Origin of the sequence: Streptomyces albus subsp. albus (assembly GCF_000719865.1) — a bacterium.
Lineage (GTDB): Bacteria > Actinomycetota > Actinomycetes > Streptomycetales > Streptomycetaceae > Streptomyces > Streptomyces albus_E.
Genome location: NZ_JOID01000008.1, coordinates 397,631 through 512,973 on the forward strand (window position 1 = coordinate 397,631; position 115,343 = coordinate 512,973).

Consider the following 115,343-nt stretch of genomic DNA (forward strand, 5'->3'; position numbering starts at 1 on the left):
CGTCGTCGTCTTGCCCACGCCACCCGAGCCGCAGCACACGATGATGCGCGTCTCCGGGTCGTCCAGGAGGGCGTCCGTGTCCAGCCGGGGCACCGGACCGTCGAGGACCGAGTGCCCGGTGCCGCTTCCCGGCCGCTGCCGCTCGCCGCTCATCCGGCCACCCCCGGCACTCCCTGCTTCCGTATGTCCTTCGCCAGCCGGTAGAGACCGGCGATGTCCGCGCCCTCGTCCAAAAACTCCAGTTCGGGGGAGGGCAGTCCCAGGCCGGCTATCTCCTTGCGCTGCGCCTGCTCCAGCCGGACCCGGGCGACATGCTCCCGGGCCTGCTCCAGCAGCGGGTCGACCAGCCGCTCGGCCAGTCCGCCGCGGCGGGCACCGCCGAGGCCGGCCCGGGACAGCGCCTTGGCGACCGCCTGCCGCTCACCGTCCGCGGCCCGGCGCAGCTCCTCCTCGCCGAGCAGCGGCGGCCTGACCATGTTGACGAAGATCCCGCCCACCGGCAGCGAGACGGCACGCAGCTCCGCCACCCCGTCCACCGTCTCCTGGACGGGCATCTCCTCCAGCAGCGTCACCAGGTGGACGGCCGTCTCCGGGGACTTCAGCACCCGCATCACGGCCTGCGCCTGGTTGTGTATGGGGCCCACCCGGGCCAGCCCGGCGACCTCGTCGTTGACGTTCAGGAAGCGGGTGATGCGGCCGGTCGGCGGGGCGTCCATGACCACGTGGTCGTAGACGGGGCGGCCGTTCTTCCGCTTGCGGCGGACCGCCTCGCACACCTTGCCGGTCAGCAGGACGTCCCGCAGCCCCGGCGCGATGGTCGTGGCGAAGTCGATCGCGCCGAGCTTCTTCAGCGCCCGGCCGGCGCCGCCGAGCTTGTAGAACATCTGCAGATAGTCGAGCAGGGCCCGCTCGGCGTCCAAGGCCAGGGCGAACACCTCGCCGCCGCCCGGGCCGACCGCGATCTTGCGTTCCTCGTAGGGCAGGGCGTCCGTCTCGAAGAGCTGCGCGATGCCCTGCCGGCCCTCCACCTCGACCAGCAGCGTCCGCCGCCCCTCCTCGGCCAGGGCGAGCGCGAGGGCCGCGGCGACCGTGGTCTTCCCGGTACCGCCCTTGCCGCTGACGACGTGGAGCCTGCTCATGCATGGGAGCCTAACCAGTCGGGGCACGGGCTACGCACGAGCCCGGGTGTCGCAGGCATTACAGTCACCACCATGACCAAGTGGGAATACGCGACCGTGCCGCTGCTCGTCCATGCCACCAAGCAGATCCTCGACACCTGGGGCGAGGACGGCTGGGAACTCGTCCAGGTCGTACCGGGCCCCAATACGGAACAGCTCGTGGCCTATCTGAAGCGTGAGAAGAGCGCATGAGCGCTGTCGAGGACAGGCTCGCGGAACTCGGGCTGACGCTGCCCGGCGTGGCCGCGCCGGTCGCCGCGTACATCCCGGCCCTGCGGACCGGGCGCTACGTCCACACCTCCGGGCAGCTGCCGCTCGTCGAGGGCAAGCTGCCGCTGACCGGCAAGGTCGGCGCGGAGGTCACCGCCGAGGAGGCCAAGGAGCTGGCCCGCACCTGCGCGCTGAACGCGCTGGCGGCGGTCAAGTCCGTGATCGGTGACCTCGACCGCGTCGTCCGTGTCGTCAAGGTCACCGGCTTCGTCGCCTCCGCCCCGGACTTCACCGGCCAGCCGGGTGTCATCAACGGCACCAGCGAGCTGCTGGGCGAGGTGCTCGGCGAGAAGGGCGTGCACGCGCGGAGCGCGGTCGGGGTGGCGGTGCTGCCGCTGGACGCGCCCGTCGAGGTCGAGATCCAGGTCGAGGTCGAGGACGGCGCGGACGCCGGGGCCGCGGCGGGCTGACCGCTCGCTCTCGCTGTCCGGCGCGGGCCGCGGGATGCCGGGGCCGGGCCGGCGGGCGCGCGGCGGGCCGTGCCCCGTCCGGCCGCCGCCGGCCCTTCCGCGCCTTCCGTGCCTGGTCAGCCCTCGAACATCAGGGCGGAAACGCATAGCATCCGGCCATGTCCGCAACGAATGGCCAGTGGTACCCGCCCGAGTGGCCCGAACGCATCCGGGCCCTGGCGAGCGGTGAGCTCACCGCCGTGACCCCGCGCCGCGCCGCGACCGTCCTGCTGCTGCGGGACAGCACCGCCGGGCCCGAGGTCCACATGCTCCGCCGGCGTACGTCCATGGCGTTCGCCGGAGGCGTGTACGCCTACCCGGGTGGCGGCGTGGACGTCCGGGACGAGCGCCCCGTCGGCTGGGCCGGCCCCTCCCGCTCGGACTGGGCGCGGTGGCTCGGCACCGACGAGGCCGGGGCCCAGGCCATCGTCTGTGCGGCCGTCCGGGAGACCTTCGAGGAGGCCGGGGTGCTCCTCGCCGGATCGAGCCCCGGCACGGTCGTCGAGGACACCACGGGCGAGGACTGGGAGGTGGACCGGGCCGCGCTCGTCGCCCGCGATCTCTCCTTCGCCGACTTCCTCTCCCGGCGCGGGCTGCTGCTCCGCAGCGACCTGCTGGCGCCCTGGGACCGCTGGATCACCCCGGAGTTCGAACCCCGGCGCTACGACACCTGGTTCTTCGCCGCGGCCATGCCGCGCGGCCAGCGCACCCGCGACGTCTCCACCGAGGCGGACCGCACGCTCTGGATCCGTCCCGCCGAGGCCGCCGCCGGACACGACCGGGGCGAGCTGACGATGATGCCGCCGACCATCGCCACGCTGCGCCGCCTCCAGCCGTACGGCTCGGCCGCCGAGGTGCTCGCCGCGGCCGCGGACCGCGAGCTGACGCCCGTCCTGGCCGTGGCGGAGGTACGGGACGACGGCATCGTGCTGAGCTGGCCGGGGAACGACGAGTTCACCACCCGCATCCCGGGCGGACCCGGAGCGCCGTCGCCCGCCCCGGCCGCTTCCCCCCGGCCGGCCCCGGCTTCGTCTCCCGCTCCGTCCCCGGCCCCGTCCGCCCCGGCCGAGGGAGCGGGCGCATGACGGACGCGGCCGCACTGCCCGGACAGCCCCGCGGGCAGGTCGTCTCCGGGCCCGCCACGGAGCGGACCCACTGCGTCCTGGCCCCCAACCCCTCACCGATGACGCTGGACGGCACCAACACCTGGATCGTCTCCGAACCGGACTCGGACCTCGCCGTCGTCATCGACCCGGGACCGTTGCACGACTCCCACCTCGCCGAGGTCGCGGCGACGGCCGAGCGCGCCGGCAAGCGGATCGCGCTGACCCTCCTCACCCACGGGCACGCCGACCACGCGGAGGGGGCGGCGCGCTTCGCCGCGCTGACCGGATCGAAGGTGCGGGCCCTGGACCCCGCCCTGCGCCTCGGGGACGAAGGGCTGGGCGCCGGGGACGTCGTCACCACCGGAGGTCTGGAACTGCGGGTCGTCCCCACCCCCGGGCACACCTCCGACTCCCTCTCCTTCCACCTGCCGGCCGACGCGGCCGTCCTCACCGGCGACACGGTGCTCGGCCGGGGCACGACGATGGTCGCGCACCCGGACGGGCGGCTGGGGGAGTACCTGGACTCGCTGCGGCGGCTGCGGTCGCTGACCGTCGACGACGGGGTGGACACCGTGCTGCCCGGCCACGGGCCGGTGCTCGACGACGCCCGGGGCGCCCTGGAGTTCTATCTCGCCCACCGGGCCAGTCGGCTGGCGCAGGTCGAGACCGCGGTCGAGGCCGGCCACCGGTCGGCCCCGGACGTCGTGGCCCATGTGTACGCCGACGTCGACCGCACGCTGTGGCCGGCCGCCGAGCTGTCGGTGCGGGCGCAGCTGGACTATCTGCGGGAGCACGGACTGGTCTGAGGAAGCGCACGGGCCCCCGGCGGGGACATCCGGACCTGTCCGGAGTCCCGCGGCGGGGGCCCGTGGGTGAGCGGGGGGGGCGCGGTGCGCAAGAGGCGCGCGAGCGCCGGGTGTCAGCGGGAGCGCTTCGCGAGCCGCTCGACGTCCAGCAGGATCACCGCGCGCGCCTCCAGCCGCAGCCAGCCGCGGCCGGCGAAGTCGGCGAGCGCCTTGTTGACCGTCTCGCGGGAGGCGCCGACCAGCTGGGCCAGCTCCTCCTGCGTCAGGTCGTGCACCACGTGGATGCCCTCCTCGGACTGCACGCCGAAGCGGCGGGAGAGGTCCAGCAGTGCCTTGGCCACGCGGCCCGGGACATCGGAGAAGACCAGGTCGGACATGGTGTCGTTGGTCCGGCGCAGCCGCCGCGCGATGGCGCGGAGCAGCGCGGTCGACACCTCGGGCCGGGCGTTGAGCCAGGGCTGCAGGTCGCCGTGGCCGAGGCCGAGCAGCTTGACCTCGGTGAGGGCGGTGGCCGTGGCCGTCCGCGGGCCCGGGTCGAAGAGCGACAGCTCACCGATGAGTTCACCGGGGCCGAGCACGGCGAGCATGTTCTCGCGGCCGTCGGGAGAGGTGCGGTGCAGCTTCACCTTGCCCTCGGTCACCACATACAGGCGGTCTCCCGGGTCGCCCTCGTGGAACAGGGCCTCGCCTCGCGCAAGGGTGGCCTCGGCCATCGAGGCGCGCAGCTCAGCGGCCTGCTCGTCATCGAGCGCCGCGAAAAGCGGGGCGCGCCGCAGAACGTCGTCCACGAGATCTCTCCTTGTCGACATGCCCAGAGGACCTTGATCCCCATGATGCCGGACGGCATAACTGTGTGATCAAACACAAGTGTGGCGCATCGCCGCCGCGAGCCATACGGCAGGGGGCCGATTGGGGGGTGATTCTTTGCGGCCGGGGCGGATGACGGTGCCTGGCCTTAGGCTGGCCGGGTATCCAATACGCCTTTGAGAGCACAGGATAAGGGGGCCGGACGGGTGACTGAGGCGCCTGATTCCGCTGTGGGCGAACGCGAGCCCGGGAGAGCACGGAAAGCCGCGCAGGCGAAGGGCGCCAAGGCGGGCGGGGCGGCGCGGGCGGGCACGTCCGCCGAGCCGGCCAAGACCGCCAAGCCCACCAAGGCCGCCAAGCCCGAGTCGCGGCTGGCGCTGGTCCGCAGGGCGCGGCGGATCAACCGCGAACTCGCGGAGGTCTACCCGTACGCCCACCCCGAGCTGGACTTCCGCAATCCCTTCGAACTGCTGGTGGCCACGGTCCTCTCCGCCCAAACCACCGACCTCCGGGTGAACCAGACCACGCCCGGCCTCTTCGCCGCCTACCCCACCCCGGAGGAGATGGCGGCCGCCCACCCCGAGGAGCTGGAGCAGATCATCCGGCCCACCGGCTTCTTCCGGTCCAAGGCCAAGTCGCTGCTGGGCCTCTCCGCCGCGCTGCGGGACCGCTTCGGCGGCGAGGTGCCGGGCCGGTTGGAGGATCTGGTCACCCTCCCCGGCGTCGGCCGCAAGACGGCCAATGTGGTGCTGGGCAACGCCTTCGGTGTGCCGGGGATCACGGTCGACACCCACTTCGGGCGGCTGGTGCGCCGCTGGAAATGGACGGAGCAGGAGGACCCGGAGAAGGTCGAGGCCGAGATCGCCGCCCTCTTCCCGAAGAGCGAGTGGACGATGCTCTCGCACCGGATCGTCTTCCACGGCCGCCGCATCTGCCACGCCCGCAAGCCCGCCTGCGGAGCCTGCCCCATCGCCCCGCTCTGCCCGGCGTACGGCGAGGGCGAGACGGACCCGGAGAAGGCGAAGAAGCTGCTCAAGTACGAGATGGGCGGGCAGCCGGGCCAGCGGCTCAGCCCGCCCGCCGACTACCCCGGCAAGCCCGCGCCGCCGCTGGGGGCGGAGTGACGAGCTCCGCGAACCCCCGCCAGGCCCGCCGGGACGACATCACCGTCACCGCCGAAGGGCTGCCCCGCTGGCTGGATCCGGTGGCGCACGCGGCCCGCACCGTCCAGCCGCGCCAGCTCAGCCGGTTCCTGCCGCCGGAGTCCGGCGCCGGCCGGCAGTCCGCCGTGCTGATCCTGTTCGGCGACGGCGACGGCGACGGCGACGGCGACGGCGGTGGCAGTGGCGGTGGCGGTGGAGCCGGTGACGGCCGCGGCGGCGAGGGCGGCCGGAAGGAGCCGGAGCTGCTGCTCATCGAGCGCGCCAGCACCCTCCGCGCCCACGCCGGGCAGCCGTCGTTCCCCGGCGGGGCACTCGACCCGGAGGACGGCGATCCGCAGACCGACGGTCCGCTGCGCGCCGCACTGCGGGAGGCCGAGGAGGAGACCGGCCTCGACCCGGCCGGTGTGCAGCTCTTCGGCGTCCTGCCCCGGCTCTACATCCCCGTGAGCGGCTTCGTGGTGACTCCCGTGCTCGGCTGGTGGCGCGAGCCGACGCCCGTCGCGCCCGTCGACCCGGCGGAGACGGCACGGGTCTTCACCGTCCCCGTGGCGCATCTCACGGACCCCGGCAACCGGGCCACCACCGTCCACCCCAGCGGCTACCGCGGCCCCGCGTTCCTGGTCGGAGACGCGCTGGTGTGGGGATTCACGGCCGGCGTGATCGACCGGCTCCTGCACCACGCGGGCTGGGAGCGGCCCTGGGACCGCGGCAGGCACGTGCCGCTCGACTGGAGCGCGTGAGACGGTGTCCCGGTGAATGTGCTGGACGTCCTGCTGCTGCTCGCCGCCGTGTGGTTCGCGGTCGTGGGCTACCGCCAAGGTTTCGTGGTCGGCATCCTCTCGGTGATCGGCTTCCTCGGCGGCGGTCTCATCGCCGTCTATCTGCTGCCGGTGATCTGGGACCAGCTCACCGACCGCTCTCCTCCGGGCACCGCGGCCGTGGTCGTGGCCGTCATCATCGTGATCGTCTGCGCCTCCGTCGGCCAGGCCTTCACCACGCACCTCGGCAACAAGCTGCGCCGGCACATCACCTGGTCCCCGGCGCGCGCTCTGGACGCGACGGGCGGCGCGCTGGTCAACGTCGTCGCCATGCTGCTGGTCGCCTGGCTGATCGGCTCGGCGCTGGCCGGGATAGCCCTCCCGCCCGTGGGCAAGGAGGTGCGCAACTCCAAGGTGCTGCTCGGCGTCGAGCAGGTCATTCCGGACGCGGCCGACAGCTGGTTCTCGGAGTTCGGGTCCGTCCTGGCGCAGAACGGCTTCCCGCAGGTCTTCAGCCCGTTCTCCAATGAACCCATCACCTCCGTGGAGCCGCCCGACCCGAAGCTGGCGAACAGCCCGGTCGTCGCCCGCGCGCAGCGCAGCATCGTCAAGGTGCTGGGCACCGCGGACAGTTGCAGCAAGGTCCTGGAGGGCACCGGCTTTGTCTTCGCGCCGAACCGCGTCATGACGAACGCCCATGTCGTCGGCGGTGTGGACGAGCCGACCGTGCAGATCGGCGGCGAGGGCCGGCTGTACGACGCCACGGTCGTGCTCTACGACTGGGAGCGCGACATAGCCGTGCTCAACGTCCCCGGACTGGAGGCGCCCGCACTGGAGTTCGCCGAGCAGGACGCCGAACGCGGGGACGACGCGATCGTCGCCGGCTTCCCGGAGAACGGCGGCTTCGACGTACGGGCGGCGCGCGTCCGCAGCCGCATACAGGCGGACGGCCCGGACATATACCACCGGGGCACCGTGAGCCGCGACGTCTACTCCCTCTTCACACTGGTCCGCCAGGGCAACTCCGGCGGTCCGCTGCTGACCGCCGACGGCCGGGTCTCCGGCGTCATCTTCGCCAAGTCCCTCGACGACGAGGACACCGGCTACGCGCTCACGGTCGACGAGGTGCGCGAGGACATCCGGCGCGGACGCACGGCCGAGCAGACCGTGGACAGTCAGGGCTGCGCCCTGTAGCGACAGGGCCCGGGGCGCCCTTGGCCGGCCGCGCAGGCCGGACGGGCCGCACGGGCCGCACGCATGAGGGCCGCCCCGGTCCTGTGGGGCCGGGGCGGCGTCGGATGCGTACGGACGGTGGTGCTGCGCTGTGCTGCGCCGCCCGGCACCGGGCCGCCGCGGGACGCGGTTGTCCCGGGGATCCGGCGGCCGGCCGGCCGGTCGTGGTCAGCGGTCGGTGATCAGTCGCGCGGATGGCGCAGACGCGCCGACACCCAGCGGGCGCGGCGGCGGAGAATGTGCGGGATACCGAGACCCGGGGGCTCCACATCGAAGGCCACGGACGGGTTTTGGGCCCGTTTCCCGGAGGACCCGGGGGAGACCACCCCCTGAGGGGTGTTCCGCACGATGGCGGCGCGGTGATCACGAGATACGTCACGGTAGTCGTGCGTCCAACCCATACCGGGGGCCTTCCCGGGAGCGGTGGTCGGTAACCGCCCGGGAGTGGGCCATTTGGCCTATGCGCCGGGCAATTGGCCATCCCGGCCCCTTCGCGCGCTGAACCACCGGTCACGGGCCGTCGGACGCCGCCCCCGGACCGTCCCCCGGCACCCGCCGCCCGGACCGCCGGCGGCGTCGGGCCTACCGGTCCGGTTCCGGGTCCTTGAGCCAGCTGATCAGCTCATGGGAGAAGGCCGCCGGATCCTCCTCGTGCGGGAAGTGCCCGAGACCGTCGAACAGCCGCCAGCGGTACGGCGCTTCGACATACTCGCCGGAACCGGCCGCGCTCCGGGTCCGCATCACCGGGTCGAGCGACCCGTGCAGATGCAGCGTCGGGACCCGCACGGGGCGCTTCATCCGGCGGTTGAACTGGATGCCGTCGGGGCGGGCCATCGAACGCACCAGCCACCGGTACGGCTCGATCGAGCAATGCGCCGTCGAGGGGATGGACATGGCCCGGCGGTAGGTCTCCACCGTCTCGTCCTCCGGCAGCCGCGGGCCCGACCACTCGCGGATCAGCCGGCCCACCAGGGCGGCGTCGTCGGCGAGCAGGTGCCGCTCCGGCAGCCAGGGGCGCTGGAAACCCCAGACATACGAACCGGCCCGGGTCTGCCGGACGTCCGTGAGCATCGCCGAGCGCCAGCGGCGCGGATGCGGCATGGAGGTGACCGCGAGCCGGCGCACCAGCTTGGGGCGCATCACCGCCGCGGTCCAGGCCAGGTAGCCACCGAGGCCGTGGCCGACGAGGGCGGCGTCCGGCTCGCCGAGGGAGCGGATCACCCCGGTGACGTCGAGGGCGAGGTTGGCCGGATCGTAGCCCCGCGGGGTGCGGTCGCTGCCGCCCACGCCGCGCAGGTCCATGGCGACGGCCCGGAAGCCCGCGCCGGCGAGGGCGGTCAGCTGGTGCCGCCAGGCCCACCAGAACTCCGGGAAGCCGTGGAGCAGCAGGACCAGCGGCCCGTCACCGGCCTCGGCGATGTGGAAGCGGGCGCCGTTGGCGGCGACGTCCCGGTGGGTCCAGGGACCGTCGATCCTGACGGCCGTGGCGGAGGTTTCGGGCGAGGTCATGCGGAGAGCGTGCCACACTCCCGCTACGGGGCGGGTTCGGCCGGAACGGTCGCCCGGGGACGCGGGTGCGGTTTGGCGTTGCCGAGCACGGCCGCCGTCTCCCGGGCGGAGGCCATGCTCTTCTCCGGCTTCTTCACCTTCTTGAACTTGGCGACGGCGAAGACGCCCAGGAGCGCGGCCAGCAGCAGATAGGCGCTGCCCACGATGAGGAAGGACCAGGCCAGGCCGAGCCCGAGGTTGTGGATGCCGTAGGCCGCGGCGAAGCTCAGTACGGGCAGGGAGAAGAGGGCCAGCACCCCGGCGGTGGTGACGGCGAAGCCGCCGATGCCCGCGCGCTTCGCGTCCTGCCGCAGCTCCGCCTTGGCCAGGGCGATCTCGTCATGCACGAGTGCGGACAGCTCGGTGGTCGCCGTGGCCATCAGCTGTCCGAGGCTGCGGTCGCCGTCCTGTTCGACTGGACTCATCGCTTCATCCCTCAATTCCGGTCTGCTGGCACTCCCTGGCGGGATCTACCGGTCGGTTGCCCCAGATCATGCCGGATCACCGCCGGTCGCGCGTTCCGTAGCGGCGACTTCCGCCAGCCTCCGGTGTTCGGCGGCTTTTTTTTCGTGGATCGCCGCCATGCGGAGGTGGTACGCGGGGTCGTTCCTCTCGTAGACATCCGGGATGCCGGACTCGTCCTCGTCGAGGTTCTCCTCCTCGTACAGCCGCCGGTACTTGTTGTTGCGCAGTTTGAGGAGGACGCCCGCGGCGACCGCGGAGATCAGGGAGCCGATGAGGACCGCGGCCTTCACCTCGTCCGCGAGCGCGGGATCCTCGGTGAAGGCCAGCTCGCCGATGAGCAGGGAGACGGTGAAGCCGATGCCCGCGAGGGAGGAGACCGCGAAGATGTCGGCCCAGGCCAGCTCGTCGTTGAGCTCGGCCCGGGTGAAGCGGACGGCCAGCCAGGAACCGCCGAAGATGCCGACGACCTTGCCGAGGAAGAGCCCGAGGACCACGCCGAGCGGCTCGGGTGTGGTGAAGACGTCGCCGAGGGCCCCGCCGGACACGGAGACACCAGCCGCGAAGAGAGCGAACAGCGGCACGGCGACGCCGGCCGAGAGCGGGCGGACCAGATGCTCGATGTGCTCGGCGGGCGAGTGGCTCTCGTCGTCGCGGACGGTGCAGCGCAGCAGCAGGCCCATCGCGACACCGGCGACCGTGGCGTGCACGCCGCTGGCGTGCATCAGCGCCCAGATCACCACGGCCAGCGGGACGTAGACGTACCAGCCGCGGACACCCTTGCGGTGCAGGAACCAGAAGAGGGCCAGCCCGGCCAGCGAGAGCCCCAGGGCGGGGAGGCTGATGTCGGTGGTGAAGAAGAGGGCGATGATGAGGATCGCGCCGAGGTCGTCGACGACCGCCAGGGTCAGCAGGAACGCCCGCATCGAGGCGGGCAGCGAGGTACCGAGCACCGCGAGGACGGCGAGGGCGAAGGCGATGTCGGTGGCCGTGGGCACCGCCCAGCCGTCGAGGCTGCCGCCCATGCCGGAGGTGGTGGCGATGTAGACGAGAGCGGGAACGATCATGCCGCACAGCGCCGCGACGACGGGCAGGGCCGCCGCTCTCGGGTCCCGCAGCTCGCCGGCGACCAGTTCTCGCTTGAGCTCGATACCGGCCACGAAGAAGAAGATCGTGAGGAGGCCGTCCTTGGCCCAGTCGCCGATCGAGAGGTCCAGATGGAGAGAGGCCGGGCCGAGGGTGAAGTCCCGGACGCTCTGGTAGAAGTCGCTCAGCGGCGTGTTCGCCATGACCAGGGCGACGATCGCGGCCGCGAGCAGCAGCACACCGCCGACCGTCTCGGTTCGCAGCGCGTCGGCGACGAAATTGCGCTCCGGTAGAGACATGCGGCCGAGGAACTTGGGGCGCTGGGGCGTTGCCACGGGAAAGGAACCCTCCGGTCGGTGACGTGGAGACCAGCCGAAGCCGCGCTGTGTGGGCATGGCTCGGTGGTTGCCGACCAGACTTCCCGGCGCACCATGATGACTATCGAATGACTGCTGTGTTCTTCACCCTACCCGGGAGAGCCGGGAGGAACCGTCGTGGCCGACGGCTCCTCCCGGCTCCTGGCCGGTCAGGACCGGTAAGGACTGGTGCCCGGGGGCGGTCAGTCCTCGCTGGAGGCGGCGCCGGGCAGCCTGCTCTGGATGAGGTCCATCACCGAGGAGTCGGTGAGGGTCGTGACGTCACCCAGGGCCCGGTTCTCGGCCACGTCACGCAGCAGCCGCCGCATGATCTTGCCGGAGCGGGTCTTGGGCAGCTCCGCGACGGGCAGGATGCGCTTGGGCTTGGCGATCGGACCGAGGTGCTTCGCGACGTGGGCGCGGAGCTCCTCGACCAGTCCCTCCTCCTCGCTGTCCACATTGCCGCGCACGATGACGAAGGCGACGATGGCCTGCGTCGTCTGCGGGTCCGTGGCACCGACGACGGCGGCCTCGGCGACCTTGGGGTGCGAGACGAGCGCCGACTCCACCTCGGTGGTCGAGATGTTGTGGCCGGAGACCAGCATGACGTCGTCGACCCGGCCGAGCAGCCAGATGTCGCCGTCGTCGTCCTTCTTGGCGCCGTCGCCCGCGAAGTAACGATTCTCGAAGCGGGACCAGTAGGTGTCGAGGTAGCGCTGGTCGTCACCCCAGATCGTGCGGAGCATCGAGGGCCACGGCTCGGTCAGGACGAGGTAGCCGCCACCGCCGTTCGGGACCTCCTTGGCCTCGTCGTCGACGACGGTCGCGGAGATGCCCGGCAGCGGGATCTGGGCCGAGCCAGGCTTGGTGGCCGTGACACCCGGGAGCGGGCTGATCATGATGGCGCCGGTCTCGGTCTGCCACCAGGTGTCCACGACCGGGGTGCGGTCGCCGCCGATGTTCTTGCGGTACCAGATCCAGGCCTCGGGGTTGATGGGTTCACCCACGGAGCCGAGGATGCGCAGCGACGACAGGTCGAACTTGGCCGGGATGTCGTCACCCCACTTCATGCAGGCACGGATCGCGGTCGGCGCGGTGTAGAGGATCGTGACGCCGTACTTCTGGACGATCTCCCACCAGCGGCCCTGGTGCGGGGTGTCCGGGGTGCCCTCGTAGAGGACCTCGGTCGCGCCGTTGGCCAGCGGGCCGTAGACGATGTAGGAGTGGCCCGTCACCCAGCCGACGTCGGCGGTGCACCAGTAGACGTCCGTCTCCGGCTTGAGGTCGAAGACGGCCCGGTGGGTGTAGGCGACCTGGGTGAGGTAGCCGCCGGTGGTGTGCAGGATGCCCTTCGGCTTACCCGTCGTACCCGAGGTGTAGAGGATGAACAGCGGGTGCTCGGCGTCGAAGGCCTCGGGGGTGTGCTGGTCGGACTGGCGGTCCACCAGCTCGTGCCACCACACGTCGCGGCCGTCGGTCCAGGCGGTGTCCTCACCGGTGCGCCGGACGACGAGGACGTTGCGGACGTTCTCCGTGCCGGGGCGGGTCAGGGCCTCGTCGACCGCCGGCTTGAGGGCGGAGGGCTTGCCGCGCCGGTAACCGCCGTCCGAGGTGATGACGATCCGGGCGTCGGCGTCCTCGATCCGGGTCGCCAGCGCGTCGGCGGAGAAGCCGCCGAAGACCAGGGAGTGCGGGGCGCCGATGCGGGCGCAGGCCAGCATCGCGAACACCGCCTCGGGGATCATCGGCAGGTAGATCGCGACCCGGTCGCCCGCCTGGACGCCCAGCTCGGTCAGGGCGTTGGCGGCCTTGGAGACCTCGCGCTGCAGCTCGGCGTAGGTGATGGCGCGGGTGTCGCCGGGCTCGCCCTCGAAGTGAATGGCGACGCGGTCGCCGTTGCCGGCCTCCACGTGCCGGTCCACGCAGTTGTAGGCAACGTTGATCTTGCCGTCGGCGAACCACTTCGCGAACGGCGGGTTGCTCCAGTCGAGGGTCTGGGTCGGCTCGGTCGCCCAGGTCAGCTGACGGGCCTGCTCGGCCCAGAAGCCCAGCCGGTCGGCCTTGGCTTGTTCATATGCCTCGGCGGTGACATTGGCGGCCGCTGCCAAGTCGGCCGGCGGTTCGAACCGCCGCTCTTCTTTCAGCAGGTTGGCCAGGCTTTCATTGCTCACGACTACTCCCATTCCATGGGTGTCCGCTGTGGTCCCGGCGTTAGCACATCAGGCCAATACCGGACCTGACAAGAGCTTGCTACAAGAGGTCTAAACCTGCAGAGGTGGAGATTCCGCCGACTCTCCGGCCCCGGTGGACCAGACCTCCGGCTGCACCGGTGCGAAGCTTTTGCCCTGGTTGCTGAGCAAGTACGCCTGTGCTTCGGCCACATGGAAGTACATTCCGTGCAGGGTGAGGGTGCCCTCGGTCACCCGCCGGGCCACCGAGGGGTGGGCCGACAGATGCTCCAGCTGCTGGATCACATTTGTGATACAGAGCCGCTCAACTGAGTCGCCGACGGGTCTGCCGGAGATCGCCGGCTCCTGCTCCCCGGTGTGCAGGCGTTCCAGGCTGGGGACACCGTGGCGCAGCCAGCGGCCCAGCGGGGTACCGAGGGCCCCCGGCGGGGACTCCAGCAGGGCCTGCATGGCACCGCATCCGGAGTGGCCGCAGACAGTGATACTGCTCACTTCCAGGATCTCGACCGCGTACTCGATGGCCGCCGCCACGGAGTCGTCGGCGGAGTCCGCGCCCGGGGGCGGCACGAAATTGCCGACGTTGCGGACGGTGAAGAGGTCGCCCGGCCCACTGGACGTGATCATGCTCGTGACGAGCCGGGAGTCGGCGCAGGCCAGGAAAAGCTGGGACGGCCGCTGGCCCTCTCGCGCCAGCCGCGCCAGTTCCTCGCGGACCAGGGGCGCGGTGTTCCGCTGGAAGGCCCGGAGCCCGCCCGTGAGCTGGGCGCTGCCGGCCGTCGGCCGCCGTTCCCCGCGCGGCACCGGCTCGCGGACCCCGCCCTGCACGCACTGGTGGTTGCGCCAAGGGGTCCATGGTCTGCAGCCGTGCCCGGAGGAGGGCTCGCAGATGTCCTGCCCCGCCCGGCCCGTCACGGCAACCCGTCCGCCCCGCGCGACATGTGTCTCGCGCCAGTGCTGCAGGGTCTCGTAGGCGGCGTGGTCCATGAAGGAGCCGTCCAGTTCGACGAGCGCGGTGGCTCCGCGCGGCACCTGGCCCAGGGCGCGGCTCAGCCGGGGGACCGCCAGGAACGTCAACTGACCGTGCGCCCGGACCCGGTGGACACCTTGGGACTCGGCCACGGAGATGCGGGTCCGGGCGAGCCGGTGCAGGGAGACGGCCAGGGCTGCGGCGACACCCAGCAGGACCCCCTCCAGTACGCCGACCAGCACCACACCCGTGGTCGTCGCCGCGTACACGGGGAACTCGCGGTGCCGGTGGACGTTGCGGATGTGGGCGTAGCTCACCATTTGCACGCCCACCATGGCCACGAGTGCGCCGAGCGCGGCCAGCGGGATCTGTTCCAGGGCCGAGGCCAGCAGCCCTGCGGCCAGCAGCACCCAGATCCCGTGCAGCACGGTGGACCAGCGGCCGCAGGCGCCGGCGCGTACGTTGGCCGAACCCCGCATCGCGCCACCGGACACCGGCAGCCCGCCCAGCAGTCCGGAGACGGCGTTCGCCGCTCCCTGCCCGCGCAGCTCGCGGTCCAGGTCGGTCTGGGGCGGTACGGCGGCCGCCGGGCGGTCGCGGGCCAGCCGGTCGACGGCGACCGCGGAGAGCAGCGACTCCAGGGCGCCGACGAGCGCGACGGTGACGACCGCGGCGAGCAGGCCCAGCAGGGGGCCGTCCGGTGCCTCCGGCAGGATGTGGGCCCGCCAGGAGGGCAGATCGACGCGCTCCAGCTCCGGCGCTGCCGCCACGGTCACGAGGGTGGCGACGGCGACGGAGGCCAGCGCCGCGGGCAGGCGGCGGAGCAGCCTCCCCGCGCGGCCCGGCAGCCGCGGCCAGCCGATGAGAACGGCCACGGTGAGAACACCGACGGCGAGCGCGGCGGGCGGAGCCCCGGCCAGTTCGCCGGGGAGGGCGCGGAGATTGCCGAAGACCGTGCTGTGCGGCTCGCTGCCGAAGACCACGTGCAGCTGGCCGAGGGCGATGGTGACGCCGATGCCGGCAAGGGTGCCGTGCACGATGGCGGGGCTGACGGCGAGCACCGCACGGGCCACCCGGAGCCGCCCCAGGGCGAGTTGCAGCAGACCGGCGAGGACGGTGATGCCGCAGGTGGCCGGCCAGCCGTAGACCTGGATCAACTCGGCGGTGACGACGGTGAGTCCGGTGGAGGCTCCGGTGACCTGCAACGAGGAACCGCCGAGCAGCCCACCGAGAATGCCGCCGACGGCGGTGGCGATCAGGCCCGCCTGCAGGGGTGCCCCGATGGCCACGGCGAGGCCGAGGGACATCGGAACGGCGATCAGGAAGACGGTCACGGAGGCGGCGAGATCGCCGGCCCGGGGCGGGGTGCAGGGGGTCACGGGGGCGGCCTCCTGGGCTCTGCCGATGCGCGGTATGCCAACTCTTGGTAAATGAACCGTAATGCAGAGTAAAGAACTCCTCGGGCCATACCGAACAAATCGTCCGTTGATTGACTCAATGGAGTGAATATGTATGTTTATCGGCTTGTCGGACTGAACCGTTTCTCCTCCCATGCGACTTTGGGCCGCGCTGTGTCGGCAGCGCACGAGGCGGAGGAAAGAAGGTGGGCCGATGGCCACCCCGCGGAGAATGACCACAGGGACCGTCGCCACAGTTCTGGCGCTCGCGGTCACCGGCTGTTCCGCCACCGGGGAGCGGGAATCGGACGACGCCCGGCAAGGGTCCGCGGAGCACGGAGCGGTCTCGGGCCCGGTCAGGCTGATCGGTGACGGATCGACGGCCTTCACGGGCCGCCAGCCGAACCAGCCGTCCCCGAGGCGGCTGGAAGCCGGCCGACGCCCGCCCCAATTCGTGGTCTTCTCCTGGGACGGGGCCGGTGAGGACGGCCAGAAGCTCTTCTCCCACTTCCGCCGGATCGGCCGGGAGTACGACGCGAAGATGACCTACTTCCTGAGCGGCGTCTACGTCCTTCCGCATGCGCGGCGCGAGGTCTACAAGCCGCCGCGGCACGCTCCCGGCTCGTCGGACATCGGCTTCAACGACATCGGGGGGATCAGGGCCACCCTGGAACAGATCCGCGGGGCCTGGCAGGAGGGCAACGAGATCGGCACGCACTTCAACGGGCACTTCTGCGGCCCGAACGGCGGCGTCGGAACCTGGACCACGGACGAGTGGCGCAGCGAGATCGAGCAGGCCGAGGCGCTCGTCAAGAGCTGGAAGACGCACGCCGGGCTCGACGGCGCGCCGCCGCTGCCCTTCGACTACGACCGGGAACTCGTCGGCGGCCGCGCCCCCTGCCTGGAGGGACAGCGGAGCCTGCTGCCGGCGGCGAAGGCCAAGGGCTTCCGCTACGACGCCAGTTCACCCGGCGGCCTGCAGGTCTGGCCGTCGAAGAAGGGCGGTCTCTGGGACTTCCCGCTCCAGCAGATCCCCATGCCGGGACGCGGTTTCGAAACCCTCTCGATGGACTACAACTTCCTGGCCAATCAGTCCGGCACGGTCCGTGGCGACCCGTCACAGCACGCCGCCTGGAGCCGCCAGATGCGCGACGGGCTCCTGCAGGGGTTCCAGCGCGCCTACGACGGGAACCGGGCGCCCTTCTTCATCGGCAATCACTTCGAAGCCTGGAACGGCGGCGCCTATATGCGCGCCGTTGAGGAGGCCATCAAGCGGATCTGCCCGAAGAAGGACGTGCACTGCGTGACGTTCAGACAGCTGGCGGACTGGCTGGACGTCCAGGATCCCGGGGTGCTGGCGAAGCTCCGCACCCTGGGGGTCGGGCAGCGGCCGCGGCAGGGCTGGACGGCCTTTCTCGGCGGCCCGCCCGCCGGGTCCGGCCGGCCCGCGGAGCCCCGTGGCCCCGCGGAACCGGCCGGACCGGCGCGGCCGGCCGGTGGTCCGCCCCCGGTCAGACGGGCTGCGGAGTGACCGTCTGCTCGTCCAGGACGAATCCGGGATCCACCTGGGCGGCCAGATCGGTGCCCGTCCGCGCGTTGCCCCAGCTCTCCGCGTTCCGCAGGTGGAAATGGACCATCTGGCGGGTGTAACGCCGCCAGTCGCGCTGCTCGTACGAGCTGTCCGCGGCCTCGTGCAGCATCCGCAGGGCCTCCCGGTTGGCCTCCTCCAGCGAACCGAAGCGGGGCGGCCGGCCCTTCTCCATGGCGCGGACCCAGCCCGAGTGTCCGAAGGCGGTCAGCAGGTCGTCCCCCGTCTCCTCCCGGAGGAAGGCCAGGTCCTCGGGGCCCTGCACCTTGTTGCCGACCACGCGCAGCGCGACGCCGAAGTCGCGGGCGTACTCCTTGTACTGGCGGTAGACGGCCACGCCCTTGCGGGTCGGCTCGGCGACCAGGAACGTCATGTCGAAACGGGTGAACATTCCCGAGGCGAAGGAGTCGGAGCCGGCCGTCATGTCGACGACCACGTACTCCTGCCGGCCGTCCACCAGGTGGTTGAGGCAGAGTTCGACCGCCCCGGTCTTCGAGTGGTAGCAGGCCACGCCCAGGTCGGCGTCGGTGAACGGGCCGGTGGCCATCAGCCGGACCTCACCGTCGTCGAGCCCGACCCGGCGGGCGCAGGCGGCGAAGACGGGGTTGTCCTCGGACAGCCGCAGCAGTCGTGAGCCCGTGCCCGGCGGGGTCGTCTTGATCATGGTCTCGGCCGAGCCGATGCGCGGATTGGTGCCCCGCAGCCAGTCCTTGATCAGCGGCAGCCGGCTCCCCATGGCCGGCAGCGCGGCGGCCTCCTCGTCATCGAGGCCGAGGGCGGCTCCGAGGTGCTGGTTGATGTCGGCGTCCACGGCGAGCACCGGGATCCGGGCGGCGGCCAGCCGGCGGATGAAGAGGGAGGACAGCGTCGTCTTGCCGCTGCCGCCCTTCCCAACGAAAGCGATCTTCATGTTCATCGAGCGTAGTCGGTCGCGCACAGTGGGTGAGGGGTGTCAGTGAACAAGACCACTCCAACGGGAGCGCATCGGGAGTGCCGGCCTCCGAGTGCGTAGGGTCGTTCCCATGCGTACGAATGCCGATCCGCTCGCCGCTCTCGGCGCCCTCCCGGGCGTGGCCGACTCCGTGGACTCCGTACGGAAGGCCGTGGACCGGGTCTACGGCCACCGGGTGATGCGCCGCCGGAGTGCCGAGATCACCTCCGAGGCCGCGCTGCGCGGCGCGCGCGGCTCCGCGGCCCTGGCCGGTGCCGACTGGGCGCTGGAGGAGGTCCGCAGGCGCACGGACTTCAGCGCCCCGGGTGAGCCCCGGGTGGTGGGCGCGGCGCTGCGGCTGACCGCGGAGGCGGGGCAGTTGCTGGGCGTGTGGCGGCAGTCGCCGCTGCGCGTGCTGGCCCGGCTCCATCTCGTCGCCGCCTCCGGCATGGCACCGGAGGATTCGGTGGGCCGGCCGCGGCTGGCGGGCGAGGCGGTCGACGAACCGCTGGTGACGCTGCCGCTGCCGGAGGCGGACGAGGTGGCGGGGCGGCTGGAAGGGCTCGCCGGGCTGCTGCTGGCCGGGGGCGGCGCGCCGGCGCTGGTGACGGCGGCGGTCGTGCACGGCGAGCTGCTCGCCCTGCGTCCGTTCGGCTCGTACAACGGGCTGGTGGCGCGGACGGCGGAGCGGATCGTGCTCATCGGCAGCGGCCTGGACCCCAAGGCGGTGTGCCCGTCCGAGGTCGGGTACGCGGAGCTGGGATCCGAGGCGTACGCCGAGGCGCTCGCCGGATACGCCTCCGGTACGCCCGAGGGGGTGGGGGCCTGGATCGCCCACTGCGGACGGGCGGTCGAACTGGGGGCCCGGGAGAGCACCGCGGTCTGCGAGGCTCTTCAGCGGGGCGCGGCCTGACCTGGCGCGGCCCGACCCGGGCTGCGGTGTGACCGGGGAACCGGTGCCCGGGCGATCCGGAAGACGATCCGGAATCCGCGGGGGAGGCTTTCCGGTAATGCCGGAAGGGGAGCGGAAATTGTCCCGCAGCCCCGGGCCGGACATTAATGCGGCGGTACCTCGCGGTACCGCCGCCGGCACGTCCGCCGGGTTACCAGTGCGTGCACGTGATACGCATCAGAACGGACCCTTGAGCCCGTGACCTGGTGCGACTGGCCCGTAATCGACGGGTCGGCGTCGCGTGGGTGCCCGGCTTCCGTGCTGCGGTCCGTGGGGCCGTGGACAATTGCGGAAGACCTCTTGGAAAGGTCCCCCCCGGTCTCGCGGGCCGGTAATTCCTTTGTACTCCTCCGGTCCGGCAAGTGGAAGCCCGGTCCGGGATTCTTTACTCCGTTCTCACGCCGGCCGGCAGGCCGCACGGCGCCGGCCCGCGTACCAGACGAGTGCGGCGGCCGCTGCCGCCGCCGTCACCGCGGCCCCGGCGACGACCAGGGGGCGGCTCGGAGACGTCCAGGCCGGCCCCCAGGCGGGGAGGGAGAGTGACGGCGCGCGCTGCTTCAGCCGGACGGGCCGGTCGAAGGAGAGAACGGGCCATCCCCGGGCGACGGCCTCGCGGCGCAGCCCTCGGTCGGGGTTGACGGCGTGTGGATGACCGACCGCCTCCAGCATGGGTATGTCGGTGATGGAATCGCTGTAGGCGTAGCAGCGCGTCAGGTCGTACCCCTCGCTCTGCGCGAGCCGGGCGATGGCCTCGGCCTTCGCGGGCCCGTAGGCGTAGTACTCCACCTCGCCGGTGTAGCAGCCGTCCTTGACGACCATCCGGGTGGCGACCGCCCGGTCCGCGCCGAGGAGCCGGCTGATCGGCTCGACCACCTCGGCACCGGAGGTGCTGACGATCACGACGTCGTGGCCGGCGGTGTGGTGCCGTTCGATCAGCGAGGCCGCCTCGTCGTAGATGATCGGGTCGATCAGGTCGTGCAGCGTCTCGGCGACGATCTCCCGCACCTGCTGGACGTTCCAGCCGCGGCAGAGCGCGGAGAGGTACTCCCGCATCCGCTCCGTCTGGTCGTGGTCGGCGCCGCCGAGGAGATAGACGAACTGGGCATAAGCGGTGCGCAGGACGGCCCTGCGGTTGATGAGGCCGCCCTGGTAGAAGGACTTGCTGAAGGCCAGTGCGCTCGACTTGGCAATCACGGTCTTGTCGAGGTCGAAGAAGGCGGCTGTGCGCGGCAAGGAGCGGTTTTCCACGGCTTGAGCATAAGGCCCTCCATTCGGCGTAAGCTGAGGCGTGTGGGTTTGCCTGAGAAGGCCCTCGGGTACACCATGGAAGTCACGGATCGTTCGCGACCGTGCTAACCCGGTCCGACTCCTCCCCCCCCGAGTCGGCCGTGGGGACGACCCCCGCTCTCCCCCCCGGCGGGGGTCGTCGCATGTCCGGACGCGTTTTGCCGTCCGCCCGCCCCTTGCGCGGCGCCCTGTCCGGCCCTTCGCCCGACCGCTTCCCGTAGGCCCGGCTCGTCACGCAGGGTAATCGTCATGCTGCGCATGGAAGTCACCGGTTTAGGTGGTCCGGATATTCACAACTGCTGAGTTGTCCACAGATTTAGACCAAGATCCACGGGATTTCCCGGATCGCCGCACGCTGATTCCCGCGAGGTTCGCGGAGTGAGAGTGCTGAAGCGAGAGGGGATCCGCCATGAACGGACTGAACACTTCCGATCGGCTGGAAAGTGCCTTACCGGGAGCGGGACCGCCCCTGGTGGTCACGGAGGACGCGGAACTGCTGGACGAACTGCTGCGGTTGTGCGCCGCGGCGGGCGCCGAGCCGGAGGTCTGCCACGGCGTCCCGGAGCGCGGCGGATGGGAGCGCGCGCCACTGGTCATCGTCGGAGACGACGCCGTGCCCCGGCTGCGCAACGCCGTGCGGAGACCGGGAGTGCTGCTGATCAGCCGGGACCAGGAGGACCACGGCGTCTGGAAGCGGGCCGTCGGCGTCGGCGCCGACCACGTCGTTCCGCTTCCCGGCTGTGAGGCGTGGCTGGTGGACCGGATCGCCGACGCCCTGGAGGGTAGCGGCGCCCCGGCACTGGCCGTCGGTGTGATCGGCGGCCGGGGCGGCGCCGGGGCCAGCACCCTGGCATGCGCGCTCGCGGTCACCGCCGCCCGCGACGGGCGGCGCACGATGCTCGTGGACGGTGATCCGCTCGGTGGCGGACTGGATGTGCTCCTCGGCGGGGAGGGCGTGCGGGGACTGCGGTGGCCGGCGTTCGCCCAGTCACGCGGCCGGGTGGCCGCCGGCGCGCTGGAGGAGTCGCTTCCCCGACTGCGCTCCCTGCGGTTGCTCAGCTGGGACCGAGGCGACACGGTGGCCGTTCCGCCCGAGGCCATGCGCTCGGTGCTCTCAGCCGCGCGGCGGCGGGGCGGTGTCGTGGTCGTCGACCTCCCCCGGCGGATGGACGAGACGGTCGCCGAGGCGCTGTCGCAGCTCGATCTCGGGCTGCTGGTGGTGCCGGCCGGGCTGCGCGCGGTCGCCGCGGCGCACCGTGTGGCGTCGGCCGTCCGCACCGTCCTCCCGGATCTCCGGGTCGTGGTGCGCGGACCCTGCGGGGCGGGCCTGGAGGACGAGGAGATCGCCGGACTGCTCGGGCTGCCGCTGGCGGGAGAGATCCCTCCGGAGCCGGGGCTCCCCGGGGAGGCTCCCGGCGAATCCGTCCCGGGCGACAACGCCCGCGGACCACTGGCCCGGTTCTGCTCGGCCTTCTGGGACCGGGCCCTGGCGGGATGCGGGGGTGCGGTCACATGACCGGTACGGAGACGAGCCGGCGGCCCGCGCTGCCCGGTTGGGCGCGGGAACCGGCGGGGCGAGGCGGTGTGTCGCCACCGGGCGGCCCCGGGCCCGCCGGCCGGGCGGCCGCACCGGAACCGGAAGCCACGGGGAGTCCGTGGCTGCCACAGCCGCAACCAGTGGCCACGTCCTTGGTCGACGCTGTCCGCCTGCGGCTCGCCGAAGCGGGCGCGGAGCCGACACCGGCGCGGGTGGCCGCCGCGCTGCGGTCCGAGGGCCGGCTGCTCGGCGACGCCGGAGTGCTCGCCGTGGTGACGGCCCTGCGCTCGGAGCTCGTCGGGGCCGGTCCCCTGGAGCCGCTCCTCGCCGATCCGGGGGTCACCGATGTCCTGGTCACGGCGCCCGACCGGGTGTGGGTCGACCGCGGTCGCGGCCTGGAACTGACGGGCGTGGGCTTCGCCGACGCCGCGGCGGTGCGGGCACTGGCCCAGCGGCTGGCCGCCGTGGCCGGGCGCCGGCTCGACGACGCACGGCCATGGGTGGACGCCCGGCTCCCCGGGGGCACCCGGCTGCACGCGGTGCTGCCTCCGGTGGCCGTTGGTTCCACCTGCCTGTCGCTGCGGGTCGTCCGGCACAAGGCGTTCGGCCTGACCCAGCTGGTCACCGCGGGCACGGTGCCGTCCGGCGGCGAACGGCTGCTGCGAGCGCTGCTGGAGGCGCGGATCTCCTTCCTGGTCAGCGGAGGTGCCGGGGTGGGGAAGACCACGCTGCTCTCCAGCCTGCTGAGTCTGGTGGGTCCGGCCGAGCGGATCGTGCTCGCCGAGGACTCGGCGGAGCTGCGACCCGAACACCCGCATGTGGTGCGCCTGGAGACCCGGCCGCCGAACCAGGAGGGCACGGGTCTGGTCACGCTGCGGGATCTGGTGCGGCAGGCGCTGCGGATGCGGCCCGACCGGCTGGTCGTCGGGGAGGTCCGCGGTCCGGAGGTGACCGATCTGCTCGCCGCGCTGAACACCGGCCACAGCGGCTGCGGCACGGTGCACGCCAATGCCGCGGCCGATGTCCCCGCGCGGCTGGAGGCCCTGGGCTCCACCGCGGGGCTCGACCGGGCGGCCCTGCACAGCCAAGTGGCGGCCGCCCTGACGGTGCTCATCCACCTGGTGCGGGACCGCGGGACGGGCCTGCGCCGGATCGCCGAGATGCACGTGCTCGAGCGGGACGGCACCGGTCTGGTCACCACGGTCCCGGCGGCGGTCTGGGGGACGGCGCACGCCGAGCCCGTGCTCGGCCCCGGATGGCCGCGGCTGAACCGGCTGCTGGCGGCGTCCGGTGGCGTGCGCCCTGATCCGGGAGGCCTGTGGTGACCGGGGTGATGGCACACGCCGCCCAGGGAGCGGCCTGCGCGGCCCTGCTGTGCGTGGGGCCGGCGGCCTGGCTGTCGGCCGGGAGACGCCGGCGACGGCGACGCGCAAGGACGCTGTTGTCCGGCGCGGGCCCGGTCGTCCGGGGTGATGGCGTCCTTCGTCCGTCCGCGCGGTGGCGGGCTGCCGCCCGGGCGCGGTGGGAACGGGCCCGGCACCGGTTCGGGCAGGAGTGGCTGTGTCTGCCGGTGGGGAGTCTGGCCGGCTGGCTCGGTGAGTCTCCGCTGCCACCGCTGGCGGCTCTGGCAGCCGTACCCCTGGTGCGGCGCCGGCTGCGGAGGCGGAACGAGACACGGGCCGCTGAACGGCGTGCCGCGGAGGTCATCGAGTTGTGCGCGGCGATGGCCGGGGAACTGCGGGCCGGCCGGCAGCCGGCGGAGGCGCTGCTGGCGGCACCGGTCCGGCCGGGGCCCTCTCAGGCGCCGGTGGCGGCCGCGGCCCGGTACGGCGGTGATGTGGCCGGAGCACTGCGGCAGGCCGCCCGGTGGCCGGGCGCGGAAGGCCTGGCGGGGGTCGCTGCCTGCTGGCAGGCGGCGGCCGACACCGGGGCCGGGCTCGCCGGCGGGCTCGACCGGGTGGCGGCCGCCCTGCGGGCCGAACGAGAGCAACGGGAAGACCTCCGAGCCCAGCTCGAAGGGACCAGATCGACCGCCGCTCTGCTGGCTCTGCTGCCCGCCTTCGGGTTGCTGATGGGCAGCGCGCTCGGCGCGGACCCGCTCCGGGTGCTGCTGCACACCCCGGCCGGTCTGGCCTGTCTGCTGACCGGGGCGGTGCTGGAGTTCGCCGGACTGGCCTGGACCGGGCGGATCGTGCGGGCGGCGGAGAAGGCCGGCGGAGCCCGCACGATCGCGCGGGAGCACCCGGACCTTGAGTTCGCCGAGCATGCCGAGGGCGCCGAGTACAGGCAGTACGGCGGCGGACCGGGGAACGGCCGGGTCCTTGCGGCCGGACAGGGGAGGACGGCATGAACGCGGAATTCGTCCACAGCCTGTGGGCGGTGGTGCCGGCGGCCGGTGCGGTGTTCGCGGCGACGGTGCTGCGGAACGCGCGGTCCCGGGCCTCCCGGAGACGCCTCGCCCTGCTGCTGACCCCGGTACAGGAGCCGCGGCGGGACGGCACCGTGCTGCACCGTCTTCTCGGGCAGGACAGGACACGGCGGGGCCGCCGTCGCCCCGGCCGGGTTCGGAGGGAGCGCTGGGCCCGGGTGGCCCGGGAATGGTGGCCCGCGACCGGTGCGGGACTGGGCGCGCTGGCCGTCGTCGGCGGAGCAGCCGGCTGCGCGGTGGGCCTCGCGACCGGATACGCCCTACGGAGATGGGCCCGGAGAGAACCGGATGCGAGAGCTCCGCAGGGTACCGGCACAGCCGGGCTGCCGCTGGCGGCGGATCTGCTGTCGGCCTGCTTGGCGGCGGGGGCGGGGCCGCGCGAAGCCGCCCTCGCCGTGGGCCATTCGCTCAGCGGGCCGGTCGGTGAGCGGCTGACCCGGGTGGCCGCGGAACTGCGCCTGGGCGGTCACCCGGAGGACGCGTGGGGGCGGCTGGCAGAGGTGCCGGGGGCGGCGGGGCTGGCCCGGTGCCTGGCGCGGGCCCACATCACCGGCATGCCGGCGGTGGAGCCGGTCGCTCGGGTGGCGGCCGAGTGCCGGGCCGCGGGGGTACGGGAAGCGGCGGCTTCCGCCCGGCGGGCGGCGGTGCTCGCGACGGCGCCGCTGGGTCTGTGCTTTCTCCCCGCGTTCCTCACCGTCGGCGTGGCTCCCGTGCTCATCGGGCTGGCGAGCCACGTGCTGAGCGGCACCCGGTGAGCCGCCGGCCACGCCCCAGAGCGCCTCCGCGCGAACGGGCTCACACGGTTTCGGCAGGGGACGGCTCGTGAACGGACGCCCCGATCGGGGCGGGACAAGGAGTTTGGGGATGTACACCTGGATGCGGATCCGCTGGCAGGCACTGCGCCGGGCACTGCCCGGGCAGGACGCGGAGGCCGGGATGACGACCGCCGAGTACGCGGTCGGCACGATCGCGGCCGCTGGATTCGGCGCCGTGCTCTACAAGGTGGTGACCAGTGAGGCGGTGTCCGGCGCTCTGCAGTCCGTGATCGGCAAGGCGCTCGATGCGCAGTTCTGACAGCGGATACGTGACCGCGGAGGCGGCCGTGGCGCTGCCGGTGCTGGCTCTGTTCGCCATGATCCTGCTGTGGGGCCAGATGGCCGCGTCCGCGCACATCCAGTGTGTGGACGCGGCACGGGCGGGGGCGCGGGCCGCCGCCCGGTCCGAGCCGCGTGACGCCGCGCTGGCAGCGGCCCGCTCGGCCGCCCCGCGCGGCGCGGAGATCGCGCTGCGCCGCGCGGACGGCCTGGTCCGGGTCACGGTCGCGGTCCGGGCTCCGGGCCCGGGGCCGCTGGGCGTGCGGCTGCGCTCGGAGGCCGTCGCCGCCGACGAGTCCGTGGCCGGATACCCGGAGGGCGCGGCGCCCGGCCGCCCGCCCGGCACCGGCCCTCCGGCACCGGCCGACGCCGCCGAGACACCCCAGGCACCCGAGGAACCCGAGCCCGCCGAACCGGTTGCGCCCGCCGAACCGGCGGGCCCGCCGGAGGGGAGGGGGGCCGGGCCGTGAGAGTGGCGGCAGCGGGAGAAGCGGACCGGGGATCGGCCACCGTGTGGACGGCTGTGGCGGCCACGGCCCTGTGTGCCGTGTTCGCGGCCGTACTGGCCCTCGGGCAAGCCGTGATCACCCGTCATCGCGCGGGCGGCGGGGCGGATCTCGCGGCGCTCGCGGCGGCGGATCACGCGCTGTCGGGCCGGGAGGCGGCCTGTGGACTGGCCCGGCGGGTCGCCGAGGCCCAAGACGTCCGGCTGGTCCGCTGTGTGGTGCGCGGTGAGGTCGCGGATCTGACGGCCGAGGCGGCCTTCGGGCCGTTCACATCCCGGGTCCGGGCGCGCGCGGGCCCGGCTGATCACCCGGTGGGGGCCGCGGACCCGGCGGGAGACGGGCCCCTGCCGTCCCCCGGAGCGGACACCCGGCCCCGCGGGGGATGAGCGCAGGACCGGCGCGGCAGCGGTCGTAGGCCAAGGGCGACGGGCCCTCGGGCGGCCCTGCTCCGTCACTCCGCCGGGGCGCCGGCCAGCAGGGCGGAGAGCAGCCGCACGGCGGCGTACTTGTCCAAGGGGTCGTTCCCGTTGCCGCACTTCGGGGACTGGACACAGGACGGACAGCCCGTCTCGCACTCACAGGCGGCGATCGCTTCCCGGGTCGCCGTCAGCCAGCGCCGGGCGGTGTGGAAAGCACGTTCGGCGAAGCCCGCGCCGCCGTGGTGGCCGTCGTAGACGAAGACAGTCGGCAGCAGGGTGTCGGGGTGCAGGGGCACGGAGACACCGCCGATGTCCCACCGGTCGCAGGTGGCGAAGAGCGGAAGCATGCCGATGGAGGCGTGCTCGGCGGCGTGCAGCGCTCCGGGCAGCTGCTCCGGAGCGATCCGGGCGGCGTCGAGCTGGTCCTCGGTGACGGTCCACCAGACACCCCGGGTCCGCAGCGTCCGGGGCGGCAGGTCGAGCCGGGACTCGCCGAGCACCTCTCCCGTGATGAGTTTGCGGCGGAGAAAGGAGACGACTTGATGGGTGACCTCGACGGAACCGAAGCACAGCCGGGAGTCGCCCCAGGGCACCTCGGTGGTGGTGTCGAGGACGGAGACGGCCGTGGTGTCCCGTGCGGTGGTCGAGTAGGGCGGGTCCGCCTCCTCGACCAGGGCCACGACTCCTCGAGGTCGAGCCGCTTGACGAGATAGGTGCGGCCCTGGTGGAGGTGGACGGCGCCGTCGTGCACGGCGGTGTGGGCGGAGGAGGCGTCCACGGTGCCCAGCAGACGTCCTGTCGCCGCCTCCACGACCTGGACGGGGGTGCCGCCCTCACCGCGGATGTCCGCGAGATCGGCGGCCCGCTCCCGGCGGGTCCAGTGCCATGCGGTGGCCCGGCGGCGCAGCAGCCTGCGGCGCTCCAGCTGTGGCACCAGATCGGGTGCGGCGGGTCCGAAGAGCTCCATGTCCTTCTCGGTGAGCGGGAGTTCGGCAGCCGCGGCACAGAGATGGGGTGCGAGGACATACGGGTTGTCCGGATCGAGGACGGTGGATTCCACGGGCTGCCGGAACAGGGCCTCGGGATGGTGCACCAGAAAGGTGTCCAGCGGGTCGTCCCGGGCGACGAGGATGGCGAGGGCCCCCTGCCCGGCGCGGCCGGCCCGGCCGGCCTGCTGCCACAGCGAGGCTCGGGTGCCCGGATAGCCGGCGATCACGACGGCGTCGAGGCCGGCGATGTCCACGCCGAGTTCCAGGGCGGTGGTGGCCGACAACCCCAGCAGGTCCCCCCGGTGCAGGGCCCCTTCCAGCGCGCGGCGCTCCTGCGGCAGATAGCCGCCCCGGTAGGCCGCGACACGCCCGGGAAGAGACCGGTCCACGGCGGCCAGCCGCTCCTGCGCGATCACGGAGATCAGCTCCGCGCCGCGCCGCGACCGTACGAAGGCGACGGTGCGCACGCCGCGGACCACCAGGTCGGTCAGCAGATCGGCGGTCTCCGCGGTGGCGGTGCGCCGGACCGGTGCGCCGTGTTCGCCGTGGAGTTCCGTCAGCGGGGGTTCCCAGAGGGCGAAGACGAGCTCGCCCCGGGGCGAGGTGTCCTCGGTGACCTCGGCGACGGGCAGACCCGTCAGCCGGCCCGCGGCCGACGCGGGCTCGGCAGAGGTGGCGGAGGCGAGCAGGAACACCGGATCGGAGCCGTAGCGGGCGCAGACCCTGCGGAGCCGGCGCAGCACCTGTGCCACATGCGAGCCGAAGACCCCGCGGTAGGTGTGGCATTCGTCGATGACGACATAACGCAGCGCCCGCAGAAAAGAGGCCCAGCGCGGATGGGCCGGGAGGATGCCCAGATGCAGCATGTCGGGGTTGGTCAGCACGTAGTTGGCGTACTGGCGCACCCACTCGCGCTCCTCCACCGGGGTGTCACCGTCGTACACGGCGGGGCGCACGGCCCGGCCCAGAGGGCCGGCGAATGCGCCCACGGCCCGGCGCTGGTCCGCGGCGAGTGCCTTGGTCGGCGAGAGATAGAGCGCGGTCGTCCCGCGCCCGTTCGGCGCCTCCGAACCGTCCAGGAGGCAGCTGAGGACCGGTGCCAGATAGGACAGGGACTTCCCCGAGGCGGTACCGGTGGCGACGATCACCGACTCGCCGCGCAGGGCGTGCCCGGCGACCCGCGCCTGGTGCTCCCACGGCCGCTCCACCCCGGCGCTGCGGAGAGCCTCCACGACTTCTTCCCGGATCTCCCCCGGCCAGTCCGCATGGCGGCCCACGCGCGGGGGCAAGTGCTCCGTATGAGTGACGCGTGCAGCCCGGTCCGCCGTGCCGGCGAGCAGGCCGAGTACCGCCCGTGGGGCGGGGCGCGTGCCCGCAGACTGCGGGAGTTGGTCGTCGGCCATGGGCACCGAGTGTGTCACTGGCCTGATGAAGAATGGGCTCAAGGCGTCGTGCGCGCCTGCCGGTAAGTGATTGAATGCCATCGCGGCTGCCGATCCATGGGGGGCGACCGCTCGTTGCAAGGTGCTGGAGGATCCGTGGACCTGTCTCTGTCGACGCGTACCGTTGGCGACCGCACGGTCGTCGAGGTCGGTGGCGAGATCGATGTATACACCGCGCCCAAGCTGCGTGAGCAGCTGGTCGAGCTTGTCAATGAGGGCAGCTACCACTTGGTGGTCGACATGGAGGGCGTCGACTTCCTCGACTCCACCGGTCTCGGCGTCCTCGTCGGTGGTCTCAAGCGCGTCCGTGCGCACGAGGGCTCGCTGCGACTGGTCTGCAACCAGGAGCGCATTCTGAAGATTTTCCGTATCACCGGTCTGACCAAGGTGTTCCCCATTCACACCTCGGTCGACGACGCCGTCTCGGCCACCGACTGACCACCTCCGCCCCCGGGGCGTGTGCCGTTCCACCGGGCACGCGCGCCGGGGGCGGAAGTGATGGGGGGTCAGCGGAGGGCCGCTGCGGGGTCAGCCCTCCATCGTTAAGCCCGTATGACCGAGGGGGATGGCATGGCCACCGTGGAGCTCTTGTTCAGTGCTCTGCCCAATCACGTCCGCACCGCGCGTCTGGTGGCGGCTGCGGTGGCGCGCCGGGCCGGGGTCGACGAGGCCGTACTCGACGAGGTGCGGCTCGCCGTCGGTGAGGCATGCAGCCGCGCTGTCGGCCTGCACATCAGCAACAACGTTTCGGCACCCGTTCGCGTCGTACTGGTCGAGGACGAGAAGAAGTTCTCCATCGAGGTCGCCGACGAGGTCGCCCACCGTCCCACCGGCCCCCGGCGGGACGAGCACGGCGGCGGACCCGGCGCCGTGGCCGCGGGCGAGGCGGTCGCCGAGGACGAGGACGAGATGGGTCTCGCGGTCATCAGCGGCCTCGTGGACGACGTCGAGGTATCCGCGGACGAGACCGGCGGACGCATCAGGATGAGCTGGCCGACGACCCCGGACGCTCTCCTGCCGTAGCCCCGGGCCGCGGGTCCCTCCCCGCCCCCAGGGCCCCTGTGGCGTGCAGGGCCCCGTGGCTTCCGGCCGCTGAGCCGGGCCGGCGAGCCGGGCCGGCTCAGCGGCGTCCGGATCCGTCTGTCCCCGCCTGTGCTGCCTTCGCGCTCTCCGCAGCTCTCCCTCACCTCTTCTCCGCCCCCGGCCGTCCACCACGGGGCGTACGTCCCCTCTCTCGCCCGCCCCGGCATCAGGCCCCGTCCGTGCGGCCGCGGTCCGGGACCGGCACATCCGCCGTCCTGTCGTGGGCGCGGGGCCGCCGCGCAGCGTGATCCACGTCTCCCGTAGACGGCCGTTGAGCTGGCTTTTCATAAGATTGAAAGATCCAGGAAATGGCAATATTCGACCGTCAGCGAATGGATCAATTTCCTTCGTCCGGGCGAATTAACAGCCGCTCTCCGGCTCATCTCCCCCGGTGGGAGTCAATTGCCCCTCATGGCCCCTGTCTTGATCCCGGTCCGGATCCCTAGAATCCGTTCACAATCGTTGCTCAGGACGCCTGAGTGCCGCGGCAGTTCCCTGTGCTGCGCGCCCATGTGCCAAACGTCAAGGAGGACGAATGGCGGGGCCCTTTACCCCTCTTCAGCAAGATCTCTCCCCATCCCCGACCCTCGCGGCCGCCGAACTGACCACCGACAACCGGCTGATCGTCGTGGTCGTCGCCCTCATCGCGCTGGCCGCGCTGGGTGTCGCCGTGATGCTGGTGCGTCAAGTGCTGGCGGCGGGTGAGGGAACCGACAGTATGAAGAAGATCGCGGCCGCTGTACAGGAAGGAGCGAATGCCTATCTCGCCCGGCAGTTGCGCACCCTCAGCGTATTCGCCGCCGTGGTGTTCTTCCTGCTCATGCTGCTGCCGGCCGATGACTGGTCGCAGCGCATCGGGCGGTCCGTGTTCTTCCTGATCGGCGCGTTGTTCTCGGCGGCGACCGGCTATATCGGAATGTGGCTGGCCGTGCGGAGCAATGTGCGGGTGGCCGCCGCGGCGCGCGAGGCCACTCCGGGCAAGGGCGAGCCGGCCAAGGACCTCACGGACGTCTCGCACAAGGCCATGAAGATCGCCTTCCGTACCGGCGGCGTGGTCGGCATGTTCACCGTCGGCCTCGGCCTGCTCGGCGCCTGCTGCGTCGTGCTGGTCTACGCGGCCGACGCGCCGAAGGTGCTGGAGGGATTCGGCCTCGGTGCCGCGCTGATCGCCATGTTCATGCGAGTCGGCGGCGGCATCTTCACCAAGGCCGCGGATGTCGGCGCCGACCTCGTCGGCAAGGTCGAGCAGGGCATCCCCGAGGACGACCCGCGCAACGCCGCCACCATCGCGGACAACGTGGGCGACAACGTCGGCGACTGCGCCGGCATGGCCGCCGACCTGTTCGAGTCCTACGCGGTGACGCTGGTCGCGGCGCTCATCCTCGGCAAGGTCGCCTTCGGCGACGCCGGTCTGGCCTTCCCGCTGATCGTCCCCGCGATCGGTGTGCTCACGGCCATGATCGGTATCTTCGCGGTGGCCCCGCGCCGCACCGACCGCAGCGGCATGACCGCCATCAACCGCGGTTTCTTCATCTCCGCGGTGGTCTCGCTGGTCCTGGTGGCCGTGGCGGTCTTCACCTATCTGCCGTCGTCCTACGCGGACCTGGACGGCGTGGACATCGCCATCGCCGGGCACGAGGGCGACCCCCGGATCCTCGCGCTCGTGGCGGTCGCGATCGGCATCCTGCTGGCCGCCGTCATCCAGCAGCTCACGGGGTACTTCACCGAGACCACCCGGCGTCCGGTCCGGGACATCGGGAAGTCCTCGCTGACGGGGCCGGCGACCGTCGTCCTGGCCGGCATCTCGGTAGGGCTGGAGTCCGCCGTGTACACGGCGCTGCTGATCGGCCTCGGGGTCTACGGGGCGTTCCTGCTCGGCGGCACCTCGATCATGCTGGCCCTGTTCGCGGTCGCCCTCGCCGGCACCGGTCTGCTGACCACGGTCGGCGTCATCGTCGCCATGGACACCTTCGGACCGGTATCCGACAACGCCCAGGGCATCGCCGAGATGTCCGGCGACGTGGAGGGCGCGGGCGCCCAGGTGCTCACCGACCTCGACGCGGTCGGCAACACCACCAAGGCGATCACCAAGGGCATCGCGATCGCCACGGCCGTGCTGGCCGCCGCCGCTCTGTTCGGCTCCTACCGGGACGCGATCGCCACGGCGGTCGCGGACGTCAACGCCCGGGCGGGCGAGATGAACCTCAGCCTGGACATCTCGCAGCCGAACAACCTGGTCGGACTGGTTCTCGGCGCCGCGGTCGTCTTCCTGTTCTCGGGACTGGCGATCAACGCGGTGTCGCGGTCGGCGGGCGCGGTGGTCTACGAGGTGCGGCGGCAGTTCCGCGAGCACCCCGGGATCATGGACTACACCGAGAAGCCGCAGTACGGCCGGGTCGTCGACATCTGCACCAAGGACGCGCTGCGCGAGCTCGCCACGCCCGGCCTCCTCGCCGTGCTGGCGCCGATCGCCGTCGGCTTCAGCCTCGGCGTAGGTGCCCTCGGCTCGTTCCTCGCCGGTGCCATCGGCGCGGGCACGCTGATGGCGGTCTTCCTGGCCAACTCCGGTGGAGCCTGGGACAACGCCAAGAAGCTGGTCGAGGACGGCCACCACGGCGGCAAGGGCAGCGAGGCGCACGCCGCGACGGTGATCGGCGACACGGTCGGCGACCCCTTCAAGGACACGGCGGGCCCGGCCATCAACCCGCTGCTGAAGGTGATGAATCTGGTGGCCCTGCTGATCGCGCCGGCCGTGGTGCAGTTCAGCTACGGCGACGACACCAGTCCGGCCATCCGGACGCTGGTGGCGCTGGTGGCGATCGGCATCATCATCGGCGCCGTCTACGTCTCCAAGCGGCGCGGAATCGCCGTGGGTGACGAAGGCAACAGCGCCGAGCCGGTGTCCGAGCGGTCCGGGCCCTCCTCGGGGGCCGCGGTGGTGTCCTGAGCACCGGACCGGTTCCGGCCGGTCCGGGCCAGGTCAGGCGGTGGACGGGCGGTGTGCCGCGGCGCACCGCCCGCCCGTCTGCCCGGCTCCGGAAGCGGAGGCGGACCGGCCGCCCCGGCCTGGTGCAAAAGACGACAAAAACCCCTTCGGGGAAATCGGGCTCGTGGTCCCGGGCCTTTGGGCGTGTATGTTCCGGGGCCGAGAGTCATGGAAGGGGCCCATCCGGTGAACAAGAAGCTCGTGGCCGCGCTGTCCGGTGGTGCGGCACTCGTACTCGCGCTGTCGGGCTGTGGCGACGACACCGACGAGAAGGTCGACGCCTACGCCAAGAAGGTGTGCGACCAGGTCCAGCCGCAGCTGGAGAAGATCGCGCAGGCGAACCAGTCCATCACCTCCACGGCGGCGGACGGCAAGCCCGAGGAGATCAAGAAGGCCGACTCGGCCGCGTTCCAGCAGATCTCCGACGCCTACGCCGCCATGTCGGACTCGGTCGAGAAGGCGGGCGTCCCGCCGGTCGACGACGGTGCGAAGACGCAGAAGGAGGCCGTCAGGGAGCTCGACGACACCGCCGGGGCGTACGCGGGCCTGAAGACCTCCGTCGACAAGCTGGACACCAAGGACCAGGCCAAGTTCGCCGAAGGCCTGAAGGGTGTCGCGGAGGACCTCGACAAGGTCAACAAGGTCGGCGGCGACGCCATCAGGAAGCTGCAGTCCGGGGACATCGGTGCCGCCATGAGCGAACAGCCCGGCTGCCGGCGTCCGGCCGGCTCGCCCAGCGCCAACACCTGACCGCTCCGGGCCGCGCCCGGTTCGTGCCCGACCGTGCCCGGCCCGCCGGGGCGCCGTGTCCGCACGCCCGGCGTCTCCGCGTCCTCGCACCGCCGAGTCCCGGCATCTCCTCGGTCCGGGGCCCCCGGGGAGGGCGTCCCGAGGGCCGGGCCGTCGCCGCTCCCGGCCCGCAGCCCCGACAATGGGCCGGTGAGTACGCACGAGCACCTTCAGCAGGATCAGTCCGGCGCACCCGGGCCCGTCTCGCCGCACGGCTTCCCCGCCGCGCCGCCCCGGGCCGGAACCGCGCTCCCCGCCCGGCTCCGGGAGGCGTTCCTGGCCGCGGCCTTCACCGCGGACGGGCTCCTCGACCTGCTCGGCGCACCGGCCTACGCGGCGCTCGCCCGCGGCGAGACCGTGCCCGCCCTGCGCGCGTCCCGCGGCGGATCACCGCTGGAAACCCTGGTCCGGCTGTTCCTGCTGCAGTGCCCGGTGCCGTACGGGCGGGCGTCGGCGGCGCTGCCCGTGGACGGCTGCCTGGACGAGGGCTGGCTGGTCCGGGACGGCGAGGAGGTACGGGCGTGCGCGGACGTCCGCCCGTACGGCGGGCCGGGCGGCGAGGACTGGTGGATCGTCTCCGACCTCGGCTGCGCCGTAGGCGGGGCGGGCGGGGCCGCCGTCGGGCGGGGCTCCGGCCAGGACCGCGCCTCGCTCGTCCTCGGGGTGGGCGGGGCGTCCACCACACTCGCGGGTCTCACCGTCCGGGCCCCCGTCGGGCGGGCGCTGGACCTCGGCACCGGCTCCGGTCTGCAGGCCCTGCACGCCTCCCGGCACGCCACCCGCGTCACCGCCACCGACGTCAATCCGCGCGCCTTGGGCTTCACCCGGCTCACGCTGGCCCTCTCCGGCGCGCACGAGGCCGAACTCCGCGAGGGCTCGCTCTACGGGCCGGTGGCCGGCGAGGAACCGTACGACCTGATCGTCTCCAACCCGCCCTTCGTCATCTCCCCGCGCGCGCGGCTGACCTACCGGGACGGCGGCATGGCCGGGGACGACCTCTGCCGGACCCTGGTGCGGCAGTCCGCGGAGCACCTCGCCGAGGGCGGGTACCTCCAGCTTCTCGCCAACTGGGAGCACAGGGACGGCGAGGACTGGCGCGACCGGGTCCGTGCCTGGGTGCCGCCCGGGTGCGACGCCTGGATCGTGCAGCGCGAGGTGCAGGACGTCACGCAGTACGCGGAACTGTGGCTGCGCGACGCCGGCGACCACCGGGCCGGCCCGGAAGCGTACGCCGCGCGCTACGACGCCTGGCTGGCGGAGTTCGAGGCCCGCGGGACCACGGCCGTCGGCTTCGGCTGGATCAGCGTGCGCAAGTCCGGCTCCGCCCGGCCGTCCGTCATCGCGGAGGAGTGGCCGCACCCGGTCGAACAGCCGCTGGGGGAGACGGTGACGGCCCACTTCGCCCGGCAGGACTTCCTGCGGCGCACGGATGACGCGGCGCTGCTCGCCGCGCGCTTCCGGCTGGCGGACGGCGTGGTGCAGGAACAGGTCGGACCGCCCGGAGCGGAGGACCCGGAGCACGTGGTGCTCCGTCAGAACCGCGGCATGTGCAGGGCCACGAAGGTGGACACGGTCGGGGCGGGCTTCGCGGGGGTGTGCGACGGGACGCTGAGCGCGGGCCGCATCCTCGACGCCATCGCCCAGCTCGTCGGCGAGGACCCGGTGCTGCTGCGGGACCGGACGCCGGAAGCCGTACGGCTGCTCGTCGAACAGGGCTTCCTGATCCCGGTGGAGTGACCGGGACGCACCTCGGGCGCGAGCCGTGAAGGGCGCGCGGACGCCCGGCGGAGACCGCTGTTCACCGGGTGTTCGCCCCGGTGCCGCACGGACGTGTCACGCTCCCGCACACGATGCCGGGTGCTAGGGAGTACGCAGCGATGGAGAGCGGGCCGGCCATATTCGCCGGGACGGTGTTCGTACTGTTCGGAGCGGCACTGCTGGTGTGGGCGGGGACGCGCCTGCGCAGCGGCGCGCCGGTGGTCGAGGGGGTGAGCTCCCCGCTGCACGTCCCGCTGGTCCTGTTCCTCGGGCCGGCCGCGCTTCTCACGGGCGGCTGGCTCCTGCTGTCCGCCTGACCCGAGCTCACCCGCCCCCCGGCGGACGGGAGTACGGCGGACGGCGGCGGCACGCGCGCGGCCCGCGTCCGGACGAAGGGTCCGGAACGCGGGCCGCCGCGGAGAACCGATGAGCCGACGGGGCGTCAGCCGCGCAGGATGCGGCCCTCGCTGTCCGTACGGTCGTTGCTGGTCAGGAAGAGGATGCCGTCGATCAGTGCCCAGATGCCGCAGCCGCCGAGGGTGAACAGCTGACCGAGGGCCATCCCGGTGTGACCCGTGTAGAACCGGCCGATGCCCAGGGTGCCGATGAAGAGCTGGAGGATGCCGGCGACGATCTTCGACTTCTCGGAGTACGGCTGCCCGTTGGGGGCGACGGCCGGCGGCTGAGCGGGGTGCGACATGAGGTGGGACTCTTCTCTCAAGGATGAATGTTCGTGGCGCGGGACCTGGGGGCGTGCCGCGACGATCAGTTGACCCGGGAGAGAGCCGGTCAGTTGTGCGCACCCGGTCCATTGTGATCGTTCGGTGATGCAACTCGGGGGGAAAAGGGGACGATCCGGTCGGCCGGCATGCCCGGTCCGGCCTGCGTGCGGCCGGACGGCGCGCGGTGGCCGGGACGTTCCCCGCCTCCCGGCTCCCCGCCTCCCGTCACCTGCTTCCGTCGCCCGCTCCCGGCCGGTCAGCCCACCAGGTTGCGGCCGATGCCCCAGAGCGCGGTGAGGGTCAGCGCCGCCGCGGTGAGGGCCCGGCCGGGCGAGGGACGGTAGCGCCGCCCGCGCAGCCCCTCGCGCACCCAGCGCCAGCCGAGGAACAGGCCGACGGGAAGGCCGAGTACGAGCAGGGCCGCGTTGTCGTGGAAGGCCGCGACCACGTCGCCGTGCATGAGGTCGTACACCATGCGGGTCGCGCCGCAGGTCGGACAGTCCAGGCCGGTCAGCCAGTTGAAGGGGCAGCGCAGCAGCCACTGCCCCGCCTCATGGGGGTTCGTGCCGTACAGGTGGACGGCCCCGGCCGCGCCGGCCGCCAGCACCGAGAGAGGTGCCGCGGCCGGATGCGAGGCCGCCCCGCGGAACGCCGCCCGCACGCCCCGTCCGCCGGCGCCGCCTGCGGCCGTGCCGCCGTCGCCGGCACCGCCACCGGGCGCACCGCCGGCGGAGACGTCACCAGCGGCCGTGTCGCTGGCGGCCGCGCCGCCGTCAGCCACGCAGCGGACGGCCCTCGGAGTCGGTGGGCTGGCCGGTGAGCAGCATGATGCCGTCGATCAGCGACCAGATGCCGCAGCCGCCGAGGGTGAACAGCTGACCGAGCGCCATCCCGGTGTGGCCGGTGTAGAACCGGCCGATGCCGAGGGTGCCGATGAACAGCTGGAGCACGCCGGCGACGATCTTCGACTTGTCCGAGTACGGGCGGCCGTAGGCGTCGTAGCCGTACGGGGCGCTGGGGTCGCCGGTGTACTGGCCGGGGGCCACGGGCTGCTGCTGCGGGTAGCCGTAGCCGGGCTGCTGGCCGTACGGCTGCTGCCCCTGCTGCGGGTAACCGTAACCGGGCTGCTGGCCGTACGGCTGCTGGCCGCCCTGCTGCTGTCCCTGCTGCGGGTATCCGTAGCCGCTGTTGGGGTCCTGCGGCGGAGGGCCGTAGGGATTGGACATGGGCTTCCCCCCGTGAGTGCGAATGACTGAACGCGCGGCGCGCGCCGCCGGGGACGCCCCCGGCACCGGCCATCCTGCCAGCCGGGCTCCGGGCGCTGGCAAGCACCTGTGGGCCCCGGGCCCCGGGATGTGAGGTTGGCGGGGTCCTCGCGGTACGGCGGCGTGCAGGCCCCTTGTCGGGTTACCGTTCGAGTGGCGTTGCGGGCTTTTTCCGCTTGACAGCGGGGCGGGAGGTACCGTCACACTCCGCATCGTCGTCAGCGCCGTCACAGAAGTGGCAGTGATACTCACCGAGCGTCGACCAGGAGAGAAGAGCGAAGTTGTCCCCGACCAGCGAGACCGCGAAGGGCGGCCGCCGACTCGTCATCGTCGAGTCGCCTGCCAAGGCGAAGACGATCAAGGGCTATCTCGGCCCGGGTTATGTCGTCGAGGCGAGCGTCGGGCACATCCGCGATCTGCCCAAAGTCGCCGCAGAGATCCCCGCGAAGTACAAGGGCGAGTCCTGGGCCCGGCTCGGCGTCAACGTCGACCAGGACTTCCAGCCGATCTATGTCGTCAATGCGGACAAGAAGAGCCAGGTCAACAAGCTCAAGGAGCTGCTGGCGGAGTCCGACGAACTCTTCCTGGCCACCGATGAGGACCGCGAGGGCGAGGCCATCGCCTGGCATCTGCAGGAAGTCCTCAAGCCCAAGGTCCCCGTCCGCCGGATGGTCTTCCACGAGATCACCAAGGACGCCATCCAGGCCGCCGTGCGCAGCCCGCGCGAACTGAACAAGCGCCTCGTCGACGCCCAGGAGACCCGCCGGATCCTCGACCGTCTGTACGGCTACGAGGTCTCCCCGGTGCTGTGGAAGAAGGTCATGCCGCGGCTGTCGGCCGGCCGGGTGCAGTCCGTCGCCACCCGGCTCGTTGTCGAACGGGAGCGCGAGCGCATCGCCTTCCGCTCGGCCGAGTACTGGGACCTCACCGGCACCTTCGCCACCGGCCGCACCGGTGACGCCACCGACCCCGGTACCTTCGGCGCCCGCCTCACCACGGTCGACGGCCGCCGCGTCGCCACCGGCCGCGACTTCGGCTCCACCGGCACGCTCAAGGAGGGCTCGCAGGTCCTCCACCTCGACGAGACCGCCGCGCGCGAGCTGGCCGCCGCCCTGGAGGGCGCCGCCTTCGCCGTCCGCTCGGTCGAGTCCAAGCCGTACCGGCGCTCGCCCTACGCGCCGTTCCGCACCACCACCCTCCAGCAGGAGGCGTCGCGCAAGCTGGGCTTCGGCGCCAAGTCGACGATGCAGGTCGCGCAGAAGCTGTACGAGAACGGCTTCATCACGTACATGCGTACGGACTCCACGACGCTCTCCGACACCGCCGTGGCCGCCGCCCGCGCCCAGGTCACCCAGCTCTACGGCGCCGACTACCTGCCGGAGAAGCCGCGGATGTACGCGGGCAAGGTCAAGAACGCGCAGGAGGCGCACGAGGCGATCCGCCCCTCCGGCGACCGCTTCCGCACCCCCGCCGAAACGGGCCTCACCGGCGACCAGTTCCGGCTGTACGAGCTCATCTGGAAGCGGACCGTCGCCTCCCAGATGAAGGACGCCGTCGGCCAGTCCGTCACCGTCAAGGTCGGCGGGCGCGCGAGCGACGGCCGGGACGCCGAGTTCTCCGCCTCCGGCAAGATCATCACCTTCCACGGCTTCCTCAAGGCCTACGTCGAGGGCGCCGACGACCCCAACGCCGAACTCGACGACCGCGAGCGGCGCCTCCCGCAGGTCTCCGAGGGCGACCCGCTCACCGCGCGGGAGATCACCGCCGACGGCCACGCCACCAAGCCCCCGGCCCGCTACACCGAGGCGTCCCTGGTCAAGGAGCTGGAGGAGCGCGAGATCGGCCGCCCGTCGACCTACGCCTCGATCATCGGCACCATCCTCGACCGCGGCTACGTCTTCAAGAAGGGCACGGCCCTCGTGCCGTCCTTCCTCTCCTTCGCCGTCGTCGGCCTGCTGGAGAAGCACTTCGGCCGGCTCGTCGACTACGACTTCACCGCCCGCATGGAGGACGACCTCGACCGCATCGCCGCGGGCGAGGCCCAGTCCGTGCCCTGGCTGCGCCGCTTCTACTTCGGCGCCGACGAGGCCGGCAGCGGCGCGGCGGCCGAGGCGGGCAACGGCGACGGCGACCACCTCGGCGGCCTCAAGGAGCTGGTCACCGACCTGGGCGCGATCGACGCCCGCGAGGTCTCCTCGTTCCCCGTCGGCAACGGCATCGTCCTGCGCGTCGGCCGCTACGGGCCCTACGTGGAGCGCCCCGCGCCGCCGGCCGAGGAGGGCGGCAAGCCCGAGCCGGGGCAGCGCGCCGACGTCCCCGACGAACTGCCGCCGGACGAGCTGACCCCCGAGTACGCCGAGGAACTGCTGGCCAAGCCGAGCGGTGACTTCGAGCTCGGCACCGACCCGGAGACGGGCCGCAAGATCGTGGCCAAGGACGGCCGTTACGGCCCGTACGTCACGGAGATCCTGCCGGAGGACACGCCCAAGACGGGCAAGAACGCCGTCAAGCCGCGCACCGCCTCGCTCTTCAAGTCGATGTCCCTGGACACGGTCACGCTGGAGGACGCCCTCCAGCTGATGTCGCTGCCCCGGGTCGTCGGCACCGACCCGGCCTCCGGCGAGGAGATCACCGCGCAGAACGGCCGCTACGGCCCGTACCTCAAGAAGGGCACCGACTCCCGCTCCCTGGAACGGGAGGAGCAGCTCTTCACCCTGACGCTCGAAGAGGCGCTGGAGATCTACTCCAAGCCCAAGCAGCGCGGGCGGGGCGCGGCCAAGCCGCCGCTGAAGGAGCTGGGCACCGACCCGGTGAGCGAACGGCCCGTCGTCGTCAAGGACGGCCGCTTCGGCCCGTACGTCACGGACGGCGAGACCAACGCGACGCTGCGCCGGGACGACGACGTCGAGACGCTCTCCCCGGAGCGCGGTTACGAACTCCTGGCCGAAAAGCGCGCCAAGGGGCCGGCGAAGAAGACGGCCAAGAAGGCGGCGAAGAAGGCCCCGGCGAAGAAGACCGCGGCCACCGCCAAGAAGGCTCCGGCGAAGAAGGCCGCGGCCAAGAAGACGGCGGCGAAGAAGACGACGGCGGCCAAGAAGACGGCGGCGAAGAAGACCGCCGCCAAGAAGGCGACGGCCAAGAGCGGTTCCGCGGCCGAGGGCACGGAGTAGCCGCGGCGGCGGGCGGGGCCCGCACGGACCGGACGGGCCCCGTCCGGTCCGTGCGGGCCACCGCCCCGCGGCCGCCGCGAGCGGGCCGTTCGCCGAAAGTACGGCCGCATGTTCGGACGGGGCGACATGGATTCGGCCAGTCCGGATAGGCTGGCCGGATGACGCGAGCCGAGCAGCCAACAGGCGTGAGTTCCCCCTCGGACCACCTTGCCGCAGACTCCCGCGAACGCGCCGTGCGAGCCCTGCTGCGGTTCCCGCCGCTGAGGCGGCTGTGGAGCGCCCAACTCGTCGGCGGGGTCGGAGACGCACTGGCCCTGCTGGTCCTGCTGGTCCTGACCTATCAGGCCGCGGTGACGGCGGGGGCCTTCGGCGCCGGATACCGCGGTGCGGCCTTCGCGGTCGCGGCGGTGCTCGGTGCCCGCGTCCTGGCCACGCTGCTCTTCGGAGCGGTGCTTCTGGGACCGCTGACCTCCCTGATCGCGACCGGTGAGAAGAAGCCGGAGCGGGCGCCGGGGCAGGAGCCGGACGGGGAGTCCGCCCGGGAGAAGCCCGGGGAGCCCGCGGAGCCCGGGGAACCGGCCGAGCCGGGGAAGCCGGGGAAGCCGGGGAAGCCGGGCCAGGGCGCCAAGGGAAGCAAGACGCCGAAGAGGAACGGCGGCGGGAGCGCCGGCGGCGGACCGCTCGACCGCCGCTGGACCATGATGACCGCCGACGTCCTGCGGGTCGCACTCCTGATCGTCGCCCCGCTGTGGATCGACTGGACGCCCGGCGACGCCACCGCCGTCCTGCTCGTCACCGTCTTCATCACCGGCATCGCCGAACGCCTCTGGACCATCTGCCGGGAGAGCGCCGCCCCCGCGCTGCTGCCGTCCGTACCGGCGGGAGACGCCGCCGTACGGCCGCTTCCGGACAATCTCGACGCGCTGCGCCGGCTCTCGCTGCGCACCGGCTTCGTGGCGCTGCCGCTGGCCGCCGCGGCCTTCGCCGTCATCACGCTGTTCAGCAACCTGCTCGGTGCCGTCGTCGAGTGGTTCCATCTGCACCAGGCCGCGCTCGGCTCGTACGTCGCGGCCGGCCTCTTCGCCGCCTGTGTGTCGATCCTCTACTTCATCGAACTGCCCGCCGGGCGCACGCCCCGCGTGCGCTCACCCCTGGAAGGGCTGCGCCGGCCGAAGAGCGGCGGCGCGGCCGACAAGGGACGCACGGGCGCCGTTCCGCTGCTGGTGGCCGCCTCCGCGACCGTCGCCGCCGCGATCGCGGCCGCCGTCGCGGTGGCCCTGCTCCACATCGACGACCTGGGCGGCGGCCCGGTCGGCTTCGCCCTGCTCGTCCTGGCCCTGACCGGGGGCACCGTGCTCGGCATCCGCAGCGCGCCCAAGGTGCTGCCCGCGCTGTCGCGGCGGCGGATGCTCGCCCTGTCCCTCGCCCTCACCGGGCTGGCGCTGCTCGCGGTCGGTCTCACACCGGACCCGGCGACCGTGCTCTTCCTGGCGCTCGTGGCCGGCACCGCCGCCGGTGTCGCCGCCAACACCGGGCACACGCTGCTGGACCAGGAGACCGAGGAGAACCGGCGCGCCCGGACGACCGAGCATCTCCAGGCCGTCGTACGGGTGTTCGTCGCCATCGCGGCGCTCGCGGCACCGCTGCTCGCCGGGGCGATCGGGGCACACCGGCTGGAGAGCGGCTCGTTCGTCTTCGCGCACGGTGGCGCGGGCTTCGCGCTGATGCTGACCGGCGCGCTGCTGCTGCCCGTCGCCGCGCTCGTCCTCATCCGGACCGACGACCGGTCCGGCGTACCGCTGCGCCGCGATCTGCGCGACGCGCTGCGCGGCGGCGACCCGGACCGGCGCGCACCGGCCGGCAACGGCTTTTTCATCGCGCTGGAGGGCGGTGACGGCGCGGGCAAGTCCACCCAGGTCGAGGCGCTCGCCGACTGGATCCGCGCCAAGGGCCACGAGGTCGTCGTCACCCGGGAACCGGGCGCCACGGCGATCGGCAAGCGGCTCCGCTCGATCCTGCTGGACGTCTCCTCGTCCGGGATCTCGTCGCGCTCCGAGGCCCTGCTGTACGCGGCCGACCGCGCCCAGCACGTCGACAGCGTCGTACGCCCCGCGCTCGAACGCGGAGCCGTCGTCATCACCGACCGCTACATCGACTCCTCCGTCGCCTACCAGGGCGCGGGCCGCGATCTGTCGCCGACCGAGATCGCCCGGATCAGCCGGTGGGCCACCGACGGCCTCGTACCGCATCTGACCGTGCTGCTCGACGTCTCCCCCGAGACCGCCCGCGAGCGCTTCACCGAGGCGCCGGACCGGCTGGAGTCCGAGCCGCCCGAGTTCCACCAGCGGGTGCGGGCCGGGTTCCTGGCGCTGGCCGCGGCCGATCCCGCGCGCTACCTGGTCGTCGACGCCGGACAGGAGCCCGAGACCGTCACGACCGCCGTACGGCACCGGCTCGACCAGGTGCTGCCGCTCTCCGAGGCCGAGATCCAGGCCCGGGAGGAGGCCCGCCGGGCCGCCGAGGAGGAGGCCCGCCGCCGCGCCGAGGAAGAGGCCGCGCGCAAGGCCGAGGAGGAGCGGCTGGAGCGGGAGCGGCAGGAGCAGCTCGCCCGGCTGCGCGCCGAGGAGGAGGAGCGCAAGCGACGCGAGGCCGAGGAGGCCCGGGTCGCGGAGGCCCGCCGCCAGGCGGAGGAGGCCCGCCGGCTCGCCGAGGAGGCGCAGCGCCGCGCCGAGGAGGAACGCGCCCGGCGCGAGGCCGAGGAGGCACAGCGCCGGGCCGAGCAGGAGCGGGTGCGCCGCCAGCAGGCCGAGGAGGAGCGGCTGCGCCGCGAGGCGGAGGAGCGCCGTCTGGAGAAGCAGCGGAAGGCCGAGGAGGCCCTGCTGCGGGCGGAGCGGGAACGGCAGGCGGCCGAGGACGCGGCCGCCGCCGGCGCCACCGCCACCGGCGGTGACGCGGGCCGGGACGCTCGGGCCGTGCCGGACGACGCGCCGACGGTGCAGACGCCGGCGCCCGCGGCGGGCGAGGCGCCCCGCCGGGAGCCGGACGCACCGCGCTCACCGGAGGCGGAGGCCACGCAGCCCGTCCCCACCCCCCGGACCGACCGGCCGGTGCCGGACGCGGAGGAGACGGCCGTGCTGCCGCGCGCCTCCGAGACCGACGAGACGGCCGTACTGCCGCCGGTACCGGAGGCCGGCGCGGACCGGGGGAGCAACGCCGCCGACGAGACGGCCGTGCTGCCGCCCGTGCGCCCCGGGGGCGGCGAGCCGCGCGGTGACCGGAGCGGAGCGCACCCGGCGGAGCCGGCCCGTCCGGACCGGCCGGGTGACGCGGCGGACCGCGTACCGCCGTGGCTGTTCCGGGAGGAGGACGAGGGCGGCCGGACGGCCGGCCCGGGCGCGGGCCCGGACCCGGACGCCGAGCGGACCCGGGAACTCCCGCAGATCGGCGTGGACGAGGACACCGCCCGGGGCGCCACCGGCGACCGGGCCGGACGCAAGCGGGGACGTCGCGGCGGCCGGCCGCGCCCGGACTGGGCGGAGGAGACCCCGCTCGACGACCTGCCGACCCTGGCCGACGAACTCCTGGGCCCGAGGGACGACGAGGACGACGGCCGTCGGCGGGGAGGCCGCTGGGGCTGATCCGGCCGGCCGCGCCTGTCCGGTGCGCCAGGTCACCGATTGACCGGTCACACCGGTTCACCAGGTGACCGGTCCACCGAGCGCCCGGTCGGCCAAGCGCCGCCGGGCGCGGGTGTGCTGTGGCTGTCCGGTCCGGGCCCGCCCGTGCCGTCGGGGCTCGGCCGGAACTGCCGCGGCCAGGGGCTTTCCGGAGCCTCCGGGGGCGGTGGTCCGTACGAGCCCTGGCGCGGTGAGCCGGCACCGGGGACAACGCCCCGGCGGCGGTGCCCGGACGGGCGGCCGGCCTGCGCACGGCACGCCGCGAGGGGGTTGCTCCGGGCGCCCCGTGTCGCCGTGCGGCGCGCGTGCAAGCCAGTGGGCCCGGACGCCGGGGCGGCGGCCGGAGGGGTGGACGGCCGGACCCGGCGGCAGCCGGCGCAACGGCCCGGGACCGGCCGGTACGTCGCGGAGCGGCCGGGGCGGGACGGTCGAAGGGTGCTGCGGAAGCCGCCCCGCCCCCCGTGCGCAGGCGCGATGCCGTGGCCCGGCGCCGGTTGTCGGCGCGGTGCACCACAATGGGGAGCCGCGAGGGCGCACGGACGGAACCGGTGGAGAGGGGTGGCGGTCATGGCGGTGTGGGACGACCTGGTCGGCCAGGACCGGGTGACGGAGACGCTCACCGCGGCCGCCCGGGACGCGGACGCGTACGTCACGGCGGCGGAGGCCGCGGGCGCCGAGGAGCGCGCGGAGCACCGGTTCGGGACGGGCGGCCGCGACACCGCCGCGGCGACCGGGGCCGCGGCGGAGGCGAAAGCTGTCGCGGAAGCGGAAGCGGAAGCGGACGCGGACGCGCAGGCTCCGGCCCCGCACACCGAGCCCCCGGACGGCGACCGTTCGACCTCGCAGATGACCCACGCCTGGCTGTTCACCGGACCGCCCGGTTCCGGCCGCTCCACCGCCGCCCGTGCCTTCGCCGCCGCCCTGCAGTGCGTCAGCCCCGACCGGGCGCTGGGCGCGGCCCCCGGCTGCGGCTTCTGCGACGGCTGTCACACCGCCCTCATCGGCACCCACGCCGACGTGGAGGTCGTCCGCACGGATCTGCTCTCCATCGGCGTCAAGGAGACCCGCGAGCTCGTACGGCGCGCGCAGCTCTCCCCGTCCGGCGGCCGCTGGCAGGTGATCGTCCTGGAGGACGCCGACCGGCTCACCGAGGGCTCGGGCAACGTCCTGCTGAAGGCCGTCGAGGAGCCCGCGCCCCGCACGGTCTGGCTGCTGTGCGCACCGTCGGTGGAGGACGTCCTCCCGACGATCCGCTCGCGCTGCCGTCATCTCACCCTGCGCACCCCGCCGGTGGAGGCCGTCGCCGACCTGCTGATGCGGCGGGACGGCATCGAACCGGAGCTCGCCCACGCGGCGGCCCGCGCCACCCAGGGCCACATCGGCCGCGCCCGCAGGCTGGCCACCGACGAGCGGGCCCGGTCCCGCCGCGCCGCCGTGCTGAGGCTGCCGCTCCGCGTCGACGACATCGGGGGCTGTCTGAAGGCCGCCCAGGAGCTGGTGGACGCCGCCGCCGAGGACGCCAAGCAGGTCGCCGAGGAGGTCGACACCAAGGAGACCGAGGAGCTGCGCGCCGCGCTCGGCGCCGCGGCCGGGCCGGGCGGCCGGCTGCCGCGCGGCACGGCCGGGGTGATGAAGGACTTGGAGAAGCGGCAGAAGACCCGCGGCACCCGCACCCAGCGCGACACCCTCGACCTCGCGCTGACCGACCTCACCGGCTTCTACCGCGATGTGCTCGCCCTGCAGTTCGGCTCCTCGGTGGCCATCGCCAATACCGAGCAGCGCGACGCCCTGGAGCGGATAGCCCGCGGTTCGACGCCGGAACGGACGCTGCGCCGGATCGAGGCGATCCTTGCCTGCCGCCGCGCCCTGGACCGCAATGTGGCCCCGCTGCTGGCCGTGGAGGCCATGACGCTGGCACTGCGCGCGGGCTGACGCGGGCGCCCGCCTGCTCGGGCTCAGCGCCAGCTCGGGCGGTCTGTCGGCCTCGGCGTCCGGGTGCCCCAGGTGACCGCCTGAGCCCGGCCCTTGCCTGAGCCGGGGTCTCCGCGTGCTCGGGGCGTCCCGCATGGCCAGAGCGCCTGCGTGCCCGCGCGTCCCAGGCGTCAGCGTGCTCGCGCGCCACCTGCCCGGGTATCCCGGTGCTTCCAGGGGCTCGATCGGCACGGCCGTTCAGCGTCTCTCGCCCCCCGTCCGCCGTTCTCCTGCCCGCCGCTCACAGCCCCGCTGGCCCGCCGGTCCGGCGTCCCTCTGTCCGGCCACGCCCGCGCTCGCTCACTCGTACGGGCCCCATAGGCCGCGTCCCCGAGGGCCCTTACGGTTACGCTCCGGACAGAAGCCGCACATGGTCGCGCGCCGCCGGGGCGGTTCCCGGGCACCCGGTGGCACCACCCGCGCCGCGCGTGCCGCCCCGGTGGCGGCTCCGCGCCGCACGCGCGCCCCGCGCCCGCGCGCCGGCCGCTGTACGCCTTGCGCGCCGTACGCCGAGTAAGCGCCGCACACCGAGCAAGCGCCGCACACCGAGAACGCGCCGACCCGAGGGGTACCGATGGACACCAGCCGCCGACCGCTCCGGACCGCCGGTGCCCTCGCCGTGTCCGCCGTCCTGCTGCTCTCCGGCTGCTCCTCCGGCGCGGACACGGACATCTCGGCCTCCGGCCCCGGCGGTCCCGGCGGCCCCGGGCGCATGGCCGGCACCAGCGAGGTGCTGAAGCCGCTGCCCGCCGCGGTCCCCCCGGCCCTCAAGCCGTACTACGAGCAGAAGCTGCGCTGGCGGTCCTGCGGTGCCGCCGGCTTCCAGTGCGCCACCCTCAAGGCGCCCCTGGACTACGACAAGCCGGGCGAGGGCCGGGACGTCCGGCTCGCCGTGTCGCGCAAGAAGGCGAGCGGCCCGGGGAAGCGCCTCGGCTCGCTGCTCGTCAACCCGGGCGGGCCGGGCGGCTCGGCGGTCGGCTATCTGCAGGCGTACGCGGCCGTCGGCTACCCGGAGCCGGTGCGGGCCCGCTACGACATGGTGGCCGTCGACCCGCGCGGGGTGGCGCGCAGCGAGCCGGTGAAGTGCCTCACCGACCGGGCGATGGACGCCTACACCCAGGTCGACATCACCCCGGACAGCGAGCGGGAGACGGACGCGCTCGTCACCTCGTACAAGAAGTTCGCCGAGGGCTGCGAGCGGCACACCGGCGAGGTGCTCGGCCACGTCTCGACCACCGAGTCCGCCCGCGACATGGATCTGCTCCGGGAGGCGCTCGGCGACGAGAAGCTGACCTACGTCGGCGCCTCGTACGGCACCTTCCTGGGCGCGACGTACGCCGGGCTCTACCCGGACCGCGTCGGGCGGATGGTCTTCGACGGCGCGATGGACCCCTCCCTGCCGTCCGTGCAGATGAACCGCGACCAGACCGCCGGCTTCGCCACCGCCTTCACCGCCTTCGCCGAGGACTGCGTGCGCGGCGACGACTGCCCGCTCGGCGACAGGGGCGTCGACGACGCGCGCAAGCGCCTCCGGGCGTTCTTCGAGCAGCTCGACGCCCGCCCGATCCCCGCGGGGGACGGCCGGAAGCTGGGCGAGTCGCTGGCCACCACGGGTGTGATCGCCGCGATGTACGACCAGGGGGCGTGGCCCCGGCTCCGCATGGCCCTGCAGTCCGCGATGGAGGGCCGCGGCGACGCCCTCCTGCAGCTCGCGGACCTCTACTACGAGCGGGACGAGGACGGCTCGTACGAGAACCTGATGTACGCGAACCCGGCCGTCAACTGCCTGGATCTCCCGGCCTCCTTCACGAGCCCGGAGGAGGTGCGGAAGCACATGGCGTCGTTCCGGAAGGCTTCCCCGGTCTTCGGCGAGGGGCTGGCGTGGTCGGCGCTGAACTGCGCGTACTGGCCGGTGGAGCCGACAGGCAAGCCGAAGCGCATCGAGGCCGAGGGCGCCGCGCCGATCGTGGTCGTCGGCACCACCCGCGACCCGGCGACCCCGTACGTCTGGTCCCGCGGCCTGGCCGGCCAGCTCTCCTCCGGCACCCTGCTGACCTACGACGGCGACGGCCACACGGCGTACGGGCGGGGCAGCGGCTGCGTGGACCAGGCGGTCAACACCTACCTGCTGCGGGGCAAGGCCCCGGCGGACGGCACGAAGTGCACGTGAGGCCGGCCGGCCCGACCAGCCGGCCGTAACCCGGTACGGGGCACCCTCCCGCACTGTGTAGACTTGGCGCTGTTGCCGACACCCGCCGTGTGCCGCGAGGCCGGGTCGTCGCCGCAGCTCGCCGCCTTAGCTCAGATGGCCAGAGCAACGCACTCGTAATGCGTAGGTCTCGGGTTCGAATCCCGAAGGCGGCTCCACGGAAGCCCGGGTCACTGTCACAGACATGACCTGGGCTTTTTCGTGCCCGGAGCTGCAGAGCGGTTCTCCGCAACTCCCCGCGCCCGTTTGCCGGGTGATCGAGTTCCCCTCTCCGCCTCCCCCGGTCCGTCTCCCTCACCGGCCCGTCTCCCTCACCGGCCCGTCTCCCTCACCGGCCCGTCTCCCTCACCGGCGCGTCGCGTCGGCGAAGGCCGTCGAGGATGACGTTCATCAGAGGGCGTGCTCGTGCATCCCATGCGGCCCGGTCCAGTCGGCCGAGGCAGGCGATGAGCTGGAGGACCCCGTGGGCGTCCACGTCCGTGCGGAGGGAACCCGCCGCTTTCCCGGCGTCCAGCAGGACAGCGAGAGCGTCTTCGATGGGGTTGTGGCTGTGGGCGACCAGGGCCTGCCATGCCGCCGGTTCCAGCGCTGCCAGCACGCCGTGCTTGATCTCGGCGTAGTCGATCACTCGGTCGAGCCAGTGGCGCAGGGCTTCCACGGGCTCGTGCTCCGCCAGCAGGGCGGGGGCGGCGGTCACGAGTTCTTCGACGTCGCGCCGGTAGACCTCGGCGAGGAGCGCTTCTCGGTTCGGGAAGTTCCGGTAGAGCGTTCCCTGTCCCACGCCCGCGCGCTTGGCGATCTCGTTGAGGTGCACCTGGTCGGACTCGGCGAGGGCTGCGCGGGCGGCCTCCACGATGCGGGTCCGGTTCTGCACCGCGTCCGGACGGCGTGCCGACGCGCTCATGGGGTTCTCCTGATGGTCCGCCTCACAAGTGGACACGTGTCCGGTACGGTGGGGGTCGTAGCGGACACGTGTCCACTTTAGCTTGGAGGCAGCGATGCTCCCTCTCCACGGCAAGACCGTCGCCATCACCGGAGCCAGTGGCGGCATCGGTGAAGCCACGGCCCGTCTGCTCGCCCGGCGCGGCGCCGCGGTCGTCCTCGCGGCGCGCCGCCGCGAGCGCATCGACGCCATAGCGGAGGACATCCGGGAGGAGGGAGGTCGTGCCGCCGCCTGCGTCGTCGATGTCACGGAGGCGGACGATCTGCGGCGCCTGGTCTCCACCACCGTCGACCGGTACAGCCGGATCGACGTCCTGGTGAACAACGCCGGTATCGCCCCGATCGGCCCGCTGGCCGACCTCGACACCGACAACTGGTCGGCCATGATCGACGTCAACCTCCGCGGCATGCTCAACGGCGTCGCCGCCGCGCTGCCCGTCTTCCGCGAGCAGGGGGCGGGCCACCTGGTCAGCATCGTCTCCGTGGCCGGTCTCTCGGTGTCCCCCTCGATGGCCGTCTACGCCGCGACCAAGAACGCGGTGCGCACCGTCCACGAAGGGCTGCGCGCGGAGTCCACCGACGGGGTGGTGCGCACGACGGCCATCTCGCCGGGGTACGTCCGCACCGATCTCGCCGACTCCATGGCGGACCCGGACATCCGCGAGCAGACGCGCAGGACCATGGACGCGATGGGCATCCCGCCGGACGCGGTCGCCCGCGCGGTGGCCTTCGCCGTCGAGCAGCCCGGTGACGTCGAGATCGGCGAGATCAACGTTCGTCCCACCGTCCAGGCATGAGCCTGCTTCGGGAGCGGCGGATAACCGGGTTCCGGCCAGGTCGGCTTCGCTGAAGCGGATGCGGAGCATTTCGTTCCCCCTGATGAGCTCGGCCTTTGCGGTCAGCCGCAACGGCGTGGCCCGGCGTCACTGTCTGCGCCATGGTGGAAAGCACATCAAGCCGCCTGATGCGCATGATGACCGATTGGGCTCGCATGGGCATCAGTAAACCTGGAGGGAAGATCAGTTGAAGAAGGCGACGAAGCTGTTATCCGCCGTCGCGGCGGGGGTAATTCTGCCGCTGGGCGGTCTGGCAGGTACGGCTGCGGCCGGTTCGGTGAGTGATCAGGGGAAGAGCAGTGCATACGTCTCGACGGCGGCACCCGTCAGTGTGGACGCCGCCGCGGCGCCGGCCGGGTGCACGTCGACAAATGTCTGCTTCTGGGACGGGTACAACTACTCGGACGGTCCCGGAAAACTGTCCGGGTGGAACTCGAACTGGTCTGTTTTCAAGACCAGTAGGTGTTCGGACGGCGACTGGGAAAACTGTGCCTCTTCGGTCTACAACAACGGGACGAGTTGCAGTGCCGTTCTGTGGACTGGTCGGAGCTACAGCGGGTCCCGCCTCACTCTCGGAAGGGGTTCGGGCCAGACGCGCCTGAGCTCCACGATGAACAACGCGATATCGTCCAACAGTTGGTCTTGCTGACCGGGTGGATCGCGACTGGCTGGTGTCCGGGAACGCTGATCCTCGGACACCAGCCGTACGCACCTGCATGCTGGACCCAACTATTCACTGAGGGGTGTTCAGATGGCGCGCGTCCGGAGACCTGGTGGTGGCGGTCTGCTCCCCTGCGTGCTGGCGGGATGCCTTGTCCTCGCGGCGTGTGGGGTGTCCGAACCGGGTGCTGCGGAGGGGGAAGGGAGGGCTTCCGGACTCTCCGGCGCAGAGTTGGATCTGCTCACCCGGTCCGGATCCTACATACGGAGTGAGCGCGCCATCTTTCGAGCGGAATCAGAACTCATCGCGGCGTGCATGAGGGGCAAGGGATTCCCGTACAGAATGGAGGATCCCGGTCCGGCACCCGAGTCGTACGAGGGTCAACTGCTCGGCCTGGACGAGCGGCGCGAACGCGGGTACGGGCTCTACGCGCAGCACCTCAGTGCTCCCGGGACCGGGGAAGCGGAGGAGGGCGGCCTCCATTCCTCTGGCCTGACGAATGACGCATATGTTGCCCAGTTGCCCGAAGCGGAAGCGGCGGAATATCTGCACGCACTGCGCGGCAGTGCTTCCGACCGTCGCGAAATGCGGCTTCCGGACGGGCGGACGATCACCTTCTCGGGGAAAGGGTGCGAGGCGGAGAGCCGCGAGAAGCTGTTTGGAAGCATGGACGACTGGGCGGCCGCGGAACATGTCCCGCAGGCCCTTGACAATTCGCTCACGGACCGCGTGTCAGCAGACCCGGAGTACGCCTCCGCCATGCGGAACTGGAGAGAGTGCATGGATGGAAAGGGGTACTCCTACGAGGACCCCGACCACGCTTACCGGAAACTCGAGAGCGAGTACGGCGAGCGCGGCGCGAGCCAGGAGATGCGGCAGCGGGAGATCGACGTGGCGACGGCTGACGGAACCTGTGCCCAGAAAATCCGCATCCCGGCCACCGTTCTGTCGCTCAGAAAGCAGCACGCGGAATCCTTGCCTGCCGCCGACAAGCGCGGCCTCCGGCAACTCGCCCGGGTGTGGGCATCCGCGTCCGCGCAAGCACGGAAATTGACCGAGTGAACACGGGGGCGCGGAACCAGATGATGTCCCTGCGTTCATGCGAAGCCCGAGTTGAAGGACGGTTGATGAAGACGACGAAATCCTTAGGCGCCGTAGCGGCGGGTGTGCTCCTGTCGCTGGCAGGGCTGGCCGGGACACCCGCGGACGCTGCGGAATCTGCCGTGGAAGAAAAGTGCTCATCAGGGCATCTCTGTTTCTGGGCGGGGCCCAATTACACGGGTGAGCTGGTGAAGATAGCGGAACCGATCTCAGTCTCGGACTGGTCTGCCCTGCCCGCTTCCTGTCCGGCCGGGAACTGGTCGACATGCGTGTATTCGGTTTACAACAACGGGACGAGGTGCAAGGCCGTTCTGTGGACCGGTCGGAGCTACACCGGGTCCCGGCTCACTCTCGGACGGGGTTCGGGCCAGACGCGCCTGAGTTCCACGATGAACAACGCGATCTCGTCCACAGTTGGGCCTGCTGACCGGGCGGATCGCCGTCAGGGGGCCGGGCGCGTCCCTGGCTCGGGCAACCTCATCCTCACGCTCGACGGGAAACCGGCCGGGATGGCCAGCGGTGTCCCGAGTCTCCTCGCCCGCCGCCCGCCGCCCGCCGCCCGCCGCCCGCCGCCCGCCGCTCAGTCGTGCCGTGCGGCCGCCGCGCACAGCGGGGCGGCCAGGGTCCAGGCGGCCACCGTCGCGTACACCCGCCGGCCGCCGCTCACGACGGCCACCGGGGCGATGGTGCGGGCGAACCGCGTCACCTCGGCGAGGCTGTTCAGCGCCGCGGCGAACGCCACGAGCGCCACGCCGACCGTCCCGAGCAGCGTCACCCACCGCAGCTGGGCGGAGAGCAGGGCGGCGCCCCCGACCCAGCTCTGCCCCACGCCCTCGACCAGCGCGCCGGGCCCGAGCGCGGCCAGCGCGTCCCGCTTCAGCGGCCCGAGCGGCAGGTCCTCGCCCGCGGGGGAGTACAGCACCAGCACGGCGCCCCGGCGCCCCTCGACGGGTCCGCGGACCACACCGACCTCTCCGACGGAGCCCGGCAGCAGGGCGCGCAGGGCCGGTGCGTCCTCCGGCGGCGGCACGTCCTGGGAGCCCTTGCCGGAGGGCGCGCCGGGGCAGTCCAGGCCCAGTCCCTCCAGGGCCCGGCAGCCGCCCCGGACCGTGACGGCCTGCCGCACCGCCTGCGGGCCGTCCGGGCCCTCCCGTACCTCGCCCCGGCCGTTGGCCAGTCCCAGCGTCGAGTCGAGCACGACGGCCTCGGCCCCCGGGGGCAGTCTCCGCAGCAGCGCCGGGGTCCCCTCCTCGGCGCCGCGCGGCAGTTGGACGGTCAGCACGCTGTGCCCGAACCGCTCCCGCAGCTCCAGCGCGCCCTGGACGGAGACGCTGTGCATGCTCGGGTACACCTGCACCACGCTCAGCAGCCCCACCGCCACGACCACCCCGGCCACCAGACGCGACAGCGAGCCGGGCCGCCCCTGGATCCAGCGGCCCGCGAGCAGGGTCCCCGCATAGCCGCGGGCACGCCCCAGCGCGGTCACCGCGCGCCCGGCCGCGGACAGCAGCAGGGCGATGGCGGCCGGCAGGGTGGCCAGCGCCCCCACCGTGCCGAGCAGGGACACCAGCACCACGAAGGGGCTCGCCCCGTACGTGGCGAACGCCGTCGGCGACCAGCTCAGGATCCCCAGGAACACCGGGCAGAGCCCGGCCGCGAACTTCACCAGCCCTCCCCGCTTCCCCGCCTCGCGCGGCCGGGTGGACCGGCCCGGGCCCGACCGCTGGTGCATCAGCACCACCAGGGCCGCGAGCAGCACCGGGGCGGCGAGCAGCGCGCCGACCGACTGCCAGGCGTACGCCCGCATGTCGCCGGCCGCCAGCACATAGCCGACCCAGGGGATCCGCAGGTCGGAGGCGAGCGCCCAGCCGAGCAGCGGCAGCGTGAGCGCCGTGCCCATGAGCAGGGCGGGCGCGGCCTCGCCGACGCTGAGCAGGGTGAGTTGGCGGCGCGATCCGCCGAGCGCCGCGAGGAGCGCGGTACGGCGGTCGCGGCCCGCGGCCCCCAGGCGGGCGGCCACCACCGCGAACAGGGCCGCCGGCAGTCCCAGCATCGGGATCAGCATGCTGAGGAAGACCCACAGAGGGCGCACCGTGGACAGGTCTCCCATTCCCGCGGCGTCCTCGGCCCCGAATCCCGTGGCGAGCAGGGCGTGTTCGGCCGTGAGCCGGCCGGCGTCCGGCCGCGCGTACGCGAAGCGCTCCTCCGGGCCCGCGAGTCCTTCCGGGCCGATCCGTCCCGCGTCGCGCCCGTACCGGTCGCCGACCCCGTCGGCCGCCAGCGCGGGCGACAGCAGCGCCTCACCCGGCGCCGGCCAGCGCTCTACGCCGGGCGGCAGCGGGGCGCGGGGATCGACGGGTTCCACGAAGACGATCTCGGCCTGGCGGTCCCCGACATCGTCCAGATACTGCTGCAGTAGCAGCGGAGCGTCCCGCGCGGTTTGCCCCTCGCGCAGTTGCAGTACGGGAGTGCGGGCCGCGCCCCGTTCGGCGCGCTGCTCGTACGTGGCGAGCGTGGCCACCACGGACAGCAGCGTCACCGCCAGCGCCACCGTGGCGGCCACCAGCGCGACGAAGCGGATGCGGCCGTCGGCGGAGCCGCGCCCCGCGGCCCGGCCGATCCGCAGCAGTTGCTTCCCCAGCGAACTGCCGGCGCTCACCGGGTACCCCGCAGGGTTCGCGCGGTCCGCGCTGCCTGCGCCGCCTCGGCCGCCTCGGCTGCCTCGTCGACGAGCCGCCCCTCGCGCAGCGCGAACCGGTGGTCGGCACGGGCCGCCACGGAGCCGTCGTGGGTGACCACCAGGACCGCGCAGCCCCACTGCCCGGGCAGCGAGAACAGCAGGTCGGCGACGGCCTCCCGGTTCGTGCCGTCCAGTGAACCCGTCGGCTCGTCGGCCAGCAGCAGCGCGGGCCGGTTGACCAGCGCGCGGGCCACGGCGGCCCGCTGCCGCTCGCCACCGGACAACTCCGCCGTGGGCGTCCCTTCCAGGGGCACCCCCAGCTCCGTGAGCAGCCCGCGCGCCCGGCCGAAGGCCTCGTCCCGCTTGACCCCTGCCAGGAGCGCGGCCAGGGCGACGTTCTCCACGGGCGTCAGCTCCGGCAGCAGTTCGCCGAACTGGAACACCATGCCCATGGTGTCGCGCCGGTGCCGGGCGAGCCTGCGCGCGTTGAGCCGCGTGAGGTCCCGGCCGGCGGCGCGGATCTCGCCGGAGTCGCAGCGGATCAGTCCCAGCACGCAGTTGAGCAGAGTGCTCTTGCCCGTACCGCTGGGCCCGGTCACCGCCGCCGACTGCCCGGCCGGGAGCGCGAGATCCACGCCGTCGAGCAGGGTTCTGCCCGCGACGGAGTAGTGCAGCCCGCGGATTTCGAGGAGGGGGGTGGTCGGTGGCATCGTCGGTCTCTCTCCAGGCGGAACAGGGCGCGGGCGCGGCAAACAGGGCCCGCCGCGGCGGGCCCCGTTCCTGTACTCCGCTCAGCGGTTCTGCTGGACGGCGAGAAGCCGTGATCTCCGCGAACCACAGGCAACCAAGATCAATTCGAGCGCTGATGCTGCCATGCCCGTCGCGGTGCGTCCACACGGATTCGCTCAGGGCTCGTGGATGGCCGGGAAACTCATCGTCCTGAGGCGGTGACAGGCGTGTCGTCGATCCGAAGGCAGGGCTCCCGGAGACCTGGTGCTCCGATCCTACGTGTGTCGTAGTATCGGAGAATGCTCTTCGCCACGCCCGCCCTGACTTCGGACGACCGCCGTGTCATCGAAGAGATCGAAGCCTTCCGCACCGAATTCCGGCACCGTCTCGCCCAGCCGCGCCGTTGGGAGGGGCAGCTCCGACGGTCGCTCACGGCGGCCGCCGTTCGCGGATCGACTCATATCGAGGGCTACACGATCAGCGCCGACGAGGCGGAGACCCTGATCGCGGGCGGCGATATCTCCCCCGAGACCGATGAGGCCACTCGTAACGCGGTCATCGGCTACCGGGACGCCCTCACCTATGTGCAGCACGCCGCGGACTTCCGCATCTTCTCCTGGGACCACACCCTCTTCTCGGCCCTGCACTTCATGATGACCAGGGCCGCCGACAAGGAAGTGCGTTCCGGCGAGTACCGCAGCAGCGGCGTCTGGGTCTCCGGGGGCCCGAATCGTCCGCCGGTCTACACCGCCCCGGACCCTGAGCAGGTGCCTGCTCTGATGGACGAACTCATCCGCTGGCTCGCGGAAGGAGACCTGGACGCCCCCGCCCTCGTGCGGGCGTCCATGGCGCACTTCAACCTCGTCTCCATTCATCCCTGGTGCGACGGCAACGGCCGGATGTCCCGAGCCGTGCACACCCTTGTTCTGGCTCGCGACGGCGTCCTCGCCCCCGAGTTCTCCAGCATCGAGGAATGGCTCGGCGCGGACGAGTTCAACACCCGCGAGTACTACGCCGCCCTGCGGGAGGTCCGTACCTCCTGGCAGCCGGAGCGCGACACCGCCTCCTGGATCAGGTTCTGCCTCACCGCCCACCACCTCCAGGCGCAGGAGGTGCAGCGTCGTTTCGAAGCCGCGGCCCGGCTCTGGTTCCGCCTGGAGCGCCTCGCCGAGAAACACCGCCTCGACGAACGCACCGTCTCCGCGCTGTACGCCGCCGCGCAGGGGCACTTGCGGCGCACCACCTACCAGACCGAGGAGACGCTCACCCGCGACCAGGCTCTCGCCGACCTCCGCAGGCTGCGTGGCCTGGGTCTCATCGAGCCCGTCGGGCATGCGCGTACACAGCGGTACATCGGGGGCCAGGTGCTTCGCGGGCTCCGCGGTGAAGTCCATGCGGAGGTCCACGCCGACTTGTACCGCGAGCCGTACGACAGGCCCTGAGAAACGGATCCCGCCGGTGAAGTTCAGGCCGGGAGGGCGCCGGTCTTCACGGCGGTGACGAAGGCCGACCAGTCGGGGGTGGGGAAGACCAGGGCCGGGCCGTGAGGGTTCTTGGAGTCGCGGACCGGGACGCCCGTGGGGTGGTTGTCCATGATCTCGAGGCAACTGCCGCCGTCGTTGTTGCTGTACGACGACTTGCGCCAGCCCGTGAAGGCGCCAGCGTCCTGGATCACATGTTCAGTCATGGTGTCCGAACTCCTTCGCGGTCGCCTTCATCAGAGCCAGGGACTCCTTCTGCGGGAGCGCTTCGCCCATCGCGAGAGCGTAGGCGCCGTTGATGCGCTCGACCAGAGCCGGGGACTCATGGAGCTTGCCCATGAACGTGCCTTCGCTGTAGGCGACCGGCGGTTGGTCCTCGAACCACATCAGCGTCACCATGCCCATCAGCAAGGGGTGGCTGCCCAGGCCGAGCGGCAGGACGTGAACCCGGACCCGGCCGCATTCCGACAGGCGGACCATGTGTGAGATCTGTTCGGCCATGATCGCGGGCCCGCCGACCGGGCGGCGCAGCACCGACTCGTCCAGCAGGGCCCACACTACGGGCGTCACCGGATCGTTGAGGATCTTGGCCCGGTCCAGGCGTGTGACGACGAGGCCGTCACATTCCTCGTCGCTCCGAGGGGGGAAGCTCGTTGAGAGAACCGCACGGGCGTACGCCTCCGTTTGGAGAATGCCCGGGACGAAAGACAGCGCGAAGTCGCGGATCACAGTCGCCTGTTGTTCGAGGAGGCGGGCCGGTTCGAAATAGTCGGCGACGGCCATCTCCGTCTGCGGAAGGAAGTTGCTCAGCACGTCCCCCGTGTTCAGCGCCTTGTCCAGGCGGCGGGCGTCGTCCCTGGACGGGATACGGCGGCCCGCCTCGATGTGCGAGATGTGCGAACGCGTCATGATCGCCGCGTCCGCCAGTTCCTGCTGCGTCATCCCGGCGGCCTCGCGCTGTGCCCTGAGCCAGTCTCCGTACGCGTTGCCCATCGTCGGCCCCCTTGTGTGACGCATACCCCGTCACCTGCTGTTATCTGGCGAGCCTAGCCGGAGTGGTCTCACAGTGTGAATGGATCGCTACAGAGCGACAGATGAGACCTCAGGTGTGCAGGAGTTGAACATGCTGGATCGGATGGCCCGCGTCTGCGAACCGTTGTGGCGGTTCCTGTGGTGGGTGGTGGTCGGGGTGGACGCGGGTGCCGGGCCGGGGCGGCATCGGGCGGCTCGGGTGCCCGGGGTGTCCGGACAGCCCGGGCCGTCCGGGCCACCGGGGCCGCCCGGCGTGCAGGGGGTGCTGCTCGCCCCGTACGCCCCTCCGCCCGTGGTGCCGTTGCCGCACGGTGCCATGGTTCGCCGGGCGGCCGGCCCCGGCCCCGGTACCGGACGTCCGGCCGCCTGCGTCTGTGCGGCCGCGCCGTCGCCGGGCGAGCGGCCGCGGCGGCGGGTGCTGTGGGTGGTCGAGGACGGGTTCGGGCTGGCGGCCGGGCCGGGGTCCGGGCCGCGTCCCCTCCGTACCCGGGTGGTGGCCCGGTGAGCGGCGAGCCGGGAGTGGCGCGGCTGCTGCCGTGGTCGAACGAGGGCAAGCCCTGCTACCTGCTCGGCGGCGGCAGCGGATACGTCTCGCGGCTCGCCGACGAGATGGAGCGCGTGCAGCTCGGCATGGCCGGTGACCTGCTCGGGCACGCCGCCGACCTGCTCGGCGACCGGCGCGCCACCCCGCCGCAACTACGGTTCCTCGCCGCCCGCCTGGCCGAGTCCTTGCGCGACGTCCACCGGATCGCCGAGAGCCGCGGCACCCGGCTCGCCGTACGGGAGGAGAGCGGCTCGGGGAGCGACGCACGGCCCGACGGGCGATGTTGAGACGTTCGCCGCGCGAAGCCCTCATGGGACGAGGGAGAGCCGACGGGCCGTGCCACCTGTCGTGCCAATGGATCCGGGGTGCGGAGCAACCTCCCTGCGTCCGACGAACTCCGTCAGCCCCGAGACGAGCCGTGGTGACGAAAGGCCCGGTGGCGGTGAACGGTGGGCTTCCGCCCCGCCTGCTGCCAGTCGGCCGAGCGCCCGGAACACCAACACGCCGAGCGTCACGAGGACCACCCGGGCCGGCCCATTCCGGGGACCCCGCCCGTTACCCGAGGAACCCGGACCACGCGCGGAAACAGCCGCGCCCCGGCCGCGGCACGCCGCTGCCGAACGCTTGACGGAATCCTGGCGCCTTCCGCCTCGTGCCTGCATCCGTACGGACGGCCCCTGGTGAATGCTGGAAGTCCGCGGCCACCGCGTCGGGCGCCGGACCGGGGGAACACGAAGGACCGGCGTCCACCGCCGCCCGCGGTGTCCGTCCGCCGTCCGTAGTCCGCCGAGCGGCAGGTGAGGAGAGGGAGCCGTCGTGTACGACACGGAGGTCGCCATCGTGGGAGCCGGTGCCGCCGGGCTGTCGCTCGCGTACCGGCTGTGCGCGGCCAAACCCGGAGGGCGGCTCGGGCCCGAGGTGACGCTCGTCGACGCACCGGCCGGGCCGCTCCGGCCCGCCGAGCGGACCTGGTGCTTCTGGGAGGAGCCCGGCGGAGAGTACGACGACGTGCTGGCCGCCTCCTGGGACCGGCTGCGGGTGCGCGGGGCCGGCGGAGCCGAAGTCGTCGGGCAGCCCTCACCGCTGCGGTACAAGATGCTGCGCTCCCGGGACTTCGAAGCAGCGGTGGAGCGGCGGCTCGGCCCCTCCCCCTTCTTCCGGCGCCTGACCGCCGAGGTCGGCGAGGTGGCGGAGCTGCCGCAGGGCGCCGAGGTGCGCGGCGTCACCGCGGGCGGCGGGCCGGTGCGGCTGCGGGCGCGCTGGGTGTTCGACTCCCGCCCGCCGCGGCGGCTGCCGCCCGCGCGGACCGTGCTGCTCCAGCACTTCCGCGGCTGGTTCGTCCGCACCGAACGGCCCGTGTTCGACCCGGCGACCGCGGACCTCATGGACTTCCGGACACCGCAGCCCTCGCACGGACTGTCGTTCGGCTACGTCCTGCCGACGGGCCCGCGCGAGGCGCTCGTCGAGTACACCGAGTTCTCGGCCGCCGTGCTGTCCCGCGAGGAGTACGAGCGCGCGCTGCGGCATTACCTGACGGAGGTGCTGGAGACCGGGCCGTACGAGGTGACCGCCACCGAGCAGGGGGTGATCCCCATGAGCGACGGACGCTATCCGCGGCGCGCCGGGCACTCCGTGTTCCGCATCGGCGCCGCCGGGGGCGCCACCCGGCCCTCCACCGGCTACACCTTCGCCGCCGTCCAGCGGCAGACCCGGGCCGTCGCCGAGGCGTACCACCAGGGGCGCACGCCCGTGCCGCCCTCGCCGCACCCGGCGCGCTCACGCGCCATGGACGCGGTGATGCTGCGCGCGCTCGACAGCGGGCGGGTGGACGGCGACCGGTTCTTCACCGGTCTCTTCGAACACGTGCCCATGGAGCGGCTGTTGCGCTTCCTCGACGGGCGCACCCGGGTGCGGGAGGACTTCGCCATCGGGCTGCGCACCCCCGTCCTGCCCATGCTGCGCACGGTGGCGGAGCTGCCCTGGCTGCGCAGACGTTCCGTTGCCGTGTCCCTTCGGCCCGGCGACACCGACGGTGGCGGCGGCGCGGACGCGGACGCCGGTACCGATGGCGGGCGAGCCGTGACGCGGCGTGCCCCGCGTCCGGATGCCGACGCCGACGCCGACGCCGACGCCGGTGCGGACGGCGGGCGGCCGTGACGCGGGGCGACCCGCGTCCGTTCCTGTCGTGCCCGTCCCGTCTTTCCGGCGCCTCCTTCCCGCCCCTCCTTGCCCGTCCCGCCGGTCCCGTCTCGCCGCGCGAACGCCCGACGGCCAGGCCGTCCGCGCCCCGTTTCCCCGCTCCCTCCGCCGTTCCCTCCGCCGTACGAACAGGAAGAGATCCGCTCATGGTTCCGCCCGGCTCCGGCTCCGCAGCCCCGACCCCGGCCCCGACCCCGGCCCCGTCCTCACCCCCGTCCCCGTCCGCTTCCGGAGGACGTCCGGTGAGCGCCCCCCGCCGGGGCCGGGACCGGAAGGCCCGCATCCTGCCCGCGCCCTCCGGGCGGCCCCGGGTCACCGGCGAACCGCCCCGGGTGGCCGTCATCGGCGGCGGCATCGCCGGGCTGGCGGCCGCCACCGGGCTCGCCGAGCGCGGCGTCCGCGTCACCCTGTACGAGCGCGAACCCGGCCTCGGCGGGCGCCTCGCCGGATGGCCCGTCGAGCTCGCCGACGGCTCGTCCGCCACCATGAGCCGCGGGTTCCACGCGTTCTTCCGTCAGTACTACAACCTCCGGGGGCTGCTGCGGCGGGCCGACCCGAACCTCGGCATGCTCACCGGCCTGCCGGACTATCCCCTCCAGCACAGCGGCGGGCTGCGCGACAGCTTCGCCCGCGTCCCGCGCACACCGCCGTGGAGCGCCCTCGGCTTCGCCGCCCTCAGCCCCACCTTCGGCCGGCGCGACCTCGCCCGGATGAACCCCCGCGCGGCGCTGCCCCTTCTCGACGTGCGCGTGCCGGAGGTCTACGAACGACTGGACGGCATCAGCGCCGCCGAACTGCTGTCCCGCATCCGCTTTCCCGAAGCCGCGCACCACCTCGCCTTCGAGGTGTTCTCCCGGAGCTTCTTCGCCGACCCGCGGCGGCTGTCGGCAGCCGAGATGGTGCTGATGTTCCACATCTACTTCCTCGGCTCCAGCGAGGGCCTGCTCTTCGACGTGCCGGACGAGCCGTTCCCGCAGGCGCTGTGGGAGCCGCTGGGCGCGTATCTCGCCGGGCACGGCGCCGAGCTGCGCACCGGGTGCGCGGTGGAGACCGTGGAGCCCGTGCGGCCCGGACCCGACGGCGGCTTCACCGTCACCGCGGCGGACGGGCCGCTGCGCTGCGACGCCGTGGTGCTCGCCCTCGACACCGGCGGGCTGCGCGAACTGGTCGGCCGCTCGCCCCGGTTGGGGAACGAGCACTGGCGCGAGCGGATCGCGCGGCTGCGCACCGCGCCGCCCTTCCTGGTCTCCCGGCTGTGGCTGGACGGCCCCGTGGCCGCCGACCGCCCCGGCTTCCTCGGGACGAGCGGCTACGGGCCGCTGGACAACGTCAGCGTGCTGGACCGCTGGGAGGGCGAGGCGGCGCGCTGGGCCGCCCGTACCGGCGGCTCGGTGGTCGAACTGCACGCCTACGCCGTCGATCCGGCCGCCGACCGGAGGACCGAGCAGGAACGGCTCGTCGCCGAACTGCACCGCGTCTACCCCGAGACCGGTGACGCGAAGATCGTCGACGTACGGCACGAATGGCGCGCGGACTGCCCGCTGTTCCCGGTGGGCGGCTACCGGGACCGGCCCACGGTGCACACGCCCGACCCGGCCCTCGTGGTGGCCGGCGACCTGGTGCGCACCGGGCTCCCCGTGGCGCTGATGGAGCGCGCCGCGACATCCGGCTTCCTCGCCTCCAACGCCCTGCTGGAGCGCTGGGGTGTGCGCGGGCAGACACTGTGGACGGTGCCGCAGAAGGGACGCACGGCGCTGCTGCGGGCGCTGGCCGGCCGGCTGGGCACGGAGGCGCGGCCGGCGGGGGTCTGACGCAAGGGCCGACGCCCGGGCCTGCCGGGTTCCGCCGGGAGATGTGACCGGTCAAAGGGTGTGCGGAGTAGCGGTTGTCGGCGCCCGCCGACGTTCGGCCGCTGCCGCCGTTCCTGCTGACTCCGCTGCTCCGGTGTTGGCCGGCCGGACGGTGCGCGGGGGCCCGGCGGCCCGCACGGCACGTGTGCGAGTGCGGGCCGCCGCCCGTGCGGTTCGTTCAGCCCGGGAAGCGGCCCGTGCTGCGGAGTTCCCAGCGGCGTTCCGCGTACGCCAGGTCGTCGCGCCACAGGCGGCCCGCCGCCGCGCGCATCAGCGGGCGGAGCAGCGGCGCCGCCGCGCGGGCCAGCGCGAAGCCCTTGCGGTCGGAGGCCGCGACCACCGCCTCGGTCACCGCCGTGCGCGGTGGCCGTCCGGAGGCGGCGTCCGGGGCCGTCAGCGGCGTGGCGTGCGTCTCGACGACCGATCCCCGGCCCTCGCCCTCCGCGATGTGCATGACGACGGTCCGCGGTTCGGGTGCCGTGAACACCGCCCGCACCGGCACCACCGCCCGGCCCGCCACCTTGAACGACACGTCCACGGCGAAGCCGTCCTCGCCCGCGCCCCCGTCACCGCCGTCCCCGTGCGGGGTGTCCACCACGGTGAGGTCCACGAACGAGTACGGGTGGAACCAGGCGCCGTGCCAGGGGTCGAGCCGGTTGGCCACGATGTCCTCCGGCTCGCAGCGACCGACGCCCGTGTAGACGGCCGGCAGCGCGCCCTCCGGCTCCGGCCGGACCGGCAGCACCGGCCGCTCCAGCGGTTCCTCGCCGCCGACGGCGTCGAGGCGCACCCAGACCAGCAGCCCGTCGTCGTACACCGGATACGGCTCCCAGCCGGCGAACGGGGCGCCCGTGAGGGCCAGTCCGTGCCAGTGGCAGACGAGCGTGCCGCAGCGCACCGGGCTGTCCTTCAGGGACGCGCCGAGGTGCGGGCAGGCGCCCGGTCCGGCGCGCAGCCGCCCGTCGGCGTCGCGCCAGGCGACGACCTCCGCGCCGGCGACAGTGCCGCCGAGCGGGCGGCCGGCGGTGATCGCCCGGGTGGCGCCGAGGACATACCAGTTGCCGGACGGGCGTGCCTGCGCGCGCTTCAGCGCGTCGGCGATCAGGGCCGGTTTGGCCTCGCGCCAGGTCGGCCGCTGGCGGTCCCAGGGGACGGGGTCGCGGCGCAGCCGGAGCGGAAAGCGGCCGGAACGGGACGCGGGTGCGCCCGGACGCCGCCGGTTGTCGTCCGCTGCCGCGGGCATCAGGCCGCCTCCCCGTGGGCGCGTTCGGCGGCGACGGCCGGGCGGCCCGGCCGCGCAGTCGGCCGTCCGGGCCGCCACCCGGGCCGCCACGCGGCGGACGCGGCGGACGGGGGACGGCCGGTACGGGCCCGCACCCGGGCCGCCGCCACCCGGGCCAGCCCGTCGAGCGCCACGGCCGCCCGGCGCCGGCGCGGGACGACCGCCCGGCGGTGCAGCACGGCGTAACCGTCCTCCGCCACCGCCTCCAGAATGCCGCCGTAGAGCACGAACGCGGTCCGGATACAGGGCCGCGAGACCGGGTCGAGCAGGGCGATGCCCGGCGCCGCCTCCCGGTACACCCCGCGGGTGAGATCGGCGGCGGCCATCAGCGCGGCCGTGACGCGCGGGTCGCGGGCACCGGTCGCGCGGCTCCACTGGAGGAGGTCGCGGTCGACACCGTGTGCGGCGAGCAGGTCGGCGGGGAGGTACACCCGGCCGCGGTCGAGGTCCTCGCCCACGTCCCGCAGGAAGTTGGTGAGCTGGAAGGCGACGCCCAGCGCGGCGGCGTGCGGCGCCGCCTCCTCGCGGGGCCCGACGGTGCCCAGGACCGGCAGCATCTGCAGGCCGATGACCGCCGCCGAGCCGTGCATGTAGCGCCGCAGGTCGTCGTAGGTGGGGTAGTCCGTGACCTCCAGGTCGCTGCGCATCGAGTCCATGAAGTCGGTGAGGTGACGGTGGTCGATGGCGTAGCGGTGCGCGGTATGCGCCAGAGCCCGCACCACCGGCTCGTCGCCCACGGCGTTCCGGGAGCTGTCCGGGGCGCCGTTCTCGGTGCCGTCCCGGACGCCGTCCCCGTACCGGCTGCCGTCCCGGAGCCCTGCCATGAGCCGCTCGCGCAGGCGTTCGAGTGCCAGGCCCCGTTCGCCGGGGGACGTGTCGCGCCCCAGGTCGTCCACGATGTCGTCGGCCCAGCGGGCGAAGCCGTACAGGGCGTGGACGGCGGGGCGCCGTTCGACGGGGAGCAGCCGGGTGGCGAGGAAGTAGGTCTTGCCGTGACGGGCGTTGAGCCGCCGGCACTCGCTGTAGGCGGCGCGGAGGGCGGGGTCCGTGATGCCCGCCGCGTCCAGTTCACGTTCGGTCATACGTGTGTGCCTTTCCTGGCGGGGCCGGGGACGCGGCCGGTGGCCGGCCGCCGCCGAGCGGGCGCCCCGGTGACGCGGGCGGCGGCGAGCTTCCCCGAGATCAGTACGGTCGGCACCCCCACCCCCGGGGTGGTGCCGCAGCCGGCGAGCACGGCGTTCTCCGTGCCGCGGACGAGGTTGCGCGGCCGGAACGGGCCGGTCTGCGCGAAGGTGTGCGCGGCCGAGAAGGGGGTTCCGGCGGCGTGTCCCTCGGCGGCCCAGTCGGCGGGGGTGACCAGGCACTCCTCCTCGATCGCCGTACCGAGGCCGGTGAGGCCGCGGCGCTCCAGTTCGGTCAGCAGACCGTCCCGGTAGCGGGGCGCGAGGTCCGTCCATTCGCGGACGCCGGGGCCGATGTCGGTGTTGGGGCAGGGCGCGAGGACGTAGTGCAGATGGCGGTCCGGGGGCGCCAGCGCCGGGTCGGTGGCGGTCGGCCGGGTGATGAGCAGGGAGGGGTCGCTCATCAGCTCGCCGGTGCGGGTCAGTTCGCGGAAGGTGCTCTTCCAGGCGGCGCCGAACGAGATGGTGTGGTGGGCCAGTCCGGGCCAGGTGCGGTCGGTGCCCGCGTGCAGGATCACCGCCGACGGGGAGTGGCGCAGGGCGACCGGGCGGCGTGGCCGGCGGCCCAGCAGCCGGTACGTCACGGGCAGGTCAGGGGTGAGGACGACGGCGTCGCAGGGGATGCGGTCCCGGTCGGTGACGACGGCGGTGATCCGCTCCCCCGAGCCGGAGCGGGAACCCGGGCCGGAGCCGGAGCGCTCCAGCTCCGTCACCTCCTCCCCGTACCGGAACTCGGCCCCGGCGTCGGCCGCCGCGTCCGCCAGTGCCTTCGGCAGGGCGTGCATGCCGCCCCGGGGGAAGTACACGCCGGCGACGGTGTCCATGTAGGCGATGACGGCGTACGCGGCGAGGGCCCGGGCCGGCGGCACCCCGGCGTACAGCGCCTGAAAGGAGAAGACCCGGCGCAGCCGCTCGTCGGAGAGGAAGGAGCCGATCCGGGCGTCGAGCCGGCCGAAGCCGCCGAGCGCGGCCAGCCGGGCCAGGTCCGGGTGGAGGAGCTGGAACGGGGAGTCGAAGTTGGCGTCGATGAAGCGGCGCATCTGCACCGCGTACAGCTTCTCCAGCCAGCCGCGCAGCCGCCGGTAGCCGGCGGCCTCGCGGGCACCGGCGAAGCGTTCGACCTCGGCCTCCATCGCCTCGGCGCCGGTGTGTACGTCGAGGACGGCCCCGTCGGCGAACCGGGCCCGGTAGGCGGGGTGCAGCGGTACGAGGTCCAGCCGGTCGCGGAGGCTGTCGCCGACGGCGGCCAGCGCGTCGTCCACCAGTTCGGGCATGGTCAGCACGGTGGGCCCGGTGTCCATGCGGTAGCCCCCGCGGTCCAGGCGGCCGGCGCGGCCGCCGGGCAGGGTGCCGCGCTCCACGACGGTCACGCGCCGGCCCGCGCCCAGCAGATGCAGCGCGGCGGACAGTCCGGCCAGTCCGGCGCCGACGACCACCACATGGTCGGTGCGGCCCCGGACGGTTCTCGTCGGCGTCATCGGCGGTCTCCTTCGGCAGTGGCGGAGAGGAGCAGCGGTACGGGCAGCCCGTCCGGCGGCCCCGCGGCGGTGCGTCGGCCGGACGCGGCGGCGGCCGCGTGGTCCGGCCCCGCGCCCACGCCCGCGACGGCCGACAGCAGGGCCCGCAGACGGCGGCCCGCGACGGGCTCCACGGCGGCCCCCGCCAGATGGCGCGCGCTCTGGGCGACCAGCCGGTCGATCTTGCTCTCGGTGAGGGCGCGCGCCCCGGTCGCGGTGAGCACGGCCCGGACCCGGCGCAGGTCCTCGGCGGAGAGGCCGGGGTCGCCGAGGGCGCCGTCGAGGACGGCGAGGGCCGCGCCGTCACCGTCCGCCTCGGCGCGCGCCCGCGCCACGGCGACGAGATAGGTGGGCTTGCCCTCGCGGATGTCGTGCCCGGACGGTTTGCCCGTCCGCTCCGGATCGCCGAAGACGCCGAGCAGGTCGTCGCGGAGCTGGAAGGCGATGCCGGCGCAGCGGCCCGCCGAGCACAGGGCGCGCGTGGTGCGCTCGCCCGCGCCGGCGAGGGCCGCGCCCAGCGCGAGCGGGCGTTCGACCGAGTACAGGGCGCTCTTGAGACAGGCGGTGCGGATCGCGCGCACCATGGAGCGCGATCCGGTGGCCTGTCCGTGCAGGTCGAGATACTGCCCGGCCACCATCTCGGTGCGCATGGCGCGCCAGATGCCGCGGACCCTGCGGCGGGTGTCCGGCGGGAGCGGTGTCTCGGCCAGGGTGTCGTCGGCCCAGGCGAGGGCCAGGTCCCCGGCGAGGATGGCCGCCGCCCGGCCGAAGGGCTCGTCCGGGCCGGCGGCCGCTCCGTACCGGGACGGCCCGGGTCCGGGCGCCGCGAGGCGGGCGGACCCGTGCCGCCCGTACTGGGCCGCCAGTTCGACGTGGACGGTGGCCCGGCCGCGGCGCAGCGGGGAATCGTCCATCACGTCGTCGTGCACCAGCGCGCAGGTCTGGATCAGCTCCAGCCCGGCGGCGACGCGCAGCGCGGACTCCGCCGCCTCCGGGTCGCGTCCGCCGCCGCAGGCGCGCAGCCCCCACCACAGGAACTGACTGCGCATCCGCTTGCCGCCGCCGAGCGTGAAGCGCATGACGCGCTCGGCGATGTCGCGGGCGAAGACGTCGTCGATCCCGGCCGCAGCCGTGACCCGTTCGCGCAGGACTCCGTCGAGTATGTGTCCGACGGCACCCGCGACATCCGCGTCCACGGTGCCCGGTTCCATGAGGTCCGCGTCCGCGGTGCTCGTTTCCACGGAGTCCGGGTACCCGGACTCGGCGCGTGAACCCCCGTCGTCGGCCGGGAGGTTGACGGCGTCCTCGAACGGCTCCCGCGGTCCGCCCGGCGGCCGGGGCGCTGCGGGCGGACCCGGATGGCGGCCGGTGGCCGGGGGCTTCTCTGCCCGTGTGCGGCGCAATTCGCACGTCCTCTCGTCGCGTCGATCGGCTGCGGTCCCATCTCATTCGGAGCGGAGGTGCCCCGCGGATGCGGCCGGGCGGGCACGTCGCCGATGTGGCTCGGAGGCGGCGCCGGACGCCGCCGTTCCAGTCGACCACGCCGGACCCGGCCGCGCCCCGCGCCACGTCCGGCGGAGGACCGTTCGGAGGACGCGCCGCCGTCCGGAAGCCGGGGCGGCGGGCCGGGGAGCGGCGCTGCGGGCACGATGGGCGGCGGGCACCGCCGGCACCGCGGACGCCGCGAAGCCCCCCCGGCACCGCCGGCGTCGCGGACACCACCGGCGCGCCGCGGCGCGCGGGGCCCGCCCGGGCCGCCGGGCCCGGACCACCAGAGCACCTCCGGCCGGAAGGGCACCATGACCGTCTCGGTCGTCCTGTTCACCGCCGATCTGCGGCTGCACGACCATCCGCCGCTGCGGGCGGCACTCGCCTCCGCGGACGCGGTGGTGCCGCTCTTCGTCCTCGACGACGGCATCGAAGCGGCCGGGTTCACCGCGCCCAACCGGCGGGCGTTCCTCGCGGACTGCCTGGCCGCGCTCGACGCGGGACTGCGCGACCGGGGCGGCCGGCTGGTGCTGCGCTCCGGACCGGTCGTCGAGCGGGTGTGCGAGATCGCCGCGGAGACGGGCGCGGCGGAGGTGCACACGGCGGCCGGCGCCAGCGGCTACGCCCAGCGCCGGGAGCGGCGGCTGCGCAAGGCCCTCGAAGCCGATGGGCGGCGGCTGGTCGTGCACGACGCGGTGGTCACCGTGGTCCCGCCCGGAGCGGTGACCCCGGCCGGCTCCGACCACTTCGCCGTGTTCACCCCGTACTTCCGGCGCTGGTCGGCCGAGTCCCCGCGGGCGCCCCTGGCCGCCCCGCGCGCGGTGCGCGTGCCCGACGGGCCCGGCTCGGAGCCGCTGCCCTCCCGCGCCGCCGTCACCGGCGTCTCCCCGGCCCTCGCGGCGGGCGGCGAGACCGAGGGCCGGCGGCGTGCCGCGGCCTGGCTGCGCGGCGGCATCGCGGCCTACGAGGACCGGCACGACGACATGGCGGGCGACGCCACCTCGCGCCTCTCGCCCCACCTCCACTTCGGCACCGTCTCCGCGGCCGAACTCGCGCACCGGGCGCGCAGGACGGGCGGCCCCGGCGCCGAGGCGTTCGTACGGCAGCTGTGCTGGCGGGACTTCCACCACCAGGTGCTCGCCGCCCGGCCCGCCGCCGCGCACGCGGACTACCGCACCCGCCACGACCGCTGGCGCACCGGGCCGGACGCCGCGGCGGACCTCGCGGCCTGGAAGGAGGGCCGCACCGGCTATCCGGTGGTCGACGCGGCGATGCGGCAGCTCGCCCACGAGGGCTGGACGCACAACCGCGGCCGGCTGCTCGCCGCGAGCTTCCTGACCAAGACCTTGTACGTCGACTGGCGCGACGGCGCCCGGCACTTCCTGGAGTGGCTGGTCGACGGGGACGTCGCCAACAACCAGCTCAACTGGCAGTGGGTCGCCGGAACGGGCACCGACACCCGGCCGCACCGGGTACTCAACCCCGTCGCCCAGGGGCGCCGCTACGACCGCGACGGTGCCTACGTCCGCCGCTGGGTCCCCGAACTGGCGGACGTGGACCGCCGGTTCATCCACGAACCGTGGCGGCTGCCGGAGGCGGAGCGGAGCCGGTACGGCTACCCGGAGCCGGTCATCGGCCTCGCGGAGGGCCTGGCCCGCTTCAAACGGGCCCGCGGCCGCGACTGACCGCGCGGCGGGCTCGGAAGCGCGTGTCCCCTACGGCTCCCGCGGCCCCGTGCGGCGCAGCCGCATGAGCGCCTCCAGCGCCTCCCGCAGCCCGAGCGGCCGCAGTGTTCCGGGAACGGCCGGCCCCGCCCAGCCCGGACCGGCGAGCAGCACCGCCGGATGGGTCCGCGCGCCCCTCACCCCCCACGCGCTGGCGGCCACGTGCCGTGCCAGCGGGCGGTTGGCGGTCGAACGGCTCTGCGACCACAGGACGACGGCCGCCGGCCCGGTGCGCCGCACCGCCGCGTCCAGTGCCTCCGCCGGCAGCGCCGGACCGAACATGCGCACGGGGACGCCCTGTTCGGCCAGACCGGCCGCCAGCGCCTCCAGCGGCAGCGCGTGCTGCTCGTCCGGCACGCAGGCCAGCAGCACGGGCGGAGACCCGGGCGGCGCGGGTGTCCCGGACGTCTCCGGCGGCGCGGGCGCGGCGGGCGGCACGCGGCGCAGGGCTGAGGAGATGTGCCAGGACAGCAGGTGCTCCACCTCGACGTAACGGTCCCCGGCCGTCTCCCACTTGCGGCCCGCCGCGCGCAGGGTCGGCACCATCACCTCCTCCCAGGCGGTGACCAGGCCGTACTGCGCGACGGCGGACGCCAGCAACCGCTCCACGGCCGCCGCGTCCAGCCGCACGGCGGCCCGCGCCAGCCCGCGGCACTCCTGCCGTACGTCGCCCAGCGGCAGCCCGTTCCCGGAACCGGGCTGCCGTGCGGCGGCGCGCGGGGCCGGTACGGCGCACTCACCGGCCCGCGCGGCGTCCGCCGTCGCGGGCGGTGGGGCGGAACGGGTGTCCGCCGCCGCGACCGGAGGAGGCGGCACGTGGGACGGCCCACCGGGGAACGGGATGGACGACGGGGAGAGGGAGGCGGCGGACGACGCGTGCGCTTCGGATGGCGGGGCGGCGGAGACGCCCGCCGTACCGCCGGGGCCGGAGCGGTCCGTGGCAGGGACCGGGCGGGGGACACGCGCGGCGCGGGCGGCACGGGCGGCACGGGCCGCCTCGGCCGGGGGGATGCCCGAGGCCGTGAGCCGGCACATCTCCTCCAGCACCGCGATGTCGCGCGGCGCCCACCGGCGGTGCCGGCCGTCCGCCCGGACCTCGGGCCCGACGCCGTAACGGCGGTCCCAGGACCGCAGGGTGGCGGGGGAGACGCCGAGCCGGCGCGCCACCGCCCCGGTGGTCGTCCCCATGGCGCCGGCCGTATCCGTGCCCTTGTGTTGCACTGCGTCGCTCCCCACGCCTTCACCATACGTTGCACAAACGATGCGAGTTGTCGTCCCGGGCGGTCTCTTCCGATGCTGGCGGGGCCGCGGCGCCACGGAGGCGTTCCGGCGGTGCCCCGTGTCCGCCACCCGGCCTCCGGCGGGCGCGGGGCCGCCCGTCGCACCGGCCGGCTCCGAACCGGCAGGAGGAGCAGTTCGCCATGACCGCACAGCACACCGCCCCGCAGACGACCGCCCCGCCGACGACCGCGCCGGCGGACGGCGCGCCGCCCGGCCCCGGGCCCCGGACGGCCCTCCGTTCCGTCGAGCCCCGACCCGCCGGAATCCGCCCCGCGGAGCGCCTGTCCGCCGGACTCCCGTCCGCCGGCCCCCTGTCCGACGAGGAGGTCGCCACCGGACTTGCCGCCGGGGACGAGAACTGCCTGGCCGTCGCCTACCACCGCTGGGGCGCGCTGGTGCACACGCTCGCCCGGCGCGCGCTGGCGGACGAGCGCGAGGCCGAGGACGTCACCCAGCAGGTCTTCATCGCGGCCTGGCGGGGCCGCGCGGGCTACCGGCCGGAACGCGGTTCCCTGCCCGGCTGGCTGACGGGGATCACCCGGTTCAAGACCGCCGACGCGCTGGCGCACCGAACGCGCCGCGCCGAGCTGACGGCGGCCGCGGGCGCGGCCCGGCCGCCCGGCTTCCCCGGCGCCGGGGCCCGCCCGGAAGCCGTGATCGACCGGGTGCTCGTCCACCGCGAACTGGAGCGGCTCCCGGCCGCCCAGCGGCTGGTGCTGCGCATGGCGTTCTACGACGACCTCACGCAGGCCCAGATAGCGGTCCGGACCGGGCTGCCGCTCGGCACCGTGAAGAGCCATGTCCGCCGCGGCCTGCGCCGCCTGCGCGACGCCCTCGGCCCGGAGCTCTCGGGCGCGGAGGAGGCCGCCTGACGCCGGGCGGTCCGACGCCCGGCCGCCCAAACCTCCGGCACCCCATGAGACGCGGCACCGGCCGGCGTGCGGGCGGCCCTCCCGGCGCCGGCGCGCGCACGCCGACCGGTCAATCGCTGCACGAACGTTGCGGCTTCAGTCTCCGCCCGGCTCCTTGATGCGCCCCGCCCGAGCCCGCCCACCACCCCGGACCACCTCGGCCGCCAGGTTCTCCGCCCCTCCGTGCCGAATCGGGCCGCCGTGTCCGGTGCCGTGCGCCGCACGGCGAGGGCCGCCCTGCCGGGCGTGAGCGGGCGCGCCCGGCGCCCGAGACCCCGTGGCGGAGGCCGGGCAGGCCCTACGCCCCCGCCGCCCGGGCCGGTCCCGGTTCCGCGTCGGCCAGGTTGTCCGGGAGGCGCAAGCCCTGCCGCAGCGGCACCAGTTCGGTCTGCAGCACCATGGTCGCCGCCCCGATCGCCGGTGCCGTGGCCGCCGAGGTGGACAGGCGTACGGCCACGGAGTGGGTGGCGCGGGAGAAGAAGGAGCGGTCCAGCTCCTCCTGCACCACGGGCAGATACGTGGCGCCCGCGATCGCCAGGCTCGGCCCGGTGAGCACCAGCAGTTCGAGGTCCATCACATTGGCCAGGGTGCGGGCCGCCACCGCGAGATAGCGTGCCGACCGCTCCAGCAGCGCCCGGGCCGCCGGCTCGCCGCCGCGCGCGGCCCGCGCGACCGCCGCGAACTCCGCGACCACCGACGGCCGGGCGCCCTTCGCGCCGTCCTCGCCGGTCAGCCCGGTGACCCGGGCGAGGTGCGCGTCGGCCCGGGCGGCGGCGACGACGGAGGCCGGTCCGGCCATCACCTCCGTGCAGCCGCGCGCTCCGCACCAGCACTCCGGTCCGTCCACGTCGAGGCAGATGTGGCCGATCTCGCCGGCGTTGCCGCTGGCGCCGCGGTACGCGAGGCCGTTGATGAGCATCCCGGCGCCGATGCCGGTGCCCATGTAGAGGGCGGCGAAGGTGGAGGTGCCGCCGACGACTCCGGACCAGTGTTCGCCGAGCGCCGCCGCGGTGGCGTCGTTGTCGAGGACGACGGGCAGCCCGGTGGCCTTCTCCAGGGCGCGGTCGAGGGGGAAGTCCTCCCAGGGCCGCATGGCGGGCGGGGTCAGCCGCATCCCGCTGGTGGGGGTGAGCGGCCCGGGGGAGACGAGGCCGAGGCCGAGCACCCGGTCGCGTTCGACGCCGACGCCGTCGATCAGGGCGTCGACCTCCCCGGCCATCCGTTCGACGACCACCGGCGGGTCCTCGGCGCCGACCCCGGCGCGGGACATGCGGGCGACGACCGAGCCGCCGAGGTTCGTCAGGACGTAGGTGATGCCGGCCTGGTCGAGGTGGACGCCGACCGCGTAGCGCGAGGACTGGTTGAGCTGGAGGAGGACCCGCGGCTTGCCGCCGGTGGACTCGGCCCGTCCGGTCTCCAGCACCAGGCCGTCGTCGATGAGGCGGCGGACGACGGTGGAGATGGTGGCCCCGGTGAAGCCGGTGGCCCGGACCAGTCCGACCCGGCTGATGGTGCCCGCGGCCCGGATCACGTCGAGTACGGCGGATCTGCTGCTCGTATGGGGTGTGGCCTGCGCCGGTCCGCTGGGTCCGCTCATGAATCCTCCGCCCGCGCTCAGGGTGCGCGCTCACGATATCGGTGCCCCCGGCAGCGGGTCGCACCGCGCGAGCGCGCTTAGTTTAGCCGCTTGACGAAGTCCCGCCGCCGGGGCGGAGGCCGGGCCGCGACCGGGCATCGCCCGGCCCGCCGGGCGCCTCGGGCGCCGGGTCGCGTCTCGGCGGGATCGCGGAGCGCCGCGTGTCGTGCGAGCCTCCGTGCCCCCTCCGCATCCGGCGATCGCCGGGGTCTTGACTTTCTTTATTCGGCGTCTTAACAATCTCCGCACAGCGACGGACGCCCCCAACGGGGCGGGCGCACCGGGCACTTCGGAGTGCCGGCCAGTGACGGAGAGGACCGACTATGTTCCTGCAGGCGAACCGACGGCGCGCACGCACGGCAGCGGTCGGCGCGGTGGCCGCGGCCATGCTGCTGGCCGGGTGCTCCGGGGGCGGCGACTCGGCCCGGGGTGACGACACGCTGATCGTCTACACCGGTCAGTCGGGCGACTACCAGGCCAACTTCAACCCGTACTCCCCGTCCCGGCTCGACGGCGACGGCACCATTTTCGAACCCCTGTTCTTCTACAACCTCACCAAGAACGAGGAGCCGACCCCCCGGCTGGGTACCGAGTACTCCTGGAACGAGGACGGCACCGAGCTGACGGTCTCCCTGCGCGAGGGCGTGACATGGGGCGACGGGGAGAAGTTCACCGCCGACGACGTCGTCTTCACGCTGGACATGATCACCAAGCACCCGACCATGAACGGCACCGGGTTCAAGGGCAAGGCCACCGCCGTCGACGACACCCACGTCCGGATCACCTTCGACAAGCCCTCCTTCATGGAGGCCCCGCAGGTCCTCGGCCGCGTCTGGATCGTGCCGGAGCACATCTGGGGCAAGATCGGCGACCCGTCGAAGGACGTCATGAAGAAGCCGGTCGGCACCGGCCCGTTCGCCCTGGACACCTTCAAGGCGCAGGCGTTCACCCTCAAGGCCAACCCCGGCTACTGGGACGGCGAGCCGGCCGTCAAGAAGATCCGCTACCTTTCCCTCTCCGGCAACCAGGCGGGCGCCGACGCCCTCGCCGCCGGGAAGATCGACTGGCAGACCGGCCCGGTGCCCGACATGCAGAACGTGGAAAAGAACTACCCCGGCTACAAGGCCGTCACGGTCCCGCTGAACCAGACCGTGCTGATGACCTGCGCCGCCGCCGACAAGGGCTGCAAGGGCCCGCAGACCGACCCGGCCGTCCGTAAGGCGATCTACCACGCGCTGGACCGCACGCAGATCAACAAGCTGGCCTTCCAGGGCACGTCCTCCGAGATCTCCCCCGGCTTCGCCCTCCCCGAGCGCGACAAGGCCCTCATCTCCGATGAGCTGGAGGACCGGCTCGCCCCGATGGAGCCGGACGCGGCCAAGGCGGCCGATGTCCTGGAGGACGCCGGCTACAAGAAGAACGGCGAGGGGATCTACGCCAAGGACGGCAAACCGCTGGAGCTGACCATCAAGGTGGTCACCGGCTGGACCGACTACATCACCGCCGTCGACACCATGGGCCAGCAGCTCAAGAAGGCCGGCATCAAGGTGACGGCGCAGCAGCTGTCGTGGAACGAGTGGTCCGACGCCCGCGGCCAGGGCGAGTACGAACTGCTGATCGACTCGTTGTACCAGGGCCCCTCGGCCGACCCGTACTACCTCTACAACTACTTCTACTCCTCCGCGACCACCGCGAAGGTCGGCGAGGCCGCCAACCCGAACTTCTCCCGGTGGACGGACAAGGCCGTCGACCGCGCGCTCGACGAGCTCAAGGCCATCAGCCGCGAGGACACCGCGGAGCGCCAGAAGCGGTTCGACACCATCCAGACGGCCATCGAGCGCGACATGCCGTACATCCCCGTCCTGACCGCCGGCACCACCAGCGAGTACAACGCCGAGAAGTTCACCGGCTGGCCCACCGAGGAGAACATGTACGCCTTCCCGGCGGTGTGGCAGCGCCCCGACCACTCGCAGATCTTCATGAACCTGAAGCCCGCCAAGTAAGGGGCTCCGCGCAGCGGTTCGGCGGATCAGTGAGCGGTTTCGAGGAGGAGCCATGGTGAGGGACGGCCACCGATGAGGTACTACATCCGGAAGCTGGCGTTCTATGTGGTCGCCCTGTGGGCCGCCCTGACGCTCAACTTCTTCATCCCGCGGCTGATGCCGGGCAACCCGGTGGACACCCTGATGGCGAGGCTCGCCCAGCGCGGCGGCTCCGTGGACCCGTCGGTGCGCCGCTCCTACGAGCTCCTCCTCGGCACGAGGACCCGGGAACCCCTGTGGGACCAGTACCTGTCGTATCTGGTCAATCTCTTCAAGGGGGACCTGGGGATCTCGGTCAGCGTCTACCCGACGCCCGCGGCCGAGGTCATCTCGCAGTCACTGCCCTGGACGATCGTGCTGGTGGGGATCGCGACCCTGCTGTCCTTCCTCATCGGCGTCACGCTCGGCATGCTCGTCGGCTGGAAGCGCGGCACTTGGCTGGACTCGCTGGTGCCCGCCACCACCGTCCTCGCCGCGGTGCCGTACTTCTGGCTGGCGCTCATCCTGGTCGCCGTGTTCGGCTCGGCGCTCCAGTGGTTCCCGCTGCTCGGCGGCTACGACGTGATCCTCGACCCGGGCTGGAACGCGGAGTTCATCGGATCGGCGGTCTACCACGGCACGCTCCCCGCGCTCACCATCGTCATCTCCTCGGTCGGCGGCTGGCTGCTGGGGATGCGCAACATGATGGTCTCCACGGTGGACGAGGACTACGTCCTCACCGCCCGCGCCAAGGGACTGCGCGAGCGCCGCATCATGACCCACTACGCGGCGCGCAACGCCGTCCTGCCGTCGGTCGCCGGCTTCGCGATCTCCCTGGGCTTCGTCGTCGCCGGATCGATCATCACCGAGCAGGTCTTCTCGTACCCGGGCATCGGCGGAAAGCTGCTGCAGGCCGTCCAGAACAACGACTACGCCCTGATGCAGGGGATCTTCCTGGTGATCACGGTGGCGGTGCTGGGCGCCAACCTCGTCGTCGACCTGCTGTACGGACTCATCGACCCCCGCACCCGAGCCGGCAGTTGAGCCGAGGAGACGGCACCGTGACGCATCTCAGCCCGGCCACCACCGAGACGGCCGAACCCGACACCGCGGGCCCGGAGACCGGCCCCGGCGGAGCCGCCCCCGCCCCGAAGGCCCGGAGCGGCTGGCGCTCCCTGCTGCCGAGGTGGTCCCCCAAGCTCGGCGTCGGCCTCGGCCTGGTCCTCGCCATCGCCCTCTTCGGGCTGATCGGCCCGCTGCTCGTGGGCGACCCCGACACCGTCCGCAACTCCGGGATGGCCCCGCCGGGCGACGGCTTCCTGCTCGGCACCACCCAGACCGGCCAGGACGTCTTCGCCCAACTCGCTCACGCCACCCGGGGATCGCTCCAGATCGGGCTGCTGGTCGGCATCATGGCGACCCTGCTCTCCGCCTTCTTCGGGATCATCGGCGGCTACCTCGGCGGCGCGGTGGACGAGACCTTCTCGCTGATCTCCAACGTCATGCTCGTCATCCCCGGCCTGCCGCTGGTCATCGTCATCGCCGGCTTCGTCCCGGCGGCGCAGCGCGGCTGGTGGACCATCGCGGTCGTCCTGGCGATCACCGGCTGGGCCGCCTCCTCCAGAGTGCTGCGCGCCCAGACGCTCTCGCTGCGCAACCGCGACTACGTCGCCGCGGCGCGGGTGGCGGGGGAGAAGCCCTGGCGGGTGGTCTCCGTGGAGATCCTGCCGAATCTGCTGCCGCTGCTGGCCTCGCAGTTCGTCTTCGCGGTGATCCTGGCCATCCTCAGCGAGGCCGGCCTGTCCTTCCTGGGCCTCGGCGCCTCCAACTCCCCAACGCTCGGCACGATGCTCTACTACGCGCAGAACGGCTTCGCGCTGCAGCGGGAGGCCTGGTGGTGGTTCGTACCGCCGGGCCTGATCATCGCGGCCTTCGGCTGCGGCCTCGCGCTGATCAACTTCAGCATCGACGAGATCATCAACCCCAAGCTGCGCGCCCTCCCGCGGAAGACGGTGAAGAGGGCCGGCGCGGTGCGGAGCACGCGGCCGGCCCCGCCGTCCGGGACCCGTGCCGCCGCGGACGCCGGGCGCGACGCGGGCCGCGAGGGCGACGCGGGCCGCGAGGGCGGCGCGAGCCGCGAGGGCGGCGTGGGCGACGAGGACGACGGCCGGCGGGACCCCGTCCTCACCGTCCGGAACCTCAGCGTGGTCTACGACGCCGAGCCCCCGGTCCACGCCGTCAAGGACGTCTCGCTGACCCTGGGGCGCGGCGAGATTCTGGGCCTCGCCGGCGAGTCCGGCTGCGGCAAGACCACCCTTGCCTACGCGGTGAACCGGCTCCATCTGCCGCCCGCCGAGGTCACCTCGGGCTCGGTGGTCTTCCACGACCCCGAGGGCGGCGACATCGACGTCCTGGCCCTGGAACGGGAGGAGTTGCGCGCCTTCCGCTGGTCGAAGCTGTCGATGGTGTTCCAGGGCGCGATGAACGCCCTCAACCCCGTCATCTCCGTCCACGCCCAGCTCGACGACGTCCTCACCACGCACCGCCCGGAGACGACGAGGGGCGGGCGCCGTGAACGGTGCGCCGAGGTGCTGCGCCTCGTCGGCGTCGACCCGCGCCGGCTGGACTCGTATCCGCACGAACTCTCCGGCGGCATGCGGCAGCGGGTCATGATCGCCATGGCGCTGCTGCTGGACCCGCAAGTGATGATCATGGATGAGCCCACCACGGCGCTCGATGTGGTCGTCCAGCGCGGCATCCTCCGGGAGATCCTGCGGTTCCGCGACGAGCTCGGCTTCGCAGTCGTCTTCATCACCCACGACCTGCCGCTGCTGCTGGAGTTGAGCGACCGCATCGCCGTGATGCGGGAGGGCGAGGTCGTCGAATACGCGACCGCCGAGGAGATCAAGGACCACCCGCGGCACCCGTACACCCGTGAGCTCCTCGACTCCTTCCCGAGCCTCACCGGCGAGCGCGGGTCGTTCATCCGCACCGGGGAGTCCAGCGCCCGCGAGCGGTCCGGCGCGGCGGAGGTCCCCGCCCCGGCCGGCGGGGCACGTGCCGGTGAGACACGACAGTCCACAGAGCGGCAGCACCCGAACGAGAAGAGGGCCCCCCGATGACCACGCTGGAGGTACGCGACCTGGTCAAGGACTTCTCCATCCGCTCCGGCCTGCGCCATTCCCGGCTGCGCGCGGTGGACAACGTCTCCTTCACCCTCGTGCCGGGCCGCACCGTCGCGCTCGTCGGGGAGTCCGGCTCGGGCAAGTCCACCGTGGCCCGCATGATCGCCCGGCTGGAGAAGCCGACCGCCGGCACGATCACGGCCGAGGGCCCGGACGGCAGGCGGGTGGACGACCGTGCGTACCGCCACCACGTCCAGATGGTCTTCCAGGACCCGTTCGCCTCGCTCAACCCCTTCCACACCATCGAGCACCACCTCGTCCGCCCGCTGAAGCTGCACGGCCGGGCCGCGGGGAAGGACGAACTCCGGCAGCAGGCCGAACAGTTGCTGGAGCGGGTCAATCTGACGCCGGGGGCCTCCGTCGCCCGGCGCCGTCCGCACGAGCTCTCCGGCGGGCAGCGGCAGCGGGTGGCCATCGCCCGCGCGCTGGCGCCCGGCGCCCAGGTCGTCATCGCCGACGAACCCGTCTCCATGCTGGACGTCTCCATCCGGCTCGGCGTGCTCAACCTGCTCGCCCGGCTGCAGCGCGAGGACCGGCTGGCCGTCCTCTACATCACCCACGACCTCGCCACCGCCCGCCACTTCTCCGACGAGATCCTGGTGATGTACCGGGGCCGGGTCGTGGAACGCGGCGCGGCGGACGACGTCATCCTCCGCTCCCGGCACCCCTACACCCGGCTGCTGGCCTCGGCCGCCCCCGACCCGGAGTCGGGACGCGGCCGCGCCGAACTGCTCGCCGGGACGGGCGCGGAACCGGCCGGCACCGGGACCGCCGGGGCCGGAAGCCCGCCGCCCGCCGACTCCGGCTGCAGCTTCCGCGACCGCTGCCCGCAGGCGATGGACATCTGCTCCCGCCCGGTGGCCGACCACACGGTCGGCGAGGGCCACCTCGCCAAGTGCTGGCTGTACGCGGACGAGGTGAAGGGGACGATGGCCGCCGAGGCCCCGGAAGGGTCCGGACCCGCGGCCGGCACCGGCGTCCCGGGACAGCGCGGCTAGCCGTACGTCCGCCGCGCGGTGGAGCGGCCTCCTCCCACCGGCCGGGAAGACCGGCCACAAGGCGGACCCGCTCTCCCGCCCCCTCTCCGTAGCGTCGGGCTCCATGAACGAACGGCGAGGAGCGAGGGAGCCGATGCGCGACGCGGCGGTGACGGGAGCGGACCGGGACGGCCGGGCGGAGGACGGGGACGGCGCGCCGCCGGACGAGGCCGTCCGCGTGCGGGGCCTGCGCAAGTCCTACGGCACGGTCGAGGCGGTGCGCGGCCTCGATCTCACGGTGCGGCGCGGTGAGGTGTTCGCACTCCTCGGCCCGAACGGGGCCGGCAAGACCACCACGGTGGAGATCCTGGAGGGCCACCGGCACCGCGGCGGCGGCGAGGTGTCCGTCCTCGGCACCGACCCGGCGCGTGCGACGGCGGCCTGGCGGGCGCGGGTCGGCCTGGTGCTGCAGACCTCGCGGATGCCGCCCGAACTGACCGTGCGGGAGCTGGTCACCCGGCAGGCCGGTTTCTACCCGGCGCCGCGCGGCGTCGACGAGACGATCGAGCTCATCGGGCTGTCCGGCCAACGCGACCGCCGGGCGGGGCGGCTCTCCGGTGGGCAGCAGCGCCGGCTGGACGTGGCGCTGGCGCTGGTCGGCGACCCCGAGCTCGTCTTCCTCGACGAGCCCACCACGGGCTTCGACCCGGCGGCGCGCCGCCAGGCCTGGTCCATGATCGAGACGGTGCGGGAACTCGGCAAGACCGTCCTCCTGACCACCCATTACCTGGACGAGGCCGAGGCCCTGGCCGACCGTCTCGCGGTCGTCGCCGACGGCCGGGTCGTGGCGCTGGGGACCCCGGCCACGCTTGGCGGCCGGGAGACGATGCCCTGCGAGATCCGCTTCCGCCGCCCGGAGGGAATGCCCCCGGCCCTGCTGGCCGGCGCCGCCCCGGCGGCGGCCGGCGAGACGGTGACCCTGCGCACCCCGGACCCGGCCGGCCGGCTCGGTCCGCTCCTGGACTGGGCCCGTGACAACGGCACCGGCCTGCCGGGCCTGGAGATACGCCGGCCGACGCTCGAAGACGTGTACCTGGCCGTCACCGAGGCCGCCCGCGCCCACCGTACGGAGGAGACCCGATGAGCAACCGCACCGCCGCGCTGCTGCTGCGCGAGACCGGCTGCGCGGCCCGGATCGCCGTGCGCGACCCGCAGACCACGTTCCTGGCCGTCGTCCTGCCGCTGCTGTACCTGCTCGTCATCGCCTCGATCTTCGACGGGGAGGAGGTCCATGCCCCGGACCGGTCGTGGCTGCTCGACGTGTCCACCATCATGACCGCCTCCGTGGTGGTCATCGGAGTCGTCTCCGCGACGTTCCAGAACCTGACGATGACCCTCGTCGAGGACCGCGAGTACGGCGTGCTCAAGCGGCTGCGCTCCACACCGGTGCCCGCCCCGGTCTTCCTGGCGGGGCACGTGGTGACGGCCACCGTGCTGTCGCTGCTTCTCGCCGCGCTCGTCACCGCCCTGGGCGTGCTCGTCTTCGGCGTGCCGTTCCCGGGGACGCGCATCGTGGCCGGCGCCGTGACCGTGCTGGCCGGAGCGCTCGCCTGCGCCGTCGTGGCCTTCCCCTTCAGCGTTCTGGTCAGAAGGGCCTCCGCGTCACTCCCCATGGCGTTCGGAGCCGGGCTGGCGATGTTCTTCCTCTCCGGCAACTTCTTCCCCGGCAAGGACCTGCCCGCCGCGATGGAGCGGGTGGCGGATCTCCTGCCGGTCCGGCACTTCTTCCTCGCCATGCTCACCGTGTTCGACCCGCACACCACCGGCGCCGGATTCGAGTGGGGGCACCTGGCCGTGCTCGGGATCTGGGCGGTGGCGGGCGCGGTCCTCGGGAGCGTGTTCTTCCGCTGGACACCCACGGGAGACGAGTGAACCGGCGTCTCACCGGGGCGGTGTGACGCCCGCCCGGACGGCCAGCACCGCCAGCCGGACCCGGCCCTCGGCACCCGTCTTGGCCATCAGGCTGGAGACATGGGTCTTGACGGTGGTCACCCCGAGGTGCAGCCGCTCGGCGATCTCGCCGTTCGACAGCCCCGCGCCCAGCAGGGAGAGCACCTCGCGCTCGCGCTCCGTGAGACCGGCGGGCAATGACCCGGATGCGCCGGACCGCCGCTCGCCCTCCCCGCTCCTCGCCTCCACGGCCCGGCCGACGAGGCGGCGCAGCACGGAGGTGCTGAACGGGTCGTCCCCTCGCGTGGCGCGCCGGATGCCGTCCAGCAGTTCGGCCGGTGCGGCGTCCTTGACGAGGAAGCCGCACGCGCCCGCGGCGAGCGCCGGGTAGAGGTGGTCGTCGTCGTCGAAGGTGGTCAGCGCGACGACCCGGGTGGCCGGGCGGGCGGCCAGGATCCGGCCGGTCGCGGTGATGCCGTCGACGAGGGGCATGCGCAGATCCATGAGGACCACGTCGGGCGCCAGCTCCCCGGCGAGCCGGACCGCCTCGCGCCCGTTCTCGGCCTCGCCGGCGACCCGCACATCGGGGGCGGCCTCGCAGAGCATCCGCAGCCCGGCGCGGACCAGCCGCTGGTCGTCCACGAGCAGCACGCGGATCACGGGCGGACCCCCGCCTCGCGCCGGTCCCCGTCCCGCGCCCCGCCCGGACGGGCGGGGTCCCCGGGGAGCGCCGGGCCGGCCGCACTGCCCGGGCCGGCCGGGTCCCCGCGGTCGGCCGGGTCGCCGGGGTCGGCCGGGTCGCCGGGAGCGGCTGCATCGGCCGGATCGGCCGGGAGTTCGGCGGTGAGGTGCCAGCCGTCGCCGGCCGGTCCCGCTCGCAGCGATCCGCCGAGCAGCCGGACCCGCTCCCGCATCCCGACCAGCCCGAGACCCGTCCCGGACGGTGCGGGCACGCTCCGTCCGTCACCGCCCGCCGGCCCGTCGTCCCGGAGGTCCAGGCGGACGGCGCCCGCCCCGGTCATCCGCACCGACACCACGGCGCGGGCCGAGGGACCGGCGTGCCGGGCGACGTTGGCCAGGCCCTCCTGCACCAGCCGCAGCACGGCGAGGCCGCGCACCGCGTCGAGGCCGCCGATCTCCGGATCCGCCGACTCCTCGACGTCCAGCCCGGACCGCCGGCTGTGTTCGACCACCGTGCGCAGGGCTGCGGGCAGCCCGCCGGGGACCGGGGGCAGGGCCTCCCCGCCGTCCCCGGGCAGCTGCCCCGGGTCGCGGAGGACGGCCACCAGGCGGCGGAGGTCGGCCAGGGCGGCCGTACCGGTGGTGTGCAGGTCGTCGAGGACGCCGGTCACCCGCTCGTCCGTGACCGGCAGCGTGTGCCGGGCCACCCCCACCCGCAGCACCATGGAGGAGACGTGGTGGGCCACCAGGTCGTGCAGTTCCCGGGCGATCGCGGCGCGTTCGGCCACCCGTGCGGCGCGGACCCGCAGCTCCCGGCTGTGCCGCTCCTCCTCCGCGTGCTTGCGGGCATGCCAGGCGGCCTGGCGGGCGGCGCGGACCGAACCGCCCAGCAGCAGCGGGCCGAGGACGGTCACCGCCACCCGGTAGAGCAGCGGGGGCAGCTCCGCGGGCATCCCTTCGGCCGTGTGGACGACATACACGGCGGTCAGGGCGGCACCACCGATCAGCGCCCGCGGCCACGGCCGCCGGACCGCCAGCTCCAGCAGGGCGAAACCGGCGAGGTACTTCACCACGGCCGCCGGCCCGTGGGCGAAGCTTCCGCCGTACGCGTCCGCGGCGAGCAGCAGGGCCGCCTGGCCGAGCGCGGTGCCCAGCGGCCGGACGGCGCCGAACATCCCGATCGCCACCGTGGCGAGCGCGAAGCCCCAGTCGGCCGCCGACGGCCCGGGGCCGCTCCGCAGCAGCAGGAGATATCCGGTGGTGACCAGGAGCAGGATGACGAGGCGCGGTATCACGTGTGGCTTGTCAAGGACGCGATCGGGCCATGAGGGCGACACGCCCCGATCCTCGCACACACGTGCCGTACTCCAGGGGGCCCCGATGACGTCCGCCGCCGCCGTCGTGGGCCGGCTTCCCCCGCGTTGGCGCCGCCACCCACCCGTCCGCCCGGTCGCGGGGCGGGCGGGCGGTCCCGTGACCCGGGAGTCCCGGTACCCGTCGTGCCCGCCGCGGTCCCGTCGACTCCGTCCCGTCGAACGGGGACCCGCCGCGGAACCGCGGACCGCCGAGGCCGATGACCGCCGCGACGAGAAGTGCCGCGACGAGAGCGGCGGCCGCACCTGACCTGCCGGGCGGTGGTGCCGAGGCACTCTCACACGCGCACCGCGCGCAGCAGCACCAGCCGCTCCGGGAACAGCACAGGCGCCTGCAGCCCCGCCGTCGCGAGCACCCGCCCGGGCAGTTCGACGCCCTCAGGGGTCCACCACGGCAGCCCGGCGCCCCACCGGTGCGCGTTGCCGTCGGGTACGTCGCCGGGGGGCTGCGGGCGCACCCGGTAGACGGTGTCCGGGTCCAGGCCGGGCAGCCGCACCGCGCCCGTCGGGTAGTTCGCCGAGGTGGCGGTGGCCACCAGGGCGTAGAGCGCCTCGGAGCCGTCCCCGGCGACCACGCCGTGCAGCTCGTGGGCGGGATCCGGGTGGTCGGCGTGCACGGCGGTGCCCGAGTGCAGCAGCGGGCGCAGCTCCTTGTAGAGCGCGACCCACTCGGCCAGCCGTGCGACCTCCGCCGGTTCGGCCCGCGTCAGGTCCCACTCGATGCCGAAGTGGCCGAAGAGGGCGGTTCCGGCGCGGAAGTCCACGGGGTGGCGGCGGTCGGTGGTGTGGGCGGTGCCGGAGCCGACATGGGTGCCCATCAGCTCCAGCGGGATCAGGGTGTTGGTCCAGCGCTGGATCCGCTGCCGCTCCAGGGCGTCGATGCAGTCGGACACCCACACCCGGTCGGTGCGCTCCAGGATGGCGAGGTCGACGCGGGCGCCGCCGGAGGAGCAGGACTCGATCTCCACGCCCGGGTGGCGGCGGCGCAGCTCGTCGAGGAGCCGGTAGACGGCGAGGGTCTGGCCGTGCACTCCGGCGCGCCCGGTGGGGCGGTGGCCGGCCTCCACCAGATCGCGGTTGTGGTCCCACTTGAGGTAGCCGATGGGGTAGGTGGTCAGCAGCTCGTCCAGTCGCCGGAAGATGTACGCGTACGCCTCCGGCCGGGCCAGGTCGAGCACCTGCTGGGAGCGGGCGGCGCCGGGGAGCCGGCCGTCACCGGCCGCCATGATCCAGTCGGGGTGGGCGCGGGCCAGGTCCGAGTCCTCGTTGATCATCTCCGGCTCCACCCAGAGCCCGAACTCCATCCCCAGGCCGGTCACATGGTCCGTCAGCGGGCCCAGTCCGTCCGGCCAGACCTCGTCGGAGACGTACCAGTCGCCGAGGCCCCGCCGGTCGTCGCGGCGGGAGCCGAACCAGCCGTCGTCGAGGACGAAGCGCTCGGCGCCCACCGCGGCCGCCGCGTCAGCCAGTTCACGCAGCCGGGCCAGGTCGTGGTCGAAGTAAACGGCCTCCCAGGTGTTCACCACCACGGGGCGCGGGGAGGAGGGGTGGTGCGCGCGGGCGCGCAGGTGGCGGTGGAAGCGGGCCGACAGCTCGTCCAGACCGGTGCCGTGGGAGCCGTACTGCCACGGACTGGTGTACGACTCCCCGGGCGCGAGCACCACCTCGCCGGGGAGCAGCAGTTCACCGGAGCCGAGCAGCGACACGGCGTGGAAGGTGCGCTCCGCGAAGGTGCGGTGGTTGCCGGACCAGGCAGTGTGCACGCCCCAGACCTCACCCGAGCGGTTGCCGAAGCCGGCGCTTCCGGCGACCAGCAGATACGCGGCGTCGTATCCGGTGCGGCCGGTGCGGTTCTCGCGCATCCGCAGGCCCTGGGTGAAGGCGGTGCGCTGCGGGCCGCGCTCGCGCAGATGACGGCCGGTGAAGTCGAGCAGCTCGGTCGCCTCGGCGGGTACGGGCAGCGTGAGGTTGACGGCGTCGACGGTGTAGGGGGTGGAGCCGTGGTTGGTCACGGCGGCGCGCTGGCGCACCAGCCCCGAGGGGGTGAGCTCGATGGTGAGTTCGAGACCCAGCCCGGCGGTGCCGTCGGCCGCCCGCACGGTGAGCCGGCCGCCGCCGTCGGCGCCCAACCCGCTCTCCCCGGGCGCCGGTTCGGTGTGCGTGACGCGGAAGGCGGGGGAGAAGTCCGTGCCGTCGCGGTGGCCGGAGAGCCCCGGGGTACCCAGCCAGCCGGCCGACTGCTCGGGCAGCACCGCGACCTCCACCGGCCCGTCGACGGAGAAGCCGATGGGCTGGCAGCGGCGGGCGAGCCGCAGTGCGTCGAGCTGTGCGCTGTCCAGTCCGCCGAGGTCGGGTCCCCAGTGCAGCACCCGGGGGAGGGTGCCGCCGGAGAGGTCGAGGACGAGGCTCACCCCGGCCGCGCGCAGGTGCGCGAGACCGGAGGCCGGCGGTCCGGACGGTTCAGGCGCTCCGGGCGGTCCGGGGGGTGGGAACGGTGCGGCGGTCATCTGCATCCTTGCCTGTCGGTCGCCTGCCTGCGCGTCTGCGCGTCTGCCTGGCTGTCTGCCGGTTGCCGGGGGAACGGCCACCACGCTGTTGACTTACTTAATTCAGTGTCGTAAGAATCCACCACGACCCCGGCCCGCACAAGAGGACGCACCAGCCGCATCCCCTCGTCCCCGCGGGCGCCCGCCGCCCGCCGCGCGGACCCGACCCTGGAGTGATCGAGGATGATCCGTCAGACCCTGCACGAGGGATGGCAGTTGACGGCCGCCGCGGGTCCGGTGCCCGCGGACGTGGCCGGCCGGAGCGTCCCCGCCCGGGTGCCCGGCAGCGCCCACCTCGATCTGCTGGCCGCCGGCCTGATCAACGACCCCTACCTCGACCGCACGGAAGAGGAACTGGTCTGGGCGCACCGCACCGACTGGCGCTACACGACCACCTTCGACGCGGAGGCGGCGCGCCCCGGCGAGCGCGTCGACCTCGCCTTCGACGGGCTCGACACCGTCGCCGCCGTCGAGCTGAACGGCCGGCTGCTGGGCCGCACCGCCAACATGCACCGCTCCTACCGCTTCGACGTCCGCGAGGACCTCCGCGAGGGTGCCAACGAGCTGGTGGTCACCTTCCGCTCCGCCCTTGAGCATGCCGAGGAGATCGAACAGCGGCTCGGCCGGCGCGACCACGTCTATCCGCACCCCTTCAACATGGTCCGCAAGATGGCCTGCAGCTTCGGCTGGGACTGGGGACCGGACCTGCAGACGGCCGGCATCTGGAAGCCCGTCCGCCTGGAGCGCTGGACCACGGCCCGCATCCACCGGCTGCGGCCGCTCGTCACCGTCGGCCCGGACGGCACCGGCCGCGTCGAACTCCACGCGGACATCGAGCACGCCGACCCGGCCGCCCCGCGCGAGCTGCGGCTGACCGCCACCGTCGCCGGCCGGGAGGGCGGCGTCACCGTCCCCGCCGGGGAGACCTCCGCGGTGCTCACCCTGGACGTCCCCGGCGTCCGCCTGTGGTGGCCCGCCGGCTACGGCGACCAGCCGCTGTACGAGCTGGGCGCCGAGCTCCGCGCGGGCGGCGGCGGCCCGGCCCTCGACGCGGCCTCCCGCCGCGTCGGCTTCCGCACCGTCACCGTCGACACCGCGCCCGACGAGACGGGCACCCCCTTCACCATCACGGTCAACGGCACCCCCGTCTTCGCCAAGGGCGCCAACTGGATCCCGGACGACCATTTCCTCACCCGCGTCACCCGCGTCACCCGCGAGCGCGTCACCCGCCGCGTCGAGCAGGCCCTCGGCGCGCACATGAACCTGCTGCGGGTCTGGGGCGGCGGCATCTACGAGACCGAGGACTTCTACGACGTCTGCGACGAGCGCGGCGTCCTCGTCTGGCAGGACTTCCCGTTCGCCTGCGCCTCCTACCCCGAGGAGGAGCCGCTGTGGAGCGAGGTCGAGGCCGAGGCCCGGGAGAACGTCGCCCGGCTCTCCTCGCACGCCTCGCTCGCCCTCTGGAACGGCGCCAACGAGAACATGTGGGGCTACCGCGACTGGGGCTGGCCGGAGCAGCTCCGGGGCCGCACCTGGGGCCTGCGCTACTACACCGAGCTGCTGCCGTCGGTCGTCGCCGAGCTCGACCCGACCCGCTTCTACTCCGCCAACAGCCCGTACAACCCCGGCATCCCGCTCGACGAGCTCCACCCCAACGACGAGAACCACGGCACCCGGCACGAGTGGCGGGTGTGGAACGAGCGCGACTACACCGCCTACCGCGACCACATCCCGCGCTTCTGCTCCGAGTTCGGCTTCCAGGGGCCGCCCACCTGGGCCACCCTCACCGGCTGGGTGCACGACGAGCCCCTGACGCCCGCCTCCCCGTCCTTCCTGCTCCACCAGAAGGCCGAGGACGGCAACGGCAAGCTCGACCGCGGCTTCGCCCCGCACCTCCCCCCGCCCGCGACGTTCGCGGACTGGCACTGGACGACCCAGCTCAACCAGGCCCGCGCCGTCGCCTTCGGCGTCGAACACTTCCGCTCCTGGTGGCCGCGCACCGCCGGCAGTGTCGTCTGGCAGCTCAACGACTGCTGGCCGGTCACCTCCTGGGCGGCCGTCGACGGCGACGGGCGCCCCAAGCCGCTCTGGTACGCGCTGAAGCACGCCTACGCGCCCCGGCTGCTCACCCTCCAGCCGCGCGACGGCGCGACCGTGCTGATCGCGGTGAACGACACGGCCGGACCCTGGACGGGCACCGTGCGGGCGGAGCGGCAGGCGTTCGACGGCACCGTGCTGGGCACGGCTAGGATCGAACTGGACGTGAAGCCCCGGTCGGCCGCCCCGTACGCCCTCCCCGAGTCCCTGCTCACGCCCGCCGATCCCGCTCAGGAGGTGCTCGTGCTGACGTGTGACGACGCGCGCGCCGTCCACCTCTTCCGGGAGGACGTCGAACTGGCCTACGACCCCGCGCCGTTGACGGCGAAGGCGGTCGCCGTGCCCGGCGGCTACCGCGTCGACGTCACCGCGACCTCCTTCGCGCGCGACGTGGCCGTGCTGGCCGACCGGCTCGCGCCCGACGCCGAGGTGGACGACATGCTGGTGGCGATCCCCGCGGGCGAGACGCACTCCTTCACCGTGCGCACCGCCGCCCGGCTCGACCCGGAGCGGCTGACCGGGCCGCTGGTGCTGCGCAGCGCCAACGCCCTCCACGCTCCGGCGGTGTCTTCCTGAGTGGCCGGAGCACAGCACGGGCCGGCAGGGCGTGAGCCGGCGGGACACGAGCCGGCGGGAACGGGCGCGATCGGGCTGGTGCTCGCCCGCCCCGCCCGGCTGCTCGGCGTCGAGCCCTTCTTCATGGAGTTCATCGCCGGCATCGAGGAGAGCCTGGCGGAACGCGGCATGTCCGTGCTCCTCCACGTCGTCCCCGAGCAGGACGCCGAGCTGGCCGCCTACCGGCGGTGGGCCGAGCGGGGCCTCGTGGAGGCCGTCGCGGTCGTCAACCTCACCGCCGGCGACCGGCGGCCCGCCGCCCTGCGGGAACTCGGCCTGCCCGCCGTGCTCGTCGGCACCTGGGAGGAGGACCCGGCCGCCCCGGCCGTCCGCACCGACGACGCCGGGGCCGTACGGGAGGCGCTGGCGCGGCTGCTGGAGCTGGGCCACCGGCGCATCGCGCGGGTGAGCGGCCCGGCGGAGCTGCTGCACACCCGGGTGCGGACCGCCGCCCTGGAGGACGGCTGCCGCGCGGCGGGCCTGGAGCGCCCCGTGATCGTCGAGGGCGACTACTCCGCCGAGGCGGGGGAGCGGCTGACCGCGCGGCTGCTGGGCGCGGCCGAACCGCCCACCGCGATCCTCTACGACAACGACGTGATGGCGGTGGCCGGGCTGGCCACCGCCAAGGAGCTCGGCTTCGCCGTGCCGGAGCGGCTCTCCCTGATCGCCTGGGACGACTCCACCCTGTGCCGGCTGGCCTCCCCGCCGCTCACCACCATGAGCCTGGACGTCCACCAGTACGGCGTGCTGGTCGCCCGGTCCGTGCTCGAACTCGTGGACGGGCGCCCGGTGGCGGAGCGCTCGCTGCCCACCGCCCGCTACGTGCCGCGCGGCAGCACCGCACCCCGCGCGGCGGCCGGCGAGGCGGGCGCGGCCGGCGCCTGAACCGTCCGCCGGCCGGCGGCGCGCCGCCGTCATCCCGCCGCTGCGCCCCCCTCACCGTACGGACACCGGGCATTGGGCGGTGCCCGGGACAGTCATGGCATGCTCTCGACATCGACCGCTTCGGCGGGCACGTCCTCGTACACCATGGCGATAGCCGACACCGATGAGCTGATCCACGCCGCGCAGCGACTGCGCCACCAGGTCTTCGCCGGGGAGCGCGGCGCCCGGCTGCGCCCGACGGCGGACGGGCGGGACACCGACGCGTTCGACGAGGTGATGGACCACCTCGTCGTCACCGACACGGCGACCGGCGAAGCCGTCGGAACCTACCGGCTGCTGCCCCCGGGCCGCAGCGAACGCCTCTACTCCGAGACCGAGTTCGACCTGCGCACGCTCCCGGCCGAGGTGCGCGCCTCCATGGTCGAGGCCGGCCGGGCCTGCGTGCACCCCGCGCACCGCACGGGCGGGGTCATCAACCTCATGTGGTCCGGGCTCGCCCGCTACGTCCTGCTGTCCGGGCACCGCTATCTCGCCGGCTGCGCCTCCGTGCCACTGGGCGACGGCGGGCAGGCGGCGGCGAACGCCTGGCTGCTGGGCACCACCCGGCACGCCGCCCCGCCCGCGCTGCGCGTCCAGCCGCTCGACCCGTGGACCCCGCCCCACCCCGTGGACGCCCGGCCGGACCCGCTCGCCCTGCCGCCGCTCCTCCGCGGCTATCTGCGGGCCGGCGCCTGGATGTGCGGACCGCCGCAGCACGACCGGGTGTTCGGCGACGCCGACTTCTTCGTCCTCCTCGACACCGAACGCATGAACGACCGCTATCGGCGCTTCTTCCTGGGCGACCTCCGGTGAACCCCTGGGCCCCCGGCTCCCCCTGCGCCCCGGCCGGCTGCGTCGCGCACTCCGCCCCGCCCGTGCGCCCGTTCCGGGCCCTCCGCCGCGCCGCCGCCTTCACCCGGGAGGTGGCCGGAGCGCTGCGGGACGGCGACGACATCGCCCGGCCGGAGACGCTGCGCGGGCGGGCCCGCGCACTGCTCGACGCGCTCGGCGTACGGCTGGAGACCCCGGACGGCGCCGTCCTCAGCGCCCCGGCCGGATCGGACGCGCGCGGGGGGCCGGGCGGCCCCGCTCCCGGCACCCTGATCGTCGCCAACCACATCTCCTGGCTCGACGCCGTCGCCCTGCTGGCCGTCGAGCCGGTGACCCTGCTCGCCAAGCGCGAGGTGGGCGGCTGGCCGGTGCTCGGGCCGGTGGTCCGGCGCGCCGGTACGCGCTTCATCGACCGGGGCAGTCTGCGCGGGCTCCCCGCCACCGTGGCGGACCTGGCCGGGCTGCTGCGCGCCGGGCGGTCGGTGGCCGTCTTCCCCGAGGGGGCCACGCACTGCTCCGCCCCCGGCGGCCCGTTCCGGCCGGCCGCGTTCCAGGCCGCGCTCGACGCCGCGGCAGCCGTGCGTCCCGTCACCATCGGCTACGAACAGGCGGGCGCCCCGAGCACCGTGGCCGCGTTCGTCGGCGAGGACGGTTTCGGCGGCTCGCTGCACCGGGTGCTGACCGCCCGCGCGCTCACCGTCCGTGTCCGCGTCCACCCGCCGCTGCTGCCGGTGTCCGGCGGGGACGACCGGCGCTCCCTGGCGGCGCACGCGCAGGCGCTGGTACGGCACGAGGCCCGGCCCGCTCGTCACCGAGTGGGCCGGGCCTCGTGAACATCCCCGGATCCGTCGTCCGCCGGCCGCGGGGCGGGCCCTCCCGGGGCCCGCGCCCCGCGCGGAGGCGGACGGTGCCCGCGCCGTCAGGCCCGCGCCTTGGCCCGGTCGAGCGCGGCGATACCGACGGCAGCCAGCGCGATCTGGATCAGCCACTCGATCCAGTCGGGACCATTCGTGTTGGAGACGCCCAGGGCGCCCGCGAGCGCCGTACCGATCAGCGCGGCGACGATACCGACGAGGATCGTCCACAGCACGCCGATCCGCTGCCGGCCGGGAAGAACGAGCCGTCCCAGCACACCGATGATGATGCCGATGATGATCGCGCTGATGATGCCCGAGATCTCCATGACTGCCTCTCCGTACTGACTCCGTAGTGATGTGCGAAACCGCGGTGTGTACGGTCCTTCTGCCCCGACATGTGCGCGTCACTCCGAGGCGGCCGCGGACGCCCGTCCGCCCGGTCGTTCAGCCCGTCGCGTGCAGGGCCCGCACGGCGTCCACTGTGTCGGCCTCGGACGCCGGCTTGTCCTCGCGGTAGCGGAGCACGCGCGCGAAGCGCAGGGTGATGCCCTCGGGGTAGCGGGAGGAGCGCTGCACCCCGTCGAACGCGATCTCGACGACCAGCTCCGGCCGGACCGTCACCCCCCACGGCTCCCGCGCGGTGGCCAGGTCCAGCAGCCGCTCCGTCTGCCAGGCGAGCAGCCGGTCGGTCAGGCCCTTGAACGTCTTGCCGAGCATGGCGAAGGAACCGTCCGGCCGCCGCGCGCCGAGATGGAGGTTGGAGAGCTTGCCGCTGCGCCGCCCATGGCCCCACTCCGCGGCGAGCACCACCAGATCGAGGGTGTGCACCGGTTTCACCTTCAGCCAGGAGGCGCCGCGCCGTCCTGCGCTGTACACCGCGTCCAGCGCCTTCAGCACGACACCCTCGTGCCCCCGCTCCAGGGTGTCGGCGGCGAACTCCCGCACCGCGCGCCGGGTCTCCTCCGCGGTGGGGTCGGCGGCGACCAGGCGCCGTACGCGCAGCGGCTCCGGCACCACCCGGGCCAGCTCGGCGTGGCGCGCGGAGGCGGGGAGCTCCAGCAGGTCCCGGCCGTCGACGGCGAGCAGGTCGAAGAAGACGGCGGAGAGCGGCAGCGACAGCCGGGCGGCGGAGACGTCCACGCGCGAACCGACCCGCCCGGAGACCTCCTGGAAGGGCCGCGGCCGGCCGTCCTCGCGCAGGGCGATCACCTCCCCGTCGAGCACGGCCCGGTCGGCCGCCAACTCCCGTGCCGCCTCGGTCACTTCCGGCAACCGGTCGGTGATCTCGTCCAGCGTTCGGGTCCAGATCCGGACCGCGTCACCGTCCCGGTGCACCTGCACCCGGATGCCGTCGAGCTTCTCCTCCACCGCGCACGGACCCAGCTTGTCCAGGGCCTCGTCCACGCTCTTCGCGGTGTGCGCCAGCATGGGCAGCACCGGGCGGCCGACCCGCAGCCGGAAGTCGGCCAGCGCGGCCGGCCCCCGCTCCAGCAGCACCTCGGCGACCCCGCCGAGCGAGCCGCCCAGCATCACGGCCCGGCGGACCTCGGCCGGCTCCGCGCCGGTGGCGGCGGCCAGCCCTTCCACGGCGAGCGCGTCCAGCGCTCCCTGCCGCAGCTCGCCGGAGAGCAGCCCGAGCAGAAACCGCTGCTCCTCCCCGGTCGCCGCCTCCAGCAGCGCGCCGACCAGCCGCTTCCGCTCCGCCAGGGCGCCGGTGCCGGAGACGGCCGCGATCGCGCCGAGCGCGGCGTCGACCTCCAGGACGGACAGCCGCGGGGCGGGCGCGGGCGGCCGGGGCTCCTTGAGAACGCTCCAGCCCACCCCGATCCGCCGCTGGGGCAGCCGGCCGGCCAGATAGGTGATGATCAGGGGAGCCTCGGCGGGCTCGGCGCTCCGGAAGAGCCGGGCGAGCAGACGGGTCTTCTCCGAGCGGGCGGAGGTGGCGGCGACATCCCTGGACGTCTCCGCGAGTTCGGCCAGCAGCATGCCGTCATCCCTACCCGCGCTCCCGCCCCGCGGCCCGGGGGAACCGGCATTCGGCCGCATGCCGCTGATACCTCTTCCGCTTCTTCCCGCGGCGCACCGGCTCGCAGTGCGCCGACAGGACGTGACCGCCGGTCCATTGCTCCTTGCCCAGCGCGACGAAAACCGGGGCGATGCGGACGGGGAAAAACTTCCGTGATCCCGCTCCCCGGAAACCGGAGAAATTCCCTGCCGGGAACCAACCCGGGGAACGTTCCCCACGTCATCCATATCGACCGGGAGAGCTGGATTGAGCCCCGGTCTTCTTCTCGCGACCCGTGAGAAGACCCGTGGGGGTGGAGTGACGCATGTCACGACGTGTGGTTACGGTGCTGACGTGCACCCCCGGGAAAGGGGAGGGGGCCGGAGCGGCGCGCACCGCTCCATGGAAAAGGGGGAATTGCGGACTCCGCGGAAACCGTGCGGAGTGGCTCGCATACCGATGGTGCACGTGCAAAGGCTCATGCATGGGCATGTGAACGCGGTTATGATCCGGGCAGCCCGCAACCCCCCACGCATACGGCGGGATACCGCCGGCGCTATTTCGGGAGAGTCCTGTGCATCACGCGTACAACGGTATGGCCGCCACGGAACTGAGGGAGGTCGTGTGGCAGAAGAGCCGGCACAGCAATTCACAAGGTGCTTGTGTGGAGTTCGCCAAGCTCCCCGGAGGTGACGTCGCGGTGCGCAACTCGCGCCATCCGGACGGGCCCGCGCTGATCTATACGCCCGCCGAGGTCGAGGCGATGCTGCTGGGCATCAAGGACGGGGAGTTCGATCACCTGATCAGGGACTGACCCGCTCCGCGGCAGGCAGGCAGGCAGGCCGGGTCGCCGTCCCCGGCCGGTCCCCGGGCCTCACGGACCACCCCGCAGATCCCCCACCTCCCGTACGCCCGGTCGCCGGACGCCCTGCACACTCCCTCATGCCGCGCCCGCCGGCCGGACGCCGGCGCGTACCCGGGCGGGAGCCGGCGGATCACGCGGCCGAGCAGGTCGTCGCCGGCGAGCTCCGCCACGACGCCGAGCACCGCGCCGACCTCCCACCGGCCGGTCGCCGCCATGGCGCCTTCGATCCCGGCGGCGACGCTGTCGACCCCAATCCGACCCAAGATGGGGAAATCCAGCTCAGATCGGCTACTCGGTCGGACTTGCTGCGTCCGGCTCCGGCGCTTCCGCACCGCCCGAGTCGGCCGCCGGACCGAGGGCCAGTGCCAGCTCGCCGTCCTTGACATCGGCGACGACGGTGTCGTCCGGATTGAGCGAGCCGCTGAGCAGCATGTTCGAAAGGCGGTTGTCGAGCTCCGTCTGGATGGTACGGCGCAGCGGCCGGGCCCCGAACTCCGGCTGGTAGCCACGATTGGCCAGCCACTCCTTGGCGGTCTCGGTGACCTCGAGGTTGATCTGCTGGGCGTGGAGCCTGCGCCTGCTGCGTTCCAGCAGAAGGTCGACAATGCGCACCAGGTCCGCCCGGGTCAGGGCGTGGAAGACGATGATCTCGTCGATGCGGTTGAGGAACTCGGGCCGGAAATGCCCCTGGAGTTCGGCCATCAGGTCATCCCTGATGTCGTCGACCTCCCCCCGGTGGTCCAGGATGCGCTGGGAGGCGATGTTGCTGGTCATGATGACCACGGTGTGCCGGAAGTCGATCGTGCGTCCCTGGGCGTCCGTGAGCCGTCCGTCGTCCAGCACCTGCAGCAGCAGGTTGAAGACGTCCGGGTGGGCCTTCTCGACCTCGTCGAACAGCATGACGCTGTACGGCTTGCGGCGCACCGCCTCGGTGAGCTGCCCGGCCTCCTCGTAACCGACGTATCCGGGCGGGGAGCCGACGAGCCGGGAGACGGTGTGCTTCTCCTGGAACTCGCTCATGTCGAAGCGGATCATCCGGTCGGCTTCTCCGAAGAGCAGTTCCGCAAGTGCCTTGGCCAGCTCCGTCTTGCCGACACCCGTGGGTCCGAGGAAGAGGAAGCTGCCGGTTGGCCGGTCGGGGTCTCCCATGCCCGCCCGCCCGCGGCGCACGGCCTGGGAGACGGCAGTGACTGCCTCGTCCTGGCCGACCACGCGCTCGTGCAGGGCCTCTTCGAGCTTCGTGAGCCGCTCGCGCTCGGTCTCGGTGAGCTGGGAGACGGGGATGCCGGTGCGCGCGGAGAGCACATCGGCGATGTCCTCGGGAGTCACGCTGCCGGCCTCTTCCCGCTCCCCGCCGGCGCCGGCGAGTTCCCGCTCCGTCTGCCGGATCTGCCCCTTGAGCTGTGCTGCGCGTTCGTAGTCCTCGGTGCTGACGGCCTCGTCCTTCTCCCTGCGGAGCTTGGTGAGGCGGTCTTCCAGGCTCGCCGTCCCGGCCGGGGCGCCGAGGCCGCGCAGTCCCACCCGGGCTCCTGCCTGGTCCATGAGGTCGATCGCCTTGTCCGGCAGGAAGCGGTCGGTGATGTAGCGATCGGACAGGGCGGCCGCGGCGTCCAGGGACTCGTCCGTGTAACGGACCTGGTGGTGGGCCTCGTAGGAGTCGCGGAGCCCGTGCAGGATCTCGACCGTCTCCTCGACGGTGGGCTCGCGCACCATGACCGGCTGGAAGCGGCGTTCGAGGGCGGCGTCCTTCTCGATGTACCTGCGGTACTCGTCGATGGTGGTGGCGCCGACGACGCTGAGGTCGCCCCGGGCGAGCGCGGGCTTGAGGATGTTTCCGGCGTCCATGGCGCCTTCGGCGCCTCCGCCGGCGCCGACGACCGTGTGCAGCTCGTCGATGAACAGGACGATGCCGCTCTCGGACTCCGTGACCTCGTCGATCACCTTCTTCAGCCGCTCCTCGAACTCTCCCCGGTACTTGGACCCGGCGACCAGGCCGGCCATGTCGAGGCTCACGACGCGGCGGTCGCGCAGAGCCTTCGGGACCTCTCCGGCGACGATCCGCTGCGCCAGCCCTTCGACGATGGCGGTCTTGCCGACGCCGGGATCCCCGGTGAGCACGGGGTTGTTCTTGGTGCGCCGGGAAAGGACCTCCACGGTCTGCTCGATCTCCTCGGCCCGGCCGATCACCGGGTCGAGGCGTCCGCTGCGGGCCTCGTCGGTGAGGTCGCGCCCGTATTCGTCCAAGGTGGGGGTGTCGCTGTGCCCGCCCGACGGCGCCTTCCGGCCGGCTCCGCCGCCGCTCAGCGCGCCGGGGGAGACCCCCTCGGATTCCAGCGTGCGGGCGAGGTCCGAATCGTCCAGCAACGCGGTGAGGATGTGCTCCGGACCGATGTACGAGGCACCGGCCGCCTGGGAGTGGGCGTGGGCGGCAAGCAGGGCGCGCTTCGCCGCCGGGGTGAGCCCGGGGCCGCCGGTTCCGGTGGGAAGGTTCTCCTGCAGGTCCGCAGCCAGCTGGTCCGGATCAGCGCCTGCCTGCTCCAGCACCTGCCGGGCGGTCGGCACCTGCGTGGCGGCCCACAGCAGGTGCACAGTGTCGAGATCGGCCCCGTCCTCGGCCGCCCGGCCGCCTGCCGCCGCCAGCAGCTCGTGAGAGGAATCGCTGAGCAGTCGCCCGATGGGCACGCGCTGTACGGCCGGCGGCGAGGCTCCCGGACTCATGCCGAAGAAACGGTTGAAGAGATCGGAGAACGGGTCGCCGGACCCGAAGGGCGAAGTTGTCACAAGAACCATCCCGTCATGCGGGCGCCACCGCAGCGCGCAGCCTGCCGTAGTCGAAATATCCCTTACGTGGCTATTCTCCGCCGGATTGTCCCGGCGCGCGAACGCGGCAGGTGAGCGACGGGCGTCCTGATGCGGAGCCGCAGATGTCACAGGCGATCGGGCACGAGGCGGCCGTGGCTCCGCGCGATTGGGGAGTCGACCGACACCGGCAGTCGATGTCTCCGGCCGCATCCACCCTCGCCCGTGCGGCCCGGAGTATCCGGGTGAACGTGCCGTCTACGGCTCACCGGCGGAGCAGCGGCTGGAATCCCCGCTCTGCATCGGACAGTTCATGGCGACGTGTCACCCGACCATGATCCATCGGCCGAGATCATGTGACGACAGGCCCCTGGCGCACCCGGAGCGCCGGCAGCCGGAACAGTGCCCAGACGACCTTCCCGCGCAGCGTCCCCGCGAGCGGATGCCAGCCCCAGTTGTCGCTGAAGGCCTCGACGAGATGGAGTCCGCGGCCGGACTCCCCGGCGCGCTCGGGGTCCTCCGGCAGGTGTCTCCCCGTGACCGGGCTGTCCCGGCTGGGGTCCCGTACGGCGCAGACCAGATGAGTGCTCCAGCGCATCAGATGCAGCCGCACGGCCGGTTCCGCCGTGCGCGTCCCCGCGGCCGGGTCCTGGCGGGCGGCGGTGGACAGGGCGTCCGGCAGGGCGTGCCGCAGCGCGTTGGTGACCAGTTCCGAGACGACCAGCGCGACCGTGTCGAAGTGGTCGTCGAGATCCCACTCCGAGAGCGCGGACCGGGTGAACCGGCGTGCGCCCCCCACCGATTCGTAGTGCGGCGCGAGCGAGCAGGTGGCGCTGCTGGAGACCGCCTCATAGCCGATGGGCGGAAGCTCCCGCCGTAACGGCTCGAGCATGGTCGATCCTTTGGTCCCCATGCGAGGCACTCCTGGCCCAAGTGGAATCGGTCGAGGCAGCCGTGCTGTGGTGCTGGGGACCATCGTTCCCAATGCGTACGTCAGATGCAAGGGCAGATGCACGTGCAGCTGACGGTATTGCCCGGGATCGCGGTGGATTGAACCGTTAATCTTCGGGCCCGGCTCCACCGGACTTCCCGTCCGTCTCCGCTTTGTGTAACCGGACCGGCACGCAACGGAGCCCGGAAGTGGCAGACTTCGCCTGTTGACGGTCGCAGTGCATCAACTACGGAGACAGGTAGTCGGTACATGAGCACAGGGCAGTCGGTAAGCGGAACCGAGGGAGCGGGAGGATCCAGTGGCTCGATGGTGCGCCGCATCCTCCTCGGCTCACAGCTCAGACGGCTCCGCGAGTCCAGGGGCGTCACCCGCGAGGCGGCGGGGTATTCGATCCGCGCCTCCGAGTCCAAGATCAGCCGCATGGAGCTGGGCCGGGTGAGCTTCAAGGCCCGGGACGTCGAGGATCTGCTCACGCTCTACGGAGTCACCGACCCGGCCGAGCGCGACGCCCTCCTGGGCCTGGCGCGGGAAGCCAACGTCGCCGGCTGGTGGCACAGCTTCAGCGATGTGCTGCCCGGCTGGTTCCAGACCTATGTCGGACTGGAGGGCGCGGCCTCCGGCATCCTCGGCTACGAGGTGCAGTTCGTGCCCGGTCTGCTGCAGACCGAGGGCTACGCCCACGCCGTCGTCACGCGCGGCCAGCCCGATGCCGCGCCGTCCGAGGTCGAGCGGCGCGTCGCCCTGCGCCTGGAGCGGCAGAAGCTGCTCGTCGCCGAGCACGGTCCGGAGTTCCACCTCATCCTGGACGAGGCGGCGCTGCACCGGCCCTATGGCGACCGCGAGGTGATGCGCGGCCAGCTCCGCCATCTCACCGAGCTGTCCGAACACCCGCGGGTGACCCTGCAGATCATGCCGTTCTCCTTCGGCGGCCACGCCGGTGAGAGCGGGGCCTTCACCCTGCTGCGCTTCCCCGAGTCCGATCTGCCGGACATCGTCTACCTGGAGCAGCTCACCAGCGCCCTCTATCTCGACAAGCCCGAGGACGTCCGGCAGTACCGGCGTGTGCTGGACCGGTTGCGCGAGGACAGCCCCGACCCGGCCGGGAGCCGTGAACTCATCGGGAAAATCCTCCGTGACTACTGAGACAACAGTACGATGACAAACCGTCAGGAGCCCGAACCCTCCGCGGGCGCCCCGCCCGGCGCTCCGGTCTCCACGTCAGGGGTGGCATGTCCTACTTCGCAGATTTGGCCCACCAATACATAGCCGGTGAATGGAAATCCGGTTCCGGATCGTGGGACATCATCGATTTCAATCCCTACAACGGGGACAAGCTGGCGGCCATCACGATCGCCACCGTCGACGAGGTCGACGAGGCGTACCGGGCCGCCGAGAGCGCGCAGCGCGCGTGGGCGGCCACCAATCCGTATCTCCGCCGGGCGGTCTTCGAGCGGGCGCTCACCCTCATCGACGAGCGCCAGGAGGAGATCACCGAGGCGATCATCGCGGAGCTCGGCGGCACGCACCTCAAGGCCGCTTTCGAACTCCACCTCGCCAAGGAGTTCCTGCGCGAGGCGATCCTGCTGGCGGTCCGGCCCGAGGGGCGGATCCTCCCGGCGGCCACCGACGGCAAGGAGAACCGGGTCTACCGGACGCCGGTCGGCGTCGTCAGCGTCATCAGCCCGTTCAACTTCCCGTTCCTGCTGTCGTTCAAGTCCGTCGCCCCGGCCCTCGCCCTCGGCAACGCCGTCGTCCTCAAGCCGCACCAGAACACCCCGATCGTCGGCGGTTCCCTGGTCGCGAAGATCCTGGAGGACGCCGGACTGCCGCCCGGGGTCCTGAACGTCGTCATCACCGACATCGCCGAGATCGGCGACGCCTTCATCGAGCACCCGGTGCCCAAGGTCATCTCCTTCACCGGCTCGGACAAGGTCGGCCGCCACGTGGGCACCGTCGCCGCCTCGCACTTCAAGCGCTCGGTCCTCGAACTCGGCGGCAACAGCGCCCTGATCGTGCTGGAGGACGCGGACCTCGACTACGCGGTCGACGCGGCGGTGTTCAGCCGCTTCGTCCACCAGGGACAGGTCTGCATGTCCGCCAACCGCGTGCTGGTCCACCGCGCCGTCCTCGACGAGTTCACCGAGAAGTTCACCGCCAAGGTCCGCTCCCTCAAGGTGGGCGACCCGGCCGACCCCGAGACCCAGATCGGCCCGCTGATCAACCCGGCGCAGGCCGAGGCGATCACGGCCCTGGTGGAACGCACCATCGAGGCCGGCGCGACCGCCCTCGTCCGCGGCGAGAGCGAGGGCACCCTGGTGTCGCCCACCGTCCTCACCGACGTACCGGAGGGCTCGGACGCCCTCTGCCAGGAGCTGTTCGGCCCGGTGGTCGTCATCGTCCCCGTCGAGGACGAGGACGAGGCGGTACGGATCGCGAACGACACCCCGTACGGGCTCAGCGGCGCCGTCCACACGGCGGACGTCGAGCGCGGCGTGCGGATCGCCCAGCGCGTCGAGACGGGCATGATCCACGTCAACGACAGCACGGTGCACGACGAGCCGATCGTGCCGTTCGGCGGCGAGAAGCACTCCGGCCTCGGCCGGCTCAACGGTGACGCCATGATCGAGTCCTTCACCACCACCAAGTGGATCTCGATCCAGCACGGCAGGAGCGTCTTCCCCTTCTGACCCGGGGCGCGAGCGGAGGGCCGCACGCGCCGCCGCGCCACCGCACCACCGTGACAAGTGAATCCGCACCACCGCACCGAGGCCCGGGCGCCCGCCGCCCGGGCCTCGGCGTTCTTCCGGCCCCCGCACGACGCGGACAGGAACTGACCGCAAGTCCCCGTAGCGTGAGGGATGTTCCGAACGAGAGGTGCGTATCCGGCCGGACCAGAGCGTACCCATACAGAGAGGTCATCCCATGCCCACTCTCGTGGAAGCCGAGAACCGCGGTGACGAGCGCGGTGCCCTGCTCGCCTACCTGGAGGCGCAGCGCGGGGCGGTACGGCGCGCGCTGCTCGGGCTCACCGAGGAGCAGGCGGCACGGAAGCCGAGCGCCAGTGGACTCTCCCTCTCCGGACTGCTCAAGCACCTGGTGGAGGTGGAGGACGGCTGGGTGCGCACGGGCCGGGGCCTGAGGTACGCGACGGAGCGCGACGAATCCAACTGGCAGGAGAGCTTCCGGCTGGTCGGCGACGAGACCATCGCCGGCAAGCTGGCCGAATGGGAGGAGGTCGCGGCCCGCACCGAGCGCTTCGTCCGCGAGGTGCCGGATCTCGACGCGACCTTCGCGCTGCCCGAGGCGCCGTGGTTCCCGCCCGGGGCCGAGCGGTCGATGCGCTGGCTGGTCCTGACGCTCATCCAGGAGGTCGCCCGGCACGCCGGCCACGCCGACATCATCCGCGAATCCCTGGACGGGAAGACGGCGTTCGAACTGGTCGACGCCGCCATGGCGGCCGAAGCGGGGGCCGAGACGGAGACAGCGGCCGAGGCGGAAGCCGGCCGGCAGCGGGCCACCGCCTGAACCACCCCTCCCGCGTCCGGCCGGCCGGCGCCGCCTTGGCTAGGGTGACGCCGTACGGACCGGACGGCGGGGAGAGGACGGCCGATGTCGGCGACGCGACTGCTGGTGCTGGGCGCCGTCCGCCAGCACGGCCGGGCCCACGGCTACCAGGTCCGCAGCGACCTGGAGTACTGGGGCGCCCACGAATGGTCGAACGTCAAGCCGGGTTCGATCTATCACGCGCTGAAGCAGATGGCGAAGCAGGGCCTGCTGCTGGCCCACGACACCGAGCCGAGCCCGGCCGGCGGCCCGCCGCGCACCGAGTACGAGCTGACGCCGGAGGGGGAGCGGGAGTATCTGGCGCTGCTCCGCGAGGCCCTGCTCCGGCACGACCAGAAGCCCGACCTGCTGACCGCCGGGGTCGGCTTCCTCGTCGACCTGCCGCGCGAGGAGGCCGTCGCCCTGCTGAAGCGGCGGGTGGCGGCGCTGGAGGCGTGGCGGGACGAGGTCGAGCGGGAGTGGCTGCCGCCGGCGCCCCCCGAGGAGTGGGGCCACATCGGGGAGATCATGCGGCTCTGGACCCATCTCGCCGACAGCGGCGCGGAGTGGACCCGCGGACTGATCGCCCGGCTGGAGGGCGGTGCCTACGTCATGGCCGGGGAGGGCGAACGCTCGGTGGACGTCCTGCCGGAGGGAGCGGAGAACCCCTTCGCGGACCGGGACGCGAACCGCGGCCGGACCCCGGGCCCGGGGACGGGCAGGGCCCGGCCCGGCCCCGTCCCGGACGGCGCCCGGGACCGGAGCTGACCGGGCCCGGTCCGTCCTCGCCGTGGGCTTGGCCACCGGCCTCGCTGTCGGCTCGGCCACTGCCCGCGCAACCGGCTCGGCCGTCGGCCGTCCGCGGCGTCATCCCTCGTCGGCAGGGGTCATCCCCCGTCCGCGGCCGACCCGGTCTTGATCGCCCGGGCGAACCGCACCACCCGCTCGGCCTGCACCCGCGCGGCCCGCAGCGTGGTCTCGTCCACCGGGTTCTGCCCCTGGGCGTCCACGTGCGAGGTGCCGTACGGGTTGCCGTCGGTGAACTTCGACGGATCGGTGTAGCCGGGGGCCACCACCACCCCGCCGAAGTGGTAAATGGTGTTGTAGAGCGCGAGCAGGGTGGACTCCTGGCCGCCGTGCAGCGTCGCCGACGAGGTGAAGCCGCTGTAGACCTTGTCGGCCAGCTTCCCCTCGGCCCACAGCCCGCCGAGACTGTCGATGAACTGCTTGAGCTGCGAGGACACATTGCCGTAGCGGGTCGGGGACCCGAAGATCACCGCATCGGCCCAGAGCATGTCGTCCGGACCGGCCTCGGGGATGTCCGCCGTCGCGTCGGCGTTCGCCGCCCACGCCGGGTTGGATTCCACGGCGGCCCGGGGCGCGAGTTCGGCCACTCGGAGCAGCCTCACCTCCGCTCCCGCGTTCGCCGCGGCGTTCGCCATCTCCTTGGCGACGGCGGTGTTGGTCCCGGTGGACGAGTAGTAGATGACGGCGAGACGCACGGCACCGGAGACGGCACTGGACATGGAACGGCTCCTCTCATGTGACGAACCCCCCTGACGAGGGGCGGACATTACCGCCTGCCCGCCGCCGCGGCACGCAAGCCCGCCCCGGCGTCACCGGCCCCGTCCGGCGGGCCGGCCACCGGGCGGGGGGCTCCGGAACCCCGCGCATTTCCGGGGCGTTGGTAGCTTTGGGGAGGGCTGTACAGTCGCCCCACGAACCGCGCCCGGGCCCTTGCTCGAGCCTGCGCCCCGAACCTGGAGTCTCTACTTCCGTGACCACCCTCGCGCTCGGCCCCAGCTGGCTCGACCCGGACTATCTGATCCAGACCTTCGGACTGATCGGCGTGCTGGCGATCGTGTTCGCCGAGTCGGGTCTGTTCTTCGGCTTCTTCCTGCCCGGTGACTCCCTGCTCTTCACCACCGGTCTGCTGGTGGCGACGGACACGCTCAGCTACCCGCTCTGGCTGATCTGCACGCTCGTCGTGGTGTCGGCGATCCTGGGCGACCAGGTCGGCTACCTCTTCGGGCGCAAGGTCGGACCGGCCCTGTTCACGCGGCCGGACTCCCGGTTCTTCAAGCAGGAGAACGTCGAGAAGGCGCACGACTTCTTCGAGAAGTACGGCCCGAAGTCGCTGGTCCTGGCCCGCTTCGTGCCGATCGTCCGGACGTTCACCCCGATCGTCGCCGGTGTGAGCCGGATGAACTACCGCTCGTTCATCACCTTCAACGTCATCGGCGGCATGCTCTGGGGCGCCGGTGTGACGGTCCTCGGCTACTTCCTCGGCCAGATCGACTTCGTGCACGCGCACATCGAGAAGATCCTCATCCTGATCGTGCTGCTCTCGGTGCTGCCGATCATCATCGAGGTGCTCCGGGCCCGCGCGCAGTCCCGCCGGGCGGCGCCCCTCCCGGAGGAGCCGGCCCTGGCCCGTCCCGAGTCCGCGTCCGCGTCCGAGCCGCAGGACGGCCCGCAGGCGGCGTTCGGACAGCCGGCGCAGTCCGCACCCGCGTACGGCGGGCAGCCGCAGCAGCAGCCGTACGGTCAGCAGCAGTACGACCAGCAGCCGCAGCAGTACGACCAGCAGCCGCAGCAGTACGGTCAGCCGGAGCAATACGGCCGGCAGCCGTACGGCCAGGAGGGCCAGTACGGTCAGCAGGGCGGGCAGGGCCCGTACGGCGGGCAGCCGCAGCAGTACGGTCAGCAGCAGTACGGTCAGCAGCCGCAGCAGTACGGTCAGCCGGAGCAGTACGGTCGGCAGCCGTACGGCCAGGAGGGCCAGTACGGTCAGCAGGGCGGGCAGGGCCCGTACGGCGGGCAGCAGCAGCCGTACGGCCGGCCGGACGAGTACGGTCAGCAGCCGCAGCAGTACGGGCAGCCCGAGCAGTACGGCCGGCCCGAGCAGTACGGCGGGCAGCCGCAGCCTCACCAGCAGTACGGTCAGCCGCAGCAGTACGGTCAGCAGGACCAGTACGGTCAGCAGGATCAGTACGGTCAGGAGCCCGACCAGTACGGGCAGCCGACGCGGCAGGGCAGGCCCCACCGGTACGGGCAGCCGGAACAGCCCTGACGGCCCGGGAGGCCGGATCAGAATCCGCGGGTGCGCTTGGCCGCCCGCCGCTCGCCCGTCTCGGCCTCCACCGTCGGCCGCTTGAGGAAGAGCCGGGCGAGCTCGCCCCCCAGGTTCACCCCGATGGCGATGGCCAGCGCCAGCGCCACGGCCTTCGTCAGCGAGCCGAGGCCGGCGTTGAGGTCGCCCTGCGCGATGCCGAGCAGACCGAAGTAGGTGGCGCTACCGGGCAGCAGCGGCCCGATGGCGGCGGTGACGTACGGCAGCGCGGAGGCGTACCGGTAGCGGGACAGCAGCTGCCCGAGGAGGCCGACGAGCCCGGCCGCCACGGCGGTCGTCGCCACCGGCGAGATGTTCCCGACGTCGTGCATCGCGCCGTAGACGACCCAGGCGATCCCGCCGTTGAGGGTGGCCGCCAGCACGGTGGAACGTTCCTGCTGGAGCATGATGCAGAAGGCCAGCGCCAGTAGCATCGCCGCGACGATCTGCGTCACCGGCCGGTAGGCGCTGCCCAGTGACTCGTCCGGGCTGAGCTCGGCGCCCAGTTCCACGCCCACCACCAGGACCAGCAGCACCCCGGTCACGATGCCCACGATCAGATACACGACCTCCAGCAGACGGGCGGAGGCGGTGATGTAGTAGCCGGTCAGCCCGTCCTGCACCCCGGCCACCAGCGCCCGCCCCGGGATCAGCGCGAACAGCCCGCCCGTGATCACCGCGGACGGTTTGACGTCCGCGTGCACCAGCACCAGCGTCACGCCCATCGCGGCGGGCGGCATCGCGGCCGCCACGAACTGGTAGAACTCCGGCAGCCCGCGCCCCGAGGCCAGCCAGGCCAGCCGGTCGCCGAGCATGGCCCCGGCCGCTGCCGCGAGGAAGACGAGCCAGCCGCCGCCGACGAGTATGCTCGCCGACCCCGAGAGCAGCCCCCCGGCCAGGGTCAGCGCCCAGCCGGGGTAGGGGTGCCGGTTCCGCCGGATGTCGGCCAGCCGCCGGTACGCCTCCTCCAGCGTGATCTCGACATCGTCGGAGGTGATGTCGTCCACCAGCCGGTAGACGGCCGACAGCCGGGTGTAGTCGGTGCCCCGCCGGCGTACCGTCCGGCTGGCCGTGACCGGGTCGTCCACCAGCGACGGCTGATAGGTGACGGAGAGCAGCGTGAAGGTCACGGTCGGCTCGCAGCGGTCGAGCCCGTAGGCGTGGGCGACGCCGAACATCGCCGCCTCGACGTCCTCCGCGCCCTCGCCGCCCGCCAGCAGCAGCTCCCCGATCCGCAGCGAGATGTCCAGTACCCGGGGGACGGCGGGCCCCGACTCGTCCTCGTGGCGCTCCGCCCGCTCGGGCAGCGGGCGGTCGCCCACCGGCATCCGCAGCATGGTGCGCATCCGGTCCTGCCAGGGCTGGTCCTTGGACAGCCGGACGGCGGGTATGCCGTGCGGGGGAGTGAAGGCGGGGAAGGCACTGGGCCCGCCCCGGCCGTTCGCGTCCGGAGCCTGGGGCTGCCGGCCGCCCGGCGGCGCGAAGGCCGACCCCTCCGGCTCGGGGGGCGGCTCCGGGGCCAGACCGAGGGGGAGGGCGAACTCCGAGGTGGGGTGCTCGTCCTCCGGAGGCGGCGGCAGCGGGAGGCCGAGCGGCGGGGTGAAGGCGCTGCGCGCCTCGTCGGACTGCGGCTTGCGGTCCTCGGCCTCCTCCGCGCCCGCGCGCTCCGGCCCGGGGGCACCGCCGTGCCGCTGGGTGTCCGCCACCACGTGCTCCGATCCTCCTCGTGGAACCCTCGTCCGTTCCCCGTTCCCCGTTCCCCGTTCCCTGCGGCTCCCGGCCAGGCCCGGTCCCCCAGGCCACCATGGCGCATTCCCGGGGCACTCGCCCGGTATGTCCCGCCCACCGGGCGCCCCGGGCAGCAAGCGGGCGGCGCACCCCCGAGGAGTGCGCCGCCCGCCCGTACCGCCGCCGCGCGGGCCGCCGCGCCGGCGGGCCCGCGGCCGGATCACTCCGGCGCGATCGTCGTGGTCAGTGCGCCCCTCCGGAGGCCTCCAGGCGCTTGATGGACGCCTCGACCTCGGCCTCGGCCTCGGCGCGGCCCACCCAGTTGGCGCCCTCGACCGACTTGCCCGGCTCCAGGTCCTTGTAGACCTCGAAGAAGTGCTGGATCTCCAGGCGGTCGAACTCCGAGACATGGTGGATGTCGCGCAAGTGCTCGACGCGCGGGTCCGAGGCCGGCACGCACAGCAGCTTGTCGTCACCGCCCGCCTCGTCCGTCATCCGGAACATGCCGATCGCGCGGCACTTGATGAGACAGCCGGGGAAGGTCGGCTCGTCCAGGATGACCAGGGCGTCCAGCGGGTCGCCGTCCTCGCCGAGGGTGTTCTCGACGAACCCGTAGTCGGCCGGGTAGCTCGTCGAGGTGAAGAGCCGGCGGTCCAGGCGGATACGGCCCGTCTCGTGGTCCACCTCGTACTTGTTGCGCGAACCCTTCGGGATCTCGATGGTGACGTCGAACTCCACGGGTGGCTCCTCCATGATCAGGCCATAATTCTGATGGTTAAGTGTCCCTCACGCGGGGGCGTGGGTGCGAAAGGGGCTGGTCCGAAGTGCCCGAGGCCGGATGGTGGCGGTTCAGGTGGCCCGTCGGCGGGTGGTTGGCCCTTCCGCCGTGGCACCTGGCGGCGGGTTCCGCCGTACTCGGGCTCGTCATGGCGGCCGGAGCGGTGACCGCGGCCGGCCCATGGGACTCCGGACAGCGTACGGCCGAGCGGGCCCGCGCGGCCCACTGGAACGGCGAGGGTGGCGAGCGTCACGATGGCCGGTCACCTGGGACGTCGGCCACGGACGGGACCGCGCCCGCGGCCACCGCCGTCCTCGCCGCCCTCGGCGGCGCCGCCGGCTCGTCGGGAGCCGCCCCGCCGCCCACCGCGACGGGCCTGGAGGACGCCCTCACCCCGCTGCTGGACGACCCGGCGCTGGGCCCGCTGAGCAGCACCGCCGTGGCCGACGCCGCGACCGGCGAACTGCTCCACGGCAGCCGGGCGGAGACCGCGGCCGTGCCCGCCTCCACGATCAAGATCGCGACGGCGGTGGCCGCCCTCACCGCGCTCGGCCCCGACCACCGGCTGACCACCGAGGTCGTCACCGGCTCCGGCGAGGGCGAGATCGTGCTCGTCGGCGGCGGCGACCCGACCCTCACCGCCCGCGGCTCCCGGCAGCCCGGCAACCCCGCCGGCCTGCGCGACCTGGCCGACCGCACCGCGAGCGCCCTCAAGAAGGACGGCGTGAAGAAGGCCGCCCTGGCGTACGACACCTCGCGCTGGTCCGGCCCCACCCGGCACCCCATAGGGCCCAACGACAACATCGCCCCGGTCGTCCCGCTGAGCACCGACGCGGGCCGCCTCGACGACAGCCACCGCGGCCCCGCGCCCCGCTCCGCCGACCCCGCCGCCGACGCCGCCGAGACCTTCGCCGACCTGCTGCGCGACCGCGGCGTCAAGATCAAGGGGAAGCCGCGCCACGCCAAGGCCGGAAAGGACACCGAGCGGGTCGCCGCCGTCCGCTCCATGCCCGTCTCCGCCCTCGTCGAACGAGCCCTGACCAACAGCGACAACGACATCGCCGAGGCCCTCGCCAGGGAGACGGCCGTCGCCGACGGCGAACCGGCGAGCTTCACCGGCGCCGGCAAGGCCGTACGGGCCCGCCTCGCCGGGCTCGGCCTGCCGCTGAAGGGCGCCCGGTTCGCCGACGGCAGCGGCCTCGACCGGGACGACAAGATCTCCGCGGCCCTCCTCGCCCAGCTGCTGGTCCGGGCCACCGACCCCGAGCGCCCCGAGCTCCGCCCGGTCCTCACCGGACTGCCCGTGGCCGGATTCAGCGGCACCCTCCGCAGCCGCTACGCGGACGCCTCGGCGGGCACCGGCATGGTCCGCGCCAAGACCGGCACGCTCACGGGGGTGAACGCCCTGGCCGGAACGGTCGTCGATGCCGACGGCCGGCTGCTGGCCTTCGCGTTCCTCACCAACGGCAGCGGCGACGCCCACGGAGCCCAGGCGGCCCTTGACCGCATGGCCTCGGCCCTGGCCAACTGCGGCTGCCGCTGACCGCCCGCGGGCACGAGCGGGCCCGCCTCCGCACCGGCCGCCGCGCGCACGACGGCGGCTGCTGCCCGCGGTGGACGCGGCGGGAGGGCCGCGCCGGAGCCGCAGGCGCCGCTCGGCTCCGCCGCCGGCGACCGTCCCGCCCCGGCCGTCGCCCCGCGGCGGCGCCCGGGCGACCGTCCGTCCGGCTCCCGCCGCGGAGGGGCGGCCGCCCAGCACGCCACCGCTCCGGAGCCGTGACCGGGGCGTCCGCCCCGCCCGGCCACGCCCCCGCCATGGACTTCTCCCGCTCTCTCCGCATGCCACGTACGGTGAAGTCATGACGAGTTTCGGCGGTGCCCAGATGGTCGACTGGAATCTCGCGGTCGCGACCGCGACCCGGCTGGTACGGCCGGGCCCCGAGGTGAGCCGTGACGAGGCGCGCGCGGTGGTGTCCGAGCTGCGCCGGCACGCCGGGTCCTCCGAGGAACACGTGCGCGCCTTCACCCGGATGGCGGCCCCGCCCGCCGACGGCACGGCGCCCGGCCCCGGCGGCGGCACCCCCGTCCTCGTCATCGACCGGCCGGGCTGGATCCGGGCCAATGTCGCCGGTTTCCGCGAGCTGCTGAAGCCCCTGCTGGAGAAGGTCGAGGGCCGCCGCGCCGCCCGTCCCGGCGGGGCCGTGCTCAGCGCCGTGGGCTCCAAGGTGACCGGCATGGAGCTGGGCGCCCTGCTCTCCTTCCTCGCCTCCCGCGTCCTCGGCCAGTACGAGACCTTCGCCCCGCCCGGCCGCGACCTGCCCGCCGGGGCGAACGGCGGCCGGCTGCTGCTGGTGGCCCCGAACATCGTCCACGTCGAACGCGAACTCGACGTCGAGCCGCACGACTTCCGGCTCTGGGTCTGCCTGCACGAGGAAACCCACCGCACCCAGTTCTCGGCCGTCCCCTGGCTCAGCGACCACATCGAGGGCGAGATCCAGACCTTCCTCGCCGAGACCGACATCGACCCCGGCACCCTCCTGGAACGCGTCCGCGAGGCCGCCCAGTCCCTCGCCGGCGGCCGGCAGGAGGGCGAGGGCGACGGCGGCCGCAGCTTCGTCGAACTGGTGCAGACCCCCGCCCAGCGGGAGGTCCTGAACCGCATCACGGCCGTGATGTCCCTGCTGGAGGGCCACGCCGACTACGTCATGGACGGAGTGGGCCCGGACGTCGTCCCGTCCGTGGCCGAGATCCGCGAGAAGTTCCAGCAGCGCCGGGCGAGCGGCGCGGGCCGGCTCGACCAGGCCCTGCGCAAGCTCCTCGGCCTCGACGCCAAGCTCCGCCAGTACCGCGACGGCGAGCGCTTCGTCCGGGCCGTGGTGAACGAGGTCGGCATGGACGGCTTCAACCGGGTGTGGACCTCGCCCAACACGCTGCCGACCAAGGCGGAGATCGCCGCACCGGCCGAGTGGGTGGCCCGGGTGCACCGCAAGGAAAGCTGACCCACCGCGGCCATCGGCTCACCGGCCCGCCGCGGCCCCGCCGGCGAGCCGGTGCCGCGCGCCACGGACGGGGGCCGCGGGACCGGGGCCGCGGGGCCGGGGCCGAATGGAAGTCCTGCAGATCACCCGTCCGAGGGACCGTGGGGCCGGGGAAGGCGTGCGATGCTCGGGTAATGGCTCGCCTCTGTCACCATCGACGCACACAGTGTGACGGAAGGCCGAGTGCCGAAGGGCGGTTTCCCGCCCCCGGCCCGCACGGCCCCCGAGACTTCTCCCCCCTGACAGGAAGGGAACCGGACATGGGTCCCCATCCAGCGGTCGCGGCGATACGCCTGGCGGTCCGCCGCACGCTCCACGACCTCCTCGCCGAGCTCGCCGCCGCCGGCGCGCTCCCCTACTCCTCCTCCGCCGTCTCCCCTTCCGCCGTCTCCGCCTCTTCCGCATCGCCTGCCGTCCCGCCCGCCGGACGTCCCGAGCCGTCCGGCCGCCCGGCTCCCGTCGTCCCCGACGCCCCACTGGTGCTCGCTGCCTGCAGCGGGGGCGCCGACTCCGTCGCGCTCGCCTCCGCGCTGGCCTTCGAGGCCCCCAAGCTGGGCATCCGCGCCGGCGGCGTCACCGTCGACCACCGCCTCCAGCCCGGCTCCGGGAAGCGCGCCGATGAGGTGGCCGCGCGCCTGCGCGAGCTCGGGCTCGACCCCGTCGAGACGGTCGCGGTCGACGTCGGCCGGTCCGGCGGGCCCGAGGCCGCCGCCCGCGACGCCCGCTACGCCGCCCTCGACGCCGTGGCGGACCGGTACGGCGCCCGCGCCGTCCTGCTCGGCCACACCCGCGACGACCAGGCGGAGACCGTCCTCCTCGGGCTCGCCCGCGGCTCCGGCATCCGCTCGCTCTCCGGCATGGCCGCCGTCTCCGGCAGGGACGGCCGCTACCGGCGCCCGTTCCTCCGGCTCGACCGGCAGACGGCGCGCACGGCCTGCCTCGCCCAGTCGCTGCCCGTCTGGGACGACCCGCACAACAGCGACCCCTCCTACACCCGCTCCCGGCTGCGTCACGAAGGGCTGCCCGCCCTGGAGAAGTCCCTGGGCAAGGGAGTGATCGAGGCCCTCGCCCGGACCGCCCAGCTCTCCCGTGACGACGCCGATGCCCTCGACGTCTGGGCGGACGACGCCGAACGCTCCGTCCGGTCCGGCCCGGCCGGCCCCGGGACCGGGGTCGGCCTGGACGCCGCCAAGCTCGCCGCGCTGCCGCCCGCCATCCGCCGCCGGGTGCTGCGCCGTGCGGCCATCGCGGCCGGTTCGCCCGGGGGTTCGCTCTTCGCCCGGCACATCGAGGAGATGGACCGGCTGGTCACCGACTGGCACGGCCAGGGCGCCCTCAACCTCCCCGGGCGCGTGGAGGTCCGCCGTCGGTGTGGCAATCTGGTCATCGGGCGGCGGGACGAGACCGCCGCCGAGCACTGAGCCGCCTCCCGACGCGTCCCTCCGGCCATCGCCGGGAACGAGCGCTGCCGGGACCGGGCCGTAACGACCGAGAGTGACGCGGGTGGACGACAAGGACATGGGTGCCGACCTTCAGTCGGTACTCATCACCAAGGAAGAGATCGACACCAAGCTGGCCGAGCTGGCCGCGGAGATCGACGCCGAGTACGCGGGCCGGGATCTGCTGATCGTCGGTGTGCTCAAGGGGGCGGTCATGGTGATGGCCGACCTGGCCCGCGCCCTGTCGACCCCCGTGACCATGGACTGGATGGCGGTGTCCTCGTACGGCGCGGGCACCAAGTCCTCCGGCGTGGTCCGGATCCTCAAGGATCTGGACACCGACATCGCCGGCCGGGACGTCCTCATCGTCGAGGACATCATCGACTCCGGGCTCACCCTCTCCTGGCTGCTGTCCAACCTCAGCTCGCGCGGACCGGCCTCGCTGAACGTCTGCACGCTGCTGCGCAAGCCCGAGGCCGCCAAGGTCGACATCGACGTCAAATACGTCGGCTTCGACATCCCCAACGAGTTCGTCGTCGGCTACGGCCTCGACTACGCCGAGAAGTACCGCAACCTCCCCTTCGTCGGGACACTCGCGCCGCACGTCTACGGCGGCTGAGCGGCCGGAAGCGCCCGGCGGGAACGCCGGGCGCCGCCGCGGCGTTGGGATTTGTACGGACGGTGGTCATTCACCGCCCGGGCAGCGCCCGGGGCGGAAGCTGAGGTACCGTCCGAAGGCAAGTCTTCAACAGGTCGAGTAATTCACCGTACGCACGGCCGGCTCACCGAGAAGCCGGCGTGCCTCACTGTGGCAGGAGGGACGGGGCGCCCGCGCCCCGTATGGATGGACGTGAAGCGCTACTTCCGTGGGCCGGTCATGTGGATCGTGCTGGCCGTCCTCGCCGTGGTCGTGTTGATGCAGGTCGTCGGTTCGTCCGGCGGCTACAAGACGGTGGACACCGGCCAGGTCGTCAACGCGATCGCCGACAACAAGGTCAAGTCCGCCGAGCTCACCACCGGCGACGAAAGCAAAATCAAGATCGAGCTCAAGGACGACGTCGAGATCGCGGGCAGCGACAAGCTGCAGGCGAGCTACATCGGCGATCAGGGCACCGAGCTCGCCAAGGACCTCCAGGCGAGGGTCAACGACGGGGACAAGAGCACGCTGCCCGACGGGTACACCGTCTCCCCGCAGTCGCAGAACGCCTTCGTCGGCGTCCTGCTCTCGCTCCTGCCCTTCGTCCTCATCGTGCTGGTCTTCCTGTTCCTGATGAACCAGATGCAGGGCGGCGGCTCCCGGGTCATGAACTTCGGGAAGTCCAAGGCCAAGCTGATCACCAAGGACACCCCGAAGACCACCTTCGCCGATGTGGCGGGTGCCGACGAGGCGGTCGAGGAGCTCCACGAGATCAAGGAGTTCCTCCAGGAGCCGGCGAAGTTCCAGGCCGTCGGCGCCAAGATCCCCAAGGGCGTGCTGCTCTACGGCCCGCCCGGCACCGGCAAGACGCTGCTCGCGCGCGCCGTCGCCGGCGAGGCGGGCGTCCCGTTCTACTCGATCTCCGGCTCCGACTTCGTCGAGATGTTCGTCGGTGTCGGCGCCTCCCGGGTCCGCGACCTCTTCGAGCAGGCCAAGCAGAACGCCCCCGCGATCGTCTTCGTCGACGAGATCGACGCCGTCGGCCGGCACCGCGGTGCCGGCATGGGCGGCGGCCACGACGAGCGCGAGCAGACGCTGAACCAGCTGCTCGTCGAGATGGACGGCTTCGACGTGAAGGGCGGCGTCATCCTGATCGCCGCCACCAACCGGCCGGACATCCTCGACCCGGCGCTGCTCCGCCCGGGCCGCTTCGACCGGCAGATCGCCGTCGACCGGCCCGACATGCAGGGCCGGCTGGAGATCCTCAAGGTGCACCAGAAGGGCAAGCCGGTCGCGCCCGACGTGGACCTGCAGGCCGTCGCCCGGCGCACCCCCGGCTTCACCGGTGCCGACCTCAGCAACGTCCTCAACGAGGCCGCCCTGCTGACCGCCCGCAGCGACGCCAAGCTGATCAACAACCACTTCCTGGACGAGGCGATCGACCGTGTCGTGGCCGGACCGCAGAAGCGGACCCGGATCATGAGCGACAAGGAGAAGAAGATCACCGCGTACCACGAGGGCGGACACGCCCTGGTCGCGGCGGCCTCCCCGAACAGCGATCCGGTACACAAGATCACGATCCTGTCGAGAGGCCGGGCCCTCGGCTACACCATGGTGCTGCCGGAGGAGGACAAGTACTCCACCACGCGCAACGAGATGCTGGACCAGCTCGCGTACATGCTGGGCGGCCGCGCGGCGGAGGAGCTGGTCTTCCACGACCCCACCACCGGCGCCGCGAACGACATCGAGAAGGCCACCGCCACGGCCCGCGCGATGGTCACCCAGTACGGCATGACCGAGCGGCTCGGCGCGATCAAGTTCGGCAGCGACAACTCCGAGCCCTTCGTCGGCCGCGAGATGGGCCACCAGCGCGACTACTCCGAGGAGGTCGCCGCGCTGGTCGACGAGGAGGTCAAGAAGCTCATCGAGACGGCGCACAACGAGGCCTGGGAGATCCTGGTCGAGAACCGCGACGTCCTGGACAACCTCGTGCTGCGGCTGCTGGAGAAGGAGACCCTGAACAAGGAGGAGATTGCCGAGATCTTCGCCCCGGTGGTCAAGCGCCCGGCCCGCCCCGCGTGGACCGGCTCCTCCCGCCGTACGCCCTCCACCCGGCCGCCGGTGCTCTCCCCGAAGGAACTCACCATGGCCAACGGCTCCCAGTCGGCCGGCGCCTCCAAGATCTCCACGGAGAAGGCCGAGCTCCCCGAGGAGACCCGTCCGGAGAGCTGAGTCTCCCCCTGCGGAATGAGTGCCGCGCCCTCCCGGGTTCTACCCTGGGAAGGCGCGGCATTCGTCGTACGAGCGTTCGTACGGCGCGGATCAGGAACGAGGCACCCCACATGACCGACCCGGTGACGCTGAACAGCGGGCGCGCCGTCGGCGAGTTCGACGAGAAGCGGGCCGAGAACGCCGTCCGCGAGCTGCTCATCGCGGTCGGCGAGGACCCGGACCGCGAGGGGCTGCTGGAGACCCCGGCCCGGGTCGCCCGCGCGTACCGGGAGATCCTGGGCGGACTGCGGCAGGACCCGGAGGACGTCCTCACCACGACGTTCGACCTCGGTCACGACGAGATGGTGCTGGTCAAGGACATCGAGATCGTCAGCCTCTGCGAGCACCACCTGCTGCCGTTCCACGGCGTCGCCCACGTCGGCTACATCCCGGCCGAGACCGGCAAGATCACCGGCCTGTCCAAGCTGGCCCGCCTGGTGGACGTGTTCGCCCGCCGGCCGCAGGT

Annotated in this window: 92 protein-coding genes, 1 tRNA gene and 2 pseudogenes (2 of these 95 running past the window's edge); 59 read left to right on the top strand and 36 right to left on the bottom strand. The window is 73.2% G+C overall.

Annotated features, from left to right (window positions below; translation table 11 throughout):
• Together IF83_RS0110585 and IF83_RS0110590 are read right to left on the bottom strand one after the other, a co-directional pair.
• Positions 1-153: the start of an ArsA family ATPase gene (locus IF83_RS0110585; protein WP_078843342.1), read on the bottom strand. 1,296 nt of this gene lie to the left of the window's left edge; 153 of the gene's 1,449 nt are visible here — the first part of the coding sequence; its start codon is at positions 151-153; its stop codon lies off the left edge, out of view.
• Positions 150-1,139, bottom strand: coding sequence for an ArsA family ATPase (locus IF83_RS0110590; protein WP_030543839.1), 990 nt, complete (start codon positions 1,137-1,139; stop codon positions 150-152). Before IF83_RS0110590 ends, IF83_RS0110585 begins: the two co-directional genes overlap by 4 nt.
• 72 nt (positions 1,140-1,211) lie before the next feature.
• Here IF83_RS0110590 and IF83_RS33685 point away from each other — a divergent pair, with 72 nt between their 5' ends.
• The 4 genes from IF83_RS33685 to IF83_RS0110610 all read left to right on the top strand — a co-directional run bounded on the left by IF83_RS33685 (position 1,212) and on the right by IF83_RS0110610 (position 3,809).
• Positions 1,212-1,370, top strand: a complete 159-nt coding sequence (locus IF83_RS33685; protein WP_158711028.1) for a DUF4177 domain-containing protein — start codon at positions 1,212-1,214, stop codon at positions 1,368-1,370.
• On the top strand, positions 1,367-1,858 hold the full coding sequence (locus IF83_RS0110600) for a RidA family protein (RefSeq protein ID WP_030543840.1): 492 nt from the start codon (positions 1,367-1,369) through the stop codon (positions 1,856-1,858). The genes IF83_RS33685 and IF83_RS0110600 overlap by 4 nt, the downstream gene beginning before the upstream one ends.
• 158 nt (positions 1,859-2,016) lie before the next feature.
• The gene (locus tag IF83_RS0110605) at positions 2,017-2,982 is read left to right on the top strand and encodes an NUDIX hydrolase (protein ID WP_030543841.1); all 966 of its coding nucleotides are present in this window, start codon (positions 2,017-2,019) and stop codon (positions 2,980-2,982) included.
• Positions 2,979-3,809, top strand: a complete 831-nt coding sequence (locus tag IF83_RS0110610) for an MBL fold metallo-hydrolase (protein WP_030543842.1) — start codon at positions 2,979-2,981, stop codon at positions 3,807-3,809. Before IF83_RS0110605 ends, IF83_RS0110610 begins: the two co-directional genes overlap by 4 nt.
• 113 nt (positions 3,810-3,922) lie before the next feature.
• Here the strand turns inward: IF83_RS0110610 and IF83_RS0110615 are convergent, their stop codons facing one another.
• Positions 3,923-4,597, bottom strand: coding sequence for a Crp/Fnr family transcriptional regulator (locus tag IF83_RS0110615; protein ID WP_019707551.1), 675 nt, complete (start codon positions 4,595-4,597; stop codon positions 3,923-3,925).
• A 249-nt stretch (positions 4,598-4,846) separates the two neighbouring features.
• Here IF83_RS0110615 and nth point away from each other — a divergent pair, with 249 nt between their 5' ends.
• From nth to IF83_RS0110630, 3 genes are read left to right on the top strand one after another with little or no spacing between them, the layout of a single operon-like run.
• Complete coding sequence (nth, locus tag IF83_RS0110620; protein ID WP_030543843.1) at positions 4,847-5,740, top strand: endonuclease III; 894 nt, start codon at positions 4,847-4,849, stop codon at positions 5,738-5,740.
• Entirely contained in the window at positions 5,737-6,519 is a 783-nt protein-coding gene (locus IF83_RS0110625; RefSeq protein ID WP_030543844.1) for an NUDIX hydrolase, read from the top strand. The genes nth and IF83_RS0110625 overlap by 4 nt, the downstream gene beginning before the upstream one ends.
• Before the next feature lie 12 nt (positions 6,520-6,531).
• Positions 6,532-7,731 carry a MarP family serine protease gene (locus IF83_RS0110630; protein WP_030543845.1) on the top strand — a complete coding sequence of 400 codons (1,200 nt, stop codon included), beginning with the start codon at positions 6,532-6,534 and terminating at the stop codon, positions 7,729-7,731.
• 221 nt (positions 7,732-7,952) lie between these two features.
• Here the strand turns inward: IF83_RS0110630 and IF83_RS35630 are convergent, their stop codons facing one another.
• The 6 genes from IF83_RS35630 to IF83_RS0110655 all read right to left on the bottom strand — a co-directional run bounded on the left by IF83_RS35630 (position 7,953) and on the right by IF83_RS0110655 (position 15,784).
• Positions 7,953-8,171 (bottom strand): hypothetical protein, encoded by a 219-nt coding sequence (locus tag IF83_RS35630; protein WP_078843343.1) that lies wholly within the window; start codon positions 8,169-8,171, stop codon positions 7,953-7,955.
• 181 nt (positions 8,172-8,352) lie between these two features.
• Positions 8,353-9,279 carry an alpha/beta fold hydrolase gene (locus IF83_RS0110635; RefSeq protein ID WP_030543846.1) on the bottom strand — a complete coding sequence of 309 codons (927 nt, stop codon included), beginning with the start codon at positions 9,277-9,279 and terminating at the stop codon, positions 8,353-8,355.
• A gap of 23 nt (positions 9,280-9,302) precedes the next feature.
• Complete coding sequence (locus tag IF83_RS0110640) at positions 9,303-9,743, bottom strand: phage holin family protein (protein WP_030543847.1); 441 nt, start codon at positions 9,741-9,743, stop codon at positions 9,303-9,305.
• Positions 9,744-9,809: 66 nt separating this feature from the next.
• The gene (nhaA, locus tag IF83_RS0110645; protein ID WP_244176987.1) at positions 9,810-11,165 is read right to left on the bottom strand and encodes a Na+/H+ antiporter NhaA; all 1,356 of its coding nucleotides are present in this window, start codon (positions 11,163-11,165) and stop codon (positions 9,810-9,812) included.
• Positions 11,166-11,425: 260 nt separating this feature from the next.
• Complete coding sequence (acs, locus tag IF83_RS0110650) at positions 11,426-13,393, bottom strand: acetate--CoA ligase (protein WP_030543849.1); 1,968 nt, start codon at positions 13,391-13,393, stop codon at positions 11,426-11,428.
• A 90-nt stretch (positions 13,394-13,483) separates the two neighbouring features.
• On the bottom strand, positions 13,484-15,784 hold the full coding sequence (locus IF83_RS0110655) for a SulP family inorganic anion transporter (protein ID WP_394297315.1): 2,301 nt from the start codon (positions 15,782-15,784) through the stop codon (positions 13,484-13,486).
• 223 nt (positions 15,785-16,007) lie between these two features.
• Here IF83_RS0110655 and IF83_RS0110660 point away from each other — a divergent pair, with 223 nt between their 5' ends.
• Positions 16,008-17,306, top strand: a complete 1,299-nt coding sequence (locus IF83_RS0110660; protein ID WP_244176965.1) for a polysaccharide deacetylase family protein — start codon at positions 16,008-16,010, stop codon at positions 17,304-17,306.
• Here the strand turns inward: IF83_RS0110660 and IF83_RS0110665 are convergent.
• Complete coding sequence (locus IF83_RS0110665) at positions 17,287-18,273, bottom strand: ATP-binding protein (protein ID WP_030543852.1); 987 nt, start codon at positions 18,271-18,273, stop codon at positions 17,287-17,289. The two genes, IF83_RS0110660 and IF83_RS0110665, sit on opposite strands and share 20 nt — an antisense overlap.
• 112 nt (positions 18,274-18,385) lie before the next feature.
• Between IF83_RS0110665 and IF83_RS0110670 the strand changes: the two genes are divergently transcribed.
• The gene (locus IF83_RS0110670; RefSeq protein WP_030543853.1) at positions 18,386-19,207 is read left to right on the top strand and encodes a Fic family protein; all 822 of its coding nucleotides are present in this window, start codon (positions 18,386-18,388) and stop codon (positions 19,205-19,207) included.
• A 435-nt stretch (positions 19,208-19,642) separates the two neighbouring features.
• Here IF83_RS0110670 and IF83_RS0110675 read toward each other — a convergent pair whose 3' ends face one another.
• Positions 19,643-20,494: an HAD family hydrolase gene (locus IF83_RS0110675; protein ID WP_030543854.1), complete on the bottom strand. Its 852-nt coding sequence runs from the start codon at positions 20,492-20,494 to the stop codon at positions 19,643-19,645.
• 448 nt (positions 20,495-20,942) lie between these two features.
• Here IF83_RS0110675 and ssd point away from each other — a divergent pair, with 448 nt between their 5' ends.
• The 7 genes from ssd (at position 20,943) to IF83_RS30105 (ending at position 26,484) form a co-directional block, all read left to right on the top strand.
• Positions 20,943-22,049 (top strand): septum site-determining protein Ssd, encoded by a 1,107-nt coding sequence (ssd, locus tag IF83_RS0110680; protein ID WP_051722636.1) that lies wholly within the window; start codon positions 20,943-20,945, stop codon positions 22,047-22,049.
• A gap of 161 nt (positions 22,050-22,210) precedes the next feature.
• Positions 22,211-23,395: a TadA family conjugal transfer-associated ATPase gene (locus tag IF83_RS0110685; protein ID WP_037679430.1), complete on the top strand. Its 1,185-nt coding sequence runs from the start codon at positions 22,211-22,213 to the stop codon at positions 23,393-23,395.
• 245 nt (positions 23,396-23,640) lie between these two features.
• Positions 23,641-24,420 carry a type II secretion system F family protein gene (locus IF83_RS0110690; RefSeq protein ID WP_347877100.1) on the top strand — a complete coding sequence of 260 codons (780 nt, stop codon included), beginning with the start codon at positions 23,641-23,643 and terminating at the stop codon, positions 24,418-24,420.
• Positions 24,417-25,253 (top strand): type II secretion system F family protein, encoded by an 837-nt coding sequence (locus tag IF83_RS0110695; protein WP_030543858.1) that lies wholly within the window; start codon positions 24,417-24,419, stop codon positions 25,251-25,253. The genes IF83_RS0110690 and IF83_RS0110695 overlap by 4 nt, the downstream gene beginning before the upstream one ends.
• Positions 25,254-25,362: 109 nt before the next feature.
• Complete coding sequence (locus tag IF83_RS0110700) at positions 25,363-25,572, top strand: DUF4244 domain-containing protein (protein ID WP_030543859.1); 210 nt, start codon at positions 25,363-25,365, stop codon at positions 25,570-25,572.
• Entirely contained in the window at positions 25,559-26,062 is a 504-nt protein-coding gene (locus IF83_RS34685) for a TadE family type IV pilus minor pilin (protein ID WP_078843347.1), read from the top strand. Before IF83_RS0110700 ends, IF83_RS34685 begins: the two co-directional genes overlap by 14 nt.
• A 2-nt stretch (positions 26,063-26,064) precedes the next feature.
• Entirely contained in the window at positions 26,065-26,484 is a 420-nt protein-coding gene (locus IF83_RS30105) for an Rv3654c family TadE-like protein (RefSeq protein ID WP_394297316.1), read from the top strand.
• Between the two features lie 65 nt (positions 26,485-26,549).
• Here IF83_RS30105 and IF83_RS30110 read toward each other — a convergent pair.
• Positions 26,550-28,990 (bottom strand): annotated as a pseudogene (locus IF83_RS30110) (DEAD/DEAH box helicase).
• Between the two features lie 54 nt (positions 28,991-29,044).
• Here IF83_RS30110 and bldG point away from each other — a divergent pair.
• The 6 genes from bldG to IF83_RS30115 all read left to right on the top strand — a co-directional run bounded on the left by bldG (position 29,045) and on the right by IF83_RS30115 (position 35,881).
• Positions 29,045-29,386: an anti-sigma factor antagonist BldG gene (gene bldG, locus IF83_RS0110720; protein ID WP_019707568.1), complete on the top strand. Its 342-nt coding sequence runs from the start codon at positions 29,045-29,047 to the stop codon at positions 29,384-29,386.
• Positions 29,387-29,518: 132 nt separating this feature from the next.
• Positions 29,519-29,971: an ATP-binding protein gene (locus IF83_RS0110725; protein ID WP_030543862.1), complete on the top strand. Its 453-nt coding sequence runs from the start codon at positions 29,519-29,521 to the stop codon at positions 29,969-29,971.
• A 595-nt stretch (positions 29,972-30,566) separates the two neighbouring features.
• Positions 30,567-32,978, top strand: coding sequence for a sodium-translocating pyrophosphatase (locus IF83_RS0110730; RefSeq protein WP_030543863.1), 2,412 nt, complete (start codon positions 30,567-30,569; stop codon positions 32,976-32,978).
• Positions 32,979-33,203: 225 nt separating this feature from the next.
• Entirely contained in the window at positions 33,204-33,767 is a 564-nt protein-coding gene (locus IF83_RS0110735) for a hypothetical protein (RefSeq protein WP_030543864.1), read from the top strand.
• A 189-nt stretch (positions 33,768-33,956) separates the two neighbouring features.
• Entirely contained in the window at positions 33,957-35,543 is a 1,587-nt protein-coding gene (locus IF83_RS0110740) for a DUF7059 domain-containing protein (RefSeq protein ID WP_078843349.1), read from the top strand.
• A 140-nt stretch (positions 35,544-35,683) separates the two neighbouring features.
• Positions 35,684-35,881, top strand: coding sequence for a hypothetical protein (locus IF83_RS30115; RefSeq protein ID WP_037679436.1), 198 nt, complete (start codon positions 35,684-35,686; stop codon positions 35,879-35,881).
• A gap of 125 nt (positions 35,882-36,006) precedes the next feature.
• Here IF83_RS30115 and IF83_RS0110750 read toward each other — a convergent pair whose 3' ends face one another.
• From IF83_RS0110750 to IF83_RS0110765, 3 genes are all read right to left on the bottom strand, one after another.
• Positions 36,007-36,264, bottom strand: coding sequence for a TM2 domain-containing protein (locus IF83_RS0110750; RefSeq protein WP_030543866.1), 258 nt, complete (start codon positions 36,262-36,264; stop codon positions 36,007-36,009).
• A 278-nt stretch (positions 36,265-36,542) separates the two neighbouring features.
• Positions 36,543-37,067, bottom strand: coding sequence for a DUF2752 domain-containing protein (locus tag IF83_RS0110755; protein ID WP_394297311.1), 525 nt, complete (start codon positions 37,065-37,067; stop codon positions 36,543-36,545).
• Positions 37,060-37,512, bottom strand: coding sequence for a TM2 domain-containing protein (locus tag IF83_RS0110765; RefSeq protein ID WP_030543867.1), 453 nt, complete (start codon positions 37,510-37,512; stop codon positions 37,060-37,062). The genes IF83_RS0110755 and IF83_RS0110765 overlap by 8 nt, the downstream gene beginning before the upstream one ends.
• Before the next feature lie 320 nt (positions 37,513-37,832).
• On the opposite strand from IF83_RS0110765, the gene topA reads away from it, so the two are divergent.
• The 5 genes from topA to IF83_RS0110790 all read left to right on the top strand — a co-directional run bounded on the left by topA (position 37,833) and on the right by IF83_RS0110790 (position 48,736).
• The gene (gene topA / locus IF83_RS0110770) at positions 37,833-40,721 is read left to right on the top strand and encodes a type I DNA topoisomerase (RefSeq protein ID WP_030543868.1); all 2,889 of its coding nucleotides are present in this window, start codon (positions 37,833-37,835) and stop codon (positions 40,719-40,721) included.
• Between the two features lie 158 nt (positions 40,722-40,879).
• Entirely contained in the window at positions 40,880-44,359 is a 3,480-nt protein-coding gene (gene tmk / locus IF83_RS0110775) for a dTMP kinase (protein ID WP_037679440.1), read from the top strand.
• Between the two features lie 606 nt (positions 44,360-44,965).
• The gene (locus IF83_RS0110780) at positions 44,966-46,330 is read left to right on the top strand and encodes a DNA polymerase III subunit delta' (RefSeq protein ID WP_030543870.1); all 1,365 of its coding nucleotides are present in this window, start codon (positions 44,966-44,968) and stop codon (positions 46,328-46,330) included.
• A 613-nt stretch (positions 46,331-46,943) separates the two neighbouring features.
• Positions 46,944-48,539: an alpha/beta hydrolase gene (locus tag IF83_RS0110785; protein ID WP_030543871.1), complete on the top strand. Its 1,596-nt coding sequence runs from the start codon at positions 46,944-46,946 to the stop codon at positions 48,537-48,539.
• 120 nt (positions 48,540-48,659) lie between these two features.
• A tRNA-Thr gene (locus IF83_RS0110790) sits at positions 48,660-48,736 on the top strand.
• A gap of 170 nt (positions 48,737-48,906) precedes the next feature.
• Here the strand turns inward: IF83_RS0110790 and IF83_RS0110795 are convergent.
• The gene (locus IF83_RS0110795; RefSeq protein WP_030543872.1) at positions 48,907-49,482 is read right to left on the bottom strand and encodes a TetR/AcrR family transcriptional regulator; all 576 of its coding nucleotides are present in this window, start codon (positions 49,480-49,482) and stop codon (positions 48,907-48,909) included.
• A 94-nt stretch (positions 49,483-49,576) separates the two neighbouring features.
• On the opposite strand from IF83_RS0110795, the gene IF83_RS0110800 reads away from it, so the two are divergent.
• The 4 genes and pseudogenes from IF83_RS0110800 to IF83_RS35555 all read left to right on the top strand — a co-directional run.
• Positions 49,577-50,317 (top strand): SDR family oxidoreductase, encoded by a 741-nt coding sequence (locus tag IF83_RS0110800; RefSeq protein ID WP_030543873.1) that lies wholly within the window; start codon positions 49,577-49,579, stop codon positions 50,315-50,317.
• 370 nt (positions 50,318-50,687) lie between these two features.
• Complete coding sequence (locus IF83_RS35550; protein ID WP_369404422.1) at positions 50,688-51,005, top strand: peptidase inhibitor family I36 protein; 318 nt, start codon at positions 50,688-50,690, stop codon at positions 51,003-51,005.
• Between the two features lie 354 nt (positions 51,006-51,359).
• Complete coding sequence (locus IF83_RS0110805) at positions 51,360-52,079, top strand: hypothetical protein (protein ID WP_030543874.1); 720 nt, start codon at positions 51,360-51,362, stop codon at positions 52,077-52,079.
• A gap of 65 nt (positions 52,080-52,144) precedes the next feature.
• Positions 52,145-52,447: pseudogene (locus IF83_RS35555) on the top strand (peptidase inhibitor family I36 protein); the annotation flags it as partial.
• Positions 52,448-52,698: 251 nt separating this feature from the next.
• On the opposite strand, the gene IF83_RS34280 reads toward IF83_RS35555, so the two are convergent.
• The gene (locus IF83_RS34280) at positions 52,699-54,777 is read right to left on the bottom strand and encodes a hypothetical protein (RefSeq protein WP_030543875.1); all 2,079 of its coding nucleotides are present in this window, start codon (positions 54,775-54,777) and stop codon (positions 52,699-52,701) included.
• The gene (locus IF83_RS0110815; RefSeq protein ID WP_051722637.1) at positions 54,774-55,508 is read right to left on the bottom strand and encodes an ABC transporter ATP-binding protein; all 735 of its coding nucleotides are present in this window, start codon (positions 55,506-55,508) and stop codon (positions 54,774-54,776) included. Before IF83_RS0110815 ends, IF83_RS34280 begins: the two co-directional genes overlap by 4 nt.
• A 318-nt stretch (positions 55,509-55,826) precedes the next feature.
• Here IF83_RS0110815 and IF83_RS0110820 point away from each other — a divergent pair, with 318 nt between their 5' ends.
• Complete coding sequence (locus IF83_RS0110820) at positions 55,827-56,969, top strand: Fic family protein (RefSeq protein ID WP_030543877.1); 1,143 nt, start codon at positions 55,827-55,829, stop codon at positions 56,967-56,969.
• Positions 56,970-56,992: 23 nt separating this feature from the next.
• Here IF83_RS0110820 and IF83_RS0110825 read toward each other — a convergent pair whose 3' ends face one another.
• Together IF83_RS0110825 and IF83_RS0110830 are read right to left on the bottom strand one after the other, a co-directional pair.
• Positions 56,993-57,214, bottom strand: coding sequence for a DUF397 domain-containing protein (locus tag IF83_RS0110825; RefSeq protein ID WP_030543878.1), 222 nt, complete (start codon positions 57,212-57,214; stop codon positions 56,993-56,995).
• The gene (locus tag IF83_RS0110830) at positions 57,207-58,001 is read right to left on the bottom strand and encodes a helix-turn-helix domain-containing protein (protein ID WP_030543879.1); all 795 of its coding nucleotides are present in this window, start codon (positions 57,999-58,001) and stop codon (positions 57,207-57,209) included. The genes IF83_RS0110825 and IF83_RS0110830 overlap by 8 nt, the downstream gene beginning before the upstream one ends.
• Positions 58,002-58,541: 540 nt before the next feature.
• Here IF83_RS0110830 and IF83_RS0110840 point away from each other — a divergent pair.
• From IF83_RS0110840 to IF83_RS0110855, 3 genes are all read left to right on the top strand, one after another.
• Entirely contained in the window at positions 58,542-58,871 is a 330-nt protein-coding gene (locus tag IF83_RS0110840) for a hypothetical protein (protein ID WP_030543881.1), read from the top strand.
• 529 nt (positions 58,872-59,400) lie between these two features.
• A complete protein-coding gene (locus IF83_RS0110845) occupies positions 59,401-60,741 on the top strand; it encodes a lycopene cyclase family protein (protein ID WP_078843351.1) in 1,341 nt (446 codons plus the stop codon).
• A 284-nt stretch (positions 60,742-61,025) separates the two neighbouring features.
• On the top strand, positions 61,026-62,594 hold the full coding sequence (locus IF83_RS0110855) for an FAD-dependent oxidoreductase (RefSeq protein ID WP_030543883.1): 1,569 nt from the start codon (positions 61,026-61,028) through the stop codon (positions 62,592-62,594).
• Positions 62,595-62,811: 217 nt separating this feature from the next.
• Here the strand turns inward: IF83_RS0110855 and IF83_RS0110860 are convergent, their stop codons facing one another.
• The 4 genes from IF83_RS0110860 to IF83_RS0110875 are packed head-to-tail and all read right to left on the bottom strand — an operon-like array spanning position 62,812 to position 67,854.
• Positions 62,812-63,876: a DUF5914 domain-containing protein gene (locus IF83_RS0110860; protein WP_051722662.1), complete on the bottom strand. Its 1,065-nt coding sequence runs from the start codon at positions 63,874-63,876 to the stop codon at positions 62,812-62,814.
• A complete protein-coding gene (locus tag IF83_RS0110865) occupies positions 63,876-64,997 on the bottom strand; it encodes a phytoene/squalene synthase family protein (RefSeq protein ID WP_078843353.1) in 1,122 nt (373 codons plus the stop codon). Before IF83_RS0110865 ends, IF83_RS0110860 begins: the two co-directional genes overlap by 1 nt.
• Positions 64,994-66,574 carry a phytoene desaturase family protein gene (gene crtI, locus IF83_RS0110870; RefSeq protein ID WP_030543886.1) on the bottom strand — a complete coding sequence of 527 codons (1,581 nt, stop codon included), beginning with the start codon at positions 66,572-66,574 and terminating at the stop codon, positions 64,994-64,996. The genes IF83_RS0110865 and crtI overlap by 4 nt, the downstream gene beginning before the upstream one ends.
• Positions 66,571-67,854: a polyprenyl synthetase family protein gene (locus tag IF83_RS0110875; RefSeq protein WP_394297312.1), complete on the bottom strand. Its 1,284-nt coding sequence runs from the start codon at positions 67,852-67,854 to the stop codon at positions 66,571-66,573. The genes crtI and IF83_RS0110875 overlap by 4 nt, the downstream gene beginning before the upstream one ends.
• Positions 67,855-68,412: 558 nt before the next feature.
• Here IF83_RS0110875 and IF83_RS0110880 point away from each other — a divergent pair.
• Entirely contained in the window at positions 68,413-69,786 is a 1,374-nt protein-coding gene (locus IF83_RS0110880; protein WP_030543888.1) for a cryptochrome/photolyase family protein, read from the top strand.
• Between the two features lie 30 nt (positions 69,787-69,816).
• Here IF83_RS0110880 and IF83_RS30125 read toward each other — a convergent pair whose 3' ends face one another.
• Positions 69,817-71,013, bottom strand: a complete 1,197-nt coding sequence (locus IF83_RS30125; RefSeq protein WP_037679445.1) for a MerR family transcriptional regulator — start codon at positions 71,011-71,013, stop codon at positions 69,817-69,819.
• Positions 71,014-71,246: 233 nt separating this feature from the next.
• On the opposite strand from IF83_RS30125, the gene IF83_RS0110890 reads away from it, so the two are divergent.
• Positions 71,247-71,978, top strand: a complete 732-nt coding sequence (locus tag IF83_RS0110890; protein WP_078843354.1) for an RNA polymerase sigma factor — start codon at positions 71,247-71,249, stop codon at positions 71,976-71,978.
• Positions 71,979-72,315: 337 nt separating this feature from the next.
• On the opposite strand, the gene IF83_RS0110895 is transcribed toward IF83_RS0110890, so the two are convergent.
• Positions 72,316-73,614, bottom strand: a complete 1,299-nt coding sequence (locus IF83_RS0110895) for an ROK family transcriptional regulator (protein WP_030543891.1) — start codon at positions 73,612-73,614, stop codon at positions 72,316-72,318.
• Positions 73,615-73,976: 362 nt separating this feature from the next.
• Here IF83_RS0110895 and IF83_RS0110900 point away from each other — a divergent pair, with 362 nt between their 5' ends.
• The 6 genes from IF83_RS0110900 (at position 73,977) to IF83_RS0110925 (ending at position 81,768) form a co-directional block, all read left to right on the top strand.
• Complete coding sequence (locus IF83_RS0110900) at positions 73,977-75,656, top strand: ABC transporter substrate-binding protein (RefSeq protein ID WP_030543892.1); 1,680 nt, start codon at positions 73,977-73,979, stop codon at positions 75,654-75,656.
• Positions 75,657-75,728: 72 nt separating this feature from the next.
• Positions 75,729-76,718, top strand: coding sequence for an ABC transporter permease (locus IF83_RS0110905; protein ID WP_030543893.1), 990 nt, complete (start codon positions 75,729-75,731; stop codon positions 76,716-76,718).
• A gap of 17 nt (positions 76,719-76,735) precedes the next feature.
• Positions 76,736-78,796, top strand: a complete 2,061-nt coding sequence (locus IF83_RS34695) for a dipeptide/oligopeptide/nickel ABC transporter permease/ATP-binding protein (RefSeq protein WP_078843355.1) — start codon at positions 76,736-76,738, stop codon at positions 78,794-78,796.
• Positions 78,793-79,857, top strand: a complete 1,065-nt coding sequence (locus IF83_RS30130; RefSeq protein WP_051722638.1) for an ABC transporter ATP-binding protein — start codon at positions 78,793-78,795, stop codon at positions 79,855-79,857. The genes IF83_RS34695 and IF83_RS30130 overlap by 4 nt, the downstream gene beginning before the upstream one ends.
• A 103-nt stretch (positions 79,858-79,960) precedes the next feature.
• The gene (locus IF83_RS0110920; RefSeq protein ID WP_244176967.1) at positions 79,961-80,980 is read left to right on the top strand and encodes an ABC transporter ATP-binding protein; all 1,020 of its coding nucleotides are present in this window, start codon (positions 79,961-79,963) and stop codon (positions 80,978-80,980) included.
• On the top strand, positions 80,977-81,768 hold the full coding sequence (locus IF83_RS0110925) for an ABC transporter permease (RefSeq protein ID WP_030543897.1): 792 nt from the start codon (positions 80,977-80,979) through the stop codon (positions 81,766-81,768). The genes IF83_RS0110920 and IF83_RS0110925 overlap by 4 nt, the downstream gene beginning before the upstream one ends.
• A 9-nt stretch (positions 81,769-81,777) precedes the next feature.
• On the opposite strand, the gene IF83_RS0110930 is transcribed toward IF83_RS0110925, so the two are convergent.
• From IF83_RS0110930 to IF83_RS0110940, 3 genes are all read right to left on the bottom strand, one after another.
• Complete coding sequence (locus IF83_RS0110930; RefSeq protein ID WP_030543898.1) at positions 81,778-82,446, bottom strand: response regulator; 669 nt, start codon at positions 82,444-82,446, stop codon at positions 81,778-81,780.
• Positions 82,443-83,762, bottom strand: a complete 1,320-nt coding sequence (locus IF83_RS0110935) for a sensor histidine kinase (protein WP_208605862.1) — start codon at positions 83,760-83,762, stop codon at positions 82,443-82,445. Before IF83_RS0110935 ends, IF83_RS0110930 begins: the two co-directional genes overlap by 4 nt.
• Before the next feature lie 356 nt (positions 83,763-84,118).
• Positions 84,119-86,347, bottom strand: a complete 2,229-nt coding sequence (locus IF83_RS0110940; protein ID WP_051722639.1) for an alpha-galactosidase — start codon at positions 86,345-86,347, stop codon at positions 84,119-84,121.
• Between the two features lie 222 nt (positions 86,348-86,569).
• On the opposite strand from IF83_RS0110940, the gene IF83_RS0110945 reads away from it, so the two are divergent.
• From IF83_RS0110945 to IF83_RS0110960, 4 genes are all read left to right on the top strand, one after another.
• The gene (locus tag IF83_RS0110945; RefSeq protein ID WP_030543901.1) at positions 86,570-89,059 is read left to right on the top strand and encodes a glycoside hydrolase family 2 protein; all 2,490 of its coding nucleotides are present in this window, start codon (positions 86,570-86,572) and stop codon (positions 89,057-89,059) included.
• Positions 89,060-89,983 (top strand): LacI family DNA-binding transcriptional regulator, encoded by a 924-nt coding sequence (locus IF83_RS0110950; protein ID WP_051722640.1) that lies wholly within the window; start codon positions 89,060-89,062, stop codon positions 89,981-89,983.
• Between the two features lie 99 nt (positions 89,984-90,082).
• On the top strand, positions 90,083-90,835 hold the full coding sequence (locus IF83_RS0110955) for a GNAT family N-acetyltransferase (RefSeq protein WP_030543903.1): 753 nt from the start codon (positions 90,083-90,085) through the stop codon (positions 90,833-90,835).
• On the top strand, positions 90,832-91,686 hold the full coding sequence (locus IF83_RS0110960) for a lysophospholipid acyltransferase family protein (RefSeq protein ID WP_078843358.1): 855 nt from the start codon (positions 90,832-90,834) through the stop codon (positions 91,684-91,686). Before IF83_RS0110955 ends, IF83_RS0110960 begins: the two co-directional genes overlap by 4 nt.
• Positions 91,687-91,772: 86 nt before the next feature.
• On the opposite strand, the gene IF83_RS0110965 is transcribed toward IF83_RS0110960, so the two are convergent.
• Positions 91,773-92,036 (bottom strand): GlsB/YeaQ/YmgE family stress response membrane protein, encoded by a 264-nt coding sequence (locus IF83_RS0110965; RefSeq protein ID WP_030543905.1) that lies wholly within the window; start codon positions 92,034-92,036, stop codon positions 91,773-91,775.
• 118 nt (positions 92,037-92,154) lie between these two features.
• Positions 92,155-93,696 carry an ATP-dependent DNA ligase gene (locus IF83_RS0110970; RefSeq protein ID WP_030543906.1) on the bottom strand — a complete coding sequence of 514 codons (1,542 nt, stop codon included), beginning with the start codon at positions 93,694-93,696 and terminating at the stop codon, positions 92,155-92,157.
• Positions 93,697-94,289: 593 nt separating this feature from the next.
• Here IF83_RS0110970 and IF83_RS0110975 point away from each other — a divergent pair.
• A complete protein-coding gene (locus IF83_RS0110975; protein ID WP_030543907.1) occupies positions 94,290-94,529 on the top strand; it encodes a DUF397 domain-containing protein in 240 nt (79 codons plus the stop codon).
• A 339-nt stretch (positions 94,530-94,868) separates the two neighbouring features.
• Here IF83_RS0110975 and IF83_RS0110985 read toward each other — a convergent pair whose 3' ends face one another.
• Positions 94,869-97,370: an ATP-dependent Clp protease ATP-binding subunit gene (locus IF83_RS0110985; protein ID WP_030543908.1), complete on the bottom strand. Its 2,502-nt coding sequence runs from the start codon at positions 97,368-97,370 to the stop codon at positions 94,869-94,871.
• A gap of 361 nt (positions 97,371-97,731) precedes the next feature.
• A complete protein-coding gene (locus IF83_RS0110990; RefSeq protein WP_078843359.1) occupies positions 97,732-98,292 on the bottom strand; it encodes an ATP-binding protein in 561 nt (186 codons plus the stop codon).
• Positions 98,293-98,637: 345 nt separating this feature from the next.
• Between IF83_RS0110990 and IF83_RS0110995 the strand changes: the two genes are divergently transcribed.
• The 4 genes from IF83_RS0110995 to IF83_RS0111010 all read left to right on the top strand — a co-directional run bounded on the left by IF83_RS0110995 (position 98,638) and on the right by IF83_RS0111010 (position 102,642).
• Entirely contained in the window at positions 98,638-99,474 is an 837-nt protein-coding gene (locus IF83_RS0110995; protein ID WP_030543910.1) for a helix-turn-helix domain-containing protein, read from the top strand.
• Between the two features lie 86 nt (positions 99,475-99,560).
• Complete coding sequence (locus tag IF83_RS0111000) at positions 99,561-101,018, top strand: aldehyde dehydrogenase family protein (RefSeq protein WP_030543911.1); 1,458 nt, start codon at positions 99,561-99,563, stop codon at positions 101,016-101,018.
• Positions 101,019-101,253: 235 nt separating this feature from the next.
• Positions 101,254-101,856: a DinB family protein gene (locus IF83_RS0111005; RefSeq protein ID WP_078843360.1), complete on the top strand. Its 603-nt coding sequence runs from the start codon at positions 101,254-101,256 to the stop codon at positions 101,854-101,856.
• A gap of 84 nt (positions 101,857-101,940) precedes the next feature.
• Positions 101,941-102,642: a PadR family transcriptional regulator gene (locus tag IF83_RS0111010; RefSeq protein WP_051722643.1), complete on the top strand. Its 702-nt coding sequence runs from the start codon at positions 101,941-101,943 to the stop codon at positions 102,640-102,642.
• 119 nt (positions 102,643-102,761) lie between these two features.
• On the opposite strand, the gene wrbA is transcribed toward IF83_RS0111010, so the two are convergent.
• Positions 102,762-103,400 carry an NAD(P)H:quinone oxidoreductase gene (gene wrbA, locus IF83_RS0111015; protein ID WP_030543914.1) on the bottom strand — a complete coding sequence of 213 codons (639 nt, stop codon included), beginning with the start codon at positions 103,398-103,400 and terminating at the stop codon, positions 102,762-102,764.
• 251 nt (positions 103,401-103,651) lie between these two features.
• On the opposite strand from wrbA, the gene IF83_RS30140 reads away from it, so the two are divergent.
• Positions 103,652-104,947, top strand: a complete 1,296-nt coding sequence (locus IF83_RS30140) for a DedA family protein (RefSeq protein ID WP_037679450.1) — start codon at positions 103,652-103,654, stop codon at positions 104,945-104,947.
• Positions 104,948-104,964: 17 nt separating this feature from the next.
• Here IF83_RS30140 and IF83_RS0111025 read toward each other — a convergent pair whose 3' ends face one another.
• Complete coding sequence (locus IF83_RS0111025; RefSeq protein WP_078843377.1) at positions 104,965-106,692, bottom strand: threonine/serine exporter family protein; 1,728 nt, start codon at positions 106,690-106,692, stop codon at positions 104,965-104,967.
• 265 nt (positions 106,693-106,957) lie between these two features.
• Positions 106,958-107,452: an inorganic diphosphatase gene (locus tag IF83_RS0111030; RefSeq protein ID WP_019707647.1), complete on the bottom strand. Its 495-nt coding sequence runs from the start codon at positions 107,450-107,452 to the stop codon at positions 106,958-106,960.
• Positions 107,453-107,640: 188 nt separating this feature from the next.
• Between IF83_RS0111030 and dacB the strand changes: the two genes are divergently transcribed.
• The 6 genes from dacB to folE form a co-directional block, all read left to right on the top strand.
• Entirely contained in the window at positions 107,641-109,035 is a 1,395-nt protein-coding gene (gene dacB / locus IF83_RS0111035) for a D-alanyl-D-alanine carboxypeptidase/D-alanyl-D-alanine endopeptidase (RefSeq protein ID WP_078843378.1), read from the top strand.
• A gap of 316 nt (positions 109,036-109,351) precedes the next feature.
• The gene (locus IF83_RS0111040; RefSeq protein WP_030543918.1) at positions 109,352-110,491 is read left to right on the top strand and encodes a zinc-dependent metalloprotease; all 1,140 of its coding nucleotides are present in this window, start codon (positions 109,352-109,354) and stop codon (positions 110,489-110,491) included.
• 299 nt (positions 110,492-110,790) lie between these two features.
• Positions 110,791-111,951 carry a tRNA lysidine(34) synthetase TilS gene (gene tilS, locus IF83_RS0111045; protein ID WP_030543919.1) on the top strand — a complete coding sequence of 387 codons (1,161 nt, stop codon included), beginning with the start codon at positions 110,791-110,793 and terminating at the stop codon, positions 111,949-111,951.
• Between the two features lie 82 nt (positions 111,952-112,033).
• Positions 112,034-112,588 carry a hypoxanthine phosphoribosyltransferase gene (gene hpt, locus IF83_RS0111050; protein ID WP_078843361.1) on the top strand — a complete coding sequence of 185 codons (555 nt, stop codon included), beginning with the start codon at positions 112,034-112,036 and terminating at the stop codon, positions 112,586-112,588.
• Positions 112,589-112,813: 225 nt separating this feature from the next.
• A complete protein-coding gene (gene ftsH / locus IF83_RS0111055) occupies positions 112,814-114,838 on the top strand; it encodes an ATP-dependent zinc metalloprotease FtsH (RefSeq protein WP_030543921.1) in 2,025 nt (674 codons plus the stop codon).
• Between the two features lie 110 nt (positions 114,839-114,948).
• On the top strand, positions 114,949-115,343 hold the 5' portion of the coding sequence (gene folE / locus IF83_RS0111060; protein ID WP_030543922.1) for a GTP cyclohydrolase I FolE. 211 nt of this gene lie beyond the right edge of the window; the window shows 395 of its 606 coding nt (coding positions 1-395); its start codon is at positions 114,949-114,951; the stop codon falls past the right edge of the window.

Bases quoted from the DNA above. Each gene is read 5' to 3' on its own strand.
- IF83_RS0110590 (WP_030543839.1), bottom strand. From the start codon at position 1,139: ATGAGCAGGCTCCACGTCGTCAGCGGCAAGGGCGGTACCGGGAAGACC.
- IF83_RS0110860 (WP_051722662.1), bottom strand. From the start codon at position 63,876: ATGCCCGCGGCAGCGGACGACAACCGGCGGCGTCCGGGCGCACCCGCG.
- IF83_RS0110765 (WP_030543867.1), bottom strand. From the start codon at position 37,512: ATGTCCAATCCCTACGGCCCTCCGCCGCAGGACCCCAACAGCGGCTAC.
- IF83_RS0110600 (WP_030543840.1), top strand. From the start codon at position 1,367: ATGAGCGCTGTCGAGGACAGGCTCGCGGAACTCGGGCTGACGCTGCCC.
- IF83_RS0110750 (WP_030543866.1), bottom strand. From the start codon at position 36,264: ATGTCGCACCCCGCTCAGCCGCCGGCCGTCGCCCCCAACGGGCAGCCG.
- ssd (WP_051722636.1), top strand. From the start codon at position 20,943: ATGAACGGACTGAACACTTCCGATCGGCTGGAAAGTGCCTTACCGGGA.
- IF83_RS0110900 (WP_030543892.1), top strand. From the start codon at position 73,977: ATGTTCCTGCAGGCGAACCGACGGCGCGCACGCACGGCAGCGGTCGGC.
- IF83_RS0110700 (WP_030543859.1), top strand. From the start codon at position 25,363: ATGTACACCTGGATGCGGATCCGCTGGCAGGCACTGCGCCGGGCACTG.
- IF83_RS0110865 (WP_078843353.1), bottom strand. From the start codon at position 64,997: ATGACCGAACGTGAACTGGACGCGGCGGGCATCACGGACCCCGCCCTC.
- IF83_RS0111040 (WP_030543918.1), top strand. From the start codon at position 109,352: ATGACGAGTTTCGGCGGTGCCCAGATGGTCGACTGGAATCTCGCGGTC.
- IF83_RS0110985 (WP_030543908.1), bottom strand. From the start codon at position 97,370: ATGGTTCTTGTGACAACTTCGCCCTTCGGGTCCGGCGACCCGTTCTCC.
- IF83_RS0110725 (WP_030543862.1), top strand. From the start codon at position 29,519: ATGGCCACCGTGGAGCTCTTGTTCAGTGCTCTGCCCAATCACGTCCGC.
- IF83_RS0110995 (WP_030543910.1), top strand. From the start codon at position 98,638: ATGGTGCGCCGCATCCTCCTCGGCTCACAGCTCAGACGGCTCCGCGAG.
- IF83_RS0110795 (WP_030543872.1), bottom strand. From the start codon at position 49,482: ATGAGCGCGTCGGCACGCCGTCCGGACGCGGTGCAGAACCGGACCCGC.
- IF83_RS0110820 (WP_030543877.1), top strand. From the start codon at position 55,827: ATGCTCTTCGCCACGCCCGCCCTGACTTCGGACGACCGCCGTGTCATC.
- IF83_RS0110800 (WP_030543873.1), top strand. From the start codon at position 49,577: ATGCTCCCTCTCCACGGCAAGACCGTCGCCATCACCGGAGCCAGTGGC.
- IF83_RS30130 (WP_051722638.1), top strand. From the start codon at position 78,793: ATGACCACGCTGGAGGTACGCGACCTGGTCAAGGACTTCTCCATCCGC.
- IF83_RS0111010 (WP_051722643.1), top strand. From the start codon at position 101,941: ATGTCGGCGACGCGACTGCTGGTGCTGGGCGCCGTCCGCCAGCACGGC.
- IF83_RS30125 (WP_037679445.1), bottom strand. From the start codon at position 71,013: ATGGGGACGACCACCGGGGCGGTGGCGCGCCGGCTCGGCGTCTCCCCC.
- IF83_RS35630 (WP_078843343.1), bottom strand. From the start codon at position 8,171: ATGGGTTGGACGCACGACTACCGTGACGTATCTCGTGATCACCGCGCC.
- nhaA (WP_244176987.1), bottom strand. From the start codon at position 11,165: ATGTCTCTACCGGAGCGCAATTTCGTCGCCGACGCGCTGCGAACCGAG.
- tilS (WP_030543919.1), top strand. From the start codon at position 110,791: ATGGGTCCCCATCCAGCGGTCGCGGCGATACGCCTGGCGGTCCGCCGC.
- IF83_RS0110965 (WP_030543905.1), bottom strand. From the start codon at position 92,036: ATGGAGATCTCGGGCATCATCAGCGCGATCATCATCGGCATCATCATC.
- IF83_RS0110805 (WP_030543874.1), top strand. From the start codon at position 51,360: ATGGAGGATCCCGGTCCGGCACCCGAGTCGTACGAGGGTCAACTGCTC.
- IF83_RS0110830 (WP_030543879.1), bottom strand. From the start codon at position 58,001: ATGGGCAACGCGTACGGAGACTGGCTCAGGGCACAGCGCGAGGCCGCC.
- IF83_RS34685 (WP_078843347.1), top strand. From the start codon at position 25,559: ATGCGCAGTTCTGACAGCGGATACGTGACCGCGGAGGCGGCCGTGGCG.
- IF83_RS0110970 (WP_030543906.1), bottom strand. From the start codon at position 93,696: ATGCTGCTGGCCGAACTCGCGGAGACGTCCAGGGATGTCGCCGCCACC.
- IF83_RS0111005 (WP_078843360.1), top strand. From the start codon at position 101,254: ATGCCCACTCTCGTGGAAGCCGAGAACCGCGGTGACGAGCGCGGTGCC.
- IF83_RS0110920 (WP_244176967.1), top strand. From the start codon at position 79,961: ATGAACGAACGGCGAGGAGCGAGGGAGCCGATGCGCGACGCGGCGGTG.
- IF83_RS0111000 (WP_030543911.1), top strand. From the start codon at position 99,561: ATGTCCTACTTCGCAGATTTGGCCCACCAATACATAGCCGGTGAATGG.
- IF83_RS0110665 (WP_030543852.1), bottom strand. From the start codon at position 18,273: ATGAAGATCGCTTTCGTTGGGAAGGGCGGCAGCGGCAAGACGACGCTG.
- crtI (WP_030543886.1), bottom strand. From the start codon at position 66,574: ATGACGCCGACGAGAACCGTCCGGGGCCGCACCGACCATGTGGTGGTC.
- IF83_RS0110660 (WP_244176965.1), top strand. From the start codon at position 16,008: ATGACCACAGGGACCGTCGCCACAGTTCTGGCGCTCGCGGTCACCGGC.
- IF83_RS0110785 (WP_030543871.1), top strand. From the start codon at position 46,944: ATGGACACCAGCCGCCGACCGCTCCGGACCGCCGGTGCCCTCGCCGTG.
- IF83_RS0110955 (WP_030543903.1), top strand. From the start codon at position 90,083: ATGCTCTCGACATCGACCGCTTCGGCGGGCACGTCCTCGTACACCATG.
- IF83_RS0110895 (WP_030543891.1), bottom strand. From the start codon at position 73,614: ATGAGCGGACCCAGCGGACCGGCGCAGGCCACACCCCATACGAGCAGC.
- IF83_RS0110890 (WP_078843354.1), top strand. From the start codon at position 71,247: ATGACCGCACAGCACACCGCCCCGCAGACGACCGCCCCGCCGACGACC.
- IF83_RS0110940 (WP_051722639.1), bottom strand. From the start codon at position 86,347: ATGACCGCCGCACCGTTCCCACCCCCCGGACCGCCCGGAGCGCCTGAA.
- IF83_RS0110990 (WP_078843359.1), bottom strand. From the start codon at position 98,292: ATGGGGACCAAAGGATCGACCATGCTCGAGCCGTTACGGCGGGAGCTT.
- IF83_RS0110605 (WP_030543841.1), top strand. From the start codon at position 2,017: ATGTCCGCAACGAATGGCCAGTGGTACCCGCCCGAGTGGCCCGAACGC.
- IF83_RS0110730 (WP_030543863.1), top strand. From the start codon at position 30,567: ATGGCGGGGCCCTTTACCCCTCTTCAGCAAGATCTCTCCCCATCCCCG.
- IF83_RS0110905 (WP_030543893.1), top strand. From the start codon at position 75,729: ATGAGGTACTACATCCGGAAGCTGGCGTTCTATGTGGTCGCCCTGTGG.
- IF83_RS0110670 (WP_030543853.1), top strand. From the start codon at position 18,386: ATGCGTACGAATGCCGATCCGCTCGCCGCTCTCGGCGCCCTCCCGGGC.
- dacB (WP_078843378.1), top strand. From the start codon at position 107,641: ATGGCGGCCGGAGCGGTGACCGCGGCCGGCCCATGGGACTCCGGACAG.
- tmk (WP_037679440.1), top strand. From the start codon at position 40,880: ATGACGCGAGCCGAGCAGCCAACAGGCGTGAGTTCCCCCTCGGACCAC.
- IF83_RS0110825 (WP_030543878.1), bottom strand. From the start codon at position 57,214: ATGACTGAACATGTGATCCAGGACGCTGGCGCCTTCACGGGCTGGCGC.
- wrbA (WP_030543914.1), bottom strand. From the start codon at position 103,400: ATGTCCAGTGCCGTCTCCGGTGCCGTGCGTCTCGCCGTCATCTACTAC.
- IF83_RS0110925 (WP_030543897.1), top strand. From the start codon at position 80,977: ATGAGCAACCGCACCGCCGCGCTGCTGCTGCGCGAGACCGGCTGCGCG.
- IF83_RS0110880 (WP_030543888.1), top strand. From the start codon at position 68,413: ATGACCGTCTCGGTCGTCCTGTTCACCGCCGATCTGCGGCTGCACGAC.
- IF83_RS33685 (WP_158711028.1), top strand. From the start codon at position 1,212: ATGACCAAGTGGGAATACGCGACCGTGCCGCTGCTCGTCCATGCCACC.
- IF83_RS0110640 (WP_030543847.1), bottom strand. From the start codon at position 9,743: ATGAGTCCAGTCGAACAGGACGGCGACCGCAGCCTCGGACAGCTGATG.
- IF83_RS0110780 (WP_030543870.1), top strand. From the start codon at position 44,966: ATGGCGGTGTGGGACGACCTGGTCGGCCAGGACCGGGTGACGGAGACG.
- IF83_RS0110815 (WP_051722637.1), bottom strand. From the start codon at position 55,508: ATGCCACCGACCACCCCCCTCCTCGAAATCCGCGGGCTGCACTACTCC.
- IF83_RS30115 (WP_037679436.1), top strand. From the start codon at position 35,684: ATGGAGAGCGGGCCGGCCATATTCGCCGGGACGGTGTTCGTACTGTTC.
- IF83_RS0110945 (WP_030543901.1), top strand. From the start codon at position 86,570: ATGATCCGTCAGACCCTGCACGAGGGATGGCAGTTGACGGCCGCCGCG.
- IF83_RS0110635 (WP_030543846.1), bottom strand. From the start codon at position 9,279: ATGACCTCGCCCGAAACCTCCGCCACGGCCGTCAGGATCGACGGTCCC.
- ftsH (WP_030543921.1), top strand. From the start codon at position 112,814: ATGGACGTGAAGCGCTACTTCCGTGGGCCGGTCATGTGGATCGTGCTG.
- IF83_RS0110610 (WP_030543842.1), top strand. From the start codon at position 2,979: ATGACGGACGCGGCCGCACTGCCCGGACAGCCCCGCGGGCAGGTCGTC.
- IF83_RS0110695 (WP_030543858.1), top strand. From the start codon at position 24,417: ATGAACGCGGAATTCGTCCACAGCCTGTGGGCGGTGGTGCCGGCGGCC.